This window comes from Pseudomonas sp. MDT2-39-1, from assembly GCF_054898085.1.
In genome coordinates this window covers 1,242,474-1,357,816 of the sequence record NZ_CM142716.1, presented here as the reverse complement: position 1 = coordinate 1,357,816, position 115,343 = coordinate 1,242,474, and the positions used below count along the sequence as shown (strand labels likewise).

At 54.5% G+C, this 115,343-nt stretch carries 96 protein-coding genes and 8 pseudogenes (2 of these 104 cut by a window edge); 77 read left to right on the top strand and 27 right to left on the bottom strand.

The genetic code is table 11. From position 1 onward, the window contains the following. Positions 1-1,379, bottom strand: partial view of an electron transfer flavoprotein-ubiquinone oxidoreductase gene (locus ACYZTM_RS06695; RefSeq protein ID WP_131061332.1) — the 5' portion only. Its footprint begins 286 nt before the window's first position; 1,379 of the gene's 1,665 nt are visible here — the first part of the coding sequence; its start codon is at positions 1,377-1,379; its stop codon lies off the left edge, out of view. 548 nt (positions 1,380-1,927) lie between these two features. Here ACYZTM_RS06695 and ACYZTM_RS06690 point away from each other — a divergent pair. The 11 genes from ACYZTM_RS06690 to ACYZTM_RS06640 all read left to right on the top strand — a co-directional run bounded on the left by ACYZTM_RS06690 (position 1,928) and on the right by ACYZTM_RS06640 (position 13,401). Then, on the top strand, positions 1,928-2,677 hold the full coding sequence (locus tag ACYZTM_RS06690; protein WP_064676439.1) for an electron transfer flavoprotein subunit beta/FixA family protein: 750 nt from the start codon (positions 1,928-1,930) through the stop codon (positions 2,675-2,677). 2 nt (positions 2,678-2,679) lie between these two features. After that, positions 2,680-3,609, top strand: coding sequence for an electron transfer flavoprotein subunit alpha/FixB family protein (locus tag ACYZTM_RS06685; protein WP_131061333.1), 930 nt, complete (start codon positions 2,680-2,682; stop codon positions 3,607-3,609). An 81-nt stretch (positions 3,610-3,690) separates the two neighbouring features. Beyond that, the gene (locus ACYZTM_RS06680) at positions 3,691-4,539 is read left to right on the top strand and encodes a substrate-binding periplasmic protein (protein ID WP_131061334.1); all 849 of its coding nucleotides are present in this window, start codon (positions 3,691-3,693) and stop codon (positions 4,537-4,539) included. A 9-nt stretch (positions 4,540-4,548) separates the two neighbouring features. After that, a complete protein-coding gene (locus ACYZTM_RS06675; RefSeq protein WP_131061335.1) occupies positions 4,549-4,905 on the top strand; it encodes a DUF4398 domain-containing protein in 357 nt (118 codons plus the stop codon). Continuing rightward, complete coding sequence (locus ACYZTM_RS06670) at positions 4,902-5,714, top strand: OmpA family protein (protein WP_461987756.1); 813 nt, start codon at positions 4,902-4,904, stop codon at positions 5,712-5,714. Before ACYZTM_RS06675 ends, ACYZTM_RS06670 begins: the two co-directional genes overlap by 4 nt. Positions 5,715-6,308: 594 nt before the next feature. Continuing rightward, complete coding sequence (gene ltrA, locus ACYZTM_RS06665) at positions 6,309-7,724, top strand: group II intron reverse transcriptase/maturase (RefSeq protein ID WP_461985512.1); 1,416 nt, start codon at positions 6,309-6,311, stop codon at positions 7,722-7,724. 226 nt (positions 7,725-7,950) lie between these two features. Then, positions 7,951-9,390, top strand: coding sequence for an aminotransferase-like domain-containing protein (locus tag ACYZTM_RS06660; protein WP_028620632.1), 1,440 nt, complete (start codon positions 7,951-7,953; stop codon positions 9,388-9,390). 89 nt (positions 9,391-9,479) lie between these two features. Further along, complete coding sequence (locus ACYZTM_RS06655; protein ID WP_461987754.1) at positions 9,480-9,971, top strand: translation initiation factor 2; 492 nt, start codon at positions 9,480-9,482, stop codon at positions 9,969-9,971. A 165-nt stretch (positions 9,972-10,136) separates the two neighbouring features. Next, positions 10,137-10,391: a YkgJ family cysteine cluster protein gene (locus tag ACYZTM_RS06650; protein WP_131061338.1), complete on the top strand. Its 255-nt coding sequence runs from the start codon at positions 10,137-10,139 to the stop codon at positions 10,389-10,391. 41 nt (positions 10,392-10,432) lie between these two features. Next, positions 10,433-11,038 carry an START domain-containing protein gene (locus ACYZTM_RS06645; RefSeq protein ID WP_461987752.1) on the top strand — a complete coding sequence of 202 codons (606 nt, stop codon included), beginning with the start codon at positions 10,433-10,435 and terminating at the stop codon, positions 11,036-11,038. Positions 11,039-11,307: 269 nt separating this feature from the next. Continuing rightward, entirely contained in the window at positions 11,308-13,401 is a 2,094-nt protein-coding gene (locus tag ACYZTM_RS06640; protein WP_461987750.1) for an LTA synthase family protein, read from the top strand. A gap of 60 nt (positions 13,402-13,461) precedes the next feature. On the opposite strand, the gene ACYZTM_RS06635 is transcribed toward ACYZTM_RS06640, so the two are convergent. Beyond that, positions 13,462-13,620, bottom strand: coding sequence for a DUF3309 family protein (locus ACYZTM_RS06635; RefSeq protein WP_169858239.1), 159 nt, complete (start codon positions 13,618-13,620; stop codon positions 13,462-13,464). 280 nt (positions 13,621-13,900) lie between these two features. Here ACYZTM_RS06635 and ACYZTM_RS06630 point away from each other — a divergent pair, with 280 nt between their 5' ends. From ACYZTM_RS06630 to csrA, 3 genes are all read left to right on the top strand, one after another. Next, complete coding sequence (locus tag ACYZTM_RS06630) at positions 13,901-14,716, top strand: SDR family oxidoreductase (RefSeq protein ID WP_461987748.1); 816 nt, start codon at positions 13,901-13,903, stop codon at positions 14,714-14,716. 64 nt (positions 14,717-14,780) lie between these two features. Then, complete coding sequence (locus tag ACYZTM_RS06625) at positions 14,781-15,113, top strand: YnfA family protein (protein WP_131061342.1); 333 nt, start codon at positions 14,781-14,783, stop codon at positions 15,111-15,113. Positions 15,114-15,256: 143 nt separating this feature from the next. Continuing rightward, positions 15,257-15,442: a carbon storage regulator CsrA gene (gene csrA, locus ACYZTM_RS06620; RefSeq protein ID WP_131061343.1), complete on the top strand. Its 186-nt coding sequence runs from the start codon at positions 15,257-15,259 to the stop codon at positions 15,440-15,442. A gap of 5 nt (positions 15,443-15,447) precedes the next feature. On the opposite strand, the gene ACYZTM_RS06615 is transcribed toward csrA, so the two are convergent. The 4 genes from ACYZTM_RS06615 to ACYZTM_RS06600 form a co-directional block, all read right to left on the bottom strand. Then, positions 15,448-15,675 carry a YheU family protein gene (locus ACYZTM_RS06615; protein WP_010461751.1) on the bottom strand — a complete coding sequence of 76 codons (228 nt, stop codon included), beginning with the start codon at positions 15,673-15,675 and terminating at the stop codon, positions 15,448-15,450. Between the two features lie 192 nt (positions 15,676-15,867). After that, positions 15,868-17,058, bottom strand: a complete 1,191-nt coding sequence (locus ACYZTM_RS06610; protein ID WP_461987746.1) for an osmoprotectant NAGGN system M42 family peptidase — start codon at positions 17,056-17,058, stop codon at positions 15,868-15,870. Between the two features lie 177 nt (positions 17,059-17,235). Then, on the bottom strand, positions 17,236-18,984 hold the full coding sequence (ngg, locus tag ACYZTM_RS06605; RefSeq protein ID WP_461987744.1) for an N-acetylglutaminylglutamine synthetase: 1,749 nt from the start codon (positions 18,982-18,984) through the stop codon (positions 17,236-17,238). A gap of 3 nt (positions 18,985-18,987) precedes the next feature. After that, the gene (locus tag ACYZTM_RS06600; protein WP_461987742.1) at positions 18,988-20,760 is read right to left on the bottom strand and encodes an N-acetylglutaminylglutamine amidotransferase; all 1,773 of its coding nucleotides are present in this window, start codon (positions 20,758-20,760) and stop codon (positions 18,988-18,990) included. Positions 20,761-21,056: 296 nt separating this feature from the next. On the opposite strand from ACYZTM_RS06600, the gene ACYZTM_RS06595 reads away from it, so the two are divergent. Beyond that, a complete protein-coding gene (locus ACYZTM_RS06595) occupies positions 21,057-25,871 on the top strand; it encodes an NEL-type E3 ubiquitin ligase domain-containing protein (protein ID WP_461987740.1) in 4,815 nt (1,604 codons plus the stop codon). 5 nt (positions 25,872-25,876) lie between these two features. Here ACYZTM_RS06595 and mnmC read toward each other — a convergent pair whose 3' ends face one another. Next, a complete protein-coding gene (mnmC, locus tag ACYZTM_RS06590; RefSeq protein ID WP_461987738.1) occupies positions 25,877-27,859 on the bottom strand; it encodes a bifunctional tRNA (5-methylaminomethyl-2-thiouridine)(34)-methyltransferase MnmC2/FAD-dependent 5-carboxymethylaminomethyl-2-thiouridine(34) oxidoreductase MnmC1 in 1,983 nt (660 codons plus the stop codon). 274 nt (positions 27,860-28,133) lie between these two features. Between mnmC and pap the strand changes: the two genes are divergently transcribed. Both pap and ACYZTM_RS06580 read left to right on the top strand, forming a co-directional pair. Then, positions 28,134-29,657: a polyphosphate:AMP phosphotransferase gene (gene pap, locus ACYZTM_RS06585; protein ID WP_131061349.1), complete on the top strand. Its 1,524-nt coding sequence runs from the start codon at positions 28,134-28,136 to the stop codon at positions 29,655-29,657. A 102-nt stretch (positions 29,658-29,759) separates the two neighbouring features. After that, complete coding sequence (locus tag ACYZTM_RS06580) at positions 29,760-30,944, top strand: thiolase family protein (protein ID WP_461987736.1); 1,185 nt, start codon at positions 29,760-29,762, stop codon at positions 30,942-30,944. 126 nt (positions 30,945-31,070) lie between these two features. On the opposite strand, the gene ACYZTM_RS06575 is transcribed toward ACYZTM_RS06580, so the two are convergent. Beyond that, a complete protein-coding gene (locus tag ACYZTM_RS06575) occupies positions 31,071-31,265 on the bottom strand; it encodes a DUF6316 family protein (protein WP_131061351.1) in 195 nt (64 codons plus the stop codon). Between the two features lie 210 nt (positions 31,266-31,475). Between ACYZTM_RS06575 and ACYZTM_RS06570 the strand changes: the two genes are divergently transcribed. Next, positions 31,476-32,435 carry a DMT family transporter gene (locus ACYZTM_RS06570; RefSeq protein ID WP_131061352.1) on the top strand — a complete coding sequence of 320 codons (960 nt, stop codon included), beginning with the start codon at positions 31,476-31,478 and terminating at the stop codon, positions 32,433-32,435. 116 nt (positions 32,436-32,551) lie between these two features. Here ACYZTM_RS06570 and ACYZTM_RS06565 read toward each other — a convergent pair whose 3' ends face one another. Continuing rightward, complete coding sequence (locus ACYZTM_RS06565; RefSeq protein WP_461987733.1) at positions 32,552-33,946, bottom strand: class II fumarate hydratase; 1,395 nt, start codon at positions 33,944-33,946, stop codon at positions 32,552-32,554. A gap of 191 nt (positions 33,947-34,137) precedes the next feature. Between ACYZTM_RS06565 and ACYZTM_RS06560 the strand changes: the two genes are divergently transcribed. The 7 genes from ACYZTM_RS06560 (at position 34,138) to ACYZTM_RS06530 (ending at position 42,100) form a co-directional block, all read left to right on the top strand. After that, entirely contained in the window at positions 34,138-34,662 is a 525-nt protein-coding gene (locus tag ACYZTM_RS06560; protein WP_109633752.1) for a DUF2059 domain-containing protein, read from the top strand. 12 nt (positions 34,663-34,674) lie between these two features. Beyond that, complete coding sequence (locus tag ACYZTM_RS06555) at positions 34,675-34,974, top strand: BolA family protein (RefSeq protein WP_461987731.1); 300 nt, start codon at positions 34,675-34,677, stop codon at positions 34,972-34,974. A 297-nt stretch (positions 34,975-35,271) separates the two neighbouring features. Next, entirely contained in the window at positions 35,272-36,213 is a 942-nt protein-coding gene (gene trhO, locus ACYZTM_RS06550; protein ID WP_461987729.1) for an oxygen-dependent tRNA uridine(34) hydroxylase TrhO, read from the top strand. A gap of 39 nt (positions 36,214-36,252) precedes the next feature. Further along, a complete protein-coding gene (locus ACYZTM_RS06545; RefSeq protein ID WP_178083841.1) occupies positions 36,253-36,855 on the top strand; it encodes a DsbA family protein in 603 nt (200 codons plus the stop codon). Further along, entirely contained in the window at positions 36,848-38,665 is a 1,818-nt protein-coding gene (locus ACYZTM_RS06540; RefSeq protein WP_461987727.1) for an ABC transporter ATP-binding protein, read from the top strand. The genes ACYZTM_RS06545 and ACYZTM_RS06540 overlap by 8 nt, the downstream gene beginning before the upstream one ends. Positions 38,666-38,800: 135 nt before the next feature. Beyond that, the gene (locus tag ACYZTM_RS06535) at positions 38,801-41,260 is read left to right on the top strand and encodes an EAL domain-containing protein (RefSeq protein ID WP_461987725.1); all 2,460 of its coding nucleotides are present in this window, start codon (positions 38,801-38,803) and stop codon (positions 41,258-41,260) included. Between the two features lie 78 nt (positions 41,261-41,338). Then, positions 41,339-42,100, top strand: coding sequence for a TenA family transcriptional regulator (locus ACYZTM_RS06530; RefSeq protein ID WP_461987723.1), 762 nt, complete (start codon positions 41,339-41,341; stop codon positions 42,098-42,100). 74 nt (positions 42,101-42,174) lie between these two features. Here ACYZTM_RS06530 and ACYZTM_RS06525 read toward each other — a convergent pair whose 3' ends face one another. From ACYZTM_RS06525 to ACYZTM_RS06505, 5 genes are all read right to left on the bottom strand, one after another. Further along, positions 42,175-43,101, bottom strand: coding sequence for a GGDEF domain-containing protein (locus tag ACYZTM_RS06525; protein ID WP_131061359.1), 927 nt, complete (start codon positions 43,099-43,101; stop codon positions 42,175-42,177). Between the two features lie 373 nt (positions 43,102-43,474). After that, positions 43,475-44,215 (bottom strand): YciK family oxidoreductase, encoded by a 741-nt coding sequence (locus ACYZTM_RS06520; protein ID WP_007899713.1) that lies wholly within the window; start codon positions 44,213-44,215, stop codon positions 43,475-43,477. A gap of 215 nt (positions 44,216-44,430) precedes the next feature. Then, on the bottom strand, positions 44,431-45,102 hold the full coding sequence (mupP, locus tag ACYZTM_RS06515; RefSeq protein ID WP_131061360.1) for an N-acetylmuramic acid 6-phosphate phosphatase MupP: 672 nt from the start codon (positions 45,100-45,102) through the stop codon (positions 44,431-44,433). Between the two features lie 4 nt (positions 45,103-45,106). Continuing rightward, positions 45,107-45,805 (bottom strand): bifunctional 2-polyprenyl-6-hydroxyphenol methylase/3-demethylubiquinol 3-O-methyltransferase UbiG, encoded by a 699-nt coding sequence (gene ubiG / locus ACYZTM_RS06510; protein WP_131061361.1) that lies wholly within the window; start codon positions 45,803-45,805, stop codon positions 45,107-45,109. 61 nt (positions 45,806-45,866) lie between these two features. Continuing rightward, positions 45,867-47,198 (bottom strand): TRZ/ATZ family hydrolase, encoded by a 1,332-nt coding sequence (locus ACYZTM_RS06505; protein ID WP_461987720.1) that lies wholly within the window; start codon positions 47,196-47,198, stop codon positions 45,867-45,869. Between the two features lie 108 nt (positions 47,199-47,306). Between ACYZTM_RS06505 and mtnA the strand changes: the two genes are divergently transcribed. From mtnA to tnpB (ACYZTM_RS06325), 36 genes are all read left to right on the top strand, one after another. Further along, complete coding sequence (gene mtnA, locus ACYZTM_RS06500; RefSeq protein ID WP_131061363.1) at positions 47,307-48,383, top strand: S-methyl-5-thioribose-1-phosphate isomerase; 1,077 nt, start codon at positions 47,307-47,309, stop codon at positions 48,381-48,383. 447 nt (positions 48,384-48,830) lie between these two features. Then, on the top strand, positions 48,831-51,485 hold the full coding sequence (gyrA, locus tag ACYZTM_RS06495; RefSeq protein WP_461987718.1) for a DNA gyrase subunit A: 2,655 nt from the start codon (positions 48,831-48,833) through the stop codon (positions 51,483-51,485). 229 nt (positions 51,486-51,714) lie between these two features. Then, positions 51,715-52,800 carry a 3-phosphoserine/phosphohydroxythreonine transaminase gene (gene serC / locus ACYZTM_RS06490; protein ID WP_461987716.1) on the top strand — a complete coding sequence of 362 codons (1,086 nt, stop codon included), beginning with the start codon at positions 51,715-51,717 and terminating at the stop codon, positions 52,798-52,800. Then, complete coding sequence (gene pheA, locus ACYZTM_RS06485) at positions 52,800-53,894, top strand: prephenate dehydratase (protein WP_028620536.1); 1,095 nt, start codon at positions 52,800-52,802, stop codon at positions 53,892-53,894. Before serC ends, pheA begins: the two co-directional genes overlap by 1 nt. Before the next feature lie 10 nt (positions 53,895-53,904). Further along, the gene (gene hisC, locus ACYZTM_RS06480) at positions 53,905-55,017 is read left to right on the top strand and encodes a histidinol-phosphate transaminase (RefSeq protein ID WP_461987714.1); all 1,113 of its coding nucleotides are present in this window, start codon (positions 53,905-53,907) and stop codon (positions 55,015-55,017) included. 28 nt (positions 55,018-55,045) lie between these two features. Further along, entirely contained in the window at positions 55,046-57,253 is a 2,208-nt protein-coding gene (locus tag ACYZTM_RS06475; RefSeq protein ID WP_461989107.1) for a bifunctional prephenate dehydrogenase/3-phosphoshikimate 1-carboxyvinyltransferase, read from the top strand. Continuing rightward, positions 57,250-57,939, top strand: coding sequence for a (d)CMP kinase (gene cmk / locus ACYZTM_RS06470; RefSeq protein WP_461987712.1), 690 nt, complete (start codon positions 57,250-57,252; stop codon positions 57,937-57,939). Before ACYZTM_RS06475 ends, cmk begins: the two co-directional genes overlap by 4 nt. A 119-nt stretch (positions 57,940-58,058) precedes the next feature. Next, the gene (rpsA, locus tag ACYZTM_RS06465) at positions 58,059-59,753 is read left to right on the top strand and encodes a 30S ribosomal protein S1 (protein ID WP_131061368.1); all 1,695 of its coding nucleotides are present in this window, start codon (positions 58,059-58,061) and stop codon (positions 59,751-59,753) included. A gap of 218 nt (positions 59,754-59,971) precedes the next feature. After that, a complete protein-coding gene (locus ACYZTM_RS06460) occupies positions 59,972-60,250 on the top strand; it encodes a hypothetical protein (protein ID WP_461987709.1) in 279 nt (92 codons plus the stop codon). 152 nt (positions 60,251-60,402) lie between these two features. After that, positions 60,403-60,699 carry an integration host factor subunit beta gene (ihfB, locus tag ACYZTM_RS06455; protein ID WP_461987707.1) on the top strand — a complete coding sequence of 99 codons (297 nt, stop codon included), beginning with the start codon at positions 60,403-60,405 and terminating at the stop codon, positions 60,697-60,699. 15 nt (positions 60,700-60,714) lie between these two features. Further along, complete coding sequence (locus ACYZTM_RS06450) at positions 60,715-60,960, top strand: lipopolysaccharide assembly protein LapA domain-containing protein (RefSeq protein ID WP_461987705.1); 246 nt, start codon at positions 60,715-60,717, stop codon at positions 60,958-60,960. A gap of 49 nt (positions 60,961-61,009) precedes the next feature. Then, positions 61,010-62,068 (top strand): LPS O-antigen chain length determinant protein WzzB, encoded by a 1,059-nt coding sequence (locus tag ACYZTM_RS06445; protein WP_461987703.1) that lies wholly within the window; start codon positions 61,010-61,012, stop codon positions 62,066-62,068. A gap of 853 nt (positions 62,069-62,921) precedes the next feature. Next, a complete protein-coding gene (gene rfaH, locus ACYZTM_RS06440; protein ID WP_461989106.1) occupies positions 62,922-63,440 on the top strand; it encodes a transcription/translation regulatory transformer protein RfaH in 519 nt (172 codons plus the stop codon). A 166-nt stretch (positions 63,441-63,606) separates the two neighbouring features. Further along, the gene (locus tag ACYZTM_RS06435) at positions 63,607-64,587 is read left to right on the top strand and encodes an NAD-dependent 4,6-dehydratase LegB (RefSeq protein WP_461987701.1); all 981 of its coding nucleotides are present in this window, start codon (positions 63,607-63,609) and stop codon (positions 64,585-64,587) included. 9 nt (positions 64,588-64,596) lie between these two features. Further along, entirely contained in the window at positions 64,597-65,748 is a 1,152-nt protein-coding gene (locus tag ACYZTM_RS06430; protein ID WP_461987699.1) for a LegC family aminotransferase, read from the top strand. After that, positions 65,745-66,899 carry a UDP-N-acetylglucosamine 2-epimerase gene (gene neuC / locus ACYZTM_RS06425; protein WP_461987697.1) on the top strand — a complete coding sequence of 385 codons (1,155 nt, stop codon included), beginning with the start codon at positions 65,745-65,747 and terminating at the stop codon, positions 66,897-66,899. The genes ACYZTM_RS06430 and neuC overlap by 4 nt, the downstream gene beginning before the upstream one ends. 3 nt (positions 66,900-66,902) lie before the next feature. Beyond that, the gene (gene neuB / locus ACYZTM_RS06420; RefSeq protein ID WP_461987695.1) at positions 66,903-67,994 is read left to right on the top strand and encodes an N-acetylneuraminate synthase; all 1,092 of its coding nucleotides are present in this window, start codon (positions 66,903-66,905) and stop codon (positions 67,992-67,994) included. After that, on the top strand, positions 67,991-68,659 hold the full coding sequence (locus ACYZTM_RS06415; protein WP_461987693.1) for an acetyltransferase: 669 nt from the start codon (positions 67,991-67,993) through the stop codon (positions 68,657-68,659). The genes neuB and ACYZTM_RS06415 overlap by 4 nt, the downstream gene beginning before the upstream one ends. Before the next feature lie 17 nt (positions 68,660-68,676). After that, entirely contained in the window at positions 68,677-69,723 is a 1,047-nt protein-coding gene (locus ACYZTM_RS06410; RefSeq protein WP_461987691.1) for a nucleotidyltransferase family protein, read from the top strand. Continuing rightward, the gene (locus ACYZTM_RS06405) at positions 69,720-70,736 is read left to right on the top strand and encodes a Gfo/Idh/MocA family protein (RefSeq protein ID WP_461987689.1); all 1,017 of its coding nucleotides are present in this window, start codon (positions 69,720-69,722) and stop codon (positions 70,734-70,736) included. The genes ACYZTM_RS06410 and ACYZTM_RS06405 overlap by 4 nt, the downstream gene beginning before the upstream one ends. Beyond that, positions 70,733-71,434, top strand: a complete 702-nt coding sequence (locus ACYZTM_RS06400) for an acylneuraminate cytidylyltransferase family protein (protein WP_461987687.1) — start codon at positions 70,733-70,735, stop codon at positions 71,432-71,434. The genes ACYZTM_RS06405 and ACYZTM_RS06400 overlap by 4 nt, the downstream gene beginning before the upstream one ends. Further along, positions 71,421-72,182: an oxidoreductase gene (locus ACYZTM_RS06395; protein ID WP_461987685.1), complete on the top strand. Its 762-nt coding sequence runs from the start codon at positions 71,421-71,423 to the stop codon at positions 72,180-72,182. Before ACYZTM_RS06400 ends, ACYZTM_RS06395 begins: the two co-directional genes overlap by 14 nt. Before the next feature lie 62 nt (positions 72,183-72,244). Next, the gene (locus ACYZTM_RS06390; RefSeq protein ID WP_461987683.1) at positions 72,245-73,519 is read left to right on the top strand and encodes a hypothetical protein; all 1,275 of its coding nucleotides are present in this window, start codon (positions 72,245-72,247) and stop codon (positions 73,517-73,519) included. 148 nt (positions 73,520-73,667) lie between these two features. Further along, positions 73,668-74,801 carry a lipopolysaccharide biosynthesis protein gene (locus ACYZTM_RS06385; protein ID WP_461987681.1) on the top strand — a complete coding sequence of 378 codons (1,134 nt, stop codon included), beginning with the start codon at positions 73,668-73,670 and terminating at the stop codon, positions 74,799-74,801. A 169-nt stretch (positions 74,802-74,970) separates the two neighbouring features. Further along, positions 74,971-76,272, top strand: a complete 1,302-nt coding sequence (locus ACYZTM_RS06380; RefSeq protein ID WP_461987679.1) for a hypothetical protein — start codon at positions 74,971-74,973, stop codon at positions 76,270-76,272. A 28-nt stretch (positions 76,273-76,300) separates the two neighbouring features. Then, positions 76,301-77,443 carry an N-acetyl sugar amidotransferase gene (locus ACYZTM_RS06375; RefSeq protein ID WP_461987677.1) on the top strand — a complete coding sequence of 381 codons (1,143 nt, stop codon included), beginning with the start codon at positions 76,301-76,303 and terminating at the stop codon, positions 77,441-77,443. Next, a complete protein-coding gene (hisH, locus tag ACYZTM_RS06370) occupies positions 77,440-78,054 on the top strand; it encodes an imidazole glycerol phosphate synthase subunit HisH (protein ID WP_461987675.1) in 615 nt (204 codons plus the stop codon). Before ACYZTM_RS06375 ends, hisH begins: the two co-directional genes overlap by 4 nt. Before the next feature lies 1 nt (position 78,055). Further along, the gene (locus tag ACYZTM_RS06365; protein WP_461987673.1) at positions 78,056-78,838 is read left to right on the top strand and encodes an AglZ/HisF2 family acetamidino modification protein; all 783 of its coding nucleotides are present in this window, start codon (positions 78,056-78,058) and stop codon (positions 78,836-78,838) included. 37 nt (positions 78,839-78,875) lie between these two features. Then, positions 78,876-79,910 carry a polysaccharide biosynthesis protein gene (locus tag ACYZTM_RS06360; protein WP_461987671.1) on the top strand — a complete coding sequence of 345 codons (1,035 nt, stop codon included), beginning with the start codon at positions 78,876-78,878 and terminating at the stop codon, positions 79,908-79,910. Between the two features lie 3 nt (positions 79,911-79,913). Next, entirely contained in the window at positions 79,914-81,032 is a 1,119-nt protein-coding gene (wbjC, locus tag ACYZTM_RS06355; protein ID WP_461987669.1) for a UDP-2-acetamido-2,6-beta-L-arabino-hexul-4-ose reductase, read from the top strand. 23 nt (positions 81,033-81,055) lie between these two features. Then, positions 81,056-82,186 carry a non-hydrolyzing UDP-N-acetylglucosamine 2-epimerase gene (gene wecB / locus ACYZTM_RS06350; protein ID WP_461987667.1) on the top strand — a complete coding sequence of 377 codons (1,131 nt, stop codon included), beginning with the start codon at positions 81,056-81,058 and terminating at the stop codon, positions 82,184-82,186. A gap of 14 nt (positions 82,187-82,200) precedes the next feature. After that, a complete protein-coding gene (locus ACYZTM_RS06345; protein ID WP_461987665.1) occupies positions 82,201-83,454 on the top strand; it encodes a glycosyltransferase family 4 protein in 1,254 nt (417 codons plus the stop codon). Next, a complete protein-coding gene (locus ACYZTM_RS06340; RefSeq protein ID WP_461987663.1) occupies positions 83,454-84,419 on the top strand; it encodes a UDP-glucose 4-epimerase family protein in 966 nt (321 codons plus the stop codon). Before ACYZTM_RS06345 ends, ACYZTM_RS06340 begins: the two co-directional genes overlap by 1 nt. Then, positions 84,419-85,438: an MraY family glycosyltransferase gene (locus ACYZTM_RS06335; protein WP_461987660.1), complete on the top strand. Its 1,020-nt coding sequence runs from the start codon at positions 84,419-84,421 to the stop codon at positions 85,436-85,438. Before ACYZTM_RS06340 ends, ACYZTM_RS06335 begins: the two co-directional genes overlap by 1 nt. A gap of 90 nt (positions 85,439-85,528) precedes the next feature. Then, on the top strand, positions 85,529-87,526 hold the full coding sequence (locus tag ACYZTM_RS06330; protein WP_461989105.1) for a polysaccharide biosynthesis protein: 1,998 nt from the start codon (positions 85,529-85,531) through the stop codon (positions 87,524-87,526). A gap of 280 nt (positions 87,527-87,806) precedes the next feature. Beyond that, complete coding sequence (gene tnpB / locus ACYZTM_RS06325; protein WP_007247730.1) at positions 87,807-88,166, top strand: IS66 family insertion sequence element accessory protein TnpB; 360 nt, start codon at positions 87,807-87,809, stop codon at positions 88,164-88,166. Positions 88,167-88,348: 182 nt separating this feature from the next. On the opposite strand, the gene istB (ACYZTM_RS06320) is transcribed toward tnpB (ACYZTM_RS06325), so the two are convergent. Together istB (ACYZTM_RS06320) and istA (ACYZTM_RS06315) are read right to left on the bottom strand one after the other, a co-directional pair. After that, a complete protein-coding gene (istB, locus tag ACYZTM_RS06320) occupies positions 88,349-89,137 on the bottom strand; it encodes an IS21-like element helper ATPase IstB (protein ID WP_461984145.1) in 789 nt (262 codons plus the stop codon). Further along, complete coding sequence (gene istA / locus ACYZTM_RS06315; RefSeq protein WP_461984143.1) at positions 89,134-90,156, bottom strand: IS21 family transposase; 1,023 nt, start codon at positions 90,154-90,156, stop codon at positions 89,134-89,136. The genes istB (ACYZTM_RS06320) and istA (ACYZTM_RS06315) overlap by 4 nt, the downstream gene beginning before the upstream one ends. Positions 90,157-90,233: 77 nt before the next feature. Here istA (ACYZTM_RS06315) and tnpC (ACYZTM_RS06310) point away from each other — a divergent pair, with 77 nt between their 5' ends. The 9 genes and pseudogenes from tnpC (ACYZTM_RS06310) (at position 90,234) to tnpC (ACYZTM_RS06270) (ending at position 98,673) form a co-directional block, all read left to right on the top strand. Next, positions 90,234-91,688: an IS66 family transposase gene (tnpC, locus tag ACYZTM_RS06310; RefSeq protein WP_461989104.1), complete on the top strand. Its 1,455-nt coding sequence runs from the start codon at positions 90,234-90,236 to the stop codon at positions 91,686-91,688. A gap of 88 nt (positions 91,689-91,776) precedes the next feature. Next, positions 91,777-92,037 carry a DUF6429 family protein gene (locus ACYZTM_RS06305; protein WP_461987657.1) on the top strand — a complete coding sequence of 87 codons (261 nt, stop codon included), beginning with the start codon at positions 91,777-91,779 and terminating at the stop codon, positions 92,035-92,037. 148 nt (positions 92,038-92,185) lie between these two features. Further along, a pseudogene (locus ACYZTM_RS06300) lies at positions 92,186-92,482 on the top strand (transposase); the annotation flags it as partial. Beyond that, entirely contained in the window at positions 92,479-92,823 is a 345-nt protein-coding gene (gene tnpB / locus ACYZTM_RS06295; RefSeq protein WP_461987655.1) for an IS66 family insertion sequence element accessory protein TnpB, read from the top strand. The pseudogene ACYZTM_RS06300 and the gene tnpB (ACYZTM_RS06295), both read left to right, overlap by 4 nt. A gap of 35 nt (positions 92,824-92,858) precedes the next feature. Continuing rightward, positions 92,859-94,365 (top strand): annotated as a pseudogene (gene tnpC, locus ACYZTM_RS06290) (IS66 family transposase). A 3-nt stretch (positions 94,366-94,368) separates the two neighbouring features. Continuing rightward, positions 94,369-94,947 (top strand): plasmid pRiA4b ORF-3 family protein, encoded by a 579-nt coding sequence (locus ACYZTM_RS06285; RefSeq protein ID WP_461987653.1) that lies wholly within the window; start codon positions 94,369-94,371, stop codon positions 94,945-94,947. 160 nt (positions 94,948-95,107) lie between these two features. Continuing rightward, positions 95,108-96,660 (top strand): IS3 family transposase gene (locus tag ACYZTM_RS06280; RefSeq protein WP_461987651.1). Its coding sequence is split into 2 segments (ribosomal slippage): positions 95,108-95,570 and positions 95,570-96,660, totalling 1,554 coding nucleotides; the frame shifts between segments, so codons are not numbered across the junction. Between the two features lie 84 nt (positions 96,661-96,744). Beyond that, the gene (gene tnpB / locus ACYZTM_RS06275; protein ID WP_461987649.1) at positions 96,745-97,104 is read left to right on the top strand and encodes an IS66 family insertion sequence element accessory protein TnpB; all 360 of its coding nucleotides are present in this window, start codon (positions 96,745-96,747) and stop codon (positions 97,102-97,104) included. Between the two features lie 17 nt (positions 97,105-97,121). Then, positions 97,122-98,673, top strand: a pseudogene (gene tnpC, locus ACYZTM_RS06270) (IS66 family transposase). A gap of 270 nt (positions 98,674-98,943) precedes the next feature. Here tnpC (ACYZTM_RS06270) and ACYZTM_RS06265 read toward each other — a convergent pair. The 6 genes from ACYZTM_RS06265 to ACYZTM_RS06240 all read right to left on the bottom strand — a co-directional run bounded on the left by ACYZTM_RS06265 (position 98,944) and on the right by ACYZTM_RS06240 (position 103,492). Further along, entirely contained in the window at positions 98,944-99,501 is a 558-nt protein-coding gene (locus ACYZTM_RS06265) for an acyltransferase (protein ID WP_461987647.1), read from the bottom strand. Then, positions 99,498-99,956, bottom strand: a complete 459-nt coding sequence (locus tag ACYZTM_RS06260; protein WP_461987645.1) for a GtrA family protein — start codon at positions 99,954-99,956, stop codon at positions 99,498-99,500. Before ACYZTM_RS06260 ends, ACYZTM_RS06265 begins: the two co-directional genes overlap by 4 nt. 11 nt (positions 99,957-99,967) lie before the next feature. Next, positions 99,968-100,687 (bottom strand): WbqC family protein, encoded by a 720-nt coding sequence (locus tag ACYZTM_RS06255; protein WP_461987643.1) that lies wholly within the window; start codon positions 100,685-100,687, stop codon positions 99,968-99,970. A gap of 1 nt (position 100,688) precedes the next feature. Further along, positions 100,689-101,672, bottom strand: coding sequence for a hypothetical protein (locus tag ACYZTM_RS06250; RefSeq protein ID WP_461987641.1), 984 nt, complete (start codon positions 101,670-101,672; stop codon positions 100,689-100,691). Between the two features lie 17 nt (positions 101,673-101,689). After that, a complete protein-coding gene (locus tag ACYZTM_RS06245; protein ID WP_461987639.1) occupies positions 101,690-102,454 on the bottom strand; it encodes a formyltransferase family protein in 765 nt (254 codons plus the stop codon). Between the two features lie 99 nt (positions 102,455-102,553). Beyond that, positions 102,554-103,492, bottom strand: coding sequence for a glycosyltransferase family 2 protein (locus tag ACYZTM_RS06240; protein WP_461989103.1), 939 nt, complete (start codon positions 103,490-103,492; stop codon positions 102,554-102,556). 484 nt (positions 103,493-103,976) lie between these two features. Here ACYZTM_RS06240 and rffA point away from each other — a divergent pair, with 484 nt between their 5' ends. Next, positions 103,977-105,125, top strand: coding sequence for a dTDP-4-amino-4,6-dideoxygalactose transaminase (rffA, locus tag ACYZTM_RS06235; protein ID WP_461987637.1), 1,149 nt, complete (start codon positions 103,977-103,979; stop codon positions 105,123-105,125). A gap of 279 nt (positions 105,126-105,404) precedes the next feature. Continuing rightward, entirely contained in the window at positions 105,405-106,910 is a 1,506-nt protein-coding gene (locus ACYZTM_RS06230; RefSeq protein ID WP_461987635.1) for a hypothetical protein, read from the top strand. A gap of 260 nt (positions 106,911-107,170) precedes the next feature. Here the strand turns inward: ACYZTM_RS06230 and ACYZTM_RS06225 are convergent. The 3 genes and pseudogenes from ACYZTM_RS06225 to ACYZTM_RS06215 form a co-directional block, all read right to left on the bottom strand. Beyond that, positions 107,171-107,626, bottom strand: a pseudogene (locus ACYZTM_RS06225) (IS5 family transposase); the annotation flags it as partial. 72 nt (positions 107,627-107,698) lie between these two features. Next, the gene (gene ltrA, locus ACYZTM_RS06220; protein WP_461987633.1) at positions 107,699-109,204 is read right to left on the bottom strand and encodes a group II intron reverse transcriptase/maturase; all 1,506 of its coding nucleotides are present in this window, start codon (positions 109,202-109,204) and stop codon (positions 107,699-107,701) included. A gap of 604 nt (positions 109,205-109,808) precedes the next feature. Then, positions 109,809-110,204 (bottom strand): annotated as a pseudogene (locus ACYZTM_RS06215) (IS5 family transposase); the annotation flags it as partial. Positions 110,205-110,286: 82 nt separating this feature from the next. Between ACYZTM_RS06215 and istA (ACYZTM_RS06210) the strand changes: the two are divergent. Together istA (ACYZTM_RS06210) and istB (ACYZTM_RS06205) are read left to right on the top strand one after the other, a co-directional pair. Beyond that, a pseudogene (istA, locus tag ACYZTM_RS06210) lies at positions 110,287-111,308 on the top strand (IS21 family transposase). Continuing rightward, positions 111,305-112,093 carry an IS21-like element helper ATPase IstB gene (gene istB / locus ACYZTM_RS06205; protein WP_461987631.1) on the top strand — a complete coding sequence of 263 codons (789 nt, stop codon included), beginning with the start codon at positions 111,305-111,307 and terminating at the stop codon, positions 112,091-112,093. Before istA (ACYZTM_RS06210) ends, istB (ACYZTM_RS06205) begins: the two are co-directional and overlap by 4 nt. Before the next feature lie 75 nt (positions 112,094-112,168). Here istB (ACYZTM_RS06205) and ACYZTM_RS06200 read toward each other — a convergent pair. Continuing rightward, positions 112,169-112,300: pseudogene (locus ACYZTM_RS06200) on the bottom strand (IS5/IS1182 family transposase); the annotation flags it as partial. A 209-nt stretch (positions 112,301-112,509) separates the two neighbouring features. Beyond that, positions 112,510-112,671, bottom strand: a pseudogene (locus ACYZTM_RS06195) (transposase); the annotation flags it as partial. 86 nt (positions 112,672-112,757) lie between these two features. Between ACYZTM_RS06195 and tnpB (ACYZTM_RS06190) the strand changes: the two are divergent. The 3 genes from tnpB (ACYZTM_RS06190) to ACYZTM_RS06180 form a co-directional block, all read left to right on the top strand. Next, a complete protein-coding gene (tnpB, locus tag ACYZTM_RS06190) occupies positions 112,758-113,117 on the top strand; it encodes an IS66 family insertion sequence element accessory protein TnpB (protein ID WP_461987629.1) in 360 nt (119 codons plus the stop codon). 18 nt (positions 113,118-113,135) lie between these two features. Then, positions 113,136-114,668 (top strand): IS66 family transposase, encoded by a 1,533-nt coding sequence (tnpC, locus tag ACYZTM_RS06185; RefSeq protein ID WP_461987627.1) that lies wholly within the window; start codon positions 113,136-113,138, stop codon positions 114,666-114,668. Between the two features lie 97 nt (positions 114,669-114,765). Further along, positions 114,766-115,343: the 5' portion of a metallophosphoesterase gene (locus tag ACYZTM_RS06180; protein ID WP_461987624.1), read on the top strand. It continues 154 nt past the right edge of the window; only the first 578 of its 732 coding nucleotides appear in the window; its start codon is at positions 114,766-114,768; its stop codon lies off the right edge, out of view.

Genomic DNA, 115,343 nt, shown 5'->3' with positions numbered 1-115,343 from the left:
ACCGAGCTGAGTTTGTCGAAGCTGATCTTGCCGTCCGGTTTCGGGTAGTCGATCTTCTTGCAGTCGGCCGCGAGTTTCAGGCACGCGTAGTCCGGTTTGTTGTCGTGCAAGGTGAACGGTAGTTTGCCGCCGAAGATGTTCTGGTCGAGCCAGTTGAAACCGCCGCCGACGATGGCGCCGAACTTGTGGATCGCCGGGCCGAAGTTGCGGCTGGCGAACAGCTCGTCGTAAAGCCAGCTTTTCTTGAAGGCGTCGACGTAAGTGGTCAGCTCTTCGGTGCCGTCCTTTTCAGCGAACAGCGCCTCGGCCACGGATTCAGCGGCGAGCATGCCGGACTTCATCGCGGTGTGGCTGCCTTTGATCTTGGCGAAGTTCAGGGTGCCGAGATCGCAACCGATCAGCGCGCCGCCCTTGAAGACCATTTTCGGCAGCGAGTTCAGGCCGCCCTTGGAGATGGCGCGAGCACCGTAGCTGATGCGCTTACCGCCTTCCAGGTACTGCTTGAGCACCGGGTGATGCTTGAGGCGCTGGAACTCGTCGAATGGCGACAAGTAAGTGTTGCTGTAGGACAGGTCGACGATCAGACCCACTACCACCTGGTTGTTTTCCAGGTGATAAAGGAACGAGCCACCGGTGTTCTCGGTGCCCATGATGTCCAGCGGCCAACCGGCGGTGTGGACTACCAGACCTGGCTGGTGCTTGGCCGGATCGATTTCCCAGATTTCCTTCAGGCCGATGCCGTAGTGCTGGGCGTCGGCCTCGCTGTCGAGGTTGAAGCGCTTGATCAGCTGCTTGCCGATATGGCCGCGGCAACCTTCGGCGAACAGCGTGTACTTGCCCCGCAGTTCCATGCCCGGGGTGTACAGCCCTTCTTTCGGATGGCCTTCGCGGTCAACGCCCAGATCACCCGTGATGATCCCGCGAACCACGCCGCTCTCGTCGAACAGTGCTTCCTGGGCGGCGAAGCCTGGGTAGATTTCTACGCCCAGGTTCTCGGCCTGTTGGGCCAGCCAACGGCACAGGTTGCCCAGGGAGATGATGTAGTTGCCATCGTTGTGCATGGTCTTGGGCACAAAGAAGTCAGGAATTTTTTGCGCGCTGTCGGCGTTTTTCAGTACGAAGATGTCATCGCGGGTAACCGGCGTGTTCAGCGGGGCGCCAAGTTCTTTCCAGTCAGGGAACAATTCGTTCAGGGCGCGGGGTTCGAAGATCGCGCCGGACAGGATATGTGCGCCGACTTCGGAGCCTTTTTCGACCACACAGACGCTGATTTCCTTACCGGCTTCGGCGGCCTTCTGCTTCAATCGGCAGGCGGCGGAAAGACCCGCGGGGCCGGCACCGACGATGACCACGTCGAATTCCATGTATTCGCGTTCCACAGGTTATCTCCTACTCAAGGCTCAACAGTTTTTTTTCTAATTGGAGGTTTGGTGTCGCATCCATGAATTCCTTCGCAATGCGCGGAACAGGACAATCGATAGACCACCTTTCTCTCTGGGTGGCGCATTATATCTACACCACTCCTAGCGTCCAATACAAACGTTTGTTTGAATTGGCTCAAAGCCAGAGAAATCAAAGTCACGCGGCTTATGAACGGCTATTTTGCCGTATTGACCGGAATAGGCGTTCCGGTCAATATACGGTCGGTTTTGCGCTCGCCGTAGGCTGACTGTTGGGTTCAAGAGCACCTCTAAAGACAGGGCGATGGCAGTACAAGGTGATGCGCCGCGCAGGTTTGGCGCGCAGTTTACACGCCGCGATCATGAATGACTTGTCGGTCACCACTGACGAACGGTCATCTGCCTCGTGAGCAAGGTTCACCCGATACTCCTGCCAGCGTTTTTAGAGGTGCCCTTGCGCCGATGAGCATCAAACCGCCAGGTTCGCCTAGGCGACTTTCTTTTCACCGGAGAGTAACGAGGAATCCATGAAGGTTCTTGTAGCTGTCAAACGCGTTGTGGATTACAACGTCAAGGTTCGCGTCAAGGCGGACAATTCCGGCGTAGACCTCGCCAACGTCAAGATGTCGATGAACCCGTTCTGCGAAATCGCAGTGGAAGAAGCCGTACGCCTGAAAGAGAAAGGCGTAGCGACTGAAATCGTCGTCGTCTCCATCGGCCCGACCACCGCTCAAGAGCAACTGCGCACCGCGCTGGCTCTGGGTGCTGACCGCGCCATCCTCGTCGAATCCGCCGAAGACCTGACGTCGCTGGCCGTTGCCAAGCTGTTGAAAGCTGTTGTCGACAAGGAACAGCCGCAGCTGGTGATCCTTGGCAAACAAGCCATCGACAGCGACAACAACCAGACTGGCCAGATGCTCGCTGCATTGAGCGGCTACGGTCAGGGCACATTCGCGTCCAAAGTCGAAATCAGCGGCGACAGCGTTGCCGTGACTCGCGAAGTCGACGGCGGCGCGCAGACGGTTTCCCTGAAACTGCCGGCCATCGTCACCACCGACCTGCGTTTGAACGAGCCGCGCTACGCGTCCCTGCCAAACATCATGAAAGCCAAGAAGAAGCCTCTCGAAGTGCTGACTCCGGATGCTTTGGGCGTTTCCACCGCCTCCACCAACAAGACCGTGAAAGTCGAAGCGCCTGCTGCACGCAGCGCGGGTATCAAGGTCAAGTCGGTGGCTGAACTGGTCGAGAAACTGAAAAACGAAGCGAAGGTAATCTAATCATGACTATCTTGGTAATCGCAGAACACGACAACAAGGTAGTGGCCCCGGCCACCCTGAACACCGTGGCTGCCGCTGCGAAAATCGGCGGTGAGATCCACGTTCTGGTTGCAGGCCAGGGCGTTGGCGCCGTGGCTGAAGCCGCTGCGAAAATCGCTGGCGTGACCAAAGTGCTGGTGGCCGACAACGCCGCCTACGCTCACCAACTGCCGGAAAACGTCGCGCTGCTGGTTGCAGAGTTGGGCAAGGGCTTCAGCCACATCCTGGCTGCCGCTACCTCCAACGGCAAAAACATCCTGCCGCGCGTTGCCGCTCAGCTGGACGTTGACCAGATCTCCGAGATCATCTCGGTCGAAAGCGCTGACACTTTCAAACGCCCGATCTACGCCGGTAACGCGATCGCTACCGTTCAATCGAACGCAGCAGTCAAAGTGATCACCGTGCGTGCCACCGGTTTCGACCCGGTTGCTGCCGAAGGTGGTTCGGCCGCTGTTGAAGCGGTCGCTGCTGCTCACGACGCTGGCACTTCGAGCTTCGTTGGCGAAGAACTGGCCAAGTCCGATCGTCCGGAACTGACCGCTGCCAAAATCGTCGTTTCCGGCGGTCGCGGCATGCAGAACGGCGACAACTTCAAACACCTGTACGCCCTGGCCGACAAGTTGGGTGCTGCCGTCGGTGCTTCCCGCGCTGCGGTCGACGCAGGTTTTGTACCCAACGACATGCAGGTCGGTCAGACCGGCAAGATCGTTGCTCCACAGCTGTACATCGCCGTCGGTATCTCCGGCGCGATCCAGCACCTGGCCGGCATGAAAGACTCCAAAGTGATCGTTGCGATCAACAAGGACGAAGAAGCGCCGATCTTCCAGGTGGCCGATTACGGCTTGGTGGCAGACCTGTTCGAAGCCATCCCCGAGTTCGAGAAGCTGGTCTAATCCAGCCGCTTGACTTATAAAGAGCCCGACCTTTTGGTCGGGCTTTTTTTTTGTTCCGGATTTGGGTGGGAGAGTATTGCCATGGATTTGCGCCGCGTGTGTGGCTGGTCATTACTGCTGGGGCTGACGGTGCTGCCGGCATTGGCCGTGGCTGCCGGCAAGTGCGAACGCCTGGTGGTGACCGGCAGCCCGGACGCACCGCCGTACTTGTGGCAAGACCCGCAAAACCCCAAGCATTTGATCGGCGCCAGTGCTGACCTGTTGCAACACGTGGCAGGGGAGTTGGGTATCAAGGTCGAATTGCTTTACGCCGGCAAGCGCTCCCAGGCCCTGGACGAAGTGCGAAGTGGACGCATGGACATGCTGGCCGATGCGCCGTTGACAGTGAGCGAGCTGGACACCCTGGATTACATCCATCCGCCGCTGCTGGAAAATGACTATCTCGTCTGGACTCGAAAAGACTCGGCATTGGTCTACAACGAAGCGCAAGACCTTCACGGCCATCCAGGTGCCGTGTCGGAAAAGTCTCGAATGACCCAGGCATTTGGCGCCTTCGCAGAGCAGCAATTGACCCTCGTGCGTACGCCGAACCTGACCCAGGCCTTTCAGAAATTGCTGTTGGGCGAGGTGGAATTTGTCCTCGCGGGACGCTACTCGGGCATGGCCGCCGCGCAAACCCTGAGCATGGCCAACGACTTGATCGCTCGCCCCCAACCGGTCGACAAACCCGGCCTGTTCCTCGCGGTTTCCCATAACTCCGCCTGCAACGATCCGTGGTTGCGCGGACAGCTGGCCAAAAAGATGACAGAATTGCCCGCGTCCGGACTGACGGAAGCCGTGCTGCTGCGCAACATCGAGCGCTGGAAGGTTCAACTTTCTCAAAGGCAAACGCAGCAGCCGCAGCAACCCGCCAGTACCCCAAAACAGTAGGGATTTTTAGTGAGTATTCGACCTCTTTTCGCTGCCCTGGCCCTTCTGGCTCTGGCGGGTTGTGCAGCCGATCCGGCGCCGAATGAACAAATACGCTTGACCGAACAGGCACTCGTGCAAGCCAAAGCCGTGGGTGCCACCGCCGACGACGTGCCGGAAATGAAACTGGCCGAAGACAAGTTTTCCCGTGCCCAGGGCGACATGACCGATCAGTCCTACAAGCATGCGCGCATGCGTGCCGAACAAGCCGAACTGGATGCGCGCCTGGCCGAAGCCAAGGTGCTGACCCTCAAGAGCGAGGAGCAGCTGAACGTGCTCAATACCCGCATCACTCGCCTGCGCAAGCAACTGGGAGATGCCCAATGAGTCTCAAGTCCAAAGCAATCGGCGGTTTGATCCTGGCAGGTTGCGCGAGCCTTTACGGCTGCGCCGGCCAACACAGCGAGGCCGTGTTGCAGCAGGCCGGAACGGACTTCCAGAAGGTCAAGGAAGACTCCAACGTGCTGCGAATAGCGCCCAAGGACGTGATCCGTGCCGGTGAATCCCTGGCCCGCGCCGATCGTCTTTCCAGCTATTGGGGCAGCGGCTCGGATGTGGTGCATTACGCTTACTTGAGCCAGCGCTACAGCGAAATCGCCCGTGAGCACACCAATCAGGTGCTCAACGAAGAGCGCGCGGCGAAGCTCGAACTGGAACGTCAGCGACTGCAGTTGGCCCTGCGCGAATCCAAGTTGCTCAGCGTGCAGCAACAGGGCAAATGGCTCGAAGAACAGATTGTTGCGCTGGCAACCACGCAGACCGATCGTGGTCTGGTGATGACCCTGGGCGATGTGCTGTTCGACACCGGCGAAGCGGAGCTGAAGAATTCGGCGAACCGCGTGGTGCTGAAAATCGTGCAATTCCTGCAGCTCAATCCCAAACGCGTGGTCCGCATCGAGGGCTACACCGACAGCACGGGCGGCAAGCAGGACAACCTCAAGCTGTCCCGTGACCGTGCGCAATCGGTGGCAGACGTGCTGATGGACCTGGGGATCGACGACAAACGTATCAAAGTCGAAGGCTACGGCGATGAATACCCGGTGGACGCGAACGCTTCCGAGCGTGGTCGCGCGCAGAACCGTCGGGTGGAAATTGTGTTCTCCGACGAAAAAGGCCAGCTCGGCGCCACCCGCTAAGGGTCGCGCTACGATAATTGCTGGCGCCGGAGCTCCTGTCGCAGCTGTCGAGTGAAACGAGGCTGCGATTTTCTTTCGCTCTGAACTCAGGTGGAACTGTAATATCGCAGCCTCGTTTCACTCGACAGCTGCTACAACCCGGCCTGCCCGTCAGCGCCGGGTTTTTTTGGTGCGCCAGGCATGGCGCGTTGCGCGAAGCGCAACCAGCTTGGCTGTGGTGGCCACGCTGGTGACTTGGAGGTGAAAGTCCTCTACACACCCGGCAAGGGGAAGTGTTAGCCAGAGGCAAGGGTGTCGCGGGTGACTGCGAATCTGAAGGAAGCCCGAGGCAAAATGCTGGCCTGACGAACAGGAAGCGGATTAGGCGGTGCAGCGGGGTAAGGTAGCCAAAATTGCCAAAGCCCAATACTTGCACGCAACGCTGTGACGTAGATCCGACAGGCATAAGCAGGAAGGTCGCGCGAATTACCCTGGGAGATCTGCACGTTTGCCTGAGTGCTACCGAGCGCCGCGAGGCGACGGGATGAACGCGCAGAAGTCAGCCGAGGCCGTAGTAAGTAACGAGTAACTCCGTCACCAAGGGCCGAACAGGTTATGCCGCCAGTAGGCGTCAGAGTCTCGTTGAATACCGAAATGCAGAAATTTCTCCCAGAGAAGACTGTCACTCCGAGTCCCGGACAGAATCCGAGGATGACGGCTGACAGCGCAGAGGTATCGGCGGCATCTGTGACGTGGACGAACGCGGAGCCGGACACGCTGATGGCGCGGGTGCTCGCACCGGCCAACCTCAAGCGTGCGTATCAACGCGTGGTCAGCAACAAGGGCGCACCGGGTGCCGATGGCATGACGGTCGACGACTTGGCGGGCTACGTGAAACAGTATTGGCCGATCCTCAAGGCTCGGTTGCTGGCCGGCGAGTATCATCCGCAAGGTGTACGCGCCGTCGACATTCCCAAGCCCCAAGGTGGAACACGACAGCTGGGCATTCCCTGCGTCGTGGATCGCCTGATCCAGCAGGCTTTGCTGCAACAGCTCACGCCAATCTTCGACCCTCTGTTCTCGGACTACAGCTACGGTTTTCGTCCGAATAGAAGCGCTCATCAAGCCATCGAAACAGCCCGAGCCCATGTGGCGGCGGGCCACCGCTGGTGTGTGGCGCTCGATCTGGAGAAGTTCTTTGATCGAGTCAACCACGATGTCCTGATGGCTCACGTGGCGCGTCAAGTCGAAGATAAGCGGGTGCTCGCGCTGATCCGTCGTTATCTCGAAGCGGGAACGATGTCAGGTGGTCTTGTCAGTCGACGACAGGAAGGGGCGCCGCAAGGCGGCCCACTCTCGCCGTTGCTGTCGAATATCCTGCTCAACGAACTCGATCGCGAATTGGAACGGCGGGGCCATCGTTTCGTGCGCTATGCCGATGATGCGAACATTTATGTACGCAGCCGTCGTGCTGGCGAACGAGTGATGAACAGCGTCGAATGCTTCCTGAGCCAGCGTCTGAAACTGACGCTGAATCGGGAAAAGAGCCGCGTGGCGCGACCGTGGGCCTGTGATTATCTGGGTTATGGGATGAGCTGGCATCAACAGCCAAGACTAAAAGTGGCGAGGATGAGTCTGGGGCGTCTACGCGACCGACTCAGAGACCTGCTGCGCGGAGCGCGGGGCTGCAAGATGGCGAGCGTCATCGAGCGGATAAACCCCGTACTGCGCGGATGGGCTGGCTACTTCAAGCTCAGTCAGAGCAAGGGGCCCCTCGAGGAACTGGACGGCTGGGTGCGTCGAAAACTTCGCTGCATCCTCTGGCGCCAATGGAAGCAGTCCTCAACGAGGGCGCGTAACCTGATGGGCTTGGGGATCAACGAAGGACGTGCTCGTAGATCAGCGTCCAATGGGCAGGGCCCATGGTGGAACTCGGGAGCGTCACATATGAATCAGGCGCTGCCGAAGAAACTGTGGGATCGACTCGGTTTGGTCTCGATACTGGATACGATAAACGGCTTAATCGCATAACCTGAACCGCCGTATACGGAACCGTACGTACGGTGGTGTGAGAGGACGGCGGATGTAAATCCGCCTCCTACTCGATCGCCTGCCAATTGCCTCTCAAAACAGTACAGTTTTTGCTGACACTGCACTGTACGGTCGACTATTGTGGCAACTGTCCCAGTACACTTCTAAACTGTTCCGGTATTGTTTCACACAAGAATAAAATGCCCGTGAAATCGAGTGCTGCGTCATGACCAATCTCTTGCTCTACCAACGTATTGCTCAGCAACTGGCCGAAGACATCCGACGTGGTGTCTATCAACCGGGGGAACGCGTGCCTTCGGTGCGCAAGATGAGCTCGCAGCTCAACGTCAGCCACGCGACCGTTTTGCAGGCCTACGCCAATCTTGAAGATCAGGGGCTGATCCGTGCCCGGCCGCAGTCGGGTTACTACGTGCACCAGACCCCGGCCCTGACGGCGCCAACGCCGGACATCGCCCGGGTCGAGCGGCCCGGTCTGGTCACTCGCAGCAGCATCATTCAGCAAGTGCTGGTCGAATCCCGTCGCGAGGGCGTTTTTCCCTTGGGCGCAGCGGTACCGAGCGTCGACTATCTGCCGGTCCGCGCCTTGCATCAGCAATTGGCCAAGGTCACCCGTTTCCATAGCCCGCGTGCCTTCAGCTACATGTTCAGCCCCGGTTTTGAACCGTTGCGCCGACAGGTGGCAATCCGCATGCGTGATGCCGGCGTGGTGGTTGATCCGTCCGAAGTGGTGATCACCCACGGCTGTGTCGATGCTTTGCAGATGTCTCTTCGCGTGCTGACCCGGCCGGGCGACCTGATCGCCGCCGAGTCGCCGACTTATTATGGTTTGCTGCAATTGGCCGACCTGCTAGGCCTCAAAGTCATCGAGATCCCGAGCGACCCGGCGACCGGCATGAGCCTCGAAGCCCTGCAATTGGCTGCCAACCAGTGGTCGATAAAGGCGCTGGTACTGACCACTCGTCTGAGTAATCCACTCGGCGGCACCATGCCTGAAGAGCGGCAGAAACAACTGCTGCGCCTGGCCTCGGATTTCGATATCCAGATTGTTGAAGACGATATCTACGGCGAGTTGATGTTCGAACAGGGCCGGACCAAATCGCTTAAAGCCTACGACAGGCTGGATCGGGTGATCTATTGCTCAAGCTTCTCCAAAACCCTGTCACCCGGCGTGCGGATTGGCTGGATGATCGCCGGCAAATACCAGCAAGAGATTCAGCGTTTGCAGACGTTCAGCACGCATTCGGCGTGCAGCGTTACGCAAATGGGCATCGCCGCCTACCTGGAGAATGGCGGTTACGACCGTCACCTGCGCTACATCCGACAGGAATACCGCAAGAACCTCAGCGCCTTCCAACTGGCCGTGCAGCAATATTTCCCGGAAGGCACGCAGATGACCCGGCCCACGGGCGGCTTCATTCTCTGGGTCAGTCTGCCGGGAAGGGTCAACACTCAGGAACTGCACGTACGTGCGTTGCAGCAGGGCATCAGTATCGCGCCGGGACTGATTTTCAGTAACACCGAGCAGTTCAATCACTGCATTCGCCTGAACTGCGGCACGCCCTGGAACCGTGAAGCCGAGCGTGCATTGATGACGTTGGGGATGTTGGCCACGCAGCTCTGCCAGGAGATGGCTGGCGGTTTCTGACAGAACGGCTGGTCGTTTCGTCCACGTGCTTGTCATGTTGCGTACAACAGGCGAGCATATGGCCCTCTGCCGTTAGCGTCGTTGGGTCCATGAAACCGATTTTTCCTGCCGTCTGCCTGTCGATCTGTCTCTTCATGACCGTTCATGCCCAAGGCGTCATGGCGGCTTCGACTCAGGAAAAACCGGCAGCCAGCAGCGAAACCTCGAAAAAACCAGCGCCCGTCAAGAAAACCGCTGCGGTCAAAAAGAACGCCGCGCCGGTCAAAAAGAACGCGGCAGTGGTGAAAAAACGACCGCCGATTGCCTCCAAGTCCAAACCCGACAGTGAGGTCGTGAAAACCAAGCTTCCTTCGGTCGACCTGGATTTGAGCCTGCCCCAGGACATGGCGGAGGAGCTAAAACCGATCGGTACGGTCCCATTGCCACGGCGCGACGCTGTGTTGCCACAAATGTTCGGTGACAAGAGCGCGCCGTTTCAGCTCAACGGAAGGCTGATCAGCAACGAAATGCAGTTGCAACTGCGAAACGAAGAGCGCCGTGAAGTCGAAGGCGCGGCGCTGGAATTCGAGTTCAAGCGGTAATTCCTTCCCATCTGTCACCTGCTGGCCAGACGCTTTGTCGGAGACTGGTAAGTCATGTCCGTTTGAGCGAAAAAACCCCGGTGCAGGTAATTTTAAACAACTGTTTTAGCGGTTACTCTGTGCCTCGTCTATTAACACATTGCCCGTCGCGAGGAGCTTGTCGTCATGAAATGCCGTGAAGGCTGTGGCGCCTGTTGCATTGCCCCTTCCATCAGTTCACCGATTCCCGGCATGCCCAATGGCAAAGCTGCTGGCGAACGTTGCATACAACTGTCTGTCGATAACCTGTGCAGCATTTTCGGCGATCCAAAACGTCCTGCTGTGTGTTCGGCGTTTGAAGCCGATGTCGAAGTCTGCGGAAGCAGCAGTGACGAAGCGATCAAACTGTTGGGTTGGTGGGAGCAAATGACGGCTGCGTGATGTGTTCTACGAACGGAACTTCACCAATAAGGAGTAAGACTATGGGTTCGCTGCATCGTATGGCTGTGCTGTGTGGTTTGACGGTTGTGCTGGTCACCACGGCCGCACAGGCTGAGGACTGGAAAGTTGCCAAGAATGAAGACGGCATCAAGGTGTCCCTGAGTGAAGTGGCCGGTTCCGATTACAAGGCCTACCAGGGCGTTACCCTGATGAAGACCACCATGGCCAAATTGCGCGCGCTGCAGGAAGACGTAGCAGGCGCTTGTGCCTGGATTCACGAGTGCAAAACGCAGAAATTGCTCAAGCACGAAGGCGATCAGAGCTGGACCTACACCCAATTCAATACCCCGTGGCCCGTCACACCTCGTGATTCGGTGCTGCATATCACCACCACCGAAGGCGCCGATGGCAGCCTGACCCGCAAGCTCGAAGGCGTGCCGAAGTACATTCCTGAGGAAAAGGGCTTCGTGCGGGTCACCAAGGTCGACGGTTTCTGGAAGTTCGTCCCCAAGGGTGACCAGATCGAAGTGACCTACCAAGTGCACACCGAGCCAGGTGGCAGCATTCCATCGATGGTCGCCAACAAGTTCGTGGTCGATGCGCCATTCAACACGCTCAAAGCCCTGAAAGAACGCGCCGAGAAGTAACCGCGCGCTGTTTCATGAAACGCCCCGACCTTTCGGGGCGTTTGTTTTTGCGATTATTTTGTTTCTGGATATACGTTGCACGAAATTTTCACAATGCCTCCAAGACAATTCGCCCGCGTCAGCATTGCGGGCACTAATCAATGGCAATGCAGCGGGTGATCGTGCAACATTTGCGCACCGCGCAAGCCCCGGGGCCGAAAACTGGCCAACAGAGGGCAGGGCGCCGCTTTACTTTTGAAACTTCAACTTCCAATGGGTCCTAAAACGACATGGCAATCCCGGACGCCCTGAATCAGCAGCGAGCTTCTAGTCGCCTGCTGCAACCGACCGTCAAATCGCATCTGGCCTACACGCTCTTGTGCGCCTTGGTCATGATGGTCATGTTCAGCCTGCTGCGCGTCGCGCTGCTGGTCTACAACCGCGAGATGATCCTCGACACACCGGCCTCGACCTTTTTTGAGGCGTTCGCCAATGGCCTGCGTTTCGACCTGCGCCTGGTGGTCTACCTCAGCATTCCGTTGATTCTGGCGTTGTTCAGCGCCCGGGCCATGGCCGCTCGCGGGTTCTTCCGCTTCTGGCTGACCATAGCCTCGAGCATCGCGCTGTTCCTCGGCCTGATGGAGATGGATTTCTACCGCGAGTTCCACCAGCGCCTCAACGGCCTCGTCTTCCAGTACGTGAAGGAAGACCCGAAAACCGTGATGAGCATGCTCTGGTACGGTTTTCCCGTGGTTCGCTACCTGCTGGCCTGGGCGTTCGGCACGTTGATCCTGACTCTCGCATTCAAGGGCGCCGACCGTGCGACCCGTCCACGCGGTCCGTTCAGCGGCGGCAGCATCGGCACGCGCCAGATCGCCCCGTGGTATGCGCGCAGCGTCGTATTCGTAGTCTGCCTGCTGGTCTGCGTGGTCGCCGCTCGTGGCACCCTGCGGCAGGGCCCGCCAATGCGTTGGGGTGACGTTTACACCACCGATTCGAACTTCGCCAACCAGTTGGGCCTCAACGGCACCCTGTCGCTGATCGCGGCGGCCAAGAGCCGGATGTCCGAAGATCGCGACAACATCTGGAAAGCCACAGTGGAACAGCCACTGGCTCAGCAGACCGTGCGCGATATGTTGCTGACCCCAAGCGACAAACTGGTGGATGGTGAAACCGCGGCCGTGCGTCGTAACTACTCCCCGGCCGCTGACAAGACCCTGCCGATCAAGAACGTCGTCGTGATCCTGATGGAAAGCTTCGCCGGTCACTCGGTGGGCGCGCTGGGTCGTCCGGGTAATGTCACACCGTACTTCGACAAACTGTCGAAAGAAGGTCTGCTGTTCGACCGTTTCTTCTCCAACGGTACTCACACCCACCAGGGCATGTTTGCCACCATGGCCTGCTTCCCGAACCTGCCAGGTTTCGAATACCTGATGCAGACCCCGGAAGGCAGCCACAAACTGTCCGGCCTGCCACAGTTGCTCAGCGCCCGTGACTACGACGATGTGTACGTTTACAACGGTGACTTCGCCTGGGACAACCAGTCGGGTTTCTTCAGCAACCAGGGCATGACCAACTTCATCGGGCGTAAGGACTTCGTTAACCCGGTGTTCTCCGACCCGACTTGGGGCGTGTCCGACCAGGACATGTTCAACCGCGGTCTGGAAGAGTTGAAAGCCCGCGATGGCAAGGACAAAAAACCGTTTTATGCCTTGCTGCAAACCCTGTCCAACCACACGCCGTACGCCTTGCCGACGCCTTTGCCGGTCGAGCGCGTGACCGACCGTGGCAGCCTCAACGAACATTTGACCGCCATGCGTTACTCTGACTGGGCGCTGGGTCAGTTCTTCGAGAAGGCGCGTAAAGAGCCGTACTTCAAGGAAACCCTGTTCGTGGTGGTCGGCGACCATGGTTTCGGCAACGAGCAGCAGATCACCGAAATGGACCTGGGCCGTTTCAACGTACCGATGTTGCTGATCGGGCCGGGCGTTCAGGAAAAATTCGGTCAGGTCGACCACACTGTGGGCACGCAGATCGACATCGTGCCGACCATCATGGGTCGCATCGGCGGCGACGTGCTTCACCAGTGCTGGGGTCGTGACTTGCTGAACCTGCCGGAAGGCGACAAGGGCTTTGGCGTGATCAAGCCATCGGGTAGCGATCAAACCGTAGCGTTGCTGACCGCGGATCGCGTGTTGGTGCTGCCTAAGGAAATGCCGCCCAAGCTGTATCAGTACGAACTGGGCGTCAATCCGAAAGGTGAAGTGATTCCAGCGTCGGCTGACGAAGCGGCACTGAAGCAAAAGCTTGAGTCGTTCATCCAGACGGCCACCAAGAGCCTGATCGACAACACCGCCGGTGTGGTTGACGGCAAGCCGGACTAAGTTTTCGGCGCAATAAAAAAGAGGCCCTTTTTCAAGGGCCTCTTTTTTTGACCTGGATTTTTATATCTTGCCAAGTAACAGCAGAATCAACAGCACCACCAACACCACGCCGATGATACCCGACGGGCCATAACCCCAACTTCTTGAGTGTGGAAAGACCGGCAAACCACCTACCAGCAGGAGAATCAGAATTACGATAAGAATTGTGCCCATGTCTATTTCCTTGTTGGAAGTGTTCTGGAATGACCTAGCTTTTAACTGTCAGCTGGACTGTAGTAATCCCGAGCTGCTTACAAAATCCGACTCTCGCGAGTGTCAGAAAATTCCAAGTTTTTTTAATGTTTTTCGAAGAAAGCCTTATTTCGTTTTTGCAGCGTTAGTTGATTCAGGCGCTCCCGCGGTTTGCTCGGACCATTCAGCAATCTGATGGAGCGTGGGTCGCGCAATGTCCTTCGCTACACTCAGCGCATCTTCCCCCGGAACAACAAGGCTGTTTGCTATGCAAAATCGCATGATGATCACTGGCGCGGGCTCAGGCCTGGGTCGCGAAATCGCGCTGCGCTGGGCGCGTGAAGGCTGGCAGCTGGCCTTGTCGGATGTCAGCGAGCCCGGTCTGCAGGAAACCCTGAAGCTGGTTCGTGAAGCGGGCGGCGACGGTTTTATCCAGCGTTGCGACGTGCGCGATTACAGCCAGCTGACGGCCTTCGCCCAAGCGTGCGAACAGAAACTTGGCGGCATCGATGTCATCGTCAACAACGCCGGGGTGGCCTCAGGCGGGTTCTTCAGTGAACTGTCCCTGGAAGACTGGGACTGGCAGATCGCAATCAACCTGATGGGCGTGGTCAAGGGCTGCAAAGCCTTCCTGCCGCTGCTGGAAAAAAGCAAAGGCAAGATCATCAACATCGCGTCGATGGCCGCCCTGATGCAAGGCCCGGCCATGAGCAACTACAACGTGGCCAAGGCCGGCGTGGTGGCGTTGTCCGAAAGCCTGCTGGTCGAACTGGCGCAGCAGGAAGTGGGCGTGCACGTGGTTTGCCCGTCGTTTTTCCAGACCAACTTGCTGGACTCCTTCCGCGGCCCGACCCCGGCCATGAAAGCCCAGGTCGGCAAACTACTGGAAAGCTCGCCGATCACCGCGACCGACATTGCCGATTACATCTATGAGCACGTCGCTGCTAATGAATTCATGATCCTGCCCCACGAGCAGGGCCGCATGGCCTGGGCGCTCAAGCAGAAAAACCCGCTACTGCTCTACAACGAAATGACCGTCATGGCCGACAAAATGCGCGCCAAGGCCAAACAAAACGCAGGCTGAACTTGCCCGTGCGCAACACCGTCGTTAGGGTGGCCGCAACCGGCCATCCTCACGAGACGTCTGCATGCTCAATTACCTGTGGTTTTTCCTCGCGGCGCTGTTCGAAATCGCCGGCTGCTTCGCGTTCTGGATGTGGCTGCGCCAAGGTAAAAGCGTTTGGTGGGTGGTACCGGCGCTGCTCAGTCTGACGTTGTTCGCGCTATTGCTGACCCGTGTCGAGGCGACTTACGCCGGTCGCGCCTATGCCGCCTACGGGGGCATTTACATCGTCGCGTCGATCGGTTGGTTGGCGGTGGTCGAGCGCATTCGTCCCTTGGGCTCGGACTGGCTGGGTGTGGCGCTGTGCGTGATCGGTGCAAGCGTGATTCTGTTCGGCCCACGTTTTTCCGCTTCCTGACGGCATTCAAAGAATTTGTCAGACGTTTCCGTAAGGGGCGATCGTCCTGCGCTGTAGGGCGGGACTGATTTGCCGTCGTTGCATTGAAGAGCGGCTGTGCGACAGGCATCTTCAAGGGCCGTTAACCCTGAAGGATGAATGCCATGCTTGTACTCAGTCGCGTTGTGGGCGAGATGATTTCCATCGGTGACAACATTTCAGTGCGCATCATCGCCGTCAACGGAGGCAGCGTGCGCTTCGGCGTCGAAGCGCCACAAAACGTCAATGTGCATCGGGCCGAGGTTTATGATCGCATCCAGATCAAACTGGCCAAAACCAAAGGACGCTGAGCGTCTCAGTCGAACAGGTGCTTGGGTACGTCATGCTTGAGCATCAACTGGCATTGCTCGCTGTCCGGATCGAAAACAATCAGCGCCTGCCCCTTGGTCAATGCCTGGCGAACACGCAGTACGCGGGTTTCCAGCGGCGTGTCATCACCATTGTCCGTACCGTCGCGGGTCACGAAATCCTCGATCAGGCGGGTCAGGGTGTCGACTTCAAGTTGGTCGTACGGAATCAGCATAGGCACCTCGGCTAAACAATGTCGCGATGCTACGGCGAATGAAGGATCGCGGCTAGCCCGGAGCTGATGTAGTGCCTGATCTGCCGCCTTTGCGGGCAAGCCTCGCTCCTACAGTTATGTGTTAATACGCGAAACCTGTAGGAGCGAGGCTTGCCCGCGAAGGCGATCCCTCAAACGATGAAAAAGCCATGGTCAGCTATCTGTTCGCTGCCCAACCAGGCTATCCACCGACGGCACCCGCGTATCGCTTTCCATCTGCGTGTCATGTTCGATCTGATGACTGAACCGGTCCAGCGAGCCCTTCGCAGGCTGAGCATCACTGGCAAACACCGGCGGGCTCAGAATGTAGGCGCCGAGCAGACGGCTCAAGGCCGCCAGGCTGTCGATGTGCGTACGTTCGTAACCGTGAGTGGCATCGCAGCCGAAGGCGAGCAGGGCGGTGCGAATGTCGTGCCCGGCAGTGACCGCCGAATGCGCATCGCTGAAGTAATAGCGAAACAGATCGCGGCGCACCGGCAACTCGTTGTCACTGGCCAATCTCAGCAGGTGCCGCGATAGGTGATAGTCGTAAGGACCGCCGGAATCCTGCATTGCCACGCTCACCGCGTGTTCGCTGGAATGCTGGCCGGGCGCAACCGGCGCGATGTCGATGCCGACGAATTCGCTGACGTCCCAAGGTAAGGCGGCCGCCGCGCCGCTGCCGGTTTCCTCGGTGATGGTGAACAGGGGATGACAATCGATCATCAACTCTTCACCGCTGTCGACGATCGCCTTCATCGCCGCCAGTAGCGCCGCAACGCCGGCCTTGTCGTCAAGGTGACGGGCGCTGATGTGGCCGCTTTCAGTGAACTCCGGCAACGGGTCAAAAGCGACGAAATCGCCAACGCTGATCCCCAGGGAATCGCAGTCGGCGCGGGTGGCGCAGTAAGCGTCAAGACGCAATTCGACGTGATCCCAGCTGATTGGCATTTCATCCACGGCGGTGTTGAACGCGTGCCCCGAGGCCATCAACGGCAACACGCTGCCGCGAATCACACCGTTGTCGGTGAACAGGCTGACGCGGCTGCCCTCGGCAAAACGGCTGGACCAGCAACCGACCGGGGCGAGGGTCAGGCGCCCGTTGTCTTTCACCGCGCGAACCGCCGCGCCGATGGTGTCGAGGTGAGCGGAGACCGCACGGTCCGGGCTGTTTTTCTTGCCCTTGAGGGTCGCGCGGATCGTGCCGCGCCGGGTCATCTCAAAGGGAATGCCCAGCTCTTCAAGGCGTTCGGCGACGTAACGCACGATGGTGTCGGTAAACCCGGTCGGGCTGGGAATGGCGAGCATTTCCAGCAGGACTTTTTGCAGGTAGTTGAGATCCGGTTCCGGGATTTTGCTGGTCATGGAAACTCCTGATGAGTTGAGGGCATCGATGGTTTCGATGAGGAGAAAGGATTGGGTGCCTGACCTGACGCCTTCGCGAGCAAGCCCGCTCCCACCTTTTGAAATGCATTCCCCTGTGGGAGCGGCGGTGCGACGATTCGACTTGCTCGCGAAGGCGTCAGTCCAGACGACACATGACTAGGAAACCGCCGGCTGACTATGCGGAAACAACAAATCCACAAACCGCTCCGCCGTCGGCTGCGGTTCATGGTTGGCCAGCCCGGCGCGTTCGTTGGCTTCGATAAACACGTACTCCGGTTGATCGGCGGCAGGCACCATCAGGTCGAGCCCGACCATTGGGATATCCAGCGCCCGTGCAGCCCGTACGGCGGCATCGACCAGGGTCGGATGCAAAATCGCCGTGACATCTTCAAGAACGCCTCCGGTATGAAGATTCGCCGTACGCCGTACGAACAGATGCTCACCGGCCGGCAGAATGCTGCTGTAGTCATAGCCCGCCGCCTGCAACGTGCGCTCGGTCTCGTGGTCCTGCGGGATTTTGCTTTCACCGCTGGTGGCAGCCTGCCGGCGTCGGCTCTGCGCTTCGATCAAGGCGCCGATGGAATGCTGACCATCGCCCACCACTTCGGCAGGCCGGCGGATCGCCGCGGCGACCACCTCGAAACCGATCACCACAATCCGCAAATCAAGACCTTCGTGAAAGCTTTCCAGCAGTACGCGGCTGTCGAATTGTCGGGCGGCTTCGATCGCTTGCTGGACCTCTTCGATGGTCCGCAAATCCACCGCGACACCTTGGCCCTGTTCGCCATCCAGTGGCTTGACCACCACCCGCTCGTGCTCGTCGAGAAACGCCAGATTGTCATCGGCGTTGCCGGCAAGTTGCTGCGAGGGCAGGTTCAAACCGGCGGCCTTGAGCACTTTGTGCGTCAGGCTTTTGTCCTGGCACAGGCTCATGCTGATGGCGCTGGTCAGGTCGCTCAGGGATTCGCGGCAACGCACCCGGCGCCCGCCATGACTGAGGGTGAACATCCCGGCGTCGGCGTCATCGACGTGCACATCTATCCCACGTCGATGGGCTTCCTCGACAATGATCCGTGCATACGGGTTGAACTCGGCTTCGGGGCCAGGGCCAAGGAACAGCGGCTGATTGATGCCGTTCTTACGCTTGATGGCAAAGGTCGACAGGTTGCGAAAGCCGAGCTTGGCGTAAAGACTTTTCGCCTGCCGGTTGTCGTGCAATACCGACAAGTCCAGATAGCTCAGCCCACGGCTCATAAAGTGCTCGATCAAGTGCCGCACCAGCACTTCACCGACGCCGGGGCGCGAACAGTGCGGATCGACTGCCAGGCACCACAAACTGCTGCCGTTCTCCGGGTCGTTGAACGCCTTGTGATGATTGAGGCCCATGACGCTGCCGATGATCGCGCCGCTGTCTTCATCTTCGGCCAGCCAATACACTGGGCCGCCCTGATGGCGCGGGGTCAGCAGATTCGCATCGATCGGCAACATGCCGCGCGCCTGGTACAACTGATTGATCGCCTGCCAGTCCGTCTCGCTTTGCGCCCGGCGAATACGAAAGCCGCGAAACACCCGGGTTGACTGACGGTAATCGCTGAACCACAAACGCAAGGTGTCGGAGGGGTCGAGAAACAGTTGCGCCGGCTCCAGCCCCAACACTTGCTGGGGCGCCGCAACGTACAAGGCGATGTCGCGCTCACCGGTCTGCTCGTTGAGCAGCTCCTGGGCCAGGCTCGCCGGATCGGGGAACGTGTGGCCGATCAGCAATCGGCCCCAGCCGCAATGCACGACGATTGGCGCCGCACCCAGTTCACTGCCGTCTTCGGCCAGGCGCGCCTGCAAGCGTTCATAAGAGGGCGCCTGACCGCGCAACAGGCGTTGGCTATACGCCGTGGCGTGAGGTTTCATCGATCAGATTCCTTGTTCACTGAACCACAGGTTCAGGGCCGCCAATTGCCACAGCTTGGAGCCGCGCAACGGGGTCAACTGGCCTTGCGGATCGGTCAGCAGGCGGTCGAGCATGGCCGGGTTGAACAGGCCGCGATCCTGGCTTGGATCAAGCAGCAGTTCGCGCACCCAGTTCAGCGTGTCGCCCTGCAAATGCTTCAGGCCAGGGACCGGGAAGTAACCTTTTTTTCGGTCAATCACTTCACTCGGAATCACCCGTCGCGCAGCTTCTTTCAACACTTGCTTGCCGCCATCCGGCAGTTTGAATTTGCCGGGCACCCGGGCTGACAGTTCCACTAGGCGATAGTCAAGAAACGGCGTACGCGCTTCCAGGCCCCAGGCCATGGTCATGTTGTCGACGCGTTTGACCGGGTCGTCCACCAGCATCACCGTGCTGTCCAGACGCAAGGCTTTGTCCACCGCCGCATCGGCGCCGGGTTGTGCGAAATGCTCCTTCACGAAGTCACCGGCTGCGTCATTCGCCGTCAGCCATTTCGGTTGCACGGTGGCGGCGTAATCCTCGTAGCTGCGGTCGAAGAACGCATCGCGATAGGCCGCGTACGGATCGGCGGCGCCATCGACTTGCGGATACCAGTGATAACCGGCGAACAATTCGTCCGCACCCTGGCCGCTCTGCACCACTTTGCAATGCTTGGCCACTTCCCGGGACAGCAAGTAAAAGGCGATGCAGTCATGGCTGACCATCGGCTCGCTCATGGCGCGGAACGCCGCGGGCAGTTGCTCGATGATCTCTTTCTCATCGATGCGCAGTTGGTGGTGCTGCGTGTTGTAGTGCTTGGCGATCAAGTCCGAATACTGGAACTCATCGCCACGTTCGCCGCCGGCATCCTGAAAACCGATGGAGAAGGTCGACAGATTCTCCACGCCGACTTCACGTAACAGGCCCACCAACATGCTCGAATCGACACCGCCCGAAAGCAGTACGCCGACGTCCACGGCCGCACGTTGACGAATCGCCACCGCGTCGCGGGTGCTGTCGAGTACGCGGTCACGCCAGTCTTCGAGTGTCAGATTCATCTCGTCGGCGTGTGGGCCGTAGGGCAGGGTCCACCAGGTTTTCTGCTCGGTGCTGCCGTCCGCTTCGATGCGCATCCACGTTGCAGGCGGCAGTTTTTCGATGCCGGCCAGCAAGGTGCGCGGGGCAGGAACCACCGCGTGGAAATTCAGATAGTGATTGAGCGCCACCGGGTCGAGGATCGGGTTGATGTCGCCGCCCTTGAGCAACGCCGGTAACGCCGAGGCGAAGCGCAGGCGCTGGCCGGTGCGCGACAGGTACAGCGGCTTCACGCCGAGACGGTCACGAGCGATAAACAGACGCTTGGCGTCACGCTCCCAGATGGCGAAGGCGAACATGCCATTGAGTTTCGGCAGCAGCGCTTCACCCCAGGCGTGATAGCCCTTGAGCAGCACCTCGGTGTCACCACCGGAATAGAAGGCATAGCCGAGGCTTTCAAGCTCGGTGCGCAGTTCCGGGAAGTTGTAAATCGCGCCGTTGAAGGCCAGGGACAAGCCCAACTGGTTGTCGACCATCGGCTGAGCCGAGCCGTCCGACAGGTCCATGATTTTCAGGCGACGGTGGCCCAAGGCAATCGGCCCTTGGCTGTGAAAGCCCCACGCATCCGGACCGCGAGGGGCCAAGTGATGGGTGATTCGTTCAACGGCCGCGAGGTCCGCAGGTTGTTGATCAAAGCGTAACTCGCCAGCTAATCCGCACATAAAGTCCTTACCGGTTTTTCCGTTGGGGAGGGTTTATCGATACCCGGCCAAAACGGCGGGTACTCAGAAACTGACCCGCCTCGGTTGTGGGAGTTTTAGAACGATGGGTTATAAGCAGGGATTGCTGGACGGCTGGCAGGCACGGCAGAAATGACTTTGGCCGTGGCGGTAATTATTGCTGGGATGCATAGAAGTTGCTGCTTGGATGCGCTGCAGTTCGACCCGGTATTCGAATTATCAATTGCCTGCCGGGCTTCCTAAACTGAGCGTCTCTTATCGCAATAAGGATATTGCTCATGCTGGCTACGACTGCCAAAACCGCCCCGGTAGCGGTGCCAATGACATCGGCACAACGTCTCGAGGCGTTGTTGGAACACACTGGCGATCTGGATAAGGCGCAAGTGCTGCAAGCGTCTATTCCACAATGGTTGGCGACTGCAGATCTGAGCGTGGTACAGGCTCTGAAGGTTGCGTTCGAGCAGTCTTTTGTTGCCCAGGGCAAGGTCACAGAGGCGCTCAAAAAGCTCAAGCCGTTGGACGCGTTCTGCAAAGAGCAACTGACCGGGTTCCTCAAGGGTAAATGGACGATCGATTTCGACGTCAATCGGGACACGCTGGACATCACAAAAAAAACCTACACCTCAACAGGTGTGCTCCCAGTCATCGGCTCCACGGATAAAGAAACTACCACCTCACGCAGCCTGCTCCAGGCGGCCATGGAGAACTTCACCTCTGAGGAAGCGACGAGCGGCGGTATTCCTGCGGAGTCGGTCATACGAATCAATGAACAGGCCCAGTCAGGCGCTGAAATAACCCCTGAAAAATTCGCCGCACTCTGTCGTGAACTCGACCTGGGTGCCCGCTATCAGCGCCATATCGACGAGGCCTTGGCATTGCCGGCCAAACCCGCAAATGATGCGCCTGTCGATAATCGGGCCAGCGTCGCGGATATCCGGCGGTTGAAGGTGCTGGACATGCGAGTCGCCCTCCACATGGCCTCTCTGAAGAAGGCCATCACGCCCGCTGCTTACACGATGCTGCTGAGTGTGATCGATCAGGATCTCCCTGCGGCTCAAACCAAGGATGCTCTTTTTGATGGCGGGCCGGTGCAGTGGCAGGGCTTGATGATTCATGACACCTGCATCTGTGGGGCACTGGTCTTTACCAAAGCCTCCATCGATACCGAGCCGAAGGCCCGATGTGTGGTTTACATGCCGAACGAACCCCGGCGACCGCTGTATGAATACGCCTCGCTGGATGAGTTCAAGGTCTACCTTACCCTCCACTTGCAAAGCAAAAGCTACAGAAAAACGTTCGCCGAGCAGTACCTGCACGGCCACGATAAAACCGGGTTTTTTACCCGGTTTGACAAGGGCAAGTCCTTGGGTACGCTCGCTGCTGCTCCTGCCGACACTTGCCTGGCCGATTTTTTCTTCAGTACTTTTGTCAGCATGACTCAAAAAGACGCGCGAACTCTTGCCGTGCCGACTGAAGATGTCGATGAGCAACAACGGGAAAAAACCCTTCAGACATTGCTGGATGGCGGTCTTCTTCTACTAAACGCAGCCGCTTTTTTCATACCCGTAATCGGCCAATTTATGCTGGCTTCGGCGGTCGTCGACATCGTCAGTGAGGTGTATGAAGGTGTGGTTGACTGGACGCACGGCGAGCGGACCGAGGCGTTGTCCCATTTGCTCAGTGTTCTGGAAAACGTCGCTCAGCTGGCAGCGTTTGCTGTCGGCGGAAAAATCATCGCGACAGCTGTCAGCAAGGGCGCGAAGGAGCAGGCGGCATTCTTCGACGGTTTCGAGGCTGTCACTCGCGCTGATGGCAAAGCAAGGTTATGGAAACCCGACCTCGAACTCTATAAACAGACCACGGCTCTGCCAGTCGACGTGCAACCCGATTCGCAAGGGCTTTACCGGCATGGCGGTCTGACTTCGATCGTCATGGAGGGAGCACCCTATCGAGTCACCCGCAACGCTGCGGGATCGGCATGGACCCTCAATCATCCTGTGCGCACTGACGCCTATCAGCCTGCGGTCGAGCGAAATGTGGAAGGTGGCTGGCGGCATGCCTATGAGCATGCGCACGAGTGGCGCGACGGTGCTTATGCATTGGGACGAACAGACCCGCGTCTGAGCAATCACGGCAGTGATCTGGAAGCGATTGCCGACATTACCGACATGACGCCTGACACGTTGCACCAGCTCCATGAAAGCCACCTCAAGTTACCGCAGCGGCTGAACGACTGTGTCGAGCGCTTCAGGATTGACCGGCGCATCACCGCGATGGTCGCGGCAATGGAGCGGGGAGAGACCGAGAACAAGGATTTCATTCAGGAGCAACTTCATACACTGCCGAGGCTGCCCGGCTGGCCAGCGGAGCGCTTCATTGAAGTGCGCGACAAGGAGGACCTGGTCTTGTCCCGCTTCCCCGAGACAGCACCACACGATGATGACGTCAACAGCGTGCACGTTCATCAGTCGGATCTGGATTCGGGGAAGCTGCTCGATACCGTCATCAGTGGTCTCTATCCGGCAGAAGTGGAGGGCATTCTCGGTCGTACGACCACTGAATCGAAATCGCAGCTGTTGGCAAAGCAGATCGCGACAAGCCTCAAGCGTCATCGCCAGCCGCTGTTTCAGTGGCTTTATAAAAACTGGGACGGCACCGCCACCGGTGACGTGGCGATACTGCGCGAACACGCCGCTGACCTTCCCACACAGGTGTGTCAGGAATTGCTGGAAAACGCCTCTGGCAGGGATCGCAGCTTTCTGCGTGACCGCAAGATCCTCGGAGTGGATCTCGCCGGGCAGGTCAGTGAGGCACAGGCGGTGATCAGGCTGGACCGTGCGCTCACCGGGTTGCATCTCCCGCAGCTGGCCAATGCCGACACTGACAAGCTGACGATCGGGCTGATGGATAGGGTGCAAGGCTGGGATGACAGCGGTCGACTTGAGGTGCGACAGGGTTCAGTGACCGGCACCTTGCTGGACAGCGTGGGCGAAGCGGATGCGCTGTCACGCGGGGTAATCGTCAAGACGTCCAACGGCTATCAAGTCAACCAAACCAATGGCAATGTGTCTAGCACAGCAGTGAGCGAAACGCTGCTTGAGTCGATACTGGATGCATTGTCTGCCACCCAGCGCACCCGCATGGGATTCACTGGCACCGACAGGCTGGATATCCCGACGCTACGGTCACGCCTGTCGAGGGCCGCCACCGGCGATCCGGCACGTGCCGGCCGGGTGCTACGGGGGGAGCGCAGTGAAACACCGAAGCACCTTTCTGCCTGTGTCCAGGCGGATCCCCCCACCGCGGGCTCTTATGCAAAGGGCTTGATTCGTAAAGTCAGAAAGCTCTATCCGCTGTTCACCGATGCCCAGGTTTCGTCGTTTCTCGACAGCGCCGGCAGCACCCAGATGCAGCGGGTGAATCGAATCAAGGAGCTGCAACAGCAACTGAAAAACCTGCTCGGCGTGTTGCACACCTGGCGTGACGATGAAGTGGCAATGAAGAAGCTGCCGGGGCAGCTCAACGATATCCGTGTCAGTCGTCGTCAGGTGGCCAATGCCATCGAAAAATGCTGGCGCCGGATAGCGTGGCAAAATCAGCCTTCTGCAACGCTCGCGCTGGAGCGCAATCCTGTAGGTCCGTTGCCAACGCTGACCGAACAGGATGTCGCCCATGTGCGCAGCCTTTCAGTCAAGGACATGCAGGCGGGCGATGAACTGGCGTATTTCCTCAAATCGTTCAAAGGACTTGTCACCCTGAAACTGGACCGCAATCAACTCACACGATTGCCTGAAGTGTTGTCGCACATGCCTGATCTTGAGTATTTGAGCCTGGAGGGCAATCAGATACAACTGACCGAACACACCTTGCGCAAACTGGCCGACATGCGCAATTTGCGCACGTTGGGGCTGAGCGGCAATCGCTTGGGGGCCACAATTGATGTCAGCAAAATGCTGGATCTGAAAGAGCTGTTACTGCGCGATACCCACGCTACGGAACTGCCTGTCGGGCTTGCCCGCTTGCCGTATCTGGACTTGGTGGACCTGCGAGGAAACCAGATTCGGGAGTTGCCGCAATGGCTGTTCCAACTCCCTCAGCGATTCGCTCGGGCGATCAACTTGCGCCATAACCCCATATCCGCGGCGAGCCGTACAAGGCTAATTACCTACCGTAACAGTATGGGCGTCGGGATGGGGCTGCTGCCAAATGATACTGCGGTGCTCGATGATCAAAGAGCTCGAGACCTGTGGATGCCAAAGCCGGTTGAAGAGACCTATGCCAGTCGTAATCGTGCATGGCTGGCGCTGAAGAACGAACCCGGATCGAAAGAATTCTTTGAATTGCTGGCAGAAGTCGGGAGCTCGGCGGATAGCCGCTTTGTGAACGAAGACATGACCCGGCGCGTCTGGAGTGTCATTGAGGCGACTCGGACGGACTCGGCGTTATGCACCCAATTGCTGTCGATGGCAGTGAAAGCCAATTGCGCTGATGACGCGGCGACGCTCTTCAGTAATCTTGAGGTCACCGTCGAGATCGACAGGGTGGTTCGACAGTCCGCCAACGCCCATGATCAGGCCGCTCGGCTACTGAGACTTGGGCGAAGCCTGTTCCGTCTGGATTATCTTTCCAGAATGGCTAGGGAAAAGGCCCAAGCCAATCCTGCACTCGATGCAGTGGAAGTAGAGCTGGCTTATCGCACTGGCCTGGCCGACAGGCTCGAACTGGTCGGTCAGCCCCGGCATATGCGTTATGCATCACTAAGTGGCGTAACAGCAAAGGATCTGGATGCTGCCTACAACAAGGTCATTACCGCAGAAATCTCACCTGAGCTATCGACTTACATCCGTGGCCGCACGTTCTGGAGCGACTTTTTGCGACAGCATCATGGCAAACAATTCACCGACCTGACTGCGCCCTTTCACGTGCGGATGGAGACAGCCTTTGAAAACGAGGCGACGCTTGGCGCAAACTACCGAACGCAGGTCGACGGCATCGCCGAAGAATTGAACAAAGCCGAGACTGCTATGTTGAAGCTTCTGACCGAGAAGGCCATGAAGGCTGACGAGTCAAGGACTTGCTTTGCACTGGACTGAACGCCTCAGGCCTTGCCTCGAATCAGTCGCCGCAAGGCAAAGCGATTCGGATGACACGCCTCGGCCACGGCTCTGGGCAATGGCAGCGGCTCGTTGTCGAGCCAGGCTGCTAGCAACTCGCCTGACAACGGCGCGGTAATCAGCCCTCGCGAACCGTGGCCGCTGTTGACGTACAAGCCGTCCAGCCATGGGCAAGGGATGTCCGGCGTTTGCCGGGCATCTTTGCTCAGGGCGATGTAGGCGTCGGCGAAGGCCTGGCTGTCAGCCAAAGGGCCGACGATCGGCAGGTAATCCGGGCTGGTGCAGCGAAATGCGGCGCGACCTTCAAGTGCATCGGGTTGCAAGGTGTCAGCACCGAGTCGAGCGACCAGATCCACCGAAATTTCTTCGAGCATCTGCAGGTTGCCGGCGTGCTCGGCGGTGGTGGGCGTCAGGTCGTCGTTGTTGAAATCGAAACTCGCACCCAGGGTGTGTTCACCCAGGCGGGCCGGCGCAACATAACCCTCGGCGCACACCACGGTGCTCAGGTTTTGGCTCGCCGGTGTCTGGGGCAAGCGGGTGATCTGTCCGCGAATACGTTTGAGCGGCAAATCGCTGCTGAAGTCGAAACGCTTGATGTCGGCCGCACCGGCCAGCACCACCACCGGCGCGTTGGCCAGCAACGTGTTGCCATCCCACGCTTGCCATTGCCCCTCGACACGACGCAATTCCAGTACATCGTGATGGGGCAGGAGCTGGATATCCGGATGCGCGGCTTGCCATGCGCACAGGGCTGGCGGATGCACCCAGCCGCCTTCGGGGTAAAACAGACCGCCCGATTGCAACGCGATACCCGCGCGAATCTCGGCGTGTTCTCGATCGAGTGTGTGCAGCAAGTCTGCGGGGAACGCTTGCGCCAATTGCGCCTGTCGTTCCGCTTCCTTGGCGTTGAAGGCCAGTTGCAGCACGCCGCAATCGTCCCAGTCGACGCTGCGCTGCAAATGCTCCAGCAGGCGCCGGGTGTGGCCGAAACCACTGACAATCAACTGTGACAATGCCGTGCCATGGGCCGAAAGCTTGAGGTACAGAACACCCTGTGGATTACCCGAGGCTTCCTGCGCCAACGCATCGTGCCGCTCCAGCAAACTGACGCGCCAACCCCGCGCCGCCAGGCTGGCGGCGGTGGCGCAACCGGCCAGGCCTGCGCCGATCACCAGGGCATGACGTTCGCCGGTCAAGGGTGTCGGGCGTGCAAACCAGGGTTTGGGGGCGGCGGCTGTCGGGGCGTCTTCAGGCCAGCCGAGAAACACGCCGCGCAGGATTTCCCATTTGTGGCCGATGCCGGGCGTGCGCTTCATCTTGAAACCCGCCGCGTTCAGCAGACGGCGTACCCAACCGGTACTGGTGAAAGTGCTGAGGGTCGATCCGGGCGCGGCCAGACGCGCCAGTTCGGCGAACAGTTCGGCGGTCCACATGTCGGGGTTTTTTGCCGGGGCGAAGCCGTCGAGAAACCAGGCATCAATCTGCGCGTCCAGTTGCGGCAATTGCTCCAGCGCATCACCGATCAGCAGTGTCAGGGTGACGCGACCGTTGTCCAGCACCAGTCGCTGGAAGCCTTGATGGATCGCCACGTATTGCGCCAGCAATTGATCGGCAAACGGCTTGAGCTCTGGCCATAAGGCCAAGGCCCGCTGCAAGTCTGGTTGGCTCAGCGGGTACTTTTCGACGCTGACAAAATGCAGTCGCGCACCGGTCACCGCGTGCTGCTCGAACAACTGCCAGGCGCAGAGGAAGTTAAGCCCGGTGCCAAAACCGGTTTCGCCAATGACCAATCGACCGCCGTCCGGCAACGCGGCAAAGCGTTCACGCAAACCGTTCTGTTCGAGGAATACGTAACGGGTTTCCTCAAGGCCTGACTTGTCCGAAAAATAGACGTCGTCGAACTCCCGCGAATACGGGCGACCCTGGTCATCCCAGTCGAGTTGGGCGTGAGGCAATACAGGTTTCATGGCAGGCTCGGCAACGGCAAGGCGGCCATTCTAGCTGATCGACGTGGCGGTGCCTGCACGACCGCCGACTCGCAGAAAATCCATAGCAGCTGCCGAGGCACGAGGCTGCATTGCGTGTCCGCAGGACCGCCCTTGAGGGTCGCTGCGCAGCCCAACGCAGCCTCCTGCCTCGGCAGCTGCTACAGGGAACTGTGGTTGCGGTGAAGAAATGGATTTCTCCCACGCTGACGAGGTCAATCCGCTAGTCTTGCTCAATCTGGGAAGGGAGCCATTCATGTTCGAATCTGCTGAAATCGGTCACGCCATCGACAAAGAAACCTATGAAGCTGAAGAACCGGCGCTGCGTGAAGCGTTGCTCGAAGCGCAGTTCGAACTTCAGCAGCAAAAGCGCTTTCCGGTGATCATCCTGATCAACGGCATCGAAGGCGCCGGCAAGGGCGAGACGGTCAAGTTGCTCAACGAGTGGATGGACCCGCGCCTGATCGAAGTCCGCACCTTCGATCAGCAGACCGACGAGGAGCTGGCGCGCCCTCCGGCCTGGCGGTATTGGCGGATGCTCCCGGCCAAGGGGCGCATGGGTATTTTCTTCGGCAACTGGTACAGCCAGATGCTGCAGGGCCGGGTCCATGGGTTGTTCAAGGACGCGGTGCTGGATCAAGCGATCAACCAGTCCGAGCGTTTTGAAAAAATGCTCTGCGACGAGGGCGCGCTGATCTTCAAGTTCTGGTTTCACCTCTCCAAGAAGCAAATGAAGGCGCGTCTCAAGGCACTCGCCGACGACCCCTTGCACAGCTGGCGTATCAGCCCGCTGGACTGGCAACAATCGCGGACCTACGACAAATTCGTGAAGTACGGCGAGCGGGTGTTGCGCCGCACCAGCCGCGACTACGCACCCTGGCATGTGATTGAAGGCGTGGATGCGCATTACCGCAGCCTGGCGGTGGGCAAAATCCTGCTCGAAGGTCTGCAAAGTGCCTTGAAGCGATCCAGGATTCATCCCGCCAAAGTCAACGCTGCGCCGCTGCCGATCCATGTCGATCAGTTGAGCCTGCTCGACAGCCTCGACTTGAGCCAGCGCCTGGACAAGGACGATTACGAAGAACAACTGATTACCGAGCAGGCGCGCTTCTCGGGCCTGATGCGCGACAAGCGCATGCGCCAACACGCCTTGGTCGCGGTGTTCGAAGGCAATGATGCGGCCGGCAAGGGAGGGGCGATTCGTCGCGTCGCGGCGGCGCTCGATCCACGCCAATACAGCATCGTGCCGATTGCCGCGCCCACCGAGGAGGAACGGGCGCAACCGTATTTGTGGCGCTTCTGGCGGCACCTTCCGGCCAAGGGCAAGTTCACGGTGTTCGATCGTTCCTGGTACGGGCGTGTGCTGGTGGAGCGTGTCGAAGGCTTCTGTCCACCGGCGGACTGGCTGCGGGCCTACAGCGAGATCAATGATTTCGAAGAGCAGATTTCCGAGTCGGGCCTCATCGTGGTCAAGTTCTGGCTGGCCATCGACAAACAGACGCAACTGGAGCGTTTCGAGGCGCGGGAAGAAATTCCCTTCAAACGTTTCAAGATCACTGAAGACGACTGGCGCAACCGGGACAAGTGGGACGCTTACCGTGCGGCCGTCGGCGATATGGTTGACCGCACCAGCACCGAAATCTCGCCGTGGACCTTGGTAGAGGCCAATGACAAGCGCTGGGCCCGGGTCAAGGTCCTGCGCACGATCAACCATGCGCTGGAAGAAGCGTTCGAGAAATCAGACAAGCACGACAGGATGGGTAAAAAACACAAGTCGTGAGCCGATGGTTACGCATACGCGGGGTGAATGATTGTCGCGGTCGGTTATGGGGTGGACTTATGCTCGGTCCACTCTCAACCCACAACAACAATGAGGTATGCCATGCGTGAAGTGGTGATCGTCGACAGCGTGCGGACCGGCTTGGCCAAATCCTTTCGCGGCAAGTTCAACCAAACCCGTCCGGATGACATGGCGGTGCATTGTGTCGATGCCTTGTTGGCGCGCACAGGGATCGATCCGGCCAGCGTTGAGGATTGCATCGTCGGCGCGGGCTCCAACGAAGGCGCCCAGGGTTACAACATCGGTCGCAACGTCGCGGTGATGTCGCGTCTGGGCACCGGCACCGCCGGTATGACCCTCAACCGTTTCTGCTCGTCGGGCTTGCAGGCCATCGCCATCGCCGCCAACCAGATCGCCTCGGGCTGCAGCGACATCATCGTGGCCGGTGGCGTCGAATCCATCAGCCTGACCATGAAAAGCGTCAACACCGACAACCTGATCAACCCGCTCCTGAAAGAGCAGGTGCCGGGCATCTATTTCCCGATGGGCCAGACCGCCGAAATCGTCGCACGTCGTTACAGCATCAGTCGCCAGGAGCAGGATCTGTACGCCCTGCAAAGTCAGCAACGTACTGCCCAGGCTCAGGCCGCTGGCTTGTTCGATGATGAAATCGTGCCGATGGCGGTGAAGTACCGGGTTGAAGACAAGGCCACCGGTCAGATCCAGATCCTCGACGGGATCGTCGATCGCGACGACTGCAACCGCCCGGACACCACCCTGGAAAGCCTGGCCGGGTTGAAACCGGTGTTTGCCGAGGACGGTTCGGTGACGGCGGGTAACTCGTCGCAACTGTCTGATGGCGCTTCGATGACGCTGGTCATGAGCCTGGAAAAAGCCCTGGCACTGGGACTCAAGCCAAAGGCGTTCTTCCGTGGTTTCGCGGTGGCCGGGTGCGAGCCGGACGAGATGGGCATCGGTCCGGTGTTCTCGGTGCCGAAATTGCTCAAGGCCAAAGGCTTGCAGGTGGCCGACATTGATCTCTGGGAACTCAACGAAGCGTTTGCCTCTCAGTGCCTGTACAGCCGCAACCGCCTCGAGATCGATAACGACAAGTACAACGTCAATGGCGGCTCGATTTCCATCGGCCACCCGTTCGGCATGACCGGTTCGCGTCAGGTCGGGCACATCGTGCGGGAGTTGCAGCGACGCAATTTGCGTTACGGCGTCGTCACCATGTGCGTGGGTGGCGGGATGGGGGCGACCGGGTTGTTTGAAGCGGTGCGATAGGCCATTCAATATGTGCTGAATGTTTAATCGCCTTCGCGAGCAAGCCCGCTCCCACAGTTGACCGCATTCCTATGGGGAACTCGGTCTAGTGTGGGAGCGGGCTTGCTCGCGAAGGCCGCACCTCGGTCAACGGTGGGCACCCAAAACCTGCATCCGCGCAATGTAGGCCTGAATCTCCCGCTCTGCCGACTGCGGATTATCAAACGGCCCCTCCAGCGTGTTTTCCCGGGTGCTGAAAAACAATTCCCCGTTCACACGGCACACTCGGTCGCAGCGAAAGTGCGTGGCGGGGGCGGTGTCCTGGGCGCGCATGCCGTACATGGCTATCTCCTGAAGGATGTTCCTGTTGGTGGATCCAAGGAGATTATGCATGAACCACTTGCGGCGCCTGACCAACTGATCGACGGCACATCGCCAAATGAATGGTGCGACCTGCACAGTTTCATTCGCGGTCAGTCGCCAACTGTCCCTGTGTCGCGCCGGGGTCTGCGCCTAGAATGGTGTTTCTTGCCATCTGGCTTTGGGGTTCGCATGCACATTTCATCCGGTCGCTGGGTTTACGGTCTGTCCCTGGCCTTGCTGACCGCGCTGCTGTGGGGAATCCTGCCGATCAAACTCAAACAAGTCCTGCTGGTGATGGACCCGGTGACGGTGACCTGGTTTCGCCTGACGGTGTCCGGTGGGTGCCTGTTCATCTATCTGGCGGCGACCAAACGCCTGCCGAGCCGCAAAGTCCTCGGCCCGCGCGGTGGCTGGCTGGTGTTGATGGCGGTGCTTGGTCTGGTCGGCAACTACGTGTTGTACCTGATGGGCTTGAACCTGCTCAGCCCCGGCACCGCGCAACTGGTGGTGCAGATGGGCCCGATCATGTTGCTGATCGCCAGTTTGTTTGTGTTCAAGGAACGGTTCAGTGTGGGGCAGGGGATGGGTCTGCTGGTGCTGCTGATTGGCTTCGCACTCTTCTTTAATCAACGCTTGACCGAGTTGTTGACCTCGTTGACCGATTACACCGCAGGCGTGTTGCTGGTGCTGTTGGCGTCGACGGTCTGGACGTTTTACGCGCTGGGGCAGAAGCAATTGCTGACGGTATGGAACTCGTTGCAGGTGATGATGGTGATCTACCTGTTCTGCGCGCTGTTGCTGACGCCGTGGGTGCATCCGCTGGAGGCACTGCAATTGAGCCCGCTGCAAGGCTGGTTGTTGCTGGCGTGCTGCATGAACACCCTGATCGCCTATGGCGCATTTGCCGAAGCGCTGGCCCATTGGGAAGCTTCGCGGGTGAGTGCGACGCTGGCGATTACGCCGTTGGTGACGTTTGGCGCGGTGGCCGTGGCGGCGTGGGCGTGGCCGGAGTACGTGCATGCCGAGACGATCAATGGTCTGGGGTATGGCGGGGCGGTGTTGGTGGTGGTGGGTTCAGCGTTGGTGGCGTTGGGGCCGTCGCTGATTGCCGGGCTCAAGGCGCGCAAGGTGCGGATGGCGGCCAGTTAGACCGCGTTATCGTTCTTCGCGGGCAAGCCTCGCTCCTACAGAAGATCTATGTCGCACTTCATTCCCTGTAGGAGCGAGGCTTGCCCGCGAAGACTGACTGTCAGGCGCTGAAAATCTTAACCCTTGGCACCCGCTTCCAGCATATTCTCCGGCCTCACCCAGGCATCAAACTGCTCATCCGTCAGATACCCCAGCTGCAACGCCGCCTCACGCAGTGTCAGTCCTTCGTTGTAGGCCTTCTTGGCAATCTCCGCCGATTTGTCGTAGCCGATGTGCGGGTTCAGCGCCGTCACCAGCATCAACCCACGCTCCAGGTGTTCAGCCATTTTCGGCGCATCCGGCTCAAGCCCTGCGATGCAGTGCTGCTGGAAGTTGCTGCAGCCATCGCCCAGCAGGCGGATCGATTGCAGCAAGTTGTGGATGATCACCGGTTTGAACACGTTCAGCTGCAAGTGCCCCTGACTCGCCGCAAAACCAATGGCGACGTCATTGCCCAAAACCTGACATGCCAGCATCGACAGCGCTTCGCACTGGGTCGGATTGACCTTGCCCGGCATGATTGAGCTGCCCGGTTCGTTGGCTGGCAGCTTCACTTCGGCGAAACCTGCGCGCGGCCCGGAACCCAGCAGACGCAGGTCGTTGGCGATTTTCATCAGGCTCACGGCAAGGGTTTTCAGCGCCCCCGACAGGGTGGTCAACGGCTCATGGCCGGCCAGCGCGGCAAACTTGTTCGGTGCGGTGACGAACGGCAAGCCGGAAAGGGCGGCCAACTCTGCAGCGATCGCCTCGCCAAAACCGTGGGGTGAGTTCAGCCCGGTGCCGACCGCCGTGCCGCCCTGCGCCAGTTCACAGACCGCCGGCAGTGCGCTGCGGATCGCCCGTTCGGCGTAATCCAGTTGCGCGATGAACGCCGAGAGTTCCTGGCCGAAGGTGATCGGCGTGGCGTCCATCATATGGGTACGGCCGGTCTTGACCAGTTTCATGTGTCGCGCCGACAACTCGGCCAACCCGCCAGAGAGCTCACTGATCGCCGGCAGCAAATGCTGCTGCACCGCCTGAACGGCGGCAATGTGCATGGCGGTCGGGAAGCAATCATTGGAGCTTTGGGAGCGGTTGACGTGATCGTTAGGGTGAACCGGTGATTTGCCGCCGCGAGGGTTACCGGCCAGTTCATTGGCGCGTCCGGCGATCACTTCGTTGACGTTCATGTTGCTCTGGGTGCCGCTGCCGGTCTGCCAGACCACCAGCGGGAACTGGTCGTCGTGGCTGCCGTCGAGCACTTCGTCGGCGGCCTGTTCGATCAGGCGGGCGATGTCGGCAGGCAGATCACCGTTGCGGTCATTGACCCGCGCCGCGGCTTTCTTGATCAGGGCCAATGCGTGCAGCACGGCCAACGGCATACGTTCGTTGCCAATGGCGAAATTAATCAGCGAGCGTTGCGTCTGAGCGCCCCAGTAGGCTTCATCCGGGACTTCCACCTGGCCAAGGCTGTCGGTTTCGATACGGCTCATCTTGCACACTCCTGTAAGTCGATAGCGCAGTTTAGGCCGTGATCGCCGGCCGTGGTTCCATTAGTCTGGATTTTGACCGCTCAACGCCTCTAATTCAGGCCCGACAAGGCTTGGGGTTGAGTGACACACTTTTTTAGGCGCAGAATGGACGCCCTTGGGGTTTTACCTCGCCTGCTAGAAAAGGAAACTCGATGACTCGTCTTCGTGCCATCTGTACCGCGGTTGCACTGGTTTGCGCCAGCGGCCCTGTTTTTGCCGATACCGCCAGCCACAACGCCAGTGCCGAAGCTTTCCTGACCCTGGCGCACGCTGACAAATTGGGCACTCCGGTGTACATGCAAGTGCAGCAAATGTTCGCTCAGCGCTTTGAACAGACCAAAGCCCCTGAGTCGAAAAAAGCCTTGCTGGAAACCTACCAGGCCAAAGCCAACGCCGCGTTGGACCAAGCCATTGGCTGGAACAAGCTGAAGCCGGACATGGTCAAGCTCTACACCACCAACTTCAGCGAATCCGAGCTCAAAGACCTGGTCGCGTTCTACAAGTCGCCACTGGGCAAGAAAGTCCTGGAAAAAATGCCGCAGCTGACTCAGCAATCGGCCCAGATGACTCAAGCCAAGCTGGAAAGCGCGGTGCCTGTGGTCAACAAACTGCTGGCTGACATGACTGCCGAGCTGGAGCCTAAAGGCGCCGCCGCTCCAGCCAAGAAAAAGCCTTAAGCGGAGTTGGGTATGACCATGCAACAACGCATCGAATCGACGCTGGGCCTGTTGCAGCCGCAGCATCTGCAAGTGCTGGATGAAAGCCACATGCACAGCCGTGGGTTGCAGACCCACTTCAAGGCCGTGGTGGTCAGCCAGCAGTTCGAAGGGCTCAACCGGGTCAAGCGACACCAAAAAGTCTACGGCACGCTCGGCGAGCTGATGGGCGACTTCCATGCGTTGGCGCTGCATACCTACACGCCGGAAGAATGGGCTCAGATCGACGCGGCTCCGGCCTCGCCGACCTGTGCTGGCGGCAGCAAACATTGATGTGACGGGTTGAAGAGCTGTTGTGGCGAGGGGATTCATCCCCGTTCGGCTGCGAAGCAGTCGTAAAACCGGCAGCTCGGTTTGTCTGAAACGCCTCAGTGAGGCTGATATTTTCAGGTCTGCTTCGCAGCCCAGCGGGGATAAATCCCCTCGCCACAATGGTTCTCACCAGACTTTTAGATCCCAGTCCTAAACCCACACCATTTTTGCTAGAATCCGCAACGCGCCGCTCACCCGGCGCGTTTTTTTTCGCATCCGGTTCACCCCTTACGAGGGTAGCCACCTGGAGAATCACCCATGACACAACAGATTGTCGTGGCGGCACTGTATAAGTTCGTCACTCTGGAAGATTACGTCGCCCTGCGCGAGCCACTGCTGCAAGCGATGGTCGACAACGGCATCAAAGGCACGCTGCTGATCGCCGAAGAAGGCATCAACGGCACTGTGTCCGGCAGCCGCGAAGGTATTGACGGGCTGATGGCCTGGCTCAAGAACGACCCGCGCATGGACGATATCGACCACAAAGAGTCGTACTGCGACGACCAGCCGTTCTACCGCACCAAGGTCAAACTCAAGAAAGAAATCGTCACCCTCGGCGTCGAAGGCGTGGACCCGAACAAAAAGGTCGGCACCTACGTCGATCCACAGAACTGGAATGCGCTGATCAGCGATCCTGAAGTGCTGTTGATCGACACCCGCAACGATTACGAGGTCTCGATCGGCACCTTCGAAGGCGCCATCGATCCGAAAACCACCAGCTTTCGCGAATTTCCCGACTACATCAAAGCCCACTTCGACCCGGCCGTGCACAAGAAAGTCGCGATGTTCTGCACCGGCGGCATTCGTTGTGAAAAGGCCTCGAGCTATATGCTCAGTCAAGGCTTCGACGAGGTTTATCACCTCAAGGGCGGTATTCTGAAGTACCTCGAAGAGGTGCCGCAGGAAGAAACCAAATGGCAGGGCGACTGCTTCGTGTTCGATAACCGCGTGACCGTTCGTCACGACCTTAGCGAAGGCGACTACGATCAATGTCATGCCTGTCGTACGCCGATCAGCGTCGAAGACCGCACATCCGAGCATTATGTGGCCGGCATCAGTTGCCCGCATTGCTGGGATACGCTCAGCGAGAAAACCCGCCGCAGCGCCATTGATCGGCAGAAGCAGATCGAACTGGCCAAGGCGCGCAACCTGCCTCACCCGATCGGCTACAACTACAAGCAAACTCCTTCAGAGGCTTGAACCATGTCTGCCCAACGTCTGCTCTATGTGATGGACCCGATGTGTTCCTGGTGCTGGGGCTTTGCGCCGGTCGCCAACGCGCTGGTCGAGCAGGCGCAGGCGGCAGGGGTGGACGTGCATCTGGTGGTGGGTGGCTTGCGCACCGGCAGCGGCTCCGCATTGGAGCCGACCACCCGGCGCTATATCCTTGAGCATTGGCAGGCCGTCAACGAGGCCACCGGCCAACCGTTCAAGACCGAAGGCGCGTTGCCTGAAGGTTTTGTCTACGACACCGAGCCTGCGTGCCGGGCTCTGGTCACTGCGCGCAACCTGGCGCCGGATTGCGCGTGGAAGCTGCTCGGGCTGATTCAGCACGCGTTCTACGCTGAAGGCCGAGACGTCACCCACGCCAGTGTTCTGGTCGAGTTGGCCGAGCAGGCCGGCCTGCCGCGCATCGAGTTTGCTGCCGCGTTCGACCGTGCCGATCAGCACGCCGCGACGGCTGCCGATTTCACCTGGGTCCAGGACCTCGGCATCGCCGGATTCCCTACGCTGTTGGCCGAACGTAATGGGCAACTGGCGCTGTTGACCAATGGCTATCAACCCTTGAGTGAACTGTCGCCATTGCTCGGCCGTTGGCTGGAGCGCGCTGCCTGTGCGTGACGTGCCCGATGACACGCCAGCTCCCAAGCGTGTCGATCGGCTGAGTTGGGCTGAAATCCGTCGCTTGGCCCTTCACCATAAAAAATCTCTGTGGATCGCCAATGGCGTGGCGGTGTTGGCCACCCTGTGCAGCGTGCCGATTCCTTTGCTGCTGCCATTGCTGGTAGACGAAGTGCTGCTGGGTCACGGCGATTCCGCACTGAAAATCATGAACCATGCGTTGCCTGAACACTGGCAAAAAGCAGCGGGTTACATCGGCCTGATGCTGCTGGTGACCTTGTTGTTGCGTTGTGGTGCCTTGCTGTTCAACGTGGTGCAGGCGAAATTGTTCGCGGCGCTGGCCAAAGACATCGTGTATCGCATCCGTATACGGCTGATCGAACGGCTCAAGCGCATTTCCCTGGGCGAATACGAAAGCCTGGGCAGCGGCACGGTGACTACGCACCTGGTCACGGACCTGGACACGCTGGACAAATTTGTCGGCGAGACACTCAGTCGATTCCTCGTGGCGATGCTGACACTGGTCGGCACCGCGAGCATTCTGATCTGGATGCATTGGAAGCTGGCGCTGCTGATCATGCTGTTCAATCCGCTGGTGATCTACGCCACGGTGCAACTGGGTAAGCGGGTCAAACACCTGAAGAAGCTCGAGAACGACAGCACCTCGCGTTTTACCCAGGCCCTGACCGAAACCCTCGACTCGATTCAGGAAGTGCGTGCCGGCAACCGTCAGGGGTTTTTCCTCGGGCGTCTGGGGCATCGAGCCCGGGAAGTGCGCGATTACGCCGTTAACTCTCAGTGGAAGACCGATGCGTCGAACCGCGCCAGTGGCTTGCTGTTCCAGTTCGGCATCGATATTTTCCGCGCTGCGGCGATGCTCACCGTATTGTTCTCCGACTTGTCCATCGGCCAGATGCTGGCGGTGTTCAGCTACCTGTGGTTCATGATCGGTCCAGTGGAGCAGTTGCTCAATTTGCAGTACGCCTATTACGCCGCTGGCGGTGCGCTGTCGCGGATCAACGAGCTGCTGGCCCGCGCCGATGAGCCGCAATACCCCGGCGGTGTCGATCCGTTCCAGGGACGGGACACCGTGGGCATTGAAGTCCAGGGCTTGAGTTTCGGATACGGCGACGAGTTGGTGTTGAACCAGATGGACCTGTCCATCGCCCCCGGTGAAAAAGTGGCGATCGTTGGTGCCAGCGGCGGTGGCAAAAGCACGCTGGTGCAGTTGCTGTTGGGGTTGTACACGCCCCTTGCCGGAACCATCCGCTTCGGTGGCTCGACCCAGCAAGAGATCGGCCTGGAGACCGTGCGCGAAAACGTCGCCGTGGTCCTGCAACACCCCGCGCTGTTCAACGACACTGTGCGCGCCAACCTGACGATGGGACGTGTACGCAGCGACGAGGCTTGTTGGCAAGCGCTGGAAATCGCCCAGCTGAACCAAACTGTTCGAGCATTGCCTGATGGTTTGGACAGCATCGTCGGACGTTCGGGTGTGCGTTTGTCCGGTGGCCAGCGGCAACGGCTGGCGATTGCGCGGATGGTGCTGGCCGAACCCAAGGTGGTGATTCTCGACGAGGCGACCTCGGCGCTGGACGCTGCCACCGAATACAACCTGCACCAGGCGCTGGCGAAGTTCCTGAGCCACCGCACCACGCTGATCATTGCGCATCGGTTGTCGGCGGTGAAGCAGGCCGATCGGGTGCTGGTGTTCGACGGCGGGCAAATTGCCGAGGATGGCGACCATCAGCAACTGATAGCCGAAGGTGGTTTGTACGCCAAACTTTATGGGCATTTGCAGCAGCATTAATGACAGTTCATGCCAGGTTGACGCCAGATTGCGCACAAATGTGGGCGCTGGCTTGCCGGGATCGAATACGCACCCTAGTCTAGCTGTAGCGATCACGTTGGATGATGATCTGGCAGTGCTAATGCAAGGGACCTCATGAAGCAAAAGCGGACTCTCGGAACCCCAAGGTTATTGGGCATCGTCTGGCCATTTATTGCCGTAGTGCTATTTCAAGCGCTGTTGGGCGGGGTCAGTCTTTATGTGCTTTCGGCGGTTCGCGGCTATGTTGCCGGGGAAAGCCTGTGGTCCAAAGGCCAGAAGGACGCCATCTATTACCTCAATCTCTACGCGGACAGTCGCGATAAGGCTATTTTCCACAAGTACCAGAACGCCATTGCCGTACCACAGGGTGGCCATGAGTTGCGCGTGGCGCTGGATCACCAGCCACCGAATATCGAAGCCGCGCGCGTGGCAATTCTCAAGGGTGGCAATCACCCCGACGACGTCTCCAGCCTGATCTGGCTGTACCTCAATTTCCGGCATTTCAGCTACCTGGAAAAAGCCATCGACCGCTGGACGGTGGGTGACGCGTACCTGGTGCAGCTCGATAACGTCGCCCTGGAAATGCATCAGCGTATTACCGAAAGTAAGGCTTCGGACGCCGACATCAAGCGTTGGAAGGACCAGATATTTGAGATCAACGATGGTGTGACGCCTGCCGCCAAAGCCTTCAGCGATGCCTTGGGCGAGGGCTCGCGCTTGATTCTTCGCCTGCTGCTGGTGACGAACCTGGCCACGGCCCTGGGCTTGATTGCATTGGCCCTTATGCGCACCCACAAACTGCTCAAGCAGCGCCATGCCTTTGCCGAGGCCTTGCAGTTGGAGAAAGAGCGAGCGCAGATCACCCTGCAATCCATCGGCGATGGGGTGATCACCACGGATGTCGACGGTGCAATCGCCTACTTGAACCCGGCTGCCGAAGCGTTGACTCACTGGAAAGGCGAGCAAGCCATCGGTTTACCGCTGGCAGCCTTGTTCAATCTGCTGGATGAAAACGCTCAGGCTGATGGTTTTACCCTTATCGAGCATATTTTGAGCGGTCAGCTCAGCGGCGGCAGCGAACATTCCAAACTGATCCAGCGCCTGGATGGCAGCACCGTTTCGGTCACCCTGGTCGGGGCGCCGATCCGCAATGCCGGCAAGGTCAGTGGCGCCGTGCTGGTGTTGCATGACATGACTCAGGAGCGGCAGTACATCGCCAATCTGTCCTGGCAGGCGACCCATGACGCCTTGACCGGGCTGGCCAATCGTCGCGAGTTCGAATATCGCCTGGAGCAGGCGCTGCACAACCTGACGCGTTACCCCGGGCGCCACGCCTTGATGTTCCTTGATCTGGACCAGTTCAAACTGGTCAACGATACCTGCGGCCATGCGGCGGGTGACGAGCTGCTGCGGCATATCTGTGCGCTGCTGCAATCAGGCCTGCGCGAAGGTGACACCCTGGCCCGGCTGGGCGGCGACGAGTTCGGCATTTTGCTGGAAAACTGTCCGTCGGAAGCGGCCGAGAAAATTGCAGAGAGCCTGCGTCATACGGTGCAGAACCTGCACTTTGTCTGGAAAGGCCGGCCATTCGTCACGACCGTGAGTATCGGGATGGTTCATGTTGCACAGAACCCGACCACCCTCGAAGCTTCGCTGCGTGCCGCTGATATGGCGTGTTACATGGCCAAGGAAAAGGGGCGTAACCGTGTTCAGGTGTATAACGCCGATGATTCGGAGCTGTCCCTGCGTTTCGGTGAAATGGCGTGGGTACAACGTCTGCACATGGCACTGGAAGAGGACCGCTTTTGCCTGTACTCCCAGGAAATCGCGCCCCTTGGACATACCGAGCACGGCGGCGGGCATATAGAAATCCTGTTGCGTCTACATGATGAAGCCGGTCGCATGATATTGCCTGACAGTTTTATTCCCGCCGCCGAACGTTATGGCCTGATGACTGCACTTGATCGTTGGGTAGTGCAGAACGTCTTCAAGATCATTGCCCAATGTATAGCCGAAGAGCGCAAAGGTCCTTTGGCCATGTGTGCGATTAATCTGTCAGGCACTACTATCGGAGATGACGCGTTTCTGGACTTCCTGAGGGAACAGTTTGTTGCATGGTCTATTCCACCTGAAATGATTTGTTTTGAAATTACAGAAACCAGTGCCATTTCAAATTTGGGAAGTGCAATTAGATTTATCAATGAACTCAAAGGTTTAGGCTGCCATTTTTCATTGGATGACTTCTGCGCCGGGATGTCTTCATTCGCCTACTTGAAACATTTACCTGTAGACTTCTTGAAGATCGATGGAAGTTTCGTAAAGGATATGCTGGACGACCCGATTAACCGCGCCATGGTCGAAGTGATCAACCACATCGGCCATGTCATGGGTAAGCGTACGATTGCCGAGTTTGTAGAAACACCCCAAATCGAGCAGGCATTGCTGGAGATCGGGGTGGATTTCGCTCAAGGGTATGTCATTGAACGCCCGCATCTGTTTACCTGTGATAGTTTGCAAAGTCGTCCTGCCAGGCCTCAACCTTTGTTGTTCAAGGCGCCTGGCACGTTCCGTTGAAATCTCTTGCTGATCCTAACAATCACAATCAAAAGGAGCCCGACAGTGATCGACACATTCAACCGAACCGGACCACTCATGGAAGCTGCAAGTTATCCCGTATGGGCGCAACAGCTCATCAAGGATTGCAGCGAGAGTAAGCGCCGGGTTGTCGAACACGAACTGTATCAGCGCATGCGAGACAATAAACTCAGCGCAAAAACCATGCGTCAGTACCTTGTTGGTGGCTGGCCCGTAGTTGAACAGTTCGCGTTGTACATGGCACAAAACCTGACCAAGACTCGTTTTGCCCGCCATCCAGGTGAAGACATGGCGCGTCGCTGGTTGATGCGTAACATTCGTGTCGAACTTAACCATGCCGATTACTGGGTGCACTGGAGTCGGGCTCATGGTGTCAGCCTGGAAGAACTTCAAGCACAACAAGTTGCCCCTGAGTTACACGCGTTAAGCCATTGGTGCTGGCACACCAGTTCGGCGGATTCGCTGATTGTCGCCATCGCCGCGACCAACTACGCCATCGAAGGCGCGACCGGGGAGTGGTCGGCGCTGGTCTGTTCCAATGGTGTCTACGCGGCAGCGTTCCCGGAGGAGGATCGCAAGCGGGCGATGAAGTGGTTGAAGATGCACGCCCAGTACGACGATGCCCATCCATGGGAAGCGCTGGAAATCATCTGCACGCTGGCCGGCATGAACCCGAGCAAATCCCTGCAAGTGGAGTTGCGCGAGGCTGTCTGCAAGAGCTACGACTACATGCACCTGTTTCTGGAGCGCTGCATGCAACTGGAACTCTCGGAAAAGGCACCGTTCGCGCGTGAGCGCATGGCATTGGCCGAAAGCTGATCCATAGGCAACACACACCAAAAAATGTGGGAGCGGGCTTGCTCCCACATTGTTTATGTAGCGCGGTTGAAGTTTTAACCCGCCATGGACAACCGGTTACGCCCTTCGCGTTTGGCGACATACAGCGCGCTGTCGGCCCGTCGCAACAAGCTCTCGGCAGACTCGCCGGGCAGCAGGGTTGAGCAACCCAGGCTGACTGTCAGCTCGACCATATTGCCATCGGCCTTATAGTTCTGCGCCTGCGCGGCAAACCGCAGTCGTTCGCCGACCATGGCGGCGGCTTCCCGACTGGTGTTGGACAGTAGGATAAGAAACTCTTCGCCCCCAAACCGGAACACCATGTCCACATTACGCAGTTGGTTCTTGATCGAGGCGGCAACAGCCTTGAGTACGTCATCACCCGCACTGTGGCCGAAATTATCGTTCACGTTTTTGAAGTGATCGATGTCCAGCATCAACAGTGACAACGGCATCAAGTGGCGACGCGACATCTCTATTTCACGTTGCAAGGTCTGATCCATGGCGACGCGGTTGCCGGTGTCGGTCAATGGATCGCGCAGTGCACTTTGAGTCGCGGCCCGATAGAGCAGGGCGTTACGCATCGGGAACAGGAGGGTGGACAGTAACGACTCCAGATTGCCCTGTTCGTATTCGCTGAATCGCTGATTACGGCGGAACACCAGTTCACCCAGGTTCTCGCCTTCATGGCTGAGGCTGTAGGTGACTGAATGATGGCCGCGCTGACCGAACTCCAGGCGCAAGCCACTGGCCGGGTGCTGAAAATTCAGCGCGTCCAGCGGTACAAGGCGCTGAATCTCGCGGAAGAAAAGTCCGAGAATACGTTGTGGCTCAAGACTGGTTTGCAGCTGCTGGCCGAGTTGCTGGCGCAATTGTGCAAGGCTGAATGGCCGCTCCAGAATGGGAGGTTGCTGACCAAAGCCCAGGCGTTGCAATTTGGCGCTGTCGAAGTCAATTGCGTTGGTCTGGGATGGTGATTTCATATGGCGTGAGCCCCTAAGCAGTAAGGCTGTCTTACAGGCTGGGTGAGAGCGGCTTTGGGCTGCGCGTCATACTGGTCCATCAGTCCCGTAGGACATTTGGCGCAAGTTTAGTCCGCTTTATCGAAGATTAGTAACCTATCGACTGAGGCGTCTGCCCGATTGCTTTCACACGGCGTGTCTGAGCAAATTTAGAGCGAAAGTCATGCCAATGAGTTCCTTCTAACAAAAAGCGTTCCAAATCAATATTTTAAGAGGGCTTGATGATTTTTTGCCCGGAAGGGCGACGGCTATTTGACTGAAGCGGACGTAGTTAGAAGGTACTTTGAGTGCCGCGCCGGGAAATCGACGCGACACAAAAAGCGACGTGCGGTTGTTACTGGGCGTTAAAAGCCTGGCCGTTGATGCCCGTGCTGTCCGGGCCCATCAGGTAGAGGTAGACCGGCATGATCTCCTCGGGCGTCGGGTTGTTCAGTGGATTTTCGCCGGGATAGGCCTGGGCGCGCATGCTGGTGCGGGTGGCGCCCGGGTTGATGCTGTTGGAACGCACCGGTGCCACGGTGTCGACTTCGTCAGCCAAGGTTTGCATCAGGCCTTCGGTGGCGAACTTGGACACGCCATAAGCGCCCCAATACGCACGACCCTTGCGACCGACGCTGCTAGAGGTGAACACCACCGAAGCGTCCTGGGACAGTTTGAGCAGGGGCAGCAAGGTGCTGGTGAGCATGAACATGGCGTTGACGTTGACGTGCATGACGCGCATGAAGTTCTCGCCAGACAGCTGCTCGATCGGCGTGCGCGGACCAATGATCGACGCGTTATGCAGCAAACCGTCGAGGTGGCCGAACTCTGTTTCGATCATCGCGGCCAGCTCGTCGTACTGATGAGGAAGCGCGGTTTCGAGGTTGAACGGGATTACGGCGGGTTGTGGATGCCCGGCCGCTTCGATCTCGTCATAGACCTGAGTCAGGTTGGCCTCGGTCTTGCCCAGCAGCAGTACAGTTGCACCATGGGCTGCGTAGGTTTTCGCAGCCGCAGCGCCAATGCCGCGACCTGCGCCGGTGACCAGGATGACCCGGTCCTTGAGCAATTCAGGGCGGGCGGAATAATCAAACATAAAAACCTCACAACAATTCAACACAAAGGCGGACACCGAACCTGTGGCGAGGGAGCTTGCCGTGGCGAGGGGATTTATCCCCGTTCGGCTGCGAAGCAGTCGTAAATTATTGCACGCGGCGTATCTTACCCACCGTAAATACCGGTTTGGGGTCGCTTCGCGACCCAACGGGGATAAATCCCCTCGCCACAAAAGCATCCAGCAACCAGTCAGGGTCAGCAGCTACAGAGGGCGCTATCCAAAACCTTGCGCAACTCCAGCGGATGATCGACCACCACATCCGCCCCCCAATGCCGCGGGTTGTCGTCCGGGTGAATGTACCCATAGGTCACGGCAGCCGTTTTGGTGCCGGCATCGCGGCCCGACTCGATATCGCGCAAGTCATCGCCCACAAACAGCACGCTGGCCGGGTCCAGGTTGAGCATCTTGCACGCCAGGATCAACGGCTCAGGGTCCGGCTTGCTGTTCTTCACATGGTCCGGACAGATCAGCAGCGCCGAGCGTTCAGCCAGCCCCAGTCGTTGCATGATCGGCTCGGCGAAGCGCACAGGCTTGTTGGTCACTACACCCCAGATCAGGTTGGCTTTCTCGATATCGGCCAACAGTTCGCCCATGCCGTCGAACAGCTTGCTGTGAACCGCGCAATCTTTGAGGTAGCGCTCGAGAAACTCCAGGCGCAGCTCTTCAAAGCCCGGGGATTGCGGGTCCATGGAGAAGGTCACGGCGACCATCGCCTTGGCGCCGCCGGAAATCTCGTCGCGGATGTGTTTGTCGTTCACCGGCGGCAAGCCGCGATCGGCCAGCATCGCCTGGCAGATGGCAATGAAGTCCGGCGCGGTGTCGAGCAGCGTGCCGTCCATGTCGAAAAGGACTGCTCTGATTCGCATCGGCTTATTCCTCGCGCAGGGTCTGGATCATGTAGTTGACGTCCACATCGGCCGCCAGTTTGTAGTGCTTGGTCAGCGGGTTATAGGTCAGCCCGATGATGTCCTTGACGGTCAGGCCGGCCATGCGGCTCCAGGCACCCAACTCGGAAGGGCGGATGAATTTCTTGAAGTCGTGAGTGCCGCGTGGCAGCAGCTTCATGATGTATTCAGCGCCGACAATGGCGAACAGATACGCCTTCGGATTGCGGTTGATGGTGGAGAAGAACACCTGGCCGCCCGGTTTGACCATTTTGAAGCAGGCGCGGATCACCGACGACGGATCCGGCACGTGCTCGAGCATTTCCAGGCAGGTGACCACGTCGAACTGCTCGGGCATTTCCTCTGCCAGCGCTTCGGCGGTGATCTGCCGGTATTCGACGCTCACGCCGGATTCCAGCTGATGCAATTGCGCGACCGCCAGCGGCGCTTCGCCCATGTCGATGCCCATGACGGTAGCACCGCGCTGAGCCATGGCTTCGCTGAGGATGCCGCCGCCGCAGCCCACATCGAGGACTTTCTTGCCGGCCAGACTGACCCGTTCGTCAATCCAGTTGACCCGCAGCGGGTTGATGTCGTGCAGCGGTTTGAACTCGCTTTCGCGGTCCCACCAGCGATGGGCCAGGGCTTCGAATTTGGCGATTTCGGCGTAGTCGACGTTGCTCATGGTTTAAGTCCTCTAAAACTTGAAAAATCCTGTTGCCCCGGTGTTCAGTCCGGGGGGCTTACTATTCGGTGTGGCCGCTGATGCGTTGACCCCAGGCCTTGGCAGTGGCGCAGAGCTGTTCTTCGTCGAGGCGGGTCAAGCGACGGTCGTCGAGCAGTTGCTTGCCGGCGACCCACAGGTGTTTCACGCAGTCCCGGCCGGTGGCGTATATAAGCTGCGAAACCGGATCGTAGACCGGTTGCTGCGCGAGGCCCGACAGATCGAACGCTACGATGTCCGCAGCTTTGCCGACTTCCAGCGAACCGACTTCGGCCTCTATCCCCAGCGCGAGGGCACCGTTGAGCGTGGCCATGCGCAGCGCGCGATGGGCGTCCAGCGCGGTGGCCGAGCCGGCGACAGCCTTGGCCAGCAGCGCGGCAGTGCGGGTTTCGCCGAGCAAATCGAGGTCATTATTGCTGGCCGCGCCATCGGTACCGACGGCAACATTGACACCGGCCTGCCACAGGCGCTCGACCGGGCAGAAGCCGCTGGCCAGCTTGAGGTTGGATTCCGGGCAATGAATCACATTGGTGTTGCTTTCTACCAGCAACACCAGGTCTTCATCGCTGATCTGGGTCATGTGAACGGCCTGGAAGCGCGGCCCGAGCAGGCCCAGCCGCCCGAGTCGAGCCAGTGGGCGTTCACCGCGCTGCTCGACCGATTGCTGCACTTCGAAAGCGGTTTCGTGGACGTGCATGTGAATCGAGGCGTCCAGTTCTTCGGCGATTACTCGGATTTTTTCCAGGTTTTCGTCGCCCACGGTGTAGGGCGCATGGGGGCCGAACGTGACTTTGATGCGCTCGTGGTGCTTGAGATCACCGAACAATTCGACGCCCTGACGAATGGCCTCGTCCGCCGTGCTGGCGCCCGGAATCGGGAAGTCGAGGATCGGAATCGCGATCTGCGCGCGAATACCGCTGTTATGCACCCGCTCGCTGGCAACCGTCGGGAAGAAATACATGTCAGAGAAGCAGGTGATGCCACCTTTTATCTGCTCGGCGATGGCCAGGTCAGTGCCATCGCGCACGAAAGTTTCATCGACCCATTTGGCCTCGGCGGGCCAAATGTGGTTTTCCAGCCAGGTCATCAGCGGCAGATCGTCGGCCAGGCCCCGGAACAGCGTCATCGCCGCATGGCCGTGGGCATTGATCAGGCCGGGGCTGAGCAACATGCCCGGCAACTCACGCACTTCAGTTGCGTTAAGCTTCAGCGCAGCCGACCGTGGGCCGATAAACACGATACGCCCGTCGCGAATGCCCAGGCCGTGCTCTTTGAGGACAACACCAGCGGGTTCGACGGGTACCAGCCAGGTCGGCAGCAATAACAGGTCGAGCGCAGCGGCAGTGTTCGGCATCGAAGGTCGGTTCCAGTGCTTTTGTAAAGGATGGCGAAGTATACCCGAGCGTCTTCGCGGGGGGATCGCTATAATCGGCGGCTTTTGTTCATGAGTGCGGGGTGTGGGATGCGCGATCGACTGTTGGCTGCGGAGAAGGTGAAGGCCATCGATTGGCGTGATGGCGCCCTGTACCTGCTGGATCAGCGTGTTTTGCCGTTCGAGGAAACGTGGATCGCCTACACCAGCGCCGCTGGCGTGGCCGAGGCCATTCGTTCGATGGTGGTGCGCGGCGCTCCGGCCATCGGCATCAGTGCCGCCTATGGCGTGGTGTTGGCGGCCCGTGCCCGCTTCGCCGAGGGTGGCGACTGGCAGGCGGCGCTGGAAGAAGATTTCGCGCTGCTCGCCGATTCCCGTCCGACCGCGGTCAATCTGTTCTGGGCCTTGGGTCGCATGCGTGATCGGCTTGAACGCTTGAAGCATCACGCCGATCCGTTGTCGTTGCTTGAAGCGGAAGCCATCGCCATTCATGAAAGCGATCGCGAAGCCAACCTGACCATGGCGCAACTCGGTGTGGACCTGATCCGCAAGCACCAGGGCAACGCCCAGGCAATCCTGACCCACTGCAACACTGGCGCGCTGGCCACCGGCGGCTTCGGCACGGCGCTGGGGGTGATTCGCGGAGCCTTTATCGAAGGCATGGTCGAGCGCGTCTACGCCGACGAAACCCGCCCATGGCTGCAAGGTTCGCGATTGACTGCATGGGAACTGGCCAATGAAGGCATTCCCGTGACCGTCAACGCCGACTCCGCCGCCGCGCACATCATGAAAACCAAAGGCGTGACCTGGGTGATCGTCGGCGCCGACCGGATTACCGCCAATGGCGACGTGGCCAACAAGATCGGCACCTATCAGCTGGCGGTCAACGCCATGCACCACGGCGTGCGCTTCATGGTGGTGGCGCCGAGTTCGACCATCGACATGAACCTGGCCAGCGGCGACGAGATTCCTATTGAAGAGCGCGATGGCCGCGAGTTGCTGGAAGTGGGTGGCAAGCGGGTCGGGGCGGATGTCGATGCGTTCAATCCGGTGTTCGACGTGACCCCGGCGGACCTGATCGATGCGATCGTTACCGAAAAAGGCATTGTCGAGCGCCCGGACACCGCGAAAATGGCGCAGTTGATGTGCCGTAAGCGTCTGCATTGAAGATATCTGGTGCCTGTTAATTGCCTTCGCGGGCAAGCCTCGCTCCTACGATTGATCGCGTCGGTCGCATCTTTTGCGAGCGGCATCGATTCAATGTAGGAGCGAGGCTTGCCCGCGAATGGGCATTAACTGACACCAAATAGCTTTCATTCCTCCCGAAATTTTGCATTCAAAATGCCTCTAAGCCTCTCTCGTCCCCGTTAAGCCTGTCACCAGTCAACTAACTACACTCCATGCGCATCTGGGGGATAGGTGCGTGGCGGCTCTTGTGATAACATCCGGCGTTTTCCGAGGCAGTCCCACGGGGTTGTCTTTACTGCGCAAATCCATGGTTCATCTTGTTGATTTGTCGTAAGTCGGTGCATGGCACTCAGCCTGCAGCGGCGAGCTTCGTTCGTCCCATATGGATGTGACGAGGTTTCACCAGAAAAAGGAATCGAGCTTCTCATGGGCGAACTGGCCAAAGAAATCCTCCCGGTCAATATCGAAGACGAGCTGAAGCAGTCCTACCTCGACTACGCGATGAGCGTAATCGTCGGGCGGGCCCTGCCGGATGCGCGCGATGGCTTGAAGCCCGTGCACCGGCGTGTGCTGTTCGCGATGAGCGAGCTGGGCAACGACTTCAACAAGCCGTACAAGAAATCTGCCCGTGTTGTCGGTGACGTGATCGGTAAGTATCACCCTCACGGTGATACCGCGGTGTACGACACCATCGTTCGGATGGCACAGCCATTCTCGCTGCGCTACCTGCTGGTAGACGGTCAGGGCAACTTCGGTTCCGTGGACGGCGACAACGCCGCCGCCATGCGATACACCGAAGTGCGCATGACCAAGCTGGCGCACGAGCTGCTGGCTGACCTGCATAAAGAAACCGTGGACTGGGTGCCGAACTACGACGGCACCGAAATGATCCCGGCGGTCATGCCGACCCGTATTCCCAACCTTTTGGTCAACGGCTCCAGCGGTATCGCCGTGGGCATGGCGACCAACATCCCGCCGCACAACCTCGGTGAAGTCATCGACGGTTGCCTGGCCCTCATCGACAACCCTGAGTTGACCATCGATGAGCTGATGCAATACATCCCGGGTCCGGACTTCCCGACCGCCGCGATCATCAACGGTCGCGCCGGCATCATCGAAGCCTACCGCACCGGTCGCGGGCGCATTTACATGCGCGCCCGCTCGATGATCGAAGACATTGACAAGGTCGGTGGCCGTCAGCAGATCGTCATCACCGAACTCCCTTACCAGCTGAACAAGGCCCGTCTGATCGAGAAGATCGCCGAGCTGGTAAAAGAGAAGAAGCTCGAAGGCATCACTGAACTGCGCGACGAGTCCGACAAGGACGGTATGCGCGTCGTGATCGAGCTGCGTCGCGGCGAAGTGCCTGAGGTAATCCTCAACAACCTCTACGCCCAGACCCAGCTGCAAGCCGTATTCGGTATCAACATCGTTGCGCTGATCGACGGCCGTCCGCGGATCCTGAACCTCAAGGACCTGCTGGAAGCCTTCGTTCGTCACCGTCGCGAAGTCGTTACCCGCCGTACCGTGTTCGAACTGCGTAAAGCACGCGAACGTGGTCACATCCTGGAAGGTCAAGCGGTTGCCCTGTCGAACATCGACCCGGTCATCGCCCTGATCAAGGCGTCGCCGACGCCGTCGGAAGCCAAGGAAGCGCTGATCAAGACTGCGTGGGAATCTTCCGCCGTAGTCGCAATGGTTGAGCGTGCTGGCGCCGACTCTTGCCGTCCAGAGACCCTGGACGAGCAATACGGTCTGCGCGAAGGCAAGTACTTCCTGTCGCCGGAACAGGCGCAAGCCATTCTGGAACTGCGTCTGCACCGTCTGACCGGTCTGGAACACGAAAAGCTGCTGGCCGAGTATCAAGAGATCCTCAACCAGATCGGCGAACTGATCCGCATCCTCAGCAGCGCCACGCGCCTGATGGAAGTGATCCGCGAAGAGCTGGAAGTGATCCGTGCCGAATACGGCGACGTGCGTCGCACCGAGATTCTCGATGCCCGTCTCGACCTGACCCTGGGTGACATGATCCCGGAAGAAGAGCGCGTCGTGACCATTTCCCACGGTGGCTACGCCAAGACCCAGCCATTGGCTGCGTACCAGGCTCAGCGTCGTGGCGGTAAAGGCAAATCGGCTACCGGCGTCAAGGATGAGGACTACATTGCTCACCTGCTGGTCGCCAACAGCCACACCACGCTGCTGCTGTTCTCCAGCAAAGGCAAAGTGTACTGGCTGAAAACCTATGAAATTCCGGAAGCGTCTCGTGCTGCCCGTGGACGTCCGCTGGTCAACCTGCTGCCGCTGGACAGTGATGAATACATCACCACCATGCTGCCGGTCGAGGAATACACCGAAGGTCACTTCATCTTCATGGCCACTGCCAAAGGCACCGTGAAGAAGACCCCGCTGGAATCCTTCAGCCGTCAACGCAGCGTGGGCCTGATCGCGCTGGAGCTGGACGAAGGTGACGTACTGATTTCTGCCGCCATTACCGATGGTGAGCGCGAAGTCATGCTGTTCTCCGACGGCGGCAAGGTCACTCGCTTCAAGGAAACCGACGTTCGCGCCATGGGCCGTACCGCTCGCGGTGTCCGCGGCATGCGTCTGCCGGAAGGCCAGAAGCTGATTTCCATGCTGATCCCGGAAGAAGGCAGCGAGATCCTCACGGCTTCGGCCCGTGGTTTCGGCAAGCGCACGGCGATCTCCGAGTTCCCTGAGTACAAACGTGGTGGTCAGGGCGTTATCGCCATGGTCAGCAACGACCGTAACGGCCGTTTGGTCGGTGCAGTCCAGGTGCTCGACGGCGAGGAAATCATGCTGATTTCCGACCAGGGCACCCTGGTTCGTACCCGAGTCGACGAAGTCTCCAGCCTGGGTCGTAACACCCAGGGCGTAACCCTGATCAAACTGGCCAGTGATGAAACGCTGGTCGGTCTGGAACGGGTTCAGGAGCCGTCGGAAGTCGAAGGCGAAGAGCTGGAAGGTGAAGAGGATGCGGTGTTCGACGGCGAAGTCGTGATCGACGACGTTGTTGAAGACCAGCAACTCGACGCCGCAGCCGACGAAGAACCGCAGGAATAAGCGGGCAAGCAGGGGGCGGATGAAAATTCGCCCCCTTGTTGTTTGTCCCTGTTGAAAATATCGACACCCACGAAGATCCCTTGTGGGAGCGGGCTTGCTCGCGAAGACGGACTGACATTCACCACAAATGTCTCCTGTTACACCGCTTTCGCGAGCAAGCTCGCTCCCACATTGGATTTGTGTCGATTGATATGTTTGCATGACCCACCAAATCAGAGCGAGATTGGATGTGAGCAAGAGAGCCTATAACTTCTGTGCCGGTCCTGCGGCACTTCCCGAAGCTGTCCTGCAGCGCGCCCAGGGTGAACTCCTTGATTGGCACGGCAAGGGTCTTTCAGTCATGGAAATGAGCCATCGCAGTGATGAGTTCGTGTCCATCGCCACCAAGGCCGAGCAGGATCTGCGTGATCTGCTGAATATCCCCTCGAACTATAAAGTGCTGTTTCTGCAAGGTGGCGCCAGCCAGCAATTTGCTCAGATCCCTCTGAACCTGTTGCCGGAAGGTGGCACTGCCGACTATATCGACACCGGTATCTGGTCGCAGAAAGCCATTGAAGAAGCCTCGCGCTACGGTCACGTCAATGTTGCCGCTACCGCCAAGCCATACGACTATTTCGCTATTCCCGGTCAGAACGAATGGAGCCTGTCTGCCGACGCGGCCTACGTTCACTACGCACCAAACGAAACCATCGGCGGCCTGGAATTCAATTGGGTCCCGGAAACCGGTGATGTCCCGCTGGTCGCCGACATGTCCTCTGACATCCTCTCTCGCCCGATCGATGTTTCGCGCTTCGGCATGATCTACGCCGGCGCACAGAAAAACATCGGCCCGAGCGGCATCGTCGTCAACATCGTTCGCGAAGACCTGTTGGGTCACGCCCGTTCCTTGTGCCCGACCATGCTCAATTACAAGGTCGCGGCCGATAACGGCTCGATGTACAACACACCGCCAACCCTGGCCTGGTATCTGTCCGGTCTGGTATTCGAGTGGCTGAAAGAGCAGGGTGGTGTTGAAGCCATCGGCAAACTCAACGAAGTGAAGCAGCGCACGCTGTACGATTTCATTGACGCCAGCGGCTTGTACAGCAACCCGATCAACAAGTCGGATCGCTCGTGGATGAACGTGCCGTTCCGCCTGGCTGACGATCGTCTCGACAAGCCATTCCTGGCAGGTGCCGAAGAACGTGGCCTGTTGAACCTCAAGGGTCACCGTTCCGTGGGTGGCATGCGTGCCTCCATCTATAACGCCGTCGACATCGTTGCGGTCAACGCACTGATTTCGTACATGGCAGAGTTCGAGAAGGAACACGGTTAATGTCTGAGCAAGAACTCAAGGCACTGCGCGTTCGCATTGATGCTCTGGACACCAAGGTCCTGGAGCTGATCAGTGAGCGCGCACGCTGCGCCCAGGAAGTTGCGCGAGTAAAGATGGCCTCGCTGGCCGAAGGCGAAGTGCCGGTGTTCTATCGTCCTGAGCGTGAAGCTCAGGTGCTCAAGCGCGTGATGGAGCGTAACCAGGGGCCGCTGGGCAACGAAGAGATGGCGCGTTTGTTCCGCGAAATCATGTCCTCGTGCCTGGCCCTCGAACAGCCGTTGAAAGTGGCGTACCTCGGCCCTGAAGGCACCTTCACCCAAGCCGCGGCCATGAAGCACTTCGGTCACGCCGTGATCAGCAAGCCGATGGCGGCAATCGACGAAGTGTTCCGCGAAGTGGCGGCCGGTGCGGTGAACTTTGGCGTGGTCCCGGTGGAGAACTCCACCGAAGGCGCGGTCAACCACACCCTCGACAGCTTCCTTGAACACGACATGGTGATCTGTGGCGAAGTCGAGTTGCGGATTCACCACCACTTGCTGGTCGGCGAAAACACCAAGACTGACAGCATCAGCCGCATCTATTCCCACGCCCAGTCGCTGGCCCAGTGCCGCAAATGGCTGGACGCGCATTACCCGAATGTCGAGCGCGTGGCGGTGTCCAGCAACGCCGAAGCGGCCAAGCGGGTCAAGGGTGAGTGGAACTCGGCGGCGATTGCCGGCGACATGGCCGCTGGCTTGTACGGGCTGACCCGTCTGGCCGAGAAAATCGAGGATCGCCCGGACAACTCCACACGCTTCCTGATGATCGGCAGCCAGGAAGTGCCACCGACCGGCGACGACAAGACCTCGATCATCGTCTCCATGAGCAACAAGCCCGGTGCGCTCCACGAGTTGCTGGTGCCGTTCCACGACAACGGCATCGACCTGACGCGAATCGAGACGCGTCCGTCGCGCAGCGGTAAATGGACCTACGTGTTCTTCATCGACTTCGTCGGCCACCACCGTGATCCGTTGATCAAAGGTGTATTGGAAAAGATCAGTCAGGAAGCAGTGGCACTCAAAGTGCTGGGTTCCTACCCGAAAGCAGTTCTCTAAGGGGTAGCAAATGAGTGGTGACTTCCTCGCTCTGGCACAGCCGGGCGTGCAACAACTTTCGCCTTACGTACCGGGCAAACCCGTGGACGAACTGGCGCGCGAGCTGAACATCGATCCGGCCAAAATCATCAAGCTGGCCAGCAATGAAAACCCGTTGGGCGCCAGTCCGAAGGCGCTGGCGGCCATTCGCGAAGAACTGGCCGAGCTGACCCGCTATCCGGACGGCAACGGTTTTGCGCTCAAGACCCTGCTGGCCGAGCAATGCCGCGTCGAGCTGAATCAGGTGACGCTGGGCAATGGTTCCAACGACATTCTGGAGCTGGTTGCGCGTGCTTATCTGGCGCCGGGCTTGAACGCCGTGTTCAGCGAGCACGCGTTTGCGGTCTATCCGATCGTGACCCAAGCCGTCGGCGCCCAGGCAAAAGTGATCCCGGCCAAAGACTGGGGTCATGATCTGTCGGCCATGCTGGCCGCGATCGATGCCGATACCCGTGTGGTCTTCATCGCCAACCCGAACAACCCGACCGGGACCTGGTTCGACGCCGAAGCGCTGGACGAATTCCTGCAGGATGTACCGGAGCACGTGCTGGTGGTGCTGGACGAGGCCTACATCGAATACGCCGAAGGCAGCGACTTGCCGGATGGCCTGGACTATCTGGCGGCTTACCCGAACCTGCTGGTTTCGCGCACCTTCTCCAAGGCCTACGGTCTGGCGGCGTTGCGGGTCGGTTATGGCTTGTCCACTGCGGTGGTCGCGGATGTGCTGAACCGCGTGCGTCAGCCGTTCAACGTTAATAGCCTGGCCCTGGCCGCGGCGTGCGCTGCGCTGCAAGACACCGAGTACCTGGCTGAAAGCCGTCGCCTGAACGAATCCGGCATGCAGCAACTGCAAGCGGGTTTTCGTGAGTTGGGGTTGAGCTGGATTCCGTCCAAGGGCAACTTCATCTGCGTCGATCTGGGGCAAGTGGCGGCGCCGGTCTTCCAGGGTTTGCTGCGCGAAGGCGTGATCGTGCGTCCGGTGGCCAACTATGGCATGCCGAATCACTTGCGCATCACCATCGGTCTGCCGGCAGAAAACAGCCGCTTCCTCGAAGCGCTGACCAAGGTTTTGGCTCGTGGTTGATGTCACTGCACTGCCATCTGCTGAACCTATGATCGGTCGCCTGGTGGTGGTCGGTCTTGGGCTGATCGGTGGTTCGTTTGCCAAGGGTTTGCGTGAAAGCGGTCTGTGCCGCGAAGTGGTCGGGGTCGATCTCGACCCGCAGTCGCGCAAACTGGCGGTTGAGTTGGGTGTGGTGGATCGCTGCGAAGAAGACCTGGCCGTTGCTTGCCAGGGCGCCGACGTCATTCAACTCGCCGTGCCAATCCTTGCCATGGAAAAAATGCTCGGCCGATTGGCCGCCATGGACCTGGGGCAAGCGATTCTGACCGACGTCGGCAGCGCCAAGGGCAACGTGGTGCGTGCGGCAACTGAGGCGTTTGGCGGCATGCCGTCGCGTTTCGTGCCGGGGCATCCGATTGCCGGCTCCGAGCAGAGCGGGGTGGAAGCCTCCAACGCCGAGCTGTTCCGTCGCCATAAAGTGATTCTGACGCCGCTTGATCAAACTGATCCGGCAGCCCTGGCAGTGGTCGACCGGTTGTGGCGCGAATTGGGCGCCGATGTCGAGCACATGCAGGTCGAGCGTCACGACGAAGTGTTGGCGGCGACCAGCCATTTGCCGCACTTGTTGGCGTTCGGTCTGGTCGATTCGTTGGCCAAGCGCAATGAAAACCTTGAGATCTTCCGTTACGCTGCCGGCGGTTTCCGCGATTTCACAAGAATCGCGGGTAGCGATCCGGTCATGTGGCACGACATCTTCCTCGCCAACCGCGAAGCTGTCCTGCGCACACTCGATACATTTCGCAGCGACCTCGACGCCTTGCGCGACGCGGTCGATGCAGGGGATGGGCACCAATTGTTGGGCGTGTTCACTCGCGCCCGGGTTGCCCGCGAACATTTCAGTAAAATCCTGGCACGCCGGGCTTATGTGGACGCTATGAACTCCAACGACCTGATTTTCCTGGCACAACCTGGTGGCCGCCTGACTGGGCGGATTCGTGTACCGGGCGATAAATCGATTTCCCACCGTTCGATCATGCTCGGCTCCCTGGCCGAAGGCGTCACCGAAGTCGAAGGCTTCCTCGAGGGCGAAGACGCTCTGGCGACCTTGCAAGCCTTTCGCGACATGGGCGTCGTGATCGAAGGTCCGCACCATGGCCGCGTGACCATTCATGGTGTCGGCCTGCATGGCTTGAAGCCCGCGCCGGGTCCGATCTATCTGGGCAACTCCGGCACCTCGATGCGTCTGCTGTCGGGCCTGCTCGCTGCGCAGGACTTCGACAGCACGCTGACCGGCGATGCTTCGCTGTCCAAGCGTCCGATGAATCGCGTGGCCAATCCGCTGCGTGAAATGGGCGCCGTGATCGAGACCGCCGCCGAGGGTCGTCCGCCGATGACCATCCGTGGCGGCAACAAGCTCAAAGGCCTGACTTACACCATGCCGATGGCCAGTGCCCAGGTTAAATCCTGCCTGCTGCTGGCTGGCCTGTACGCCGAAGGCAAGACCACTGTTACCGAGCCGGCTCCGACTCGCGATCACACCGAGCGCATGCTGCGTGGCTTCGGCTACCCGGTCAGTGTCAACGGTGCTACCGCTTCGGTCGAATCCGGCCACAAGCTGACGGCGACCCACATTGAAGTACCGGGCGATATTTCTTCTTCCGCGTTCTTCCTGGTCGCCGCGTCGATCGCCGAAGGTTCGGAACTGGTGCTTGAGCATGTCGGCATCAACCCGACCCGTACCGGCGTGATCGACATTCTGCGTTTGATGGGGGCTGACATTACCCTGGAAAACCAGCGTGAAGTCGGCGGCGAGCCTGTGGCTGACCTGCGCGTACGTGCAGCTAAACTCAAGGGTGTCGAGATTCCCGAAGCGCTGGTTCCGCTGGCCATCGACGAATTCCCGGTGCTGTTCGTGGCTGCGGCCTGTGCCGAAGGGCGTACCGTATTGCGCGGCGCCGAGGAACTGCGAGTCAAGGAGTCTGATCGTATCCAGGTCATGGCCGATGGCTTGTTGGCGCTGGGCGTCAAATGCGAACCGACCCCGGACGGCATTATCATCGACGGCGGCCTGATCGGCGGCGGCGAAGTGCACGGGCACGGCGATCACCGGATCGCCATGGCCTTCAGCGTTGCTTCGCTGCGCGCCACTGCACCGATTCGCATCCATGATTGTGCCAACGTCGCGACGTCGTTCCCGAACTTCCTCGCGCTGTGCGCTCAGGTCGGTATCCGTGTTGCACAAGAGGCTCAGTCGTGAATATCAAGCCACCGGTCATCACCATCGACGGGCCTAGCGGCTCGGGCAAGGGCACTATTGCCGGGATTCTGGCCAAGCGCCTGGGCTGGTGCCTGCTGGACTCCGGTGCGCTGTACCGTCTGCTGGCATTCGCCGCGCGTAACCATGGCGTCGACCTGACCAATGAAGAGTCGCTCAAGCTTCTGGCCGCTCATCTGGACGTGCAGTTCGTCGGAGCGACGGAAGGTCATCCGCAGCGAATCATTCTTGAAGGTGACGATGTCACTGATGATTTGCGCAATGAACAGGTTGGCGCATGGGCCTCGCAAGTGGCCGCGTTGCCGGCGGTGCGCGACGCCTTGCTGCAGCGCCAGCGGGCGTTTCAGGAGGCGCCGGGTCTGGTAGCCGATGGTCGCGACATGGGCACGGTGGTTTTCCCCGATGCGCCGCTGAAGATATTCCTGACTGCCAGTGCCGAGGAGCGTGCTCGCCGTCGATACTTGCAGTTGAAGGGCAAAGTCGATGGTGTTAGTCTGTCGAGTCTGCTAGATGAGATACGTGCACGCGATGAGCGTGACACCCAGCGAGCGGTAGCCCCGCTCAAGCCGGCGGCTGACGCCATACAGCTGGATTCCACGGAATTATCCATCGATCAGGTGCTGGAACGCATCATGAGCGAGATCGCACTCCGCGATATCGCCGGGTGACCAAGAGACTTCGCAGGGGACCAGTCATAGTCCTGCGCTGTTTCTTTAAATGAACGTAACCCACGTCGTCTGGGATGTGGAGATGGGCGTATTCTTCGCCCTTATCATCAGGAATTAAAATGAGCGAAAGCTTTGCGGAACTCTTTGAAGAAAGCCTAAAAACCCTGAACCTTCAGGCAGGCTCCATCATCACCGGTGTTATCGTTGATATCGATTACCAAGCTCGCTGGGTAACCGTTCACGCTGGCCTGAAGTCTGAAGCACTCATCCCGCTTGAGCAGTTCTACAACGATGCTGGCGAACTGACTATCAACGTCGGTGACGAAGTTCACGTTGCTCTGGACTCGGTTGAAGACGGCTTTGGTGAAACCAAGCTGTCCCGTGAAAAAGCCAAGCGCGCTGAATGCTGGATTGTTCTGGAAGCAGCCTTCGCAGCCGAAGAAGTGGTCAAGGGCGTTATCAACGGTAAGGTTAAAGGCGGCTTCACTGTCGACGTTAACGGCATCCGTGCGTTCCTGCCAGGTTCTCTGGTTGACGTTCGTCCAGTGCGCGACACCACGCACCTGGAAGGCAAAGAGCTGGAATTCAAGGTCATCAAGCTTGACCAGAAACGCAACAACGTTGTCGTTTCCCGTCGTAGCGTCCTCGAAGCCGAGAACTCCGCTGAGCGTGAAGCTCTGCTGGAATCCCTGCAGGAAGGCCAACAAGTCAAAGGTATCGTCAAGAACCTCACCGATTACGGCGCATTCGTCGATCTGGGTGGCGTCGATGGCCTGCTGCACATTACCGACATGGCTTGGAAGCGTATCAAGCATCCTTCCGAAATCGTCAACGTTGGCGACGAGATCGATGTCAAGGTTCTGAAGTACGATCGCGAACGCAATCGTGTTTCCCTGGGCCTTAAGCAACTGGGCGAAGATCCATGGGTTGCTATCAAAGCCCGTTACCCAGAAAGCACTCGCGTTACCGCTCGTGTAACCAACCTGACCGACTACGGCTGCTTCGCTGAGCTGGAAGAAGGCGTTGAAGGTCTGGTACACGTTTCCGAAATGGACTGGACCAACAAAAACATCCACCCTTCGAAAGTCGTACAAGTCGGCGACGAAGTGGAAGTTATGGTTCTGGACATCGACGAAGAGCGTCGTCGTATCTCCCTCGGCATCAAACAGTGCAAATCTAACCCATGGGAAGATTTCTCTGGCCAGTTCAACAAGGGCGATAAAATCTCCGGCACCATCAAGTCGATCACCGATTTCGGTATCTTCATTGGTCTGGACGGCGGCATCGACGGTCTGGTTCACCTGTCCGACATCTCCTGGAACGAAGTGGGCGAAGAAGCCGTTCGCCGCTTCAAGAAGGGCGACGAGCTGGACACCGTTATCCTGTCGGTTGACCCAGAGCGCGAGCGCATCTCCCTGGGTATCAAGCAACTGGAAAGCGATCCGTTCTCCGAGTACGTTCAAGAGAACGACAAAGGCGCAATCGTTAAAGGCATCGTGAAAGAAGTTGACGCTAAAGGCGCCATCATCACTCTGGCCGACGATATCGAAGCGACTCTGAAAGCCTCTGAAATCAGCCGTGACCGCGTTGAAGACGCGCGCAACGTTCTGAAAGAAGGCCAGGAAGTAGAAGCCAAGATCATCAGCGTTGACCGCAAGAGCCGTGTAATCCAGCTCTCCATCAAGTCGAAAGACGATGCTGAAGAGAAAGAAGCAATCCAAAGCCTGCGCGACAAGCCAGCTTCGGATGCTCCTGCTGCTGGTCCTACCACTCTGGGCGACCTGTTGCGTGCACAAATGGAAAAACAGAACTAAGTTCTGTCAGACCATACAAAAAGGGCGACTTCGGTCGCCCTTTTTTGTGCCTGCGATTTAGTGATTCTGATGGTCACGCGGAGCTGCAATTGAATGCCGTGAAACCAATCCTCCCGACAAGTTGTCTCTTTCTTTAATAGGATCAATCGTTTATTTACAGCTAGTCTCTAGCCTGAAGCGAACGACAGTACTGGCGGCGTGCCTGGCCTAGGAAGCGAATGAACAAGCTCATTGCCGTAATAGCAGTACTGACATTGGCGGGTTGTACCACTAGTGCCAAAACTCACGCGGTGCGTGGGGTCAGTGGTATCGAGATCGATTGTTCGGGCCTGGGGTCGGGATGGGAGAAGTGTCGCAAGCGAGCGAGCAAGGAGTGCAAAGCGGCGGGCTACAAAGTTGTAGCCAGGTCCGATGATGCCAAAGAAGAGGATGAGTACCCTTTTGGCTTCAACCCCGCGGGCTATCTGACGCGCACCATGCTGGTTATCTGTAGATGAGGGCGAGAGTGCACGATCAGTGTTCCGCTGCTCTGGAATAGGGCATCTCATTGCTAGTGGAAAACGTCAAAAACTCGGGCTGTTCAAATTGATCCGGGCGTGCTAAAACCTTTGAAGCGCTGATCTAGCTGCTTGAAAAAGAAGGGAAAAATATGACGAAGTCGGAGTTGATCGAACGAATTGTCACCCATCAAGGGCTACTCTCATCCAAGGATGTGGAGCTGGCCATCAAGACCATGCTTGAACAAATGTCCCAATGCCTGGCCACCGGTGATCGGATTGAGATCCGTGGGTTTGGCAGCTTCTCCTTGCACTACCGCGCGCCGCGCGTAGGTCGCAATCCAAAAACCGGTCAGTCCGTCAGCCTCGACGGCAAGTTCGTGCCGCATTTCAAGCCGGGCAAGGAATTGCGTGATCGCGTGAACGAAGAGGAGGAGAATGAAATCTGAATTGGCGGAAGGAAAGTGGCGGTGAGAAAGCTTAAGCGTCTAGTGCTGTTACTCGTGGCATTGTTGGTTGCCCTGACCACGGTCGTTTTCGTGCTTGAAAATCAGCAATCTGTCATAATCACTTTGTTCGGTTGGTCTAGCTCGCCGGTTTCTGCATCGCTCTGTTTGGTTGTCGCACTATTAGTGGGGATGATCATTGGGCCATTGTTGACTGTGGTGCTTCGCACCAGACGCAAGGTAAATATCACACAGGATATTTAATTAATAGTTTGCGCTGTGGTCTCTAAAATAAACGGGTTGATTGAAGTGTATGCGAGAAAATAATTCAGGTAATCAAAGCTTTAGTGAAATAGATTTATACGATTTGTTACGAGGGATTTGGATACAGCGTTGGCTGGTTCTCATTATTGCTGGCGCGGTCACTTTGGCTTCAGGTGTTTATGCTTTTTTAAGCGATCCTGTCTACGAGGCTCGAGCTTATGTCCTGCCTCCGACTCAAAACGATATTGAAAATTTTAACTACGGACGAACAGAACAGTCGGGTATGAAGCTTTACACGGTCAAGGATATCTACTCCGTATTTACTCGTAATCTTCAGTCGGAGTCACTGCGGTATAAGTTTTTTATTGATGTTTACATCCCGTCATTGAGTGAATCCGATCGGCAGAGATCGTATGACTCCTTGTATCGACAGTTTTCAGCTGAACTAACGACTACTCAGCCAAACAAGGATTTTGTCGAGCGATTCTCAGTTGCTGTCCAGAGCGGACAAGCTGCTCAAGTGGCAGAGTGGCTTCGTCTTTATATTGATCGAGTAGGCGAAACGACAAAAAAAGAACTGATCAAGAACCAGTCCAAAGAAGCCGAGGTGCGTGCGCGGAATATCGAGAAACAGATAGCAATGTTGCGCGAAAATGCGGCCAAGGAAAGGAATGATACCGTTCTCCAGTTGCATGAAGCCGAGAAAGTTGCTGGTGCGATCGGCCTGCAAAATCATCTGGTGGTGTCCGGGAGTGTAGCGGGGGATATGTCGGGTGCTGTTGATCCGCGCCTGATTTATCTGCGAGGGACGAAGGCGCTGGAGGCTGAGGTTAAAAACTTGCAGGCGCGCGAATCTGACGATGCTTTTATTGGTGATTTGCGTAAGCTGCAAACCCAATATGATTTTTATAAGGGGCTCGGAGTCAAGGCGGAGGATGTGGCCGTTTATCAACTTGATGGTGTAATTAAGGCACCGGATGCTCCCATTAAACCTAGAAAAGCATTGATTCTCGTCTTTGGGTTGGTCTTGGGGCTGATGTTGGGCGTGATTTTCGGTGTTATACGTCTGTTTTGGAATGAAAGAGAAAAGCAATCTGTATCGCGCTGACAGATTCGTTGTTAAGGATGAAGGCGGATTTTTGCGATACGTCAATACTTGACGTTCGCAAAAAACAGAGTGCAACACATGCCCTTTCTGTGCGGTTTTGCCTCTACCTATAACGATCAGCTTCGAATAGCACCGTCACATTCAACTCGGCCATGTTCAAGGTTTTCTTCAGTGAACCTGTTTGGTCAATCAGGCGCTATCGACATTAAACCGTGGGCTTGGGCGCCGAGAGACGCCTGGTGCAGCTGCCAGGTGCATGCGGGCGGGTATACTCGGGTACGTGTTTCGCTCATCGTGTCCGGTCATTTCGCTAACAATGTGACTGATCGTTTCACTCCATTTTGCGGGCAGTCCGCCAGCTATTGTCTGGCCGGTTCGTCCAGACGTACAGCTTCTGGCGAAGCTGGTAGCGGAAAAATCCATTGGTTTACAATCAATAGCTTAAAAGCCCTGTCGGCGGGTACCAGGCATCATAGTACCTTGTCCAGGGACGCCCGATATCGCAACGAAACCCGGCGGGTCCGCTGAGTATCTAGGTTTGCGCCATTCGCGGTTGCTAGTATGCTTTGCGGTTTCCATGCGTGGAACAGAAGGAATGACTGGTATTTACTGCGGTGAGGCGATGAGGCATGGCGTTCAGCGAGGCATGAATCAAGCAGGTATTGGCCGTGATTCTGCGCACTTAACAAGAAAAGGCACCTGCCCTGCTGGTGTTGTATAGTGAACGTATCGACAGGCTCATACGCTGCTTGTGTAGGTGGTCGATTGGCGTAAAAATTTTGCGGTCGCCGTCGGCAAATCAACGAACGATGGCTGAATCATGGATGCGACCATTAGTGACAAGTACATGCAAATGAGTATTTACAAGGCAGACCACCACCCAGCCACTCCTCAGAAAAGTGCCTGGTATCTCGTGCAGTGCAAACCTCGACAGGATGAGCGTGCGGAAGAGCACTTGACTCGTCAAGGTTATGAATGCAATCGTCCCGTTTGTCGCCGCGAGCGAACCGTGCGCGGACAACGAACGTATTTGCAAGAGTCGTTGTTCCCCGGCTACCTGTTCATCAACCTTCCTGACGAAAGCAATTGGGCTCCTTTGCGTTCGACCCGAGGTGTTAACCGTGTGGTCAGTTTTGGTGGCAAACCTTTGGCTGTAAGCCAGGATCTCATCACCCAATTGCAGAATCGAGTTGAGAACTCTAAACCCGCATTCATCGCAGGAGAACGCGTTCAAATTCTTGAAGGAGGGTTGGGCGCCCTAGATGCTATTTTTATGTCAGCGGACGGCGAGGAACGCGTAATATTATTGGTTAATCTGCTCCATCGTCAGCAAACGGTGAGCATTCCCCTTATGAACGTTTCCGCGTTTTAATGATTTAGAGGGGATGCGGACATTGCAAGCTCTACGTTCTCAGGAAACCGACGTCAAATCCTGGGGCGGTAGCGTGTCTTATGATCGTGATGTGTTTTGGGCCTTGGTGAGCGCTCCTTGTGTTGGCAGCGATAGGCCTTTACTTAATATTCAAAGGTAAAAGTAAGTGAAAAAAGTACTAGTGACTGGAGCCGATGGATTTATTGGTTCTCACCTGACCGAATTGTTGGTTCGAGAAGGCTATGAGGTTAAGGCGCTGTCCCAATATAACTCTTTTAACTATTGGGGTTGGTTGGAAGATGTCGAGTGTCTAAAAAACATCGAAGTGCTGAGTGGCGATGTGAGAGATCCGCATTACTGCAAGCATATCACCAAGGATGTTGATCTCGTTTTCCATCTGGCAGCATTAATCGCTATTCCGTATTCGTACGTTGCGCCTGACAGCTATGTTGATACCAATATCAAAGGCACTCTGAATATTTGCAAGGCTGCTTTAGATAACGGTGTTCAACGAGTTATCCATACCTCTACCAGTGAGGTGTATGGAACGGCTCAATATGTACCCATAGATGAAAAGCATCCACTGCAGGCACAGTCACCTTATAGCGCGTCTAAAATAGGTGCAGATGCAATGGCAATGAGCTTTTTCAATGCGTTTGATTTGCCGCTGACCATTGCGCGTCCTTTCAATACCTATGGTCCAAGGCAATCGGCAAGAGCAGTGATCCCGACAATTATTACTCAGATTGCCAGCGGCAAGAAAAAAATCAAATTGGGTGATGTAAGTCCGACCAGAGATTTCAACTACGTTGCCGATACATGCCGAGGATTTCTCGAATTGGCGCGGTGTGAGAAGGCTGTTGGTGAAACAGTCAATATCGGTTCGAATTATGAGATTTCGGTCGGAGATACCCTCCATCTAATTCGAGAGTTGATGGGCAGTGATGTAGAGTTTTTGACCGATGATCAGCGTATTCGTCCAGAGAAGTCAGAGGTGTTTCGTCTTTGGTGCGATAATACGAAGATCAACAATCTCACTGGTTTCAAGCCGCAGTACTCTATTCGCCAAGGGTTGCAGGAAACTATCGACTGGTTGTCACGACCTGAAAATCTGACCAAATACAAAGCTGATATTTATAACGTTTGAGGCTCCTGCATGTTTGACTCTCTTATAAGCTTTGTGCGGGAGCAGTACCGCACAAACGAGTTTATTCCACTACATTCTCCAAGTTTTAAAGGGAACGAGCGGGACTATGTGGTGGAAACCATAGATTCGACTTTCGTTTCGAGCGTTGGTGCTTTCGTTGATCGCTTTGAACGTGAGATGTCCGATTACACAGGTAGCCCGAGAGCTATTGCCACTGTGAACGGAACAGCGGCTTTGCATGCAGCATTATTGTTGGCAGGTGTCAAAGCGGGTGAGTTGGTGGTTACCCAACCCCTGACATTTGTTGCTACCTGTAATGCCATCGCCTATTGCGGAGCACAACCTGTCTTTATTGATGTCGATCGACACACATTAGGCCTTTCCCCCGTAGCACTTGATAAGTGGCTCCATGAGTATGCACAGTTGGATGCCGATGGACTGTGCCGCCTTAAAGACGGGGGGAAGGTGGTGCGTGCCTGTGTACCCATGCACACTTTTGGTCATCCCATTGAGCTTGACCATCTGCTGAAGGTTTGTGAGCGTTGGGGGTTGATCGTAGTCGAGGATGCTGCCGAGTCGTTAGGGAGCTTCTATAAAGGTCGACATACCGGCACTTTTGGCCAATTGGGTACCCTGAGTTTTAATGGAAATAAAATCATTACCACCGGAGGCGGCGGTATGATTTTGACCAATGAACATCTAGGCGCCATAGCCAAGCATCTAACCACTACTTCCAAGCTGCCCCATCCTTATGAATATGTTCATGATGAGGTAGGTTATAACTATCGTCTTCCTAATATCAACGCCGCATTGGGGTGTGCGCAATTAGAGCAATTGGAAAGCTTCATCACCCTGAAGCGGTCGCTCGCCGCACGGTATGAGAAAGAGTTGCAAAATAGCGAGTTGCATTTTTTTCATGAGCCCAAAGATTGCCGCTCAAACTACTGGTTGAACGCCGTTATTTGTGAAAGTCGCGAGAGACGCGATGCGTTGCTCAAGGCAACAAATGATCAAGGTGTCATGACGCGACCGATTTGGCAGCTAATGAATCGTCTGCCGAGCTTCGCTACATGTCTGCGTGGAGATCTCAGTAACGCGACGTGGCTTGAAGATCGCATCGTAAACCTTCCCAGCAGCGTCATGCCGGAGTCTAGTGTGTGAAACGAAAGGTTGCCGTGTTCACTGGTACCAGGGCTGAGTATGGTCTGCTCTATTGGCTGATGAAGGATATTCAGGCGAGTCATCGTCTTGAACTCCAGCTAATCGTCAGTGGAACTCATCTTTCGCCTGAGTTCGGTGAAACCTGGAAGCAAGTGGAGCTGGATGGTTTTTCCATTGACGCGAAGGTCGAGATGCTGTTGTCTTCAGACACCTCCGTCGGTGTGGTCAAGTCCATGGGGCTCGGGACTATTGGTTTCGCTGACGCTTTGGACAGGCTCAAACCTGATGTCCTTGTGGTACTCGGTGATCGTTTTGAAGCACTGTCGATTGTTCAGGCAGCTTTAATCATGCGGATTCCGGTTGCGCATCTGCATGGTGGCGAAATCACGGAAGGTGCCTATGATGATGCGATTCGACATGCCATCAGCAAGATGTCCTACCTGCATTTTGTAGCCGCTGAGCCGTACCGGAATCGCGTCATACAGATGGGAGAGTCGCCGACGCGAGTCTTCAACGTGGGAGCCATCGGTCTCGATCATTTGCTTCGCAGTCATAGAATGAATCTCGGAGAGCTTTCTGAAAGTCTCGGATTCACGCTTGACTTGCCATTCATATTGGCAACTTACCATCCCGTTACACTACTGGAAGAAGATCCTGTGCGGAGCTTTTCTGCTGTGCTGGAAGCACTCGATCAATTTCCAGAACATCAAATAATTTTGACCTATCCAAATGCCGATAACGGGGGGCGGGCAATTATCCCGCTTCTGGAAGCCTATGCAAAAGCGCAACCGCGGCGAGTATTTGCTATTCCTTCCCTAGGCTTCCGACGTTATCTAAGCGCGGTTTCCCTAGCTGATGCTGTTGTTGGAAATTCATCGAGCGGAATTATCGAAGTCCCAGCCTTTGGTGTCCCGACCGTTAATATCGGCGCGCGCCAGCAAGGGCGTCTCGCGGCGGACTCTGTACTTCATTGTGTGGCTGAAGTTGGAGCCATCGAATCAGCACTTCGAAAAGCGTTGACAAAAGAGTTTGCTCAGCTATGTAAACACACGATTAATCCATATGGGACGGGTAATGCCGCTCAGAGCATCGTGAATGTCCTTGAACAGTTCGACGGGATATTCCACAAGTCATTCCACGATTTGAGCTGATATATGAAACAGTCCAGTAAAGACTCTGTGTACATCATCGCTGAAGCGGGCGTGAATCATAACGGCGAACGGTCATTGGCGTTTGCGTTGATAGACGCAGCCGCCGAGGCGGGCGCTGATGCTGTCAAGTTCCAGACATTTGACGCTGTGCGGCTGGCTTCGAGGCATGCGCCGAAGGCGTCCTATCAGAAAAAAAGTACTGATGAGTCTGAAAGTCAGCTATCGATGCTCAAAAAGCTGGAGTTGCCGAGAGAGTGGCACGCAGAGTTGCAGAGTTACGCTAGAGGCAAAGGGATTGAGTTCTTATCTACTGCTTTTGATTCCGATAGTCTTGATTTTCTGTCTGATCTTGGAATGCCTTTTTTCAAGGTGCCCTCGGGTGAGCTGACGAATGGGCCGCTGTTATGGCAGTTTGCACGTACCGGAAAGAAATTGATTTTATCGACTGGCATGGCAACTTTGAGTGAGGTGGAGCAGGCTCTCGCAATTGTTGCCCATGCGCTGGAGTGCAATCAGGAGCCTGCTGATATGGACGAAGTCTGGCGTTGCTGGGGGATGAGTGAGTGTCGTCAACGTCTGGTAGGACATGTAACACTGCTTCACTGTACGTCTCAGTACCCGACGCCATGGAGTGAGGTCAACTTGAAAGCTATGGATACATTGGCTAATGCCTTCAGCCTGGACGTAGGTTATTCAGACCATACAGAGGGCTGTCTGATTCCTGTTGCTGCGGTGGCTCGCGGAGCCAAGGTCATTGAAAAGCATTTCACGCTTGATCGATTCCTCCCCGGGCCAGATCACAAAGCCTCATTGGAACCTGCTGAACTAAAACAAATGGTTTCGGAAATTCGTGCTCTGGAACTTGCTCTAGGTAGTTCATGTAAAGCACCCCAAACTAGCGAATGGGATACGCGCAAGGCTGCGAGACAACAAGTAGTTGCCGCTCGGGATATCGCCGCGGGTTCTAAATTATCGAGGAAAGATTTAAGCACTGCACGCAGCGGGCACGGTTTGCCGGCTACAGCGTTGTGGCGTTTGGTCGGTAGTGTTTCGGCTCGTGCTTATCAAGCGGGCGATGTGATAGCTGATCAATGAAAATATTATCTGACTGTGACCTGCCATTAGTCATAATTGGTGCCGGTGGGCATGCAAAGGTACTCCTTTCGCTGGCTCAGGCACTGGGCTTGACTATCCATGGTGTATGCGCGCCGGAGTTGCGAGAACAGGGGGCTAGCAAATGGCGAGGTTACAAGGTGCTTGGCGGGGATGAAGCCCTTGAAATGCTCGACCCCAGTGCGGTGGGACTGGTCAATGGTATCGGTCAATTGGTCGGCAGTGTCGGTAGACGTAAAGCTTATGAACGGTTCGCAGCCAAAGGCTTTCGTTTTCCAGCATTGATCCATCCCGCAGCCTGGGTTGATCCTAGCGTTACTCTGTACGATGGCTCACAAATCATGGCCGGAGCAATCATTCAGGCTGATACGGTAATAGGCGCCAATTCGATCGTCAATACCAGAGCCAGCATTGATCATGACTGTCGTATCGGCTCGCATGTACACATTGCTCCTGGAGCTACTCTGTGTGGAAATGTGCTGGTTGGAGAGCGAGCGTTTATTGCTTGTAACGCGGCTGTGATACAGGGAATCAATGTTGGAGACGATGCGGTCGTCGGAGCTGGAGCTGTTTTGGTTCGAGATCTAGCCGCCCACAATATAATGTTTGGCTCCAGAGCAACGAGTCGCTTTGTGCCAAATAAGTAATTAAAAGAAGGTATTCAATGAAGCAGTGGGAGTTAACGCTCGTCGGCCCAGAAGTCTCTCTGGTGGAAGCGATTGCTACGCTTGATCGTGTGGCGATGAAAATTGTTATGGTCGTCGATCACGAGCGTCGTCTCTTGGGTACGGTAACAGATGGAGATATCCGCAGAGCTTTATTGAAACGGCAGTCCCTTGACACACCGATCCGTGACGTTATGTGTGCCACTCCAAGGACCGCAGAAGAAGGTTGGGATAAGGCTAGAATTCTGGCTGTGATGGAAAAATACAAGCTATTGCAGCTGCCAGTAGTAGACCCGCAAGGATTGGTCATTGGCTTAGAAACCCTACAGGACCTTTTGGATAATCAGCGTAGAGATAACCCTGTATTCCTGATGGCAGGTGGTTTCGGTACCAGACTACGGCCCTTGACCCAAAATTGCCCGAAGCCCCTACTCAAAGTAGGTGAGAAGCCAATCCTTGAACTTATTCTTCAAAGTTTTATTAACTCAGGCTTCCATCGTTTCTTTATTTCTACTCATTATATGCCCGAGATGATTCGTGAACATTTCGGAGATGGGAGTAACTGGGGAGTCGATATTCGCTATGTACACGAAGAGGAACCTTTGGGTACTGGCGGAGCATTGGGCCTGCTACCACATGATGAGATCGATCTACCCCTGTTCATGATGAATGGCGATTTGTTAACAACGCTTAACTTTTTAAATCTGATGGAGTTCCATCAGAAGCATGCTGGTGCTGCGACCATGTGTGTGCGTGAATTTGAATATTGTGTGCCTTATGGTGTTATTCAAAGTGAGGGTCATCGAATTCGTTCGATGGTAGAAAAGCCGATACAACGATTTTTTATCAATGCTGGTATTTATATTCTATCGCCGGACTTGGTGAAAAGTGTTGCGCCAGGAACGCGCGTCGATATGCCAACATTATTAGAGACAGAGATAGCCAAAGGGCGGGATGTCAACATGTTCCCCGTTCATGAGTATTGGTTGGATATCGGGCGAATGGAAGACTTCCAACGAGCTCAGCAAGAGTTTGGTTCTTTATGAGTGCAACTCAGACTTATCTCGTTATAGGCAGTGGTAGTATTGCGCGCCGCCATATGATGAACATCAAGGAAATATTTCCTTCTGTTCGCATCGGATGTGTTTCTTCGTCTGGAAGGGCTTTGTCAATTGAGGAGGTTGGTGTTGATACTATCATTTATGAAAGTATTGAACTGGCGCTGCTCGATAGGCCGACATTAGCAATAGTTGCTTCGCCTGCTCCTTTTCATGTCAATCAAGCTGTTCGACTGCTACAAGCTGGAATCCCCGTTCTAATTGAGAAGCCGCTATCAAGCTCAATGGTTGCGTTTGAAACTGAGGGTTCAGTATTACTGGAACATCAAGGTAAGGTTGAAGTTGGTTATAATTTACGTTTTATGCCATCTGCATCCAAGCTAAAATTATTGCTAGAAGAACGCTTTCTAGGCGATATTTATAATGTTGTTGTGGACGTTGGCCAGTACCTGCCTCATTGGCGTCCAGCAAGTGATTATAGGGGAAATGTTTCTGCACGCCAGGCTTTAGGCGGTGGAGTGTTACTTGAACTCAGTCATGAGTTGGATTATCTAAAGTGGTTATTTGGTAGCTTTACGACAGCCTTTTGTGTTTCCCGGAACTCCGGGGCGCTGGAAGTTGATGTGGAAGATCAGGTCGACGCAATCCTAGTCAGTAGCAAAGGTCTTGTTGCGAACTTGCACATGGATTTTTTGCAACGTACTCCTACGCGCTCGTGCAAAATTTTGGGCCAGCATGGCACCTTGATATGGGATCTATTGCGCAACCGTATTGTGCACTTCAAAGAAAAAGACGTAGAAACGGTGCTGTTCGAAGACTCGAATTATGATAGAAATTTGATGTATCAAGATGAGTTGATTCATTTTTCTAAAGTCGCATCCGGTCTGTGTCAACCCATGGTCAGCTTGAAGGATGGGTTAGAAACATTAAAGCTGATTGATGCATTAAGACACTCCTCAGATTCGAAACAAATCGTAAATATTGAAGAGTATTTATCTTGACAGTCTATGCTTTTATTTTTGCTAGAGGTAACTCGAAAGGATTACCCGGGAAAAACATCAAGCTTCTCGGCGGGATCCCCCTTCTAGGACATTCTATTCGAGTGGCTAGAGAGGTCGCGTCCATAGATAAGATTTTTGTATCAACGGACTCGGAAGAAATTGCCGCCGTTGCTGCGGATTATTCTGTCGAAGTAATTAAAAGACCTGAGCATCTGGCCAGTGACACCGCACCAGAATGGTTAGCCTGGCGTCATGCAATTGAATATCTGAATGCGCGTGGTGAAAAATTCGATTTATTCCTCAGTCTTCCAGCCACTAGCCCTTTAAGAAGTGCATGCGACGTGCAGAACTGCTTGGATGCAGTTAATCCAGAAATAGACGTTGTCGTGACGGTTACACCCGCATCCCGTAGCCCATATTTCAATATGCTCGTGCGAGATAATGATGGTGTGAGCGAGTTAGTGTGTTCGGGCAGTAATATCAAAAGACGTCAGGATGCCCCGCCAGTTTATGATATGACAACAGTTGCCTATGTGGCGCGGCCTGAATTTATTCTCGAACAAGATGGAATATTCTCCGGAAAGGTAAGGTCTGTCGTCGTTCCAAAAGAGCGCGCCGCTGATATTGATGACATCTACGATTTTAAAATGGCTGAGTTTTTTTTAGCAGATAAAGGTAACGGTCATGTTGAGAAATAAAACCATTCTGGTCGCAGGTGCCGGTGGGCTGCTTGGCGCTAGATTGGTAGCGACGCTCATTGAACAAGGTGCATCAGTAGTAGCAATTGATGTCAATCGGCAATCGATGATGGCGCGCCTGGAAAAAACGGTCGCAGGTAATGGCCTGGAAAAAATCACTGGTATTCAACTTGATTTAAGTGATTCAAATCAAGTCAAACTGTTTTTTTCAACAGCGACAGGCTTGGACGGTGCCGTCAACTGTGCATACCCAAGGAACAAAAAATATGGCGCCAAGCTTTTTGACGTAGAACTTGAGGATTTTAATGAAAACGTTTCTCTCCACTTGGGGTCGTCGTTCTTGTTCATGCAGCAGTGCGCCGCGTACTTTCAACGTGAACACAGGCCGTTCTCATTAGTTAACATATCTTCTATCTATGGTGTTATTGCACCGAAATTTGAAGTGTACGAGAACACTCCAATGACGATGCCGGTGGAGTATGCGGCAATCAAGTCGGCCTTGCTGCAATTAAGCAGATACTTGACAAGTTACGTGTCTGATAGCCTTTTCAGATCTAATTGTGTTAGCCCTGGGGGGATATTTGATAAGCAACCGGAGCAATTTTTAGAAGAATATAGAAAGCATTGTTTGGGGAAGGGGATGCTTGATATAGATGACGTAACGGGCTCAATCGTATTTTTGCTCTCTGATAGCTCCAAGTATCTTAATGGTCAAAATTTGATTGTAGATGATGGTTTTTCATTGTAGCTCATTGATGTTGACATTATAAGTATATATTAAAAGTTGTATCGGAGCTGTATGCGAATCTTATGATATTAATAATTATTTTTTACATGCTTGCGATATTTCTGATTTTTAGAAACAAGCGAGCACTTAGCCCTTCAAATGTTGTGTTTGCTAGTTATTTCTTATATTTTGTTTTTCCGGGGTTGCTGTTTTATTTTCTCGAAGCTATTAGTTGGGAATATGTTCTTCCTTGGGGAAAGATAAACGACTGGTCAGCCCTTTCCGATGAAGCTGTATTGTCCTACGTATATGTATTTACACTCTTTTTCATTAGTACCAGAGTGTTGGAGTCGTTAATTGATCGGCGTCCCACTGTCGATTTCTTCCAGGATATTCGGGTAAGACCTCTCGGGATTGTTGTATGTGCTGCGATGATTCTAGTAGGAGGGATCTACTTTTTTGAGGTGACTGGCGGGACAGACGCGTGGTTCAACGATTATAGCCAGACCTATCTTGAAAAAAAGAAAGGCTATGGGATTCTAAACTTTCTCTTGTTGATGGGCGCTAACTTTCTTGCCTTTACTCTGGGAGTGTATTGGCGTACAGAGAATAAAATCAGTGTGTTACTGGTAAGTTTCGTTATTGTTGTGCTGGTTTTTTGTGCTTATATTCAAGGTATAAAAAGTAGGATGTTCTACTTTATGATCTTTTTTAGCCTTCCATGGTTATGTGCATACAAGCTAACCATTGCAAAAGGTACATTGATGTTCATTGGGTTTGTTCTGTTGTTTAGTTTTGCAATGTATTTTAGGTCTAACGGTTTTTACAATACACCTGAAATGCTTCTGGAATATTTTTTAAGCTACTTTAATACTATTTTTCTGCACGATATGATTTTACGAGATATGCCGTCGGATTTTTTTCTTACCGTTCAGTACCCATTCAATAAATGGTTAACTTTCGTAGGCGTTCCTTCAGAAGGATATCTGCATGATATCAGCCGATGGCTCACATCTATTTACTTTCCTTCTCAATGGTTCGATGAATCAGCTACTCAGCAGTGGCCAATTGAGACTGAGCTATATTTAAACTATGGATATTATATTTATTGGATTATTCCAATATTTTTGTATTCTTTATATATTTGCATGCTGTACTTGATGCGCTTTAGAGGCGGGCCTGTCTTTGTATTTATTTATGTGTCGGAACTGCTTCTTTTCCTAAGTATGTTCAGAGGAAGTATGTTGCAGTGGATTGCGCTATTTAATTTAGTTTTTTATTGTGCCCTTTGGTTTTCGAGACGCTTATTATTTGTCCGGGTTCAGTCGAAACTAATGGCAAATAACGAAAAATTTTAACGTTGTTATTCTGATCATACTAGTAGGGGTTATGTTGAGGGACAATCTAATTCGTTGCGTAAATATCATTCTTCGCGGCATGACACTGATTAGTAAATTTGTATTGATTTTTTTTCTCGCTAAATTCCTCCAGTCTAGCGAGGTGGGGTTGTACGGATTATTGTCTGCAACGATTGGATATGCCTTATACGTTGTCGGCTTCGAGTTTTACAATTTCTCTACACGCGAGATGATTGGTGAAGATTCAAAACATTGGTTGGGGATGATCAGAGACCAGCTAGTACTTTATTTGATTTTATATGTGGTGTTTCTGCCATTTGCATTGTTTGTTTTTTTCAAGGGATGGCTGCCCTGGACTCATGTTTTTTGGTTTTTGGGTTTGGCGTTGCTTGAACATATAGCTCAAGAACTAAATCGCATACTGGTTGCTATTTCAGAGCAGTTGCTCGCGAGTTTTGTACTGTTCTTGCGCAGTGGCGCTTGGTGTTTAGCGGTGGTGGCGATCATGTGGGCTGACCCAGCCTTACGCAATCTAGAATTCGTGTTGGGGGGCTGGGTTCTCGGTTGTTTATTTGCTTGTTTAATAGCGGTTAGAAAAATTCTGAGTTTCGATAAGACCTCAATAGCTAGTGCTGTCAATTGGGTTTGGATTGCTAGGGGGATCAAAGTTGCAATTCCACTTCTAATAGCGAGTCTTGCAATGCGAGGGGTTTTTACATTCGATAGATATTGGGTGGAAAGTATCTCTAATTTGAGTGTGTTGGGATCGTATGTGTTGTTTGTCGGTATGGCATCTGCAGTGTTGTCTTTTTTAGACGCAGGGGTAATCGTCTTTTTTTATCCAAAGTTAGTAGCGTCTGCAAAAAATGGGAACTTGGTTGCTTTTAAAAAAGATATGAAGGACTTGACGTTTAATATTGTAGGGGTAACCGCATTTCTGGTTGCCGCGTGTTACGGCGTTAGTGGTTTCGTTTTGCAGTGGTTAGACAACTCTGTATATACAGAGAATATTTTTATTTTGTATTGGTTATTGCTAGCAGTCACCATATATTCAGTTAGTATGATTCCGCACCTGGGTCTCTATGCTTTTGGTCATGATAAAGCAATTTCTTATAGTCAGTTGATCGGTTTTTTTGTATTTTTAGGTTTTGCTTACAGTCTCGGTGATAAGTTGGGGGTTGTTGCCATACCGCTAGCTATGTGTGTGGCATTTACCCTGATATTGGGTTGGAAACTAATTTCGTATTGGTCAATGTTGTCGGTGCGAGGAGCTTCTACTTGAGTTGAAGAATTCCCTGTTGTCAGGTTTACGCTGGTACGTATTGCTTATTAATTTAAAATTGTGAGTGTCATATTGTTCGGCATGTATTGTTTGACATATAAGAATTTTTAAAGTACTGATCTGTAGATACTACGGGTGCTTCCAGGATGATTTTCTGCGGTGGTTTTTTATGAATAACCAGAAGTTGAGATTTATTGTTGATTATATCTGGGCTACTGAAAATGAAATCTCCATCGACAAGAGTGTTTATGCGCTTTCGGGTGTTTCGCCAGAAGAACTGAATTATGCTCCTCGTCCTGCAAAAGTGCTTAACAGATTCATTCGGAATAGAAAGTTTTTCAAGCTGCTCATAGTAATCTTGAAGATAATATGGCGCTTCGGTGGTGCTGCGACATACTTTTTATACGAGATGATGATCTATTATCGTTACTCCACGCGCTGCACCAGTAAATTGAATCAGTGCCGTGATGTAGGTGAATATGCTATAGCTTTTTCGTCACGTGCAGCCGATATTTTGCAGCCAACAGTCCTTGGTTTTGAGCCGAAATGCTGGATTACTTTTCCATGGGCCCCATTAAATGTGACTGGCCAAAGCAAACAGTATGTCGACGTATTTTCTCTGCTAAATGGAAAAGATTTCATCAGTGCTTATATACTTGCTGTTATAGCTTCAAGAAAACTTGCGTCTCGTAAGCAAACGTTGAACTGGACATTGCAAAGCTATACTGCTTTTCGGTGGTTTGTTGTCAGAATTGCCCTTGAGAAACTTAACATTAATCGGTTGTTGATCGCTGAACATTACGATAGATGGGCGGTTCTCACTGACAGAGTTATCTCGAAGCAGCTACGTCGTCCATCTTTGCATCCGGAAAATAGAGTAGAACTGGTTTTAATGCAGCACGGTGCACTTTCCGGCCTGACATTAGCAGAATGTAAACCTCAAGTGGGGTTGTCATTTGAGCTTAAACACCGCCTTACGAGCGTAACTAAACTTCATGTGTATGACGATTCTTCTCGTATGGTCTTTGAGACGGATATTTTTTCAGCTGGCTGCGTTGCCAGGGGAGTGGCAGTTAATTATTTTCAGCCGACGATCGAGTTGACTCGCTTGTCTTCTACAAATGCGATCAAAATTTTATTTGTTGGGCACCCAATATGCGAGGCTTTACATGTGCATATATATAAAAAGCTAAAACATGAATATAGCGCAAGTTTTTACTACAAGCCGCATCCGACAGCTGGGCTGAGCGAATCGGTGAAACGAGAAGATTGGCAAATCATTGAGGGTAGAAATTCTTTCCCTGAAGTCGATTTCCTTATAGCTTATCCATCTACGCTCGTGAGTGAGTATGCTGCATCCGGCATTTCTGCGGTGCTCCATTCGTTAGACTTGGGTAAGGATTTTTCCGCTGGCCTTCTAGGGTCAGTCAAGTCAAAATTAGACACACTGGCTTGCAAGAAACGGGTGTGAGTATGGTTTCTATTTTTTTGGGGTGGACATGAGCAATAAAACTTACCAGATGTGTTCCCGCTGCATTATGGATAGCAGTGATCCACATATCCATTTTAATGAACACGGGCTATGCGATTACTGTGTAAATTTTGATTTCGTCATCAAGCCAAATTGGCACCCCGACGAACGTGGTTACGCTGAGCTCATGAAGCTGAGTGAGAAAATCAAGAAAGACGGCAAGGGTCGTGATTTTGATTGCATCATCGGTCTGAGCGGGGGCTTGGATAGCTCATATGTAAGTTATATCGCCAAAGAGAAAATGGGCTTGCGGCCTTTGCTTTTTCATGTTGATGCCGGTTGGAATACTGACCAGGCGGTCGGGAATATAGAGAAACTGGTCGACGGTCTTGGGCTGGATCTTTTCACTGAGGTTATCAATTGGGAAGAGATGAAAGATCTGCAGGTGGCCTTTCTAAAGGCGCAGATTTCCGATCAGGATCTCCCACAAGACATAGCGTTCTTTTCCGGTCTTTATAAATTCGCCAAGAAGCATCGCATAAAATATATATTGACAGGCGGGAATTTTTCTACCGAGTGCTGCCGAGAGCCTGAGGAGTGGGGCGGATACCCAGGAATAGACAAGCGACTAATTAAAGATATTCATTCAAAGTTTGGACGTCGTATATTAAAAAGTTTTCCTATCGTGGATATCCTTTCCTACAAACTCTATTATCGATTCATGCTGGGTATGAAGGTTGTTAAACCATTGAACCTCATTCCTTATGTCAAGCAAGAAGCCGAAGCGACGCTAAATCAATTGTTTGGCTGGAAAAAATTCCAACACAAGCACCACGAGTCTCGCTTCACGCGTTTTTATGAGGACTTCTGGATGCCTCGAAAATTTGGTTATGAGAAACGTAGGGCTCATTTTTCAAGCTTGATTATGACCGGACAGATGACTCGAGATGCTGCACTCGAACGTATTGCCAAACCTGAGTTGGACGAACAGTTTTTAAAATCCGAGTTTGAGTATGTTGCAAACAAACTTGACCTAACTGTAGATGATTTGCAGGCGATATTTGATGGCGAAAACAAAACCTGTTCTAATTATAAAAACAAACGTTTTCTGATTGGAATAGGTTCGCGTGTGTTGAGTGCCATTGGCCTGGAGAGAAGACTGTTCAGATGATCACGATCATTGATTATGGGTTGGGCAATATTCAAGCTTTCGTGAATGTATACAAGCGGCTGCACATACCTGTAGCGGTCGCAAAGTGTGCTGATGATCTTGAAGGGGCAAGCAAACTCATACTGCCAGGCGTTGGTGCGTTCGATCATGCTATCGAGCGCTTGAATGCGTCGGGTATGCGTCCGATTCTGGATGAACTCGTCCAAGATCGGAAAATTCCGGTTCTAGGTATCTGTGTGGGAATGCAAATTCTTGCAGATACCAGCGAAGAGGGCTCCTTGCCTGGATTGGGATGGGTGCCAGGTAGCGTTCGGTCGTTCAAGGCAATCCCTCAACTAAAGGATTTGGCTCTTCCTCATATGGGGTGGAATGACGTCAGTCCAGCGCAAGGATCATCTCTATTCAAGGGGTTCGAGGCGGATGCGCGCTTTTATTTCCTGCATTCGTATTTTTTTGATTGTGCTGAAGTAAATAATGTAGCCGCTACCTCTTCTTACGGGCTGGATTTTAGTTGTGCAGTCAGGGCCGACAATGTTTATGGCGTCCAATTTCATCCCGAGAAAAGCCATCATTTTGGTGTAGGGTTGTTGAAGAATTTCGCGGAGCTATAAAATGTTAAGACCGAGAATTATTCCATGCCTTTTGATTCAAGACAGTGGGTTGGTCAAGACCGTTAGATTTAAAGATCCTAAGTATGTTGGAGATCCTATCAACGCCGTTAAGATATTTAACGAAAAGGAAGCCGATGAACTTATCGTTATCGACATTGACGCCACTGCTAATGGTGTTGAACCAAATTATAAGCAGATAGCCAATCTTGCGGCTGAATGCCGCATGCCCTTGTGTTATGGGGGCGGGATTCGTACAGCCGAGCAAGCGAAGAAAATTATCGCGCTGGGTGTAGAGAAGGTAGCTATAAGCTCTGCAGCCCTTGAGAACCCAGGTCTCATTTCTCAGATAGCCGAAGAAATTGGTAGTCAGAGTGTCGTCGTAGTGCTCGATTACAAACCGCGTTTACTTAGCAAAAATCACGATGTCTGGACGCATAACGGTAAACGTAATACTAAGCGAAATGTCCTCGAAGTCGCACTTGAGGTCGAAAAACTTGGAGCTGGTGAGATTGTACTGAATTCTATCGATAATGACGGTCGGATGAAGGGTTACGATATAATTCTGGCGCGAAAACTTCGTGAAATTGTTCACATACCCATTACTATCTTGGGGGGAGCAGGTTCACTTGATGACATGCGTAGTGTTGTTACTGCTTGTGGTGTTGTTGGTGTTGCGGCGGGTAGTTTTTTTGTATTTAAAGGACCTTACCGCGCGGTACTGATCAGTTACCCGACAGCTCAGCAGAAAGATGATCTAATTTATTCAGCCCTGCGACCCGAATGATATATTCAGCATCGCACGCATTGCTTCAGGACTAATTATGTTTACTGGAAAAAAACTGCTCATCTCGGGTGGCACTGGTTCTTTTGGGAACGCTGTTCTAAAACGTTTCCTTGACACTGATATAGCTGAAATTCGTATATTCAGTCGGGACGAAAAGAAGCAGGATGATATGCGTAAACGGTACGCTAATGCCAAACTCAAGTTTTATATTGGCGACGTCCGTGATTATCAAAGTGTGCTCAACGCAACGAGAGGCGTTGATTACATATTCCATGCTGCAGCGCTCAAGCAGGTTCCCTCTTGCGAGTTTCACCCTATGGAAGCGGTCAAGACTAACGTCATCGGTACAGACAATATACTTGAGGCTGCGATCCAGAACGAAATCACGCGCGTGGTGTGTTTAAGTACTGATAAAGCTGTATACCCCATTAATGCGATGGGTATCTCCAAAGCCATGATGGAAAAGGTCATGGTTGCCAAGTCGCGAAATCTCGACGAAACCAAGACAGTTATTTGTGGGACGCGCTACGGTAACGTAATGGCGTCGCGTGGCTCGGTCATCCCTTTGTTCATTGAACAAATCAGGGCAGGTCTGCCTCTGTCGATCACGGATCCAAACATGACCCGTTTCATGATGACCTTGGCTGATGCCGTGGATCTGGTTCTGTACGCTTTTGAACATGGTAATAATGGCGATCTCTTCGTGCAAAAAGCTCCGGCAGCGACCGTAGAGACGCTTGCCCGTGCTTTGACCGCAATGCTCGGAAAACCTGAACATGCAATTCAGATCATCGGCACTCGACATGGCGAGAAGCTTTACGAGGCGTTGCTGAGTCGGGAGGAAATGGCTTGTGCCGAAGATATGGGAGAGTATTTCCGAGTGCCTCCAGACCTGCGTGATCTTAATTACAGTAAATTTGTGGAGCAGGGTGAAGAGAAAATCTCCACCATGGAGGACTATAATTCACATAACACCGAGCGTCTGGACGTTGAGGGAATGAAAAAGCTGCTTCTGAAGCTGGACTTCATGCTCGCAATTCAGCGTGGCGAACACGCTGTTCCAGAGGAATAAAGCATGAAAGTATTGATCACCGGCGCAAACGGCTTCGTAGGAAAAAATCTTGTTGCTCATCTCCGAGAGCGGATCGATATTGAGATTCTACCATTTGGTCGGGAAGACAATATTACGCGGCTCAATACGCTGGTTTCGGAAGTGGATTTCATTTTCCATTTGGCCGGGGTCAATCGACCGCAACACCCGGAAGAGTTCAAAACGGGCAACACTGACCTGACACACGCGTTGGTCAGCGCGATTGTTGCTAGTGGTCGGCAGATCCCTCTGCTCTATACATCATCGATTCAAGCTGGATTAGATAATGCGTATGGAAACAGCAAGCGAGCAGCTGAAGATGCATTGCTAGTATTGTCGACCAAGCATGGCTCGGCTGTTTATTTATTTCGTCTTCCGAATGTTTTTGGTAAGTGGGCCAAGCCGAACTATAATTCGGTAGTGGCAACCTTCTGCCACAACATTACTCATAATTTGCCCATTCAGATCGCCGATTCGAAATCCTTGGTGACGCTCGTTTATATCGATGACGTTATCAAGAAATTTATCGCCGTGATGGATGGTCAGCACTTCGGCGAAACGTCGGTTGCGATCGAGCCACAATACTCTCTCTCGGTTGGCGAACTATCAGCTTATCTTCATGCCTTCCGAGAAAGTCGAAATACCATCACTACCGAGCCGGTGGGAACCGGGCTAGTGCGAGCGCTCTATTCTACATACCTGAGTTATTTGCCACCGGCAAGCTTTACTTACGACGTTCCGAAATACAGTGACCCGCGCGGCGTTTTTGTAGAAATGCTGAAAACACGTGACTCTGGCCAATTTTCTTACTTTACCGCTCATCCCGGGATCACACGTGGCGGTCATTATCATCATTCGAAAACCGAAAAATTTCTCGTGATCAAGGGAGACGCATGCTTCCGCTTCCGGCATATTGTGTCCGGTGAGTTTTACGAGTTATTCACTACAGGGGAGAAGCCTGAGATTGTCGAGACAGTGCCCGGGTGGACCCATGATGTAACCAACGTGGGTGCCGAGGAGATGATCGTTATGCTTTGGGCAAATGAGATATTCGACCGTGAGCAACCGGATACATACGCGCTTCCCGTTGGTACTCAGCCTTAAACGTATTCATGCAGAGAGCGGTAATGAAAAAACTCAAAGTTGTCACCGTCGTGGGCACCCGTCCTGAAATCATTCGGTTGTCGCGAGTCATGGCCTCGCTCGACAAGCACTGTGATCATGTCCTAGTCCATACAGGGCAAAATTATGACTATGAGCTGAACGAGATTTTTTTCCAGGATCTAGGTATCCGTAAGCCCGATTACTTCCTGAACGCTGCCGGTGCCAGCAGTGCTGAAACAATCGGTAACGTTATTATCTCGGTGGATCGAGTGCTCGCAGAGATCCAGCCTGAAGCGTTGCTGGTTCTTGGAGACACCAATAGCTGCATGGCGGTGATCCCTGCCAAGCGCCGCAAAATTCCCACGTTTCATATGGAGGCAGGAAATCGCTGCTTCGACATGCGTGTGCCGGAAGAAATCAATCGTCGTATTGTGGACCACACGGCGGACATCAACCTTACCTATAGCACTATTGCTCGTGATTATCTGTTGCGTGAAGGCCTCAGTCCTGACATGGTCATCAAAACAGGCAGTCCGATGTTTGAGGTTCTTAACTACTACCGCAAAGGTATTGAAGCGTCTGATGTGCTGGAACGTTTGTCACTCGAAGCAGGTAAGTTCTTTGTAGTCAGCGGACATCGTGAAGAAAATATCGACTCTGATAAAAACTTTCTCAAGCTGGTGGACGTACTTAACACTGTCGCAGCTCAATATGGCTTGCCCGTTATTGTTTCGACTCATCCTCGTACGCAAAAGCGCGTGGATGCACTGGGGATTATCTTCCATGAGAACGTAAGGCTGCTCAAGCCGCTCGGCTTCAAGGACTACAATAAGCTGCAGCTTGAGGCAAAGGCAGTCCTGTCTGATAGTGGGACGATTAACGAAGAGTCTTCCATCTTAAACTTCCCAGCACTCAATATCCGTGAGGCTCATGAACGGCCAGAGGGTATGGAAGAGGCTGCTGTGATGATGGTCGGGCTGGAAGTCGAGCGTGTCCTGCAAGGATTGCAAATTTTGGATAGTCAAACTCGCGGTCAATATCGCACACTTCGGCTGGTTAGCGACTACAGCATGCCTAACGTATCCGACAAAGTGACCAGGCTTGTTCACAGCTATACCGATTATGTAAACCGCGTGGTTTGGAAGCAGTATTGAATCGAGATGTGGGAATGTCTGATAAAAAGTTAAGGATCCTGGTCGTTACTCAATATTTTTGGCCGGAAAATATGCGAATCAACGATTTGGTTCGCGACTTTGTAAATAAAGGACATGATGTAACGGTTTTAACCGGTTTGCCGAATTATCCAGAAGGCAAGGTTTTTGGCGAATACAAGAATGCTCCGGAAAATTTCAAGGATTTTCATGGTGCAGAAATAGTCAGAGTTCCACTGGTGCCACGTGGGAAGCAAAGTATTAGGCTGGTTTTGAACTACTTGTCGTTTTTTATATGTGCCTCGCTTTTAGGTCCGCTAAAGTTGAAGCACAAGAAATTCGACACTGTTTTTGTATATGCTGTTTCTCCCATCATGGCTGCCGTTCCCGCGCTCGTAATCGGCAAGCTAAAGAAAGCCCCCGTATTTATCTGGGTTCTTGATCTGTGGCCGGAAACCTTGAGGGCTGTCGGTGTAGTAAAACACCCCAAGTTACTGGCGTTGGTTGGCCGGATGGTGTCATGGATTTATAATCGAACTGATTATCTGCTGATGCAATCGCACGGTTTCTTCGAAAACGTTAAGAAGTATTGTACCAAACCAATAGACTCTGACCGTTTGCTTTACTTTCCCAGTTGGGCTGAGGATGACTTCTCAACTTCAACAGCGGTTGCCTCAGGACTTTTGACGCGCGATGAGTCCGTTTTTACCATTTTATTTGCTGGCAACCTCGGGGAGGCACAGGATCTTCCTGCCGTTCTCAACGCTGCTGAAATGTTGACTGATAAGATACCAGTACGCTGGGTATTAGTCGGAGATGGTCGTATGAGTGGATGGCTCAGTGAACAGGTCGAATCGCGAGGGCTTGGCAATGTGATCTTGTTGGGCCGACATCCATTGGAAGCTATGCCAGCGTTGTTTGCTTGCGCTGATGCATTGCTGGTTTCACTCAAAACCAATGATGTATTCGAGAAGACTATTCCCGGCAAAGTACAAGCTTACCTCGCTTCGGGTCGCCCCCTGCTCGGTATGATCAACGGCGAGGCTGCAAGGGTGATCAATGAGTCTGGCGCGGGTCTCTCCTGCCAGTCAGGTGATGCGGAGGGTTTGGCAGCAATTGCATTGACGCTCGCAGAGGCGGAGCCACAGAGGTTGAAACTCATGGGAATGGCAGGTAGAGAATATTACGAGACGAATTATTCAAAAACTATACTGATGGAGCGTCTGGAAAATATGTTTCGCGTTGCTACTTTACGTAAGGCGAACAAGTGATGGCGCAATCAGTTTTATTGACCGGAGCTACGGGTTTCGTCGGTGGAGCTATTCTTCGTCGAATTATCAGTGAAAAAAAGTACCCGGTAGTAGCGGCGCTGCGCGACAGTTCCCCTTCACTTGCTGAAGAAGTCGAAACCGTGCGTTTTTCGACTCTGGACGGCCACACTTCTTGGAAGGATTGCTTCGCTAATACAGATGTAGTCATCCACTCTGCGGCTCGTGTGCACGTCATGAGTGACACTGAGAAGGATCCCCTATTGGCCTTTCGCAAGGTTAATGTGGAGGGCACTCTGAATCTGGCCCGGCAAGCATTTGCGTCTGGGGTCAAACGGTTCGTCTTTATTAGCTCGATCAAGGTGAATGGTGAAGGTACTATTCCACCGCACGCCTATGAAGCTGATGGCAATCCATCTCCTGGGGATCCTTACGGGATTTCCAAGATGGAGGCCGAAGTAGCGCTGCGTGAGCTGGCAGCTCAGACGGAGCGGGAGGTGGTGATTATTCGGCCCGTTCTGGTTTATGGTCCCGGTGTCAAAGCGAATTTCTTGAATATGATGCGTTGGCTGGATAAGGGGGTTCCTCTGCCGTTTGGAGCAATCCATAACAGCCGAAGTCTTGTAGCGATCGATAATTTGGTAGACCTGGTGCTGACTTGTGTTGATCATCCCGCCGCAGCAAATCAGACGTTCCTTGTAAGCGATGGTGAAGACTTGTCTACAACGGTGTTACTGCGGAAAATGTCGCAGGTCCTCAATGCACCTGCACGACTAATACCGATTCCCAGTTGGATCCTACAAACGGGCGCTGCCCTGCTTGGTAAAAAGGCACTTTCTCAACGCCTGTGTGGATCCTTGCAAGTTGACATTACCAAGACACGTTCCCTTTTAGGCTGGACGCCCCCGGTTAGCGTAAATGATGCTCTCAAAGCTACTGCACTGCATTTTCAGGAACATCAAAAATAATGAACTATGGTTGGTTGATTGCGGTTATTGCTGTGCTCTCATTTGCGTTGACTGCGAACCTGCGGCGTTATGCGTTGGCTAAAAGCATTATTGATATCCCCAATGTTCGCAGTTCACACTCGACTCCTACGCCACGGGGTGGAGGTGTTGCTATTGTTCTCGCTTTCCTCGCGGCGCTGCCGATTTTGGGATGCAGCGGCCAAGTGCCGTGGGCCATACTTGTCGCTGCGGGAGGCTCGGGTGCATTGGTAGCTGTTGTGGGTTTTATGGATGATCACAATCATATCGCGGCACGATGGCGCCTGCTCGGGCACTTTAGCGCGGCAGTATGGGCGCTGTTCTGGATCGGTGGGCTACCCCCGCTGAATGTTTTCGACATAAGCATCGATCTAGGGCTGACAGGGCACATCCTGGCGGCTGTGTATCTCGTGTGGATGCTCAATCTGTACAACTTTATGGACGGGATAGATGGAATCGCCAGCGTTGAGGCAATCTGTACTTGTTTAAGTGCTTGCTTGCTATATGGACTTCTCAACGTCGAAGGTATGATTTGGCTACCTTTGACCCTAGCCTCGTCTGTTGCTGGTTTCCTACTCTGGAATTTCCCGCCTGCGCGTATTTTTATGGGCGACGCGGGTAGCGGGTTTCTCGGGATCATATTGGGGATCCTTTCTCTACACGCAGCATGGACTTCTCCGCAACTATTTTGGGCTTGGTTGATTTTGCTCGGAATATTTATCGTTGATGCGACCTTCACACTCATTCATCGCATGATACGGGGTGATAAAGTCTACGAAGCCCATCGCAGTCATGCTTATCAATTTGCTTCCCGTAAATTCGGTAAACATTTGCCGGTGACGCTCGCTGTCGGTGCGATCAACCTGTTTTGGCTTCTGCCAGTAGCCCTCTGCGTCTCTCTCCTGGGGCTTGATGGCGTGCTTGGGGTAGTTATTGCGTATTCACCTTTGGTTTTTCTGGCTATCAAATTCAATGCCGGAGCTCGAGAACTTGAGAGTTGATTTTTAGTTGTTTTTCTGAACTGTAAGTATTGATTTTCACATAAGTATCGGCGATTGAAGGTGTAAGGAGTAACACAGGTGTCTGGAGGAATTATGGATAGGTTACGAGCTTTCTTGTTGGGTTTGTCTCGTCGGCATAAGCGTTTGATACAGGTGACCACCGATGTGTTCCTGGTCTGGATGGCACTGTGGATGGCGTTTGTCGTGCGGTTGGGCATAGACGACATGATTAACCCGTTCTCGCAGCATCTGTGGCTTTTTTTCAGCGCACCTGTAATCGCTATCCCTCTCTTTATTCGTTTTGGCATGTACCGCGCTGTGATGCGCTATTTCGGCAATGACGCTCTGATAGCTATTATTAAAGCCGTCAGTATGTCGGCGTTGATATTGGCATTGGTGGTGTATTGGTACGGTAACCAGAAAGGTGTAGTCCCTCGTTCAATAATCTTCAACTACTGGTGGTTGAGTCTGATCATGATCGGCGGATTGCGCTTGGCAATGCGCCAGTATTTTTTGGGTGATTGGTTTGCTGCAGCCCAGCATGTTCCCTTCACTAACCGAGATGATGGCTTACCCAAAGTAGCTATTTATGGTGCCGGTGCAGCGGGAAACCAGCTTGTTGCAGCTTTGCGCATGGGCCGCGTCATGCGTCCGGTAGCCTTTATCGATGATGACAGCAGTATTGCCGACCGGGTTATTTCAGGGTTACAGGTCTACAAACCTAAGCATATCCAGCAGATGATTGACACCACCGGAGCTCAGGAAATTCTCCTGGCAATTCCTTCGTCGAATCGTGGCCGCCGACGTGAAATCCTCGGTTTCCTTGAAGGCTTTCCTCTTCATGTAAGAAGTATTCCAGGCTTCATGGATCTGGCAAGTGGCAGGGTTAAGGTCGATGACATCCAGGAAGTCGATATCGCTGACCTGCTCGGACGTGACTCTGTGCCTGCGCAAAGCGAGTTGCTCGAACACTGCATCAGAGAACAATCGGTGCTGGTAACAGGAGCTGGCGGTTCAATCGGTTCAGAACTTTGCCGGCAAATACTGGCTCTGCGACCGACCACGCTTTTGCTCTTCGATCATAGTGAGTTCAACCTCTACAACATCCTGTCTGAGCTTGAGCAACGGATAACCCGGGAGTCGTTATCGGTAAAGCTTTTGCCAATCCTGGGTTCTGTCCGTAATCCGGATAAACTGCTGGATGTCATGAAAACTTGGCATGTCGACACGGTGTATCACGCAGCAGCCTACAAACACGTACCCATGGTCGAGCACAATATTGCCGAGGGCGTGCTGAACAACGTGATCGGCACGCTTAATACCGCACAAGCAGCCCTGCAGGCCGGCGTGGCAAATTTTGTGCTGATCTCCACTGACAAGGCGGTTCGTCCTACCAATGTCATGGGGAGTACCAAACGTTTGGCCGAATTAACTTTGCAAGCGCTCAGTGGGGAACTGGCTCCAGTTTTGTTCGGTGACAATTCCAATGTGTCCCGGGTGAATAAAACCCGTTTCACAATGGTGCGATTCGGCAATGTGTTGGGATCTTCCGGGTCGGTGATCCCGCTGTTCCATAAGCAGATCAAGTCCGGTGGACCATTGACGGTCACGCACCCCAAGATCACTCGTTATTTTATGACCATTCCCGAAGCTGCCCAACTGGTGATTCAAGCCGGGTCCATTGGCTTGGGAGGCGATGTGTTTGTGCTGGACATGGGCGAGCCGGTGAAAATCACCGAACTGGCTGAGAAAATGATTCACCTTTCCGGGTTGAGTATTCGCTCGGACAAAAACCTGCATGGCGATATCGCCATTGAGTTCACAGGATTGCGTCCAGGTGAAAAACTCTACGAAGAGTTGCTGATTGGCGATAACGTCGCTGCGACTCGGCACCCAATGATCATGAGCGCCAATGAAGATTTCTTGTCGTGGGATGTACTCAAGACTAAGCTGGCCGAGTTGCTTGCAGCTGTTGAGCAGGACGACTATGCGCGGGTCAGGCAGTTATTGCGCGATACGGTCAGCGGTTATACCCCGGAGGGGGAAATTGTCGACTGGATATATCAGCAGCGCCGCCTGGAACCTTGATCGTAATTAGCTTTAACAGTAAGTTTTTGCTGTTGGCAATATTAATGGATTTGGAAAGCAGCCTTCGAGGCTGCTTTTTTGTAACCGTCCGGCCAGCACCCTCTCCTGACAGCCCTCCAAATTGGCCAAGATAGTGCACACCATTTTTTAGTGGACACTATCTTGGATACAGTTGCCCCAGCCCGTCGAGCCGGTGTAACCGCTCCATTAACCCCACATTCAAAGCTGACACCTCATCCCCGAAGCTGTGCTCCCGATTTCTCTCAGGAGCCAGCTCGCCATGATGCGACCCGACGCCAAAGTCGAAAAAGTGTATCTCTATCCCAAACCTGTCGACTTCCGAAAATCCATTGATGGCCTGGCTGCGCTGGTCGAGCTGGATATCAAGGTCGCCGTGTTCGACCCCGTACTTTTCGTTTTCCTCAACAAGCCGCGCAACCGGGTGAAGATTTTGTACTGGGAACGCAACGGCTTCTGCCTTTGGCTCAAGCGCCTGGAATCTGAGCGATTCAAAACATCGCCTGATGTCACCGACGAGGCGATTGTTCTGACTGTCCAGGAACTCAACTGGATGCTTGACGGTTTCGACCTCTGGCGAAACCGCCCTCATCAGGTTTTGACGCCGCGATTCGTGGCCTGATTCGGTATAATCCAGGGCATGATTTCAATGCCCAAAGATCTTCCTGACGACCCTGTGCTGCTCAAGCAACTGCTAGAGCAAATGCTGCTTGAGCGCGAGTCTAATAAGTGTCAACACCGGTTGAAAACTGACCCACCCTACCGAAGTAAAACTGACCCACCCCGGCGGTGTTTGAGGTCTGTTTATTTCTGTGGCGAGGCCGTTTCTCTCGGCACCACCTGACCTGATCTCAGCTTGTCCTTTAGTCGATAACTCTGTCCGCTGACCTGGACGATATGCGCATGGTGCAGAAGCCGATCCAGCAGCGCAGCGGTCAGTGTCGAGTCGTCCGCGAAGGTCGTTGCCCACTGGCTGAACGGCAAGTTACTGGTCAGCACCAAGCTGCCATGTTCGTACCGTTTGGCGATCACGTTGAAGAACAAGTTGGCTTCGTCACGGCCGAACGGCAAATAGCCGATCTCATCAATCACCAGCAGTTTCGAGCGTTGAACAACGCGACTGAAATACTGAGCCAGGCGCCCTTGATGGTGCGCGGCGACGAGTTGCAAAGTCAGGTCGGCGGCAGAGATGAATCGGGTGGAAATGCCTGCCATGATCGCCCGATGAGCCAGAGCGCTGGCCAAGTGTGTTTTGCCAACGCCCGAAGGCCCCAGCAGTACGACGTTTTCCTTACGCTCGATGAAGGCCAGCCCGGCCAGTTCCAGGATCTGGCTTTGCGGCGCGCCGCTGGCGAATTTGAAGTCGTATTGTTCAACCGTTTTCACCGCCGGCAGCCCGGACTGTTGCAGCAGCGCTTGCCGCCGACGCTCGTTTCGGGCGCGATCCTCGCTCAGCAGAAGCTGTTCCAGGAAGTCGGCATAGCTCGTTTCTTTTTCGGCCGCTTGCTGGGCCAGTGCCGGCCAGTCCGTCGCAAAAGTGTCCAGCTTGAACTGTTGGCAAAGAGACTCGATGCGCAGATGTTGAAGGTTCATGGACGTACCTCAAGCAGTGCCTGATAGACCGAGAGCGGATGCTGCAAGCTTTCCACCGGCATGGGTTGGACGACCGAAATCATGCTGCTCGCACCCCCTTGGATCTCTGGCAGGGGCAACAAGTGGTGCACTTCGGTATCCAGTCGGTGTTGCGGTATTTCGCCCGTCGTCGCATGTGTTCGGGCGTTGGCGACCTCCATCAACCAAGGGCCGATCTTGCTGTTCGCGACCTCAACGTCCAACAGCAAGTTGACCTGGTTAAGTGACGCGGCCAGTGGCACTACGAAGCTGTTTTTCAGGTAGTGGTTGAAGCGCTCGACCTTGCCCTTGGTCTGCGCCCGATAAGGCCGGCAAACTTTCGGTGTGAAGCCGTAGCGCTCTGCCAAATTCAATAGCGCAGGATTCCAGCGGTGCTGACCGGGGCCATAAACATCGCGTTCCTGGATGATGGTTTTGGCGTTGTCGAAGAGTAGCTTTCGCGGCGTACCGCCGAAGAAACGCAGCGCCTTTTCGATACCGGAACACCAGGCCGCGGAGTCTTCGCGACGGGAGAAAACGACGTAGGTCGCACGGCTCCAGCCCAACGTTGCAACGAATGCCAACAACGGATCGCGGCCACGCCGAATGACGGTGAAGTCCACCTGCATCTGCTCACCGGGCTCGGTTTCAAAGCGAACGACGGCTTCGTTTGCCTTGGATTTCAAGGTCAGCAGAAAGCTGGTGAGGATGGAGTATCCGCCTTCGTAACCCTGTTCGCGGATCTCCCTCAACAGCACGATGGCGGGAATCCAATGGGGTCGAGCGGCTTCTACGCGCTGGCGCAGATAGGCCTCGAAAGGCACAAGCTTGCCCACGCGCTGCGCGCGCGGGCCATAGACGACGAGCTGGCGCTGGGCCTGTAATTTGAGGTGGCGTCGAATGGTATTGCGAGAGCAGCCCACCTGCCGGGCGATGGCCCGAATAGACAAACCCTGACGAATAAGAACACTGATTTCCACGTGTTGCTCCTGGGACAGCATGGGCAGCTCGCAAAAGCTGCATTTTGCCCAAGTGGGTCAGTTTTCAACCGGTAGGGTGGGTCAGTTTTGCATCGGTACTGACAAATAAGGGCCGCATTGTTCATCTTGAAGAAGAAAACGCGCTGCTGCGCCAGCGTTTGTTCGGACGCAAGTCCGAGCAAACAGCCGATCCGGCCACACCGCAGCTAGCCCTTTTCAACGAAGCGGAAAGCATCGCCGAGCCTGTCGGCGAAGACGCTGAAGAAGAGGTCGTCGCACCCGCCAAGCGCCGCGGCAAACGCAAACCGCTACCTGCCGACCTGCCACGTATCGAAGTCATCCACGAGCTTCCCGAGCACGAACTGACTTGCGTCTGCGGCTGCCGCAAACACGCCATTGGCGAGGAAGTCAGCGAGCAACTTGAAATCGTGCCGATGCAGATCCGGGTGATCAAACACGTTCGTAAAGTCTACGGTTGCCGCGACTGCGAAACGGCACCAGTCACTGCGGACAAGCCGGCTCGACTGATTGAAAAAAGTATGGCAAGCCCCAGTGTTCTGGCGATGCTGCTGACCACCAAGTACGTGGATGGCTTGCCCCTTCACCGCTTTGAAAAAGTACTGGGCCGGCATGGCATCGATATCCCGCGCCAGACCCTGGCTCGATGGGTTATCCAGTGCGGCGAGCACTTCCAACCGCTGCTGAATTTAATGCGCGATAGCCTGTTGACCAGTCGCGTCATCCACTGCGATGAAACACGTGTGCAGGTGCTGAAGGAGCCCGACCGAGAGCCGAGCAGCCAGTCCTGGATGTGGGTGCAAACCGGCGGCCCGCCCGACAAGCCCGTAATCCTTTTCGACTACTCCACCAGCCGAGCGCAGGAGGTACCGATGCGCCTGCTCGATGGCTATTGCGGCTATGTGATGACCGATGATTACGCCGGTTACAACGCGCTGGGCGTGCGGGCTGGAGTTGATCGCCTAGGCTGCTGGGCTCACGCACGGCGCAAGTTCGTTGAAGCACAAAAAGTGCAGCCCAAAGGCAAGACCGGGCGCGCTGATATCGCGCTAAACCTGATCAACAAGCTTTATGGGATCGAACGCGACCTCAAGGCTAGCGGCGACGCTGAACGTAAAACCGGGCGTCACGAACAAAGCCTGCCGATCCTGGCTCAGTTGAAGAGCTGGATTGAAAAGACACAACCACAGGTCACTGCTCAGAACGCCTTGGGCAAAGCCATCAGCTATCTAGCGAGCAACTGGTACAAGCTGGAACGGTATATCGAGGAAGGCTACTTGCCGATCGATAACAACGCCGCCGAACGTGCAATCCGCCCCTTTGTTATCGGAAGAAAGAACTGGTTGTTCAGCGACACACCCAAAGGTGCGACGGCCAGTGCTCAACTTTACAGTTTGGTCGAGACTGCTAAAGCCAACGGCCAAGAGCCCTATGCGTGGCTGCGCCACGCACTTGAGCGCCTGCCAATGGCGGCTTCGGTTGAAGATTACGAAGCTTTGTTGCCATGGAACTGCTCGCCGATATCGCCTAGCTGAGCGCACTACTCAGATGGGAGTCGGTGGGATTATGGACTGTCCATCACAAACTCGACGATGCCTGTCAAATATGAGCGGAGCAACGATCATGGAATACGACGATAAACTGATTGAAGACGCCGTGCTTGCCCTGTTGGCAACCTTCAGTTCCGACAAAGGCAATGCCTGGAAAGGGTTCGACTTCGAGACCATGAATCGATTGCATGAACATGGTTTCATCAGTGATCCGGTGAACAAGAAGAAATCGATCTGGTTGACGGAGGAAGGGCTGGAGCGGGGTCGACAGATAGCCGACCGGTTATTTGGGGTGAGAACTCAAGTGGGGCATGCATCCAATCCTGATACCTGACTTAGTACTACGGCCACGCTGGGTGCATCTGAGTATCGCCTGATTAAGCGCGCCAACCAGCCTGAAGCCGGTGGGGTTTATGGAGCGCTTACGAGCCGGTCGCCGCCCCAACTTTCCGTTGGACTTTAAACGCCAAGTCGTTGAAGCCACTTTCCAACCTGGCGCCTCCGTGTCGTTGATCGCTCGCGAACATGACGTCAATGCCAACCTGGTATTTCGCTGGCGGCAGCAATACCAAGAAGGACTATTCGGCCCGGTTAGTCAGAGTGCAACGCTTTTGCCAGTCCAGGTGATCGAGGCGCCAATGGATCTGCCGCAAGTCGTCCAGCCACAGGCAGAGTGTTATTCCGAGATCGCAGTTGAGGTAGGAAAAGCCAAGCTGCGTATCACGGGCACGCCAAATCCGCAGACGCTGCAACTCGTCTTACAGCAGTTATTGCGATGATTACCCCGCCCGCTGGAACCTGTATCTGGATAGCCGCCGGCGTCACGGACATGCGCCGTGGCTTCGATGGATTGGCGGCCTTGGTGCAGATTCAACTGAAAGCCGATCCCTTCTCCGGTCAGATCTTCGCCTTTCGCGGACGACGCGGTGACCGGATCAAATTGTTGTGGTGGGATGGCGACGGTTTGTGCCTGTTTTGCAAACGATTGGAGCAAGGACGCTTTGTCTGGCCGCAAGCAACCAGCGGCAGCGTGTCGCTGACGACCGCGCAGTTGTCGATGCTGTTGGAGGGCATTGATTGGCGCAGGCCAATTCGCACAGCGCCTGTCCTCGCTGTCTGACTTGCCGCGCTGAAAAACCCCGGTAATATTCGGTCATGACTCTCGTGACCGACTCCCTGCCGAATGATCTTCAAGTCTTGAAGGCGCTGGTCGCTGCCCAGCGCACAGAGATTGAGCGCTTGAAGATGATGATCGCCAAGCTGCGTCGCACGCAGTTCGGTCGCAGCTCCGAGCAACTGGAAGCGATGATCGACCAGCTCCAGCTGAGCCTCGAAGAACTGGACGTCAGCCAGACTGAACTGACACTGCCAACCGAACCGCCATCTCGCCCTGTCTCTCGGCGCAAGCCATTACCTGAACACTTGCCTCGCGAAATTCACGTCCATCAGCCCGAATCAAAATGTTCTGGCTGCGGTGGGAAACTTCGCCATTTGGGCGAGGATGTGTCTGAGGTGCTGGAGTACGTCCCGGCGCGTTTCAAAGTGATCCGCCATGTTCGCCCGAAGCTGGTTTGCCGCTGTTGCGAGCACATCGCTCAGGTGCCGGCACCGAGTCGCCCGATAGTCCGAGGCCTTGCAGGCCCTGGGCTACTGGCCCACGTGCTGGTCTCCAAGTTTGTTGACCATTTGCCGCTGTATCGGCAATCCGAGATTTACGCCCGTGAGGGCGTGGAGCTGGAGCGCTCAACCCTGGCCGACTGGGTCGGCCAGAGCAGTCAATTAATCAGGCCGCTGATCAGCGCCCTTGAACGCCATGTCATGAGCGGTCACAAAGTCCATGCCGACGACACGCCGATTGGCGTGCTCGCGCCGGGCAACGGCAAGACCAAAACGGCTCGCCTGTGGACGTACGTGCGGGACGACCGACCTGCGGGTGACTCGACACCGGCGGCGGTATGGTTTGCCTACTCGCCAGATCGTAAGGGGCAACATCCTCGAGCTCATCTCAAGCGCTTCAGCGGGATCTTGCAGGCTGACGGCTATGCCGGTTTTGCTCAGCTGTATGCCACGGGCACTATTGAGGAAGCCGCTTGTTGGGCTCACGCCCGCCGCAAGTTTTTACGATGTCTACAAAGACCTGGCTTCACCACTTGCCGCCGAGGCGCTGCAACGGATTGCGGCTTTGTATGCCATCGAAAGCGAGATTCGAGGGCAACCGCCCAACCTGCGAAAAGCGGTTCGGCAAAGCCGAGCAAGTCCGCTGCTGGAACAACTACACGCGTGGCTTAACCAGACGCTGACTCAATTGTCGAAAAAATCGGCATTGGGCGGTGCGATCCTCTATGCCCTCAATCGGTGGCAGGCGCTGACGCGCTACTGCGATGACGGCCGGATCGAAATCGACAACAATGCCGCCGAACGCGCATTGCGCGCCGTCGCATTGGGTCGCAAAAATTACCTGTTTGCCGGTTCCGATGTCGGCGGAGAACGAGCGGCTGCGATTTACAGCCTGGTGGGTTCGGCCAAACTCAACGACCTGAACCCGCAAGCCTATTTGACACACGTGCTGGAGCGCATCGCCGAGCACCCGATCAATCGGGTCGACGAACTGCTGCCCTGGAACGTTTCCCTCACCCCCACGGAACTCTGCGAGGCCGCCTGATCCATGGTTAAAACTGTTCGCTTGCCAAAACCCGAACCTGATTTGTTGCTACTGCACATTGAATTGAAGTGGATCGAACCTGCCATCTGGCGCCGTGTGGCGGTGCCCGAGAACATCACCTTGGGCAAATTGCACACGGTGATCCAGTTCGCGATGGGCTGGGAGGGAGGCCATATGCATGAGTTTGAAATTGCCGGTGAAAATTACGGTACTCCCGACTCAGATGGGTGGGGCCCACCCGTGAACCCGGAAACCCGCAAGACTCTGATCAAAGCGTTGAACGGGAAAAAGACGTTCCGCTACGTCTACGACTTTGGCGACGGCTGGGATCACCGGATCAAAGTCGAAAAGAAATTGCCCGCTGGAGCCTGTCCTCAAGTTCCGTATTGCGTCGACGGCGCCAATGCTTGCCCGCCGGAGGATATCGGCGGTGGGCCGGGTTATGCCGACTTCCTTGAAGTGATGGCTGACCCTGACCACCCAGAGCATGAAGACATGCTGGAGTGGCATGGCGGTACCTTCGATCCAACGGTTTTTGAATGGGAGCGTGTCAACCAATGGTTAAAGGAGATTAAGGTCTGAGATGCAAGGCGGTGTAGTTCGGACGGTTACGCTTTTTTTATTGTAAGCGCTCCATGAACCCCACATTCAAAGCCAGCAGTTGATCCCCCCGGTGTCAGGATAGTTGTCGCCTCTCCGAATTTTCCTGAAAAAGCATATCGGGGACGGAAAGAGACTGGTCGTGCCGTACTATTCACCTGAACGCAAAGCCGCATTACTCAAGATGCTGCTTCCCCCGCTGAACCTGACGATGGCCGAGGTTTCCCGGCGTGAAGGGGTTAGCGAAATGTCTTTGTCCAACTGGCGCAAGAAGGTCAGTTCTGAAGGAAGCGCAGTGCCTGAAGACAAGCCACTCCCCGAGAACTGGTCTGCTGAAGCCCGGTTCGCTGTCGTCCTTGAAACCGCCGGTCTGTCGCAGCTCGAACTGGGTGAGTACTGCCGACGAAAAGGTCTGTACCCCGAACACGTCAGCGCCTGGCGCCAAGCCTGTATCACGGGGCAGCAGAGTGTTCAGAACCAACAAAAGGTCGACCGCGAACAATCTCGCAAGGACAAGAAACGTATTCAGCAACTTGAGCGCGAACTGCTGCGTAAAGACAAGGCGCTGGCCGAGACCGCCGCGTTGTTGGTGCTGCGAAAAAAGCTCAACGATTACTGGGGGATCGACAACGAGGACACCTGACCTCTTTGCCGGAACGGCAGTTGTTGGTGGCTTGGTTGATCGAAGCCATCGTGGCCGGTGCTCGAAAAATCAGAGCGTGCCAGGAGGTGGGGCTGTCGCTCAGAACCTTGCAGCGATGGACGCAGAGTGAGGATGTTCAAGCCGATGCCCGCACAACCACCGTGCGGCCCACGCCGCGTAATGCGTTGAGCGAGATCGAACGACAAGCGATCGTGACCCTGTGTAACAGCCCGGCGTATGCCCATTTGCCGCCGAGTCAGATCGTGCCGAGGCTGGCTGACGAGGGGCGTTATCTGGCGTCGGAAGCGACGTTTTATCGCATCCTGCGTGCAGCCGGTCAGCAACATCATCGGGACCGTAGCCAGCGACCCAGACGGCATGCGGCACCGACGACGCATGTCGCCAAAGCGCCCAATCAGGTGTGGTCGTGGGACATCACGTATTTGCCGTCGCTGATACGCGGCAAGTACTACTACCTGTATTTGATCGAAGATATTTACAGCCGCAAGGCCGTGGGCTGGGAAGTTTACGAAGAAGAAAGCGGCGAAAAAGCGGCTGCGCTGCTGCAACGCAGCGTGATCGGCGAGCAGTGTTTACACGAGCCGCTGGTGCTGCACTCGGACAATGGTGCGCCGATGAAATCGCTGACGCTGTTGAGCAAGATGTACGACCTGGGCATCACGCCGTCCCGTGGCCGACCGCGAGTGAGCAACGACAATCCGTACTCGGAGTCGCTGTTTAGAACACTGAAATATTGCCCGCAATGGCCGCAGGAGGGTTTTGCCAGCTTGGACGCCGCACGCGCTTGGGTGAGAGATTTTATGCGTTGGTACAACAACGAGCACCGGCATAGCCGGATCCGGTTCGTGACACCGACGGAGCGGCATCGAGGGCTGGACCACCAGATCCTGGCGCGGCGGCATGAACTGTACCAGCGAGCGCGCAAGAAAAGCCCGGAACGTTGGTCAGGCCAGACGCGGAACTGGGAGCCGATAGGAGCGGTGATGCTGAATCCGGATCGGGAGCAGCAGGACGAGAAAAGAGCGGCATAGTTGAACGGTTGACGCGACAACTACCTTGAAAAATGCCGGATCCTCGAAGCTGCACTCCCGAATTCTCTCAGGAGTCAGCACATCATGATGCGACCCGACGCCAAAGTCGAAAAAGTGTACCTCTACCCCAAGCCGGTAGACTTTCGAAAGTCCATTGACGGCCTCTCGGCTTTGGTCGAACTGGACATCAAAGTCGCGGTGTTCGATCCCGTGCTTTTCGCCTTCCTCAACAAACCGCGAAACCGAGTGAAGATTTTGTATTGGGAGCGCAACGGCTTTTGCCTTTGGCTTAAGCGCCTGGAGTCCGAGCGCTTCAATATTTCTCCCGATGAGGTGGACGAGGCTATTGTTCTGACGGTTCAGGAACTGAACTGGCTACTGGATGGTTTTGATCTCTGGCGCAACCGTCCTCACAAGGTTTTAACTCCAAGATTCGTCGCCTGACAGGTAAAATCCAGGGCATGCGATCCATGCCCGACAACCTTCCTGATGACCCAATTCGTCTCCAGCAATGCTGCTTGAGACGTACAAAGCACGTGCACGTGATCAAGAAGTCAAAGAGGCTTACCAGATCCATATCGTGGATCTTAAAGAGTAGATCAAGTTGCTGCGCGCCGTATATTTGGTCGTAAGTCCGAGCAAACGGTTGAGCCCAACACACCACAACTGGCCCTGTTCAACGAACCCGAAAGCGAGCCGATGCCCATCGTCGGCGATGCCGAAGAGGAAGTCGTTGCTCCAGCCCCGCGTCGCGGCAAGCGTAAACCGTTGTCGGCTGAACTGCCGCGTATCGAAGTCATCCACGAGCTGCCCGAACACGATCTGACCTGTGCCTGCGGTTGCCGTAAGCATGTGATTAGTGAAGAAACCAGCGAGCAGCTGGACATCGTGCCGATGCAGATCAGGGTCATCAAACATATCCGTAAAGTCTATGGCTGCCGTGGTTGTGAAACGGCGCCGGTCACGGCTGACAAACCCGCTCAATTGATCGAAAAAAGCATGGCCAGTCCGAGTGTTCTGGCGATGTTGCTGACCACCAAGTATGTCGACGGTTTGCCGCTGCATCGTTTCGAGACGGTATTGAGCCTACACGGCGTAGAGATCCCGCGTCAGACCCTCGCGCGCTGGGTGATCCCGTGCGGCGAACACTTGCAACCGCTGCTGAATCTGATGCGCGACCGGCTGCTGGAAAGCCCGGTGATCCACTGTGATGAAACTCGCGTCCAGGTACTGAAAGAACCTGATCGAGACCCGACCAGTCAATCCTGGATGTGGGTGCAGGCCAGCGGGCCGCCGGATCGGAAAGTCGTGCTGTTCGACTACACCTCCAGCCGGGCGCAGGACGTGCCGTTGCGCCTGCTGGAAAGTTATCGGGGCTATGTCATGACCGATGATTACGCGGGTTACAACGCGTTGGCGTTGCAACCCGGTGTAGAACGCCTGGCGTGCATGGCCCATGCCCGACGCAAGTTCGTCGACGCGCAAAAAGTGCAGCCCAAGGGTAAAACGGGACGTGCCGATATGGCGCTGACAATGATCAACAAGCCGTACGGTATTGAGCGTGAACTCAAGGGCGTCAGCGATGAGCAGCGTTTTATTGCCCGTCAGGAAAAGAGCCTGCCGATTCTGGCGCAGTTGAAAAGCTGGCTGGATAAAAACGCAGCCCCAAGTGACACCGCAAAGCATGCTGGGTAAGGTTGTTAATTATCTGGCCAACAATTGGAGCCGGCTGAAACGTTACGTGGAGGCTGGTTTTTTACCATAGACAACAATAGAGCCGAGCGCGCAATAAAACCGTTTGTTATAGGACGCAAGGCATGGCTGTTCAGCGATACGCCCAAGGGCGCTAACGCCAGTGCTCAGATCTACAGCTTGGTCGAGACCGCAAAGATCAACGGCCAAAAACCCTATACGTGGCTGCGCCACGTACTTGAACGGCTCCCGCATGCGCAGTCGGTAGAGGACTTTGAAGCCTTACTACCGTGGAACTGCTCACCGGAAATGACACGGTAAACCGTTATCCCATCCTGAAGTAGGTGAGGTTCATGGATCGCATACAAAACATCGCTCAGCAGACGACGTTGTTCGCCTTGTCGAACCTGTGGATGGTGCGAAAACGATTGTTGAATGCAGGAGAGGTGCGCCTGTAATGCGGGCTAATCGCCCTGAAACAGCGCGATTAGAGGAAAAATCATGTATTAAAGAGTGGAAAGGTTTGATTTTCGACCGAATCGGCGTTTTCTGAACCTCACGCAGAGAGGGCATAAATAATCGGTGGGTACTTCAGACCTTCCCTAGTGAACTGAGTTCTCTTTTTTTTATGACCTTCGCAGGATTCCCAACAGCCACACAATAAGCCGGAATGCTTTTCGTTACCACAGATCCCGCACCAATCACTGTACCCTCACCAATAATGACCCCAGGTAAAATAATTGTTCTACCACCTACCCAAGCATAGCGACATATAGTTACAGGAGCAGATATATCAGGAAGATCCAATAACGAGTAATCGTGCCCAGATGAAAATATCACGACGCCCGGACCCAAAACAACATTATCTTCCAGCGTAATAAACCCGAGCTCTGTCTGCATCGATGAGTATAACTCACAGCCACGATTTATATCGACGTTATCACCAATGGACACCCTCCAAGGATATCTTACAAAACACTGGTAATCCAACAGACAGTTTTTGCCAAAGCGCTTGAATGAAATACGAAAAACAAAGCCCCTAACGAACGGGGGCATTATGTTCATCAAACTCCAGATAACTCCAGAAAAAAAACTGAAGGATGAATATAAAAAAATCACGAAACGTCGACTCTTAATACGAACCTTCATACCGCAGCCCCCCTATGAACATAAAATTTATTAGCCAAATAAAAGAAAACAGACACGATGACAATAGCCGCCATCTGAGTAAACCACGGTGAGATCCCCATCAGGTCAGTCCCCCCATACAATATCGATATATTAATTAGATACCCGACCAAAATCATAGCACCAAGACGAATGGTACCTACCCCTACGGACAGGTTACTATTGAACACCAATGCGCGATTAAGCCAAAAACTGAATACCACCCCCATCATATAAGTAAATGAAGCCGCAAATTTATGCCCGCCTCCTACCCACAAGATAAGTAAAAACAGTGCATAGCCGAGCCCATTTGTTAACACACCTACAGCACCGTATCTAACCAGCTGACCAGCATGGACTCTGTCAATATTCAAAAAATATTTCTTCATACTATCATCAGTCTTAAACCCGCCAATTTTAAAGGCGCCCACCAACATAGGACTACCCGTTACGACGATTTTTCTCCGGTCTGAACATCTTCACGCCACCCCCAGATGTACCATGCAGCCTCAGGACCGACATTGAATAACAGGTCGATTATTGAAACACCGTGCTCAAACGGAGGGAAGCGCTGTGCATATTGCGGATATCCACCGTAGTTCTTCCAAACCAATTCGATATTTAGCTCAGAGAACCTATCGGAATTGATGTAGTCTTTCGCGGCGGGTCCTGATACATATCGCTGGGTTCCAGCTTTAACCAGCAGATCCATTAGCCGATCTAGCTTTTTGCCGGTGACCATGTAATCCCGGGAGTCTTGGAAAATCGTCTTAATCCCTAGAAGCTCCGTCGAAATTCTACGTATAATATGTTGATTTAACTCAGAAAGATTCGTCCAAGCGCGAGCGAGATAAATCTCCTCGAAGAAATCTTTGTAGGTTAGAAAATAGGGGGCTTTACTGTACTGTTGTTCAATAGTTTTCCAATGCTTGACCTGCCACCTCAGGTCGATAAGTTTTACCTCGGTTATCAGCCGTTGAGCATCACTGCCCACGGGTATGGTTAGCCATTGAGGGCCCGTGTGACCTTTTATTAGATTGCGATTTCGCCAGTCATTCTTCGTAAACTGAAGATCATCATAAAAAATAAAATAGTCTGCATCATGAATAAGATCAAAATAGCCTTTCCATGGAATATAGTTAGACTGAAGAACCACGACAGTTTTCATTTCAAAAAAACTCCGCTTGTAGCGGCTTAAAATCAGATAGAAATCGAGCCAACTTCAACGCCTGCTCGATATTGAAATAACGATCATTGAAAAGGTTTATCACATGCCGAGAAAGTTTTTCCGCATTTGGCGCAAGCCCAGACCCCAATGGTCCCGCCAGGGATTCGTAATGACCACTGGCAAAAAAACCCTGATCCCTAATAGCTTGAAGCACCCTATCTTTATCACGAACATAGATATTAAATCGCCAATCCTGGAACACAGAAGGGAATTGAACCCGTGAAGGGATGAGCTCAGTGTAAATACGATTAATAGCACTCTTCAAAACTGTGGCAATGCTGTATTCCTTATCAACCTTCGCCTTATATACGTCCCATTCTACTTCAGGAGAATTTGTTTCAAGCCAATCCCCATCCAAATACGAAAATGGGGTTCGGGTTGTCAAAGCAACCTTGTACGCCGCAATTAACCTCATGAGGTCAGCCTGCTTGAACTCGGACTTAATATCCGCGTATCCTAGGCTTCTATCTAAAATACCGACGCCGCCACTGCCTAAGTCAACATATTTTGCATAGCCAGTGCTGTAGAGCTCAATGTCCGTATTCGGAGACAGTCGATTATTCAAAGATGGAGGGGACAAACAACGATCGTCAACAATAAGAGCACCCGGACTAATAGATTTTATATCCTTAAATAAATCAGTCGTACTGAATATAGCTCCATACGATCTTACATATATCAAACCTGCGGGCCGTTTTTTATCGTGCTGCCAACGCCTAAGGACTGCTTCATGGTCAAGACACATGGTATCGGCAGCTATGTCGATGAATTCGAACTGCCTTCCCGCTTTGTATAGGGCCATTGGTACAATTGGGCAGATATTTGCAGGCAGCAAAAATACTCCCTGAATTGGGTGGGCACAGACGGCCTTGTAAAGAATCGTTACAGCGCGACGCTCAAAAACTATTCTCGACTCCATCGCCATACGATTTTCCCTCAATATCAAATGTCAAACTCGTTTTCTCGTGGCGCGTCTTGTGCACGACGGATAGTTACAAAAACCTTCTGACCGTCGACGTAAAAAAAAGCAGGAAAAAGATCTACATCGCAAGCACGTATAACATTATATAGTTGCTCTAAGGATCTTGTTGGGTCAAGTAGAGAGTCATCAGGGTTGCGCCTAGGAGCGATCATTTTGGTTAACGATGGATCTTGAGGTGTCCGTTGAAAATCGTTATTTGAAAGCAACCTGACCAATTCTTCAATGAATACAGGCATGTGTGCGTGGGCTTGATGCTTTATAGATCGAGTCGTACTAAAATTAGATACAGGGAATTTAGTTTGGTGGATGATGTCTCCATCATCTAGCCCGTCCGTCATTAAATGAGCAGTGATTCCATGCTCAGACTCGGCGTTGATTATCACATAGGGTTCCGTGTGATAACCCTTGTACTGGGGTAGTATAGCTGGATGTACATTTACGACAACTTTGTCCTGAAACTTAAAAAGAAAACTTTCACTTAGGACACGCCTCCACCCCATCGAAATTATAACATCGGGTGCTATTAACGATATTTTCTCTGCCAATTCGTCTTGGCAATAGGACACACCCAGCGCCCTATTACCTAGTCTTTTGTTAAGTCTTAACTGCTTATGCTTTGGATAAAGCGCCTCTGCAGTTGGTGTTATTACATAGGCAGCATGCACGCCGTCAGCACTGTCGAGGACATTGCTGTAATCCATTCCCCATAAAAGAACTATTCTCATACTTTGTTTACCCTTGGTATGCTGCCTAAAACCCTGCGCTTTTGGTCCTGACTTATGCTGCTGTCACTATTGGCGGGATAATTTTTGCGAAATTCTTCACTAGTTTCGATTTCGGTGTTCAATTGGGTGCCCTATATTTTTCGTATCACCTCCAATTAAATATAATGGCTTCTTAGAAGATTTGAAATTAATACGCCCCAAGTACTCTCCAAATATCCCGAGAACAAGTAATTGAATACCACCAAACGCCAGTACACCGGCCATAAGAGACGCGTAGCCTGAAACAGTAACTCTACCCGCCAAAAAGCTGGAGAAGATAACTAGTAGCCAGCCGATACCAACAAAAAAAGCGACGAAACCTAGCCAAGTGGCAAGTCGTAGAGGAATGTCCGAAAAGGTGACAAAAATATTGACAGTGTGGGTAAACAGCTTTTTGAACGTATAATTGCTCTCGCCAAAAGGCCGCGATTCGTGCGGAATTTCAACAGTGGCGTAATTGTTGGTCACCCAAGATAGATAACCATCGACAAATGGATACGGGGAATCAAACTGAATCAAGGTACGGGCGACATCGCCTCGAATAACTCTATAGCTAGTGTAGGAATAGTTTAACGATGGGATTGCCTTATTAAACATCCACCTAGCGAATGCGGACGTTAGATTCCTCCATTTGCTGTGTGTTCGCTCACGGTAAACCCCATACACTAGGTCAAACCCTTCGAATGCCTTTTCCAGCAGAGCGGGTAAACTTTCTGGAGCCTGTTCCAAATCGTCATCTAACGTAACAATCCATTCTCCCTTAGCTTGAGAAAATCCACAAATGGTTGCCGCATGCTGGCCAAAATTTCGACTTAGCTGTATTCCGTATACACGGGAATCGGATCTGGCAATCTCTTGAATAACGGCCCACGACTGATCGCCGCCAACGTCTTCGACAAAAATCAACTCAAATGGGAAGCCCATGGGTTCCAGCACCTTTACTAGTCGACAGCACAGATCGCGTATCGTGTTTTGGGCGCGGTAAACTGGGACGATCACCGAAAAAAAAGGGCTTTGAGGCTTATCCGACTCTACATTCACATCTCTATTCCAAGATAAATTGATCTAATAGGCCAATCGCAGCCTCAGGGGTAGTCATTATGGAGTTAGCGCAAGATTCGCGCCAGCATCGACTCGCTACGGGATCAATATCTCTCGAGAACGGCAGCGATGCTACCACCTTGATCGTGTTTATTGGCTTGCAAGATATGAGTACCTCGGTCCCGGACACTGAGGACCTTGTCCATCAAAAAGCATCCTGAACAACATACAGATGTTCGCCTGATGAGAAAAACGAATGCCCCTGTCATGCCGTGTTCTCGAACCAGCATGTGGACATCGAATCACAATTGAAAAGTCTACACATCCCTGAGGATATGCAATAATCGCGGAGGTTTGCAAACCAACATCAAACTGAGATGCCTAAGTGATGCAACGGCTTCCAAACCACTGTTAGGCAACTGAAGGGCTAAGGAGATTTGCAGTGAGGAATGAAAGGATCCTATTCAACCGTCCATACATGACGGGAAAGGAACTCTATTACATCGCAGAGGCCAAATTTGGCAACATGCTAGCGGGGGATGGCCCCTTCACGAAGCGTTGTCACCGCTGGATTGAGCAAAGTACCGGTTGTGATAAAGCGCTACTAACCCACTCCTGCACCGCAGCGCTGGAAATGACAGCGTTGCTGCTCAATCTCCAACCCGGTGACGAAATAATTATGCCGTCGTACACCTTCGTATCCACGGCCAATGCATTCGTTTTGCGTGGGGCTGTGCCAGTCTTCGTTGACATTCGGGAAGACACGCTTAATCTGAATGAGTCACTGATTGAAGCAGCTATCACTCCGCGCACCAAGGCTATCGTCGCGGTCCATTATGCAGGGGTAGCCTGCGAGATGGACACAATCATGTCGCTAGCGCGTAAGCATGGATTAAAAGTCGTAGAAGACGCGGCTCAGGGGGTCATGTCCGCCTACAAAGGTCGTGCATTAGGGAGCATCGGAGACCTTGGGGCCTTTAGCTTCCATGAGACCAAAAATGTAATCTCCGGCGAAGGAGGGGCTTTGCTGGTTAACGACCCAGAGCTCTCTTTACGTGCAGAAATAATTAGGGAAAAAGGTACAGACCGCAGCCGTTTTTTCCGCGGGGAAGTCGACAAATATACTTGGCAGGAAGTCGGTTCTTCATTTTTGCCAGGCGAATTGATAGCGGCGTTTCTTTGGGCGCAGTTGGAAGAGGCCAAATCAATTACCCAGGCGAGGCTGACAACATGGAATATCTACCACATTGCGTTGGCCCCACTCGAAACATTGGGATTGCTTCGTCGGCCAATCATCCCAGCCGACTGTAAGCATAACGCCCATATGTACTACATACTGCTCGCACCTGAAGTTGATCGGCAAGCAGTACTTTCAGAACTGAAGCGCGAAGAAATTTATTCTGTATTTCATTATGTCCCGCTTCATTCTTCTCCTGCTGGAAAGCGTTACGGCAGAGTGCATGGGTCGATGGAAATTACCGACTATCAGTCAGAACGGCTTCTACGATTGCCGCTCTGGGTCGGTCTAACCGAGGAACAGCAGTTTCGAATTGTTGAGATTCTATCACGCGCCATAACTTGTGCTTTCTGAGACTTTCTGGAAGCTTACCTCTCTCCTGACAGCTCTCACTGACCAGTCTAAATATTGGTTCTGATGATTATCGTAGCTTTCCGGGGCTTCTCCACGATAATCATCATACAGTTTCTTAAATGGCTCGGCTCGAGCTCGGCTAACAAATGCATATTCATATTTTTTAGCACGCCCAATTAACCATGTATCCAATCCTTTTGGAGGTCACCTCAAGTTTTGACTAGCCAGTTAACATCCGGTATGCTTCAAAAAAATACATACGAACTATTGGGGAAAGTCGTGGGCTATTGGTTGAAGCCAGAATCTAGACAATTATGCACGCTCTTTATAATATATTCCATTGCACATTTATGGATTTTATTCTTATTTGATTCCATCTTTTGGGATGACTGGGCTCTAGCGGGAGCAAATAACGATATAATAATCGAAAAATTTAAAATGGCGGGCCTACCATTTTCATGGCCAGGCCACTTGCACGTGGTACTTTCATACCTTCCTCGAGCAGTGTATCGAATACTAACATTCATATCTTACTTTCTCGCCGGATATGCTCTACTTAAGGCTATTGAAAATACTGGTGAAAAATTCCGAGGCTATATTTTCCCAATCACCTTATTATTCCTCGTAGCACCGTTCAACTCAGCGCGAATAGCGGCTATCAATCTTCCATACGCCTTGTGCTACCTTGCCTTTTTTACGGCCTGGTCCCAAATGGGACGCAGGCCCTTTGTATCGATAGTCTTATTCATATTTAGCTTTAATACTGCTTCGCTTTTAGTTTTCTATGCCGTTCCTTTTATTGAATATTCGGTCAGAAATCGCGACTTTAAGTTTTTTACCAAGATCGAATTCTATATTAAAAACTGGATATTAATTTTATTACCTCCGGCATTTTGGATCACAAAAGCCACTCTCTTTCCGGCGTATGGATTATACAAAGGTTACAATCAAGGGTTTTCAGCTTCAAACATCCCTTACGCTTTAAAATTACAGATCGACGATATCATTAGCCTAAGTGATACGTGGCGCTGGTGGATGTTATTCTTAGGGGGACTGCTTTCACTCATCACGTTTAAATTGACTGGTCCAAATTTATCACTTAAAAAACCAGTATCTAAACTAAACAATCTAATTATTATAGCTTTGGGGTTGGCTGCATTAGCGCTTGCGGAATTCCCCTATTTGATATTGGCCTATCCACCAAGGTTTTTTAGTTGGGATTCTAGACATCAGCTATTAATGCCTCTTGGCTTCTCTATGATTACCATAGGAGTCGCGCTCTTTTTCAGCGACTCTATACGAAAAGCTTTTCTAAGTATTATCATCGGGTTATCTTTGACATTCTGGGTCCTCCAATATAAAGCCTATTATGTTGACTGGGCGAAGCAGAAGGAAATAATGCGTGTTATTTCAAATAATGACGATATAAGAGCGGGTCGACTAATAGTATTTGAAGACCACACGGGCATCTCTAATGCAAATGGAAGATCCATTGTGCACTATGAATGGAATGGTATGTTGGCAAATTTGTATGGGAATGAGCAAAGATTTGGCATTGATCAAGTGCAATGGACAAATAGTATATGCAAGAAAAACGACCCAAAATTCAGCCCGCATTTTCGGTCAGGCCAGGTAGGAGATAACACACTGGGCGATGTTGTCCTGGTAAAGTTACTGCGTGAAGAGCCAACCTCAAAACTAGACAAAATTCTATCGATATATTGCCCGACTTTTTACATTTTGGTAGAGCCAAATCAAAATTACTGTGACAATCTTCCTCAATAGACTTATATACACCAAAGCGTATCGAATGATAGCCGCTGACGATAAGAACAGTAAGCAGACAAAAATAACAGCACGCTTTACCTTTTTACTGGATATGTTCTATATATGACCACCTAGGGAAGGTCTGAAGTACCCACCGATTTTTGATGCCCTCACTACTTGAGGCTCAAAAAATCATAAGTCGGCGAAAATCAGGCCTTTCTTGTCCTTAATCCACGGTTCTTCCTCTAATTGCACTGTTTCAGGGCAATTGGCCCGCATTACAGACGCACCTCGCCCATACCCATCAACCGTTTTCGCACCATCCACAAATTCGACAAAGCGAACAACGTTGTCTGCTGCGCGATGTTTTTAGACAAACCACGAAAGCGCACTTTCGTATAACCAAACTGGCGCTTGATCACGCGAAACGGATGTTCAACCTTGGCCCGCACCTGCGCGTTCGCGTATTCGATCTTGCGTCGCATGCGCCCGATCAAACTTTTTTTCGCGTGCTTTTTATAGCTGCTGGGCCGGGCGGCTATCGACCAGATCATCTTGCGGTCCTGATGCTCTGGGCGTTTGTCCACTCCGGTGTAACCCGCATCCCCGCACACGTAAGTTTCCTCGCCGTGCAGTAACTGATCGACCTGTGTCACGTCCGCTACATTCGCCGCGGTGCCCACCAGGCTATGCACCAAGCCGGATTCGGCATCGACGCCGATGTGCGCTTTCAGTCGGGTAAAGCAGGAGTGTTACCACTCCTGCCTCCCCTAAGAACCGTACTTGAGAGTCACCCCTCATACGGCTCAAGCCTTCCAGCAGCCTGAGTGAGACCGGGCTACCTGACGATGCGCTCTTCGACGCTCAAGGTAAGACGTCCATGCCGGGTCGAACGGGTTCGCTGCACTGCATATTTTGATATGCCGAACAATCGAAACACTGGCAGCGGCAAAAAGCCAAGCGGGTTGACTCATGCCACGTACTTTTTCCTTGCTGGCGAAAACCCAGTGCCGTTGACCCACTACACGAAAGTATCGTTGTTTTACCCAATGGGCACTTTTCATGGCATGCCGGCGGACAGCCCAGCGCCATAATACTCGCCAAATCTGATGGTCGATCCACGCGAAACGCTTGGCGGCGACAACATGGCGATGATACATGGCCCACCCCCGGATCACCGAGTTCAGGGCCAGGATCAAGTTAGCTTGAGTCGCTGCCTTGTTTCCGTTTGTGATTTCCCGGACCTTATCCAGAAGCGCTTTCACACTCTTGCGAGCCGGAGTGATGAGTAGCTTGCCGGCGTACTTGCGTACGTTCTGGCCCAGAAAATCGAAGCCTTGCGAGATATGCGTGATGTGAGTCTTTTCTTCAGAGAGTTCCAAGCCTCGCTCCTTCAGGAATGCCTCAATTGCAGGTCGAACCTGATGTTGCAGAATAGCCTTCGAAGTTCCCGTGATGATGAAGTCATCGGCATATCTCACGACGTGTATCTTGAATGGCTGTCGCTTTCGATCCGTCGAAGCCACACTTGTGTGGACAACATGTTCCAGCCCATCTAACGTCCAATTCGCAAGTATCGGGGAGATGATTCCCCCTTGCGGGGTTCCTGCCTCCGTTGCGAACAAGGCTCCCTGATCGACATACCCGGCTCGAAGCCACTTACGCAGAACCACTTTATCCATGGGTACGTTGGCGAGCAGCCAATCGTGACTGATATTGTCAAAGCAGCCTCGAATGTCGCCCTCAAGTACCCACTGTGCCGAACTGCGTTTCGCCAGTGCATTGAAGCAATGTGCGATTGCATCGGCCGTGGATCGCTGCGGCCGAAATCCATACGAGTTGGGATCCGCACGAGTTTCTGCAACCGGCTCAAGTGCCAGTTTCCACAGCGCCTGCATTGCGCGATCCCGCATCGTTGGAATTCCCAGCGGGCGCTTCTTGCCATTACTTTTGGGTATGTAGATACGTCTCAGCGGTTGAGGGCAATAGCCCCGATGCTGTAACGCTTGCACTCCCTTCGACTTGGCCAAAGGGGTTGACCAGATCTTGCCGTCAACGCCCGGTGTTCTCTTGCCTCTATTCTCCGTCACTCGTTTCACGGCCAATATCTTGCCGCTGTACGAGCGAGTCAGCAGCCGCTGCAAGGCTTGCACCTTGCCCCATCTGCCTTCTCGTGTTGCCTTGGCGATACGTACCTGGAGTCGTTTCACTTGCGATTCGATTTGGCACCAGGATAGGGGCCAGAGCGACTCGAAGTTCGAAGATGCACCAGTGCCCGCCGCTGCTTGTGCATGGGGTGTGAGCACTACCATCTGCCTTCCTCCGTACAACGATTGATCAGGTTGTTTCGCCATGGAAGACCTTGTGGAAGTCTGCTCGCTTTCGCGCCAGATGATCTTTCAACCTGTATTCGCCCCATTAAAGGGCGACTTTCGCTTTTTCCACATTCCTTTACCCGCAGCACCAACAGCTTGCTTTACAGCTCACCTGCCGAAAACGGCGGCGCTACGGGCTTACCCTGTTCCACATGAATTTCCAAACGGGTCGGGCTCCTCGATTTCGCCGGCGGCACCACATCCACGAGGGGGTATCGGTAAGACCCCCTGCCTGTCCGCATACCTTTTGGTTCAAGCCTATCAGCATCTTTGGCTTGGCTATTTTGACGACGTTTATATGAGGTTCACGTGTGTTAGCCGTACCCGTTCATCCCTAGCTCCTCTCCGCCTTGATGCTGGCAGATTCAGTCTGGCCTCGCGGTTCGACCTACCGAAATATCGGCGGTTACATTGTCCCCAGAGCTTCAGACCCAGCTGTTACCGGCCACGCCTGTCTGGGTAGGGAACGAGTGGTGGAACAATCGGTTCCGTCGGGCGTTAACCTGCGGAACAGAAATCCATGCGACTTTCAGGTCGCACTCCCGAAGAAATATTGGTTTCCTTTCTTCGTCTGATGCATTTCAGGGTCGCGTTTACCGTCCTTGTTCTTGGTCGAACTCGGCGCATGAATGATCGTCGCATCGACCACCGTGCCGTGACGCAGCAGCAAACCACGATCACCCAGATAACCGTTGATGACCTGCAAAATCCCGCCCGCCAACTCATGTTTCTCCAGTAGGCGCCGGAAGTTGAGGATCGTGGTTTCATCGGGAATCCGATCCAGATGCAGCCCCGAGAACTGGCGCAGGATCGTGGTCTCGTAAAGTGCTTCTTCCATCGCCGGATCGCTGTAACCGAACCAGTTCTGCATCAGATGAACCCGCAACATGGCCAGCAACGGATACGCCGGACGACCGCCTTCACCCTTTGGATAATTGTCAGTACCGATGCAAAACTGACCCACCCTACCGGTTGAAAACTGACCCACTTGGGCAAAATGCAGCTTTTGCGAGCTGCCCATGCTGTCCCAGGAGCAACACGTGGAAATCAGTGTTCTTATTCGTCAGGGTTTGTCTATTCGGGCCATCGCCCGGCAGGTGGGCTGCTCTCGCAATACCATTCGACGCCACCTCAAATTACAGGCCCAGCGCCAGCTCGTCGTCTATGGCCCGCGCGCGCAGCGCGTGGGCAAGCTTGTGCCTTTCGAGGCCTATCTGCGCCAGCGCGTAGAAGCCGCTCGACCCCATTGGATTCCCGCCATCGTGCTGTTGAGGGAGATCCGCGAACAGGGTTACGAAGGCGGATACTCCATCCTCACCAGCTTTCTGCTGACCTTGAAATCCAAGGCAAACGAAGCCGTCGTTCGCTTTGAAACCGAGCCCGGTGAGCAGATGCAGGTGGACTTCACCGTCATTCGGCGTGGCCGCGATCCGTTGTTGGCATTCGTTGCAACGTTGGGCTGGAGCCGTGCGACCTACGTCGTTTTCTCCCGTCGCGAAGACTCCGCAGCCTGGTGTTCCGGTATCGAAAAGGCGCTGCGCTTCTTCGGCGGTACGCCGCGAAAGCTACTCTTCGACAACGCCAAAACCATCATCCAGGAACGCGATGTTTATGGCCCCGGTCAGCACCGCTGGAATCCTGCGCTATTGAATTTGGCAGAGCGCTACGGCTTCACACCGAAAGTCTGCCGGCCTTATCGGGCGCAGACCAAGGGCAAGGTCGAGCGCTTCAACCACTACCTGAAAACAGCTTCGTAGTGCCACTGGCCGCGTCACTTAACCAGGTCAACTTGCTGTTGGACGTTGAGGTCGCGAACAGCAAGATCGGCCCTTGGTTGATGGAGGTCGCCAACGCCCGAACACATGCGACGACGGGCGAAATACCGCAACACCGACTGGATGCCGAAGTGCACCACTTGTTGCCCCTGCCAGAGATCCAAGGGGGGGCGAGCAGCATGATTTCGGTCGTCCAACCCATGCCGGTGGAAAGCTTGCAGCATCCGCTCTCGGTCTATCAGGCACTGCTTGAGGTACGTCCATGAACCTTCAACATCTGCGTATCGAGTCTCTTTGCCAACAGTTCAAGCTGGACACTTTTGCGACGGACTGGCCGGCACTGGCCCAGCAAGCGGCCGAAAAAGAAACGAGCTATGCCGACTTCCTGGAACAGCTTCTGCTGAGCGAGGATCGCGCTCGAAACGAGCGGCGGCGGCAAGCGCTGCTGCAACAGTCCGGGCTGCCGGCGGTGAAAACGGTTGAACAATACGACTTCAAATTCGCCAGCGGCGCGCCGCAAAGCCAGATCCTGGAACTGGCCGGGCTGGCCTTCATCGAGCGTAAGGAAAACGTCGTACTGCTGGGGCCTTCGGGCGTTGGCAAAACACACTTGGCCAGCGCTCTGGCTCATCGGGCGATCATGGCAGGCATTTCCACCCGATTCATCTCTGCCGCCGACCTGACTTTGCAACTCGTCGCCGCGCACCATCAAGGGCGCCTGGCTCAGTATTTCAGTCGCGTTGTTCAACGCTCGAAACTGCTGGTGATTGATGAGATCGGCTATTTGCCGTTCGGCCGTGACGAAGCCAACTTGTTCTTCAACGTGATCGCCAAACGGTACGAACATGGCAGCTTGGTGCTGACCAGTAACTTGCCGTTCAGCCAGTGGGCAACGACCTTCGCCGACGACTCAACACTGACCGCTGCGCTGCTGGATCGGCTTCTGCACCATGCGCATATCGTCCAGGTCAGCGGACAGAGTTATCGACTAAAGGACAAGCTGAAATCAGGTCAGGTGGTGCCGAGAGAAACGGCCTCGCCACAGAAATAAACAGACCTCAAACACCGCCGGGGTGGGTCAGTTTTACTTCGGTAGGGTGGGTCAGTTTTCAACCGGTGTTGACAGATAATACGGCTCGATCAAGGCAATCAAACCCTTCCAGGGCACCACCTGATCCATCTCGATCAGGAAGCGCTCGCGGCGGGTCTGCTTACGCTTTCCGGCATACTCGGCATCGGCGAAGGACATCTGTTTCATCGGGGCTCAACCGTTCTGTTCATGTGAGGTGCATATCTCACCAAATCTGGAAGTCTTTTTCAGAGGAAGGTCTGAAGTAAGCAGCAGTTTTTAACGTCCTCGCGGTTTGAGGTTCAAAAAACGCCAACTTAATCGAAAATCAGACCTTTCCTCCTCTCAGTTCGCTGTTTTTTTGCTGAATAGCCCTTTTTCAGCGCTCATTGTCCGCATCACAGACGCACCTCGCCTGCATTCAACAGCCGTTTTCGCATCATCCACAGGTTCGACAGGGCAAACAGTGTGGTCTGCTGCGCGGTGTTTTTAACCAAGCCGCGGAAGCGGACTTTCGTATAACCAAACTGGCGCTTGATCACTCGGAATGGATGCTCAACCGTAAGCGCGCCATGAACCCCACATTCAAAGCCAGCAGGTGATCCTCGAAGCTGCACTCCCGAATTCTCTCAGGAGTCAGCACATCATGATGCGACCCGACGCCAAAGTCGAAAAAGTGTACCTCTACCCCAAGCCGGTAGACTTTCGAAAGTCCATTGACGGCCTCTCGGCTTTGGTCGAACTGGACATCAAAGTCGCGGTGTTCGATCCCGTGCTTTTCGTCTTCCTAAACAAGCCTCGAAACCGAGTGAAGATTTTGTACTGGGAGCGCAACGGCTTCTGCCTTTGGCTAAAGCGGCTGGAGTCCGAGCGCTTCAAAATATCGCCGGATTGTTCGGATGAAGCCATCGTGTTGACGGTTCAAGAACTCAACTGGTTGTTGGACGGTTTTGATTTGTGGCGCAACCGTCCGCATCAAGTTTTGACGCCTCGATTCGTCGCTTGATTCGGTATAATCTAGGGCATGATTTCCATGCCCAAAGACCTTCCTGACGACCCTGTTTTGCTAAAGCAACTGCTTGAGCAAATGCTGAGTGAGCGCGAGTCGGATAAGGGCAAAATCGTTCATCTTGAAGAAGAAAACGCACTGTTGCGTCAGCGCCTTTTCGGGCGCAAGTCAGAGCAGACAGCCGATCCCGCGACCCCGCAAATGGCCTTGTTCAACGAAGCGGAAAGCGTGGCCGAGTCTGTCGACGAAACGGTTGAAGAAGAGGTTGTAGCTCCGACCAAGCGACGGGGCAAACGCAAGCCTCTGCCCGCCGATCTTCCGCGTATCGAAGTCATTCGCGAACTGCCCGATCACGAGCTGACCTGCGTCTGCGGTTGCCGTAAACACAGCATTGGCGAGGAAGTCAGCGAGCAGATCAAGATCGTGCCGATGCAAATCCGCGTGATCAAACATGTGCGCAAGGTCTACGCCTGCCGTGGCTGTGAAACCGCGCTGCTCACTGCTGACAAACCGGCTCAATTGATCGAAAAGAGCATGACCAGCCCCAGCGTTTTGGCGATGTTGCTGACGACCAAATACGTCGATGGCCTGCCACTGCATCGCTTTGAAAAAGTACTCGGTCGCCACGGCGTCGATATTCCACGACAAACCTTGGCGCGCTGGGTTATCCAGTGCGGCGAACACCTGCAACCCTTGCTCAATTTGATGCGGGATCGACTGCTGGAAAGTCGCGTCATCCACTGCGACGAAACGCGTGTACAGGTGATGAAAGAGCCAGATCGAGAGCCCACCAGCCAATCCTGGATGTGGGTGCAAACCGGCGGGCCGCCGGATCAGCCTGTGATCCTTTTTGACTACTCGACCAGCCGGGCGCAGGAGGTTCCATCGCGCCTGCTCGAAGGTTATCGCGGCTACCTGATGACCGATGATTACGCTGGTTATAACGCCTTGGGCGCGCAATCCGGTGTCGAACGTTTAGGCTGTTGGGCACATGCGCGACGCAAGTTCGTGGAAGCGCAAAAAGTACAACCTAAAGGCAAAACCTGGCGTGCCGATATCGCCCTGAATCTGATCAACCAGCTGTACGGTATCGAGCGAGATTTAAAGGAAGTCGGCGATGAACATCGCCACGAAAGCCGACAGCAAAACAGGCTGCCGGTGCTGGCGCAGTTGCACACTTGGCTGGAGAAAACCCAGCCACAAGTGACGGCGCAAAATGCACTGGGCAAAGCCATCAGCTACCTGGTCAGCAACTGGATCAAGTTGGTGCGCTACGCCGAAGCCGGTTACTTGTCGATCGACAACAATGCGGCAGAGCGTGCGATCAGGCCCTTTGTTATCGGGCGCAAGAACTGGCTGTTCAGCGACACGCCCAAAGGCGCGATGGCTAGCGCTCAACTTTACAGTTTGGTCGAGACGGCTAAAGCCAACGGCCAAGAGCCCTATGCGTGGCTGCGCCACGCACTTGAGCGCCTGCCACAAGCCTTGAGCGTAGAAGACTTCGAGGCCTTGTTGCCGTGGAACTGCACGCCGCTAATTCCAAGATAGCCATAGACCCCCACCTTTAAAATGTGGGGTTCATGGAGCGCTTACTTTTTATTTACGCCAAGGGCGTCAATATCTTTCCCTTTGTTTAGTGGTTTTTATGCGCGATATCGACATGCCAGGCATTATTCATTCATTTGTAGCTAATAAAGCTGGGCGTGATTTCGTTGTAGGCGATATTCACGGCCATTTTGATACTCTGCACGCTCTTCTGAGACAGGTGCAGTTTGATACTGATAATGATCGATTGTTCGCGGTTGGAGATGTCATTGATCGCGGTACGCAATCCGAGCAGGTTCTTAATTGGTTAAAAAAGACCTGGTTCCATAGCGTGCGTGGTAATCACGAACAAATGATTATTGAGTGCATGGACGGCAATGGTGATATTGCAAGGCACTCTCGCAACGGAGGCGAGTGGTTTTACAAACTACCCTCCACTACGCAGGTAAGCATCGCTACCGTATTGCGAGAGCTTCCTATGGCCATTGAATTGGAATTGTCAGATGGGGAGACGGTTGGCATCGTACACGCGCAAGCACCGCTGTTAATTGAGGGTGATGATTGGCAAGACGGCATGGCGGCTCTCAAAGGTGAGCGTGGTCAAAACGCGCTTGAACAGGCAAAAAAAATCGCGCTGTACTCTCGTACTAAATTTGACAGTCAGGACGATGCTGTGAT

Excerpts from the sequence above, each read along its gene's own strand:
- neuB (WP_461987695.1), top strand. The coding sequence starts at position 66,903 with ATGAAACAGTCCAGTAAAGACTCTGTGTACATCATCGCTGAAGCGGGC.
- ACYZTM_RS06610 (WP_461987746.1), bottom strand. The coding sequence starts at position 17,058 with ATGACCAGCAAAATCCCGGAACCGGATCTCAACTACCTGCAAAAAGTC.
- ACYZTM_RS06430 (WP_461987699.1), top strand. The coding sequence starts at position 64,597 with ATGTTTGACTCTCTTATAAGCTTTGTGCGGGAGCAGTACCGCACAAAC.
- rpsA (WP_131061368.1), top strand. The coding sequence starts at position 58,059 with ATGAGCGAAAGCTTTGCGGAACTCTTTGAAGAAAGCCTAAAAACCCTG.
- ihfB (WP_461987707.1), top strand. The coding sequence starts at position 60,403 with ATGACGAAGTCGGAGTTGATCGAACGAATTGTCACCCATCAAGGGCTA.
- ACYZTM_RS06375 (WP_461987677.1), top strand. The coding sequence starts at position 76,301 with ATGAGCAATAAAACTTACCAGATGTGTTCCCGCTGCATTATGGATAGC.
- gyrA (WP_461987718.1), top strand. The coding sequence starts at position 48,831 with ATGGGCGAACTGGCCAAAGAAATCCTCCCGGTCAATATCGAAGACGAG.
- ACYZTM_RS06415 (WP_461987693.1), top strand. The coding sequence starts at position 67,991 with ATGAAAATATTATCTGACTGTGACCTGCCATTAGTCATAATTGGTGCC.
- ACYZTM_RS06645 (WP_461987752.1), top strand. The coding sequence starts at position 10,433 with ATGGGTTCGCTGCATCGTATGGCTGTGCTGTGTGGTTTGACGGTTGTG.
- ACYZTM_RS06670 (WP_461987756.1), top strand. The coding sequence starts at position 4,902 with ATGAGTCTCAAGTCCAAAGCAATCGGCGGTTTGATCCTGGCAGGTTGC.
- ACYZTM_RS06285 (WP_461987653.1), top strand. The coding sequence starts at position 94,369 with ATGGTTAAAACTGTTCGCTTGCCAAAACCCGAACCTGATTTGTTGCTA.
- ACYZTM_RS06335 (WP_461987660.1), top strand. The coding sequence starts at position 84,419 with ATGAACTATGGTTGGTTGATTGCGGTTATTGCTGTGCTCTCATTTGCG.
- mupP (WP_131061360.1), bottom strand. The coding sequence starts at position 45,102 with ATGCGAATCAGAGCAGTCCTTTTCGACATGGACGGCACGCTGCTCGAC.
- hisC (WP_461987714.1), top strand. The coding sequence starts at position 53,905 with ATGAGTGGTGACTTCCTCGCTCTGGCACAGCCGGGCGTGCAACAACTT.
- ACYZTM_RS06245 (WP_461987639.1), bottom strand. The coding sequence starts at position 102,454 with ATGAGAATAGTTCTTTTATGGGGAATGGATTACAGCAATGTCCTCGAC.
- pheA (WP_028620536.1), top strand. The coding sequence starts at position 52,800 with ATGTCTGAGCAAGAACTCAAGGCACTGCGCGTTCGCATTGATGCTCTG.
- ACYZTM_RS06405 (WP_461987689.1), top strand. The coding sequence starts at position 69,720 with ATGAGTGCAACTCAGACTTATCTCGTTATAGGCAGTGGTAGTATTGCG.
- istA (WP_461984143.1), bottom strand. The coding sequence starts at position 90,156 with ATGCTGTCCCAGGAGCAACACGTGGAAATCAGTGTTCTTATTCGTCAG.
- ACYZTM_RS06345 (WP_461987665.1), top strand. The coding sequence starts at position 82,201 with ATGTCTGATAAAAAGTTAAGGATCCTGGTCGTTACTCAATATTTTTGG.
- ACYZTM_RS06580 (WP_461987736.1), top strand. The coding sequence starts at position 29,760 with ATGCGTGAAGTGGTGATCGTCGACAGCGTGCGGACCGGCTTGGCCAAA.
- ACYZTM_RS06660 (WP_028620632.1), top strand. The coding sequence starts at position 7,951 with ATGACCAATCTCTTGCTCTACCAACGTATTGCTCAGCAACTGGCCGAA.
- ACYZTM_RS06365 (WP_461987673.1), top strand. The coding sequence starts at position 78,056 with ATGTTAAGACCGAGAATTATTCCATGCCTTTTGATTCAAGACAGTGGG.
- ACYZTM_RS06260 (WP_461987645.1), bottom strand. The coding sequence starts at position 99,956 with ATGTTGGTGGGCGCCTTTAAAATTGGCGGGTTTAAGACTGATGATAGT.
- ACYZTM_RS06560 (WP_109633752.1), top strand. The coding sequence starts at position 34,138 with ATGACTCGTCTTCGTGCCATCTGTACCGCGGTTGCACTGGTTTGCGCC.
- ACYZTM_RS06595 (WP_461987740.1), top strand. The coding sequence starts at position 21,057 with ATGCTGGCTACGACTGCCAAAACCGCCCCGGTAGCGGTGCCAATGACA.
- hisH (WP_461987675.1), top strand. The coding sequence starts at position 77,440 with ATGATCACGATCATTGATTATGGGTTGGGCAATATTCAAGCTTTCGTG.
- ACYZTM_RS06555 (WP_461987731.1), top strand. The coding sequence starts at position 34,675 with ATGACCATGCAACAACGCATCGAATCGACGCTGGGCCTGTTGCAGCCG.
- tnpB (WP_461987649.1), top strand. The coding sequence starts at position 96,745 with ATGATGCGACCCGACGCCAAAGTCGAAAAAGTGTACCTCTACCCCAAG.
- ACYZTM_RS06535 (WP_461987725.1), top strand. The coding sequence starts at position 38,801 with ATGAAGCAAAAGCGGACTCTCGGAACCCCAAGGTTATTGGGCATCGTC.
- ACYZTM_RS06250 (WP_461987641.1), bottom strand. The coding sequence starts at position 101,672 with ATGGCGATGGAGTCGAGAATAGTTTTTGAGCGTCGCGCTGTAACGATT.
- ACYZTM_RS06460 (WP_461987709.1), top strand. The coding sequence starts at position 59,972 with ATGAACAAGCTCATTGCCGTAATAGCAGTACTGACATTGGCGGGTTGT.
- rfaH (WP_461989106.1), top strand. The coding sequence starts at position 62,922 with ATGAGTATTTACAAGGCAGACCACCACCCAGCCACTCCTCAGAAAAGT.
- ACYZTM_RS06340 (WP_461987663.1), top strand. The coding sequence starts at position 83,454 with ATGGCGCAATCAGTTTTATTGACCGGAGCTACGGGTTTCGTCGGTGGA.
- ACYZTM_RS06395 (WP_461987685.1), top strand. The coding sequence starts at position 71,421 with ATGTTGAGAAATAAAACCATTCTGGTCGCAGGTGCCGGTGGGCTGCTT.
- ngg (WP_461987744.1), bottom strand. The coding sequence starts at position 18,984 with ATGAAACCTCACGCCACGGCGTATAGCCAACGCCTGTTGCGCGGTCAG.
- istB (WP_461987631.1), top strand. The coding sequence starts at position 111,305 with ATGAACCTTCAACATCTGCGTATCGAGTCTCTTTGCCAACAGTTCAAG.
- ACYZTM_RS06390 (WP_461987683.1), top strand. The coding sequence starts at position 72,245 with ATGATATTAATAATTATTTTTTACATGCTTGCGATATTTCTGATTTTT.
- ACYZTM_RS06625 (WP_131061342.1), top strand. The coding sequence starts at position 14,781 with ATGCTCAATTACCTGTGGTTTTTCCTCGCGGCGCTGTTCGAAATCGCC.
- tnpB (WP_461987629.1), top strand. The coding sequence starts at position 112,758 with ATGATGCGACCCGACGCCAAAGTCGAAAAAGTGTACCTCTACCCCAAG.
- ACYZTM_RS06445 (WP_461987703.1), top strand. The coding sequence starts at position 61,010 with ATGCGAGAAAATAATTCAGGTAATCAAAGCTTTAGTGAAATAGATTTA.
- ACYZTM_RS06475 (WP_461989107.1), top strand. The coding sequence starts at position 55,046 with ATGATCGGTCGCCTGGTGGTGGTCGGTCTTGGGCTGATCGGTGGTTCG.
- ACYZTM_RS06305 (WP_461987657.1), top strand. The coding sequence starts at position 91,777 with ATGGAATACGACGATAAACTGATTGAAGACGCCGTGCTTGCCCTGTTG.
- tnpC (WP_461987627.1), top strand. The coding sequence starts at position 113,136 with ATGATTTCCATGCCCAAAGACCTTCCTGACGACCCTGTTTTGCTAAAG.
- tnpB (WP_461987655.1), top strand. The coding sequence starts at position 92,479 with ATGATTACCCCGCCCGCTGGAACCTGTATCTGGATAGCCGCCGGCGTC.
- mtnA (WP_131061363.1), top strand. The coding sequence starts at position 47,307 with ATGCGCGATCGACTGTTGGCTGCGGAGAAGGTGAAGGCCATCGATTGG.
- trhO (WP_461987729.1), top strand. The coding sequence starts at position 35,272 with ATGACACAACAGATTGTCGTGGCGGCACTGTATAAGTTCGTCACTCTG.
- ACYZTM_RS06650 (WP_131061338.1), top strand. The coding sequence starts at position 10,137 with ATGAAATGCCGTGAAGGCTGTGGCGCCTGTTGCATTGCCCCTTCCATC.
- ubiG (WP_131061361.1), bottom strand. The coding sequence starts at position 45,805 with ATGAGCAACGTCGACTACGCCGAAATCGCCAAATTCGAAGCCCTGGCC.
- csrA (WP_131061343.1), top strand. The coding sequence starts at position 15,257 with ATGCTTGTACTCAGTCGCGTTGTGGGCGAGATGATTTCCATCGGTGAC.
- ACYZTM_RS06505 (WP_461987720.1), bottom strand. The coding sequence starts at position 47,198 with ATGCCGAACACTGCCGCTGCGCTCGACCTGTTATTGCTGCCGACCTGG.
- pap (WP_131061349.1), top strand. The coding sequence starts at position 28,134 with ATGTTCGAATCTGCTGAAATCGGTCACGCCATCGACAAAGAAACCTAT.
- ACYZTM_RS06615 (WP_010461751.1), bottom strand. The coding sequence starts at position 15,675 with ATGCTGATTCCGTACGACCAACTTGAAGTCGACACCCTGACCCGCCTG.
- ACYZTM_RS06545 (WP_178083841.1), top strand. The coding sequence starts at position 36,253 with ATGTGTTCCTGGTGCTGGGGCTTTGCGCCGGTCGCCAACGCGCTGGTC.
- ACYZTM_RS06575 (WP_131061351.1), bottom strand. The coding sequence starts at position 31,265 with ATGTACGGCATGCGCGCCCAGGACACCGCCCCCGCCACGCACTTTCGC.
- ACYZTM_RS06360 (WP_461987671.1), top strand. The coding sequence starts at position 78,876 with ATGTTTACTGGAAAAAAACTGCTCATCTCGGGTGGCACTGGTTCTTTT.
- ACYZTM_RS06685 (WP_131061333.1), top strand. The coding sequence starts at position 2,680 with ATGACTATCTTGGTAATCGCAGAACACGACAACAAGGTAGTGGCCCCG.
- ltrA (WP_461985512.1), top strand. The coding sequence starts at position 6,309 with ATGCCGCCAGTAGGCGTCAGAGTCTCGTTGAATACCGAAATGCAGAAA.
- ACYZTM_RS06640 (WP_461987750.1), top strand. The coding sequence starts at position 11,308 with ATGGCAATCCCGGACGCCCTGAATCAGCAGCGAGCTTCTAGTCGCCTG.
- ACYZTM_RS06690 (WP_064676439.1), top strand. The coding sequence starts at position 1,928 with ATGAAGGTTCTTGTAGCTGTCAAACGCGTTGTGGATTACAACGTCAAG.
- ACYZTM_RS06565 (WP_461987733.1), bottom strand. The coding sequence starts at position 33,946 with ATGAGCCGTATCGAAACCGACAGCCTTGGCCAGGTGGAAGTCCCGGAT.
- istB (WP_461984145.1), bottom strand. The coding sequence starts at position 89,137 with ATGAACCTTCAACATCTGCGCATCGAGTCTCTTTGCCAACAGTTCAAG.
- ACYZTM_RS06530 (WP_461987723.1), top strand. The coding sequence starts at position 41,339 with ATGGAAGCTGCAAGTTATCCCGTATGGGCGCAACAGCTCATCAAGGAT.
- ACYZTM_RS06630 (WP_461987748.1), top strand. The coding sequence starts at position 13,901 with ATGCAAAATCGCATGATGATCACTGGCGCGGGCTCAGGCCTGGGTCGC.
- ACYZTM_RS06410 (WP_461987691.1), top strand. The coding sequence starts at position 68,677 with ATGAAGCAGTGGGAGTTAACGCTCGTCGGCCCAGAAGTCTCTCTGGTG.
- tnpB (WP_007247730.1), top strand. The coding sequence starts at position 87,807 with ATGATGCGACCCGACGCCAAAGTCGAAAAAGTGTATCTCTATCCCAAA.
- ACYZTM_RS06380 (WP_461987679.1), top strand. The coding sequence starts at position 74,971 with ATGAATAACCAGAAGTTGAGATTTATTGTTGATTATATCTGGGCTACT.
- mnmC (WP_461987738.1), bottom strand. The coding sequence starts at position 27,859 with ATGAAACCTGTATTGCCTCACGCCCAACTCGACTGGGATGACCAGGGT.
- ACYZTM_RS06525 (WP_131061359.1), bottom strand. The coding sequence starts at position 43,101 with ATGAAATCACCATCCCAGACCAACGCAATTGACTTCGACAGCGCCAAA.
- ACYZTM_RS06265 (WP_461987647.1), bottom strand. The coding sequence starts at position 99,501 with ATGAAGGTTCGTATTAAGAGTCGACGTTTCGTGATTTTTTTATATTCA.
- ltrA (WP_461987633.1), bottom strand. The coding sequence starts at position 109,204 with ATGGTAGTGCTCACACCCCATGCACAAGCAGCGGCGGGCACTGGTGCA.
- ACYZTM_RS06255 (WP_461987643.1), bottom strand. The coding sequence starts at position 100,687 with ATGAAAACTGTCGTGGTTCTTCAGTCTAACTATATTCCATGGAAAGGC.
- ACYZTM_RS06600 (WP_461987742.1), bottom strand. The coding sequence starts at position 20,760 with ATGTGCGGATTAGCTGGCGAGTTACGCTTTGATCAACAACCTGCGGAC.
- ACYZTM_RS06520 (WP_007899713.1), bottom strand. The coding sequence starts at position 44,215 with ATGTTTGATTATTCCGCCCGCCCTGAATTGCTCAAGGACCGGGTCATC.
- ACYZTM_RS06680 (WP_131061334.1), top strand. The coding sequence starts at position 3,691 with ATGGATTTGCGCCGCGTGTGTGGCTGGTCATTACTGCTGGGGCTGACG.
- ACYZTM_RS06655 (WP_461987754.1), top strand. The coding sequence starts at position 9,480 with ATGAAACCGATTTTTCCTGCCGTCTGCCTGTCGATCTGTCTCTTCATG.
- wecB (WP_461987667.1), top strand. The coding sequence starts at position 81,056 with ATGAAAAAACTCAAAGTTGTCACCGTCGTGGGCACCCGTCCTGAAATC.
- ACYZTM_RS06570 (WP_131061352.1), top strand. The coding sequence starts at position 31,476 with ATGCACATTTCATCCGGTCGCTGGGTTTACGGTCTGTCCCTGGCCTTG.
- wbjC (WP_461987669.1), top strand. The coding sequence starts at position 79,914 with ATGAAAGTATTGATCACCGGCGCAAACGGCTTCGTAGGAAAAAATCTT.